Source organism: Pseudomonas sp. GW822-FHT04C11 (genome assembly GCF_058800905.1).
Genome location: NZ_JBXAMS010000023.1, coordinates 1 through 104,045, shown reverse-complemented (window position 1 = coordinate 104,045; position 104,045 = coordinate 1). Strand labels below are relative to the sequence as shown.

The following is a 104,045-nucleotide window of genomic DNA, read 5'->3' as shown; positions in this document are numbered from 1 at the left end:
TTCGACCTGGTCGACGACCGACAATTTAAAAGTCAGCGTGTAGTCTCGCTGACTACGCCTTTTTGCTGATTCCATTACTCCCTCCTGAAAATAGATCAGAAGGTGTAAACCTTATTCAGGACGGGACACGCATATAAAATAAATCCGTCCCCTTTTAGGTTATTCAAATCCGCCCCCCCTTTTAGGTCAATACTTTCTTTGCTGACCAAAGAAGCCCGTCGCCTCGCTCTCTAACGCCGCTCCTGTCGCTTTTGCACCTAGTGGTAAATCTTAATCAATAGACTCTATTTGAAACACCAAAGTAGAAAAGTCTATTGCTTCAGTACCTCCACTACACTCCAAATTTATTATGCGACCCTCCTCACTGATTACCATCCCTGCATTTCCAACCCAGGCCTGAACAATATCGTTCACACGCCATACATTCCAAATTTTTAATTCGCAATCTGTTTTGGATAGCACCGAAAAAAAAACAGACTCCGGGCTAGTATCTTCCCATAGAATAATTTCAGAGTGACGTTGGTCATTTACCTCCAGTTCACCTTTTACTACTTTTAAACGTAAACCAGCTACAGGCTGCATGGATGACTTCAATCTTCGAGCCAAAAAATTGCTTCGACCTGCTTTAATTTTTTTTTGAAAGATCGGGTACACAAGACGCTCACCTACTTGAACAGGTGCCCCTCGTGTACGTTGAAAAGCTGAAGAAAGCGTTTCTGTCATTTCTTAGTATCCTGGCTTTCTGTATGGATCGACAGCGGAGTGGTCTTGCGGCCAACGAGGAACAAAGTCTTTACCACCATCCCGAGCAGGAATGGGCTCGTGACTCAGCTCCATAGACTCAATACCCCCTTTATCTGCGTTGTATCGCTGAGGTGCGAGTCCTTTACTCATGCGATCCAGATTCTCTGGACCATATGTATTTGCCGCGTTGGGAGCAGCAGCCTCGTTTTTCCAAAACCTAGACCGAACAGCAGACCAGGAGGGGTCGTTGCCTTTAGCCGTTTGATTATAAACATCATCACCAACCTTCCATCCACTCTTCACTGGAGGGTTGTCGATCTGACCAGATGCTTTTGCACCATCGAAACTCGCATCGTTAGCCGCAGACTTACCAATACCTACAACTCCAGTTTCTCCAGAAACCAAACCGGATGGAGTTGCTTTTGCACCAACCTCTGCCGTTTCTCCTACACTCTTTGCCACTAGCCCGCTACTAAAGTCCCCAACGTCACCTGCAACCTGCCCATTAAAAACCATCGTTTTTGAAGTATAGTCTCCAGAAAGCTTTACGCTATACGGACCTTGAGAACTGTACCATGGAGGCGTCCCGATCGGAGCTTTTACGGGGGAAGCAGCCTCTGCCGCATCTGCTGCCCATTTTGCACCAAGCTGCTCCACCTCTGCTGCAGCTTGCCTCTTCGCAAACACCCCCAAAACAGCGTCAACGACAATTTTACCCGGTTTCACCCCCGCCATCGAAAGAAGAAAATAATCAAAAGCGCTTACCGTCCCCACCCCCTTCCCAGCCACAACCGATAACCGTTCAGCAGCATCACCTACAACAGAATCGAACTGGCGCGGAATTTCATTGGAGTACTGGCTCGTCTGAGCCTGGCCGTATTGCTTCCACTGTTCATAGACCGTTACTTCTCCATAGGAGCCAAACACATTGAACAACGCGGAGTCCTTGAGCTGCGCCGGGGTAGAGTTGAATGCATACACCGGTGCACCATCGGCCACAATCTGACGACCGTTGCTCCAGGTCAGCGGAATTTTTTGAGCGGCCAGTTTAGTAACCACGTCATAGGCAACGCCCATGTCCATCGCAAACCCTTCGGACTCAGTATCGTTTCCGCTGGCCCGCTGCACCAATGCTTTCAAACGAACACGGTCAACCGCATCCACCTGTGCGCCACTGGCAATCAACAGGAGGTCTTCCCATCGAGCACCCGACTCAGTAACTTTGTTTTTTTCCAGTTCTGCTGCCTTTTCCTTCAGCAGAGGAATTTCCTGATCTGGGTGTAATCGGCGGTTAAAAGCGTCTACCCCAGCCGCGCTATTACCCGCAACAACAGCCCCTGTTATCCCATTACTCGTCCCCACTGATGCGCCCAATCCTGCAGCGATCATGGTTATCAACGCATCCTGATCCTTGTCTTTGATTTCGCTTTTACCCACGGTATCAGCGATAGCAGGCATCAATGCAGCCGAAGCGCCTGCCCCCAAAGCACCGCTTGTGGCACTGCCACTCGACAACCCCATCGCAGCACCCGCCAATGCATGCAACAGCACCCGCGCAGCACCACCTTCAGCCCAGGCGGCTCTAGTTGCGTCATCCGTCGCATTGCGTTTCTGCGTCTCTGCATAGTCGCCAATCTTATTGAAGGTATCCGCCGCCGTGGTATTGGCCACGATCCCCACCGCCGTCGCGCCTCCCGCCCCACCCAATCCAGCAGCGATCAGGCCCGTGGCAATATCGGCCATAAGCCGCTTGTCGCCACCAATGTTCCAACTGGCCGCATCTGCCGCAGCCGCATTCGCGGCCGCTAGCTGCGCGTCCGACATCCCCTCTTTCGACTCTTTCACCTCTTTTACCAGATTATTCGCAGTATCCGCCTTGGCTTTGGCAACCGCGCCTACGATGCCGGTGGCCAATTGCACGGTGCTTTGAATAAAGTCGATCCGCTCCTGCATCGCCTTCTGGTCAGGCTTGTCCAGCTTCTGATTGGCGTTCACGGTATCGCGATTTAGCCCGACCAGATCATTCGCGCCCTCGGCGCTACGGACGACTATCGTGCCTTCGCTGACAGCACTGCGTGTGCTGCTGTGGTCCGAGTCGCTAAGCGACAGCGGGACGCTACCCCCCACCGTCGACCCGGATTTACTGCCATAGGACACACTCAAGCCAACCGACTGACTCTTGATCTCGCTGACGTTTTTAATGTCACTGACAATCAACCGATTCGTGTCCAGCAGGTTCTTGCCCGCAGACGCCTCACTGGCAATCACCGCACCTTGCAGCGTGGTCTTGTCGCCCACATGAATGTTGTAACCACCCGCGCCGGCGAACAGCCCGCTCTGATCCGTCACCGCCTTGTAGTTGCTGTTCATGTTGCCGGCCGCCAGGCTGGCGGAAACCGCCACCGGCGTGCCGTAGCAGAACGGCGGAATACAGATGCTCCCGCCGAAACCGGCACTGCCCTGCTCGCTCTTCTGGGTCTCGCTGTCCTGACGCGAGGTGATAGTGAGGTTGCCGCCGATATCCGCCTTGATGCTCTGCGCCCGGACCTGCGCGCCAGCCAGGGTGGTGTCCTGTCCACTGCGCAGGACCAGCGAGCCGGTATCCAGCGTGCTGTTGACCTGGGTGACCGAATCGCCTGTGCCCATGCTCTTGGCGATGGACGCGCCCAAATCGAGGGTGAAGCCATTCTGTTGGCCGATATTGAAACTGACACCAATGGCGGTTCTGTCGTTATTGCTGTCGTTGGCCCAGTTCGCGGTGCTCTGCGCACTTTCCAGGGTGATGTTGTTCTTCGCCAGCAACAGCGTATCGGCGGCTTTCAGGCTGCTGCCGATGACATGAATATCGCCCGCCGTTCCCGGCGCGCTGCCATCGGCGATGATCGTCAGGGTTTTACCGGCCGTGAGCGAGCTTTGCTTGGCGGTCTGGCTGTCGTACTCGCTGGTGCTGGTGTTGTGGGTGCTCGCCACTTCGGTGCCGATCTTGATCAACGAACCATTGCTGCCGGAACCGCCTTTCTTATCCGCATAGCCCGACCGACCATCGTAGGCATCCGACGACGCGCCCCCCAGGTTGTAACCCGCCAACGCCGCCTGCGCCCACTTCACCGCCTTGAGTCGAGGATCATCCGCGCTGTTTGCGGCTTTGATCGCGCTACGCATGGTGTTGATGCTATCGATCACCATGCCGCCCACCACTCGCCCCACCGCCAGGCTGCGGCTCTCGTCGGTGCTGTTCTGACTCGCGTTTGCCATACCGGCGGCGAGGGTCACATTGGCACCGGTCAGGCTCATGCTCTGGGTGCTGACCAGGTCGCTGGCGGTCACCCCGAGCGTGCGACCAGCGTTGAGCGACACATTGCCGGCACTGGAACCGAGGGTGCTGCCGGTCAAGGTGGTTTCCGAGGAGTCACCGGTATGGTTCTGGCTGCTGGTGGACAAATGCTGGTTGCCGGTCATGTCATCGAGGCCCAGCTTGTTCCCCGTCAACACGCCGGTGAAGTCGTGGTTCTTTTCCTTGTGCAGTTCGTCGCGACTGAAGGTGTTTTGCGCCGCGTCGATCTGCAGGTCGCGCCCCGCGCTCACCGAGAGGTCCGCGGTGCTCACCAGTGACGAGCCGCGCACCAGCCCGTCTGACCGAAAGGGGACGGATTCTGAGAAAACCCTGCTTTTTCTTACAACAAATCAAGACGTTAGGAATTGAAGAGACCTGCACGGGTCGGCAGCTTGTATTGCACCACACAAAAACGAGATCCCGATCCCATGCAGGCCATCCGATTTTTACACGGCGCGCTCGCGCAAGCACTTCCCGCTGTCCATTCTCGCCGTCTGAAAACGTTGATGTGTTGTGTCGGCGCATTGCTCCAAGGTCGTCGGCTCACTCTGACAGGACTTGGGCGTTTCATGCCGGGCCGGGCCTATCCCAAACATGCCATCAAACGAGTGGATCGGCTGCTGGGCAATCACCATCTACAGGCGGAACGCTCGCTGTTTTACTGGCACAGCGGGCGCGGCTCAAACTCTCGAAAAACCTTGGAGAGACTTGAGCACGCGTTACGAGACGAGGTATGTCAACAGGCGCAAGTTTTGGAGTAGATTTGTGGGGATTCCTCAGAATCCGCCCCCTTTTAGGTCACCATCGTCTGGGGATCCTTCCTATTGGCCATGACTGAGCAACTGGTCGAGCTGCTGAAAGAAGCACGACGCAGGCGTAGTAGATCTAATGCTGGGGCCAGCAGCTAAAAGGCTATACCGCACAAAACAGCCTCAGATTAGGGTTCTGACAAAACCAAAAGCACAGCTTCAAAAATACCTGTTCCATCATCAATAGCTGATGATGCCTCATATATTGCTTCCGCCGCTGCCATAAGAGAATCTTCTCCGCCGGCTAAGGACAGCGTCGATACAGCCCGCGCCTGGCTAAACAGTTGAAGGGCAGCTACATCTAAGCCCTGCTCATCATCCAACCTGTCTTGCAAGTCAAAGTATTGCTCATCTAACTTTGCAGCCAAACTATCTAACTCAGATATCTGTTCAACCGTCAGTTTACCCCCGCAACGTAGTTGCTCAAGGGAGTCAACAACAATAGGCATACCTACTGAAACCGCCTGAAAAGCAAGCTCACAAGCAACCCTGACCGCACTTCGTTGCTGTTCTTGGCTAGCTGTTTTCAGCCTTTCTACAAGGCCTTTTTCAACCGTTTCTAAACGCATAATCATTGCTTAGCCTTTGGTAGTGGTTTTAATGGCATTGACACGTTGGCCCCTGTAGGCTCAATTACATTCTGACATGAAGCGCAGACTGGTCTCGTCGCACCAACATCAACAACTTTCAATCCGTTAGCACTGGCATAACTAACAATGTCGGCCTCTGCGTGACCAGTTCCAACTACTACTTTCTCGCCTTCTTGCAAACTCACTCCAGGGCGAAGATAACCACGAGGCTCGCTAGTACTGACTAGAACAGAGCGAATACCATTCGCATCCTCCACAACAGCAACACCCATAGTTATTCGGCCCTGGGAGTTTGCAGGTATTTGTGACTGAATTTCACTTACACGATTTTGGATAAGGTTCGATGGGTTCTCGTAGGCAAGACCTCGCTCTAGAGATGTGCCTGCGCCTTTTGCACCTTATCCCTGTGATCTACCCCTAAGAAGTCTAACTATATCAAAGCTCAGTTTTAGCAGATAGATAAACACTCAACACACCAGACAAACCTATCCGACCAATATAATCAACGATATATACAGAAGAACTCTCGTCCGCCTCACATATAGGCTCAGACATTTGCTCTTGTAGTCCTGCAACCTTATAGGCCTTATTAGCAATAAAACCTATTACCAACAAAATCAAAATTAAACTATTTTGCTCTACGCTTTCAGATGCAAAATTTTCTTCTGCCATCGGCCCGCTCTGCATTTCATCGGAGTCTAGGTAATATGCTAATTCATCAGCACTGAGCGCTCGATCAGACAGCCATAGCCAACATCTATTAACTGCCTCCTGACATCTTTCTTGCGTACTACTCGCCGAGTCAAGATTACGCAGGGCATAATCAAGCAACAAAAGAAAAATTGAGGCTTTCTTCACCCACACCATACTGTCAATGACCTCAAGAGTCTCTTTATTGTCCATTAACTATTCTCCCACCTTTAACCAGCACTGTTAGACGATTTGGCATTGCTGCCCCCCCCTCAGCTGTAACTCTTAGCAGAAGGGTAGGATAACGCTCACTGAACTGTTTAACCACTCCATTCAGGTCACTATTCCCAGTTAAGCCTGCACTACACTTATTGCAGATACCACTTGCATTAGAAATCTTCACATCCACAACCCGGCCATCTAATTGGACAGATGTTAGTCCTTGCCTGTCAATTTTATTAGCCACATTATTAAACAGATCTTCTTCCGCATGCCGAGTAAATAGCGGGTTGTTATAGGGCGACTTAATTACTCTTGCCTCTCCGTATAGGTCATCTAGGCTTGGCAGCCCAGAATTACGACGTAGTACTGGTGAAAGGCCTTCGATAACCTCTGATTCAAACCCAGGAATATCCGTTCTAGCGACACCTATCGTGTTTCCATCTGGCAAATTATACTTTGCTCTAGTTAAAGCCAAGTCATCTGCAGTAGCAAGTTCAAAAAACTTCGCTGTATCTTTTGCAGCAACCTCTGCCGTTTCTCCTACACTCCTTGCCCCTAGCCCGCTACTAAAGTCCCCAACGTTACCTGCAACCTGCCCCGTGAACGCATCTGCGGCCCCTTTTACATCATCTATCCCCCGCCCAGCCACAACCAACTCGTCGCCCAGCTTAGCAAGGTTGCCAATCTTCGCAAGATTGCTCACCCGGCTGACCGGAAACATGCTCGCCGCCCACTCGGCTTTATACTTGGCCTTCAACGCAGCGCTGGCGTAGGGGTCATCCTGCAGCTCGTAAAGCTTGGCGAGCCCATAGGTCTCTTGGCCCTCATTCCAAAGCCCGCTTACCAGTTCGCCAGGACGCGAAGCCATCACGACCAGACCATTGGCAATCTGATCGGAGGTATCGACGGGGTGAGTGACCAAGCTTTTGCCCAGCGAAAAGATACCTTCAGCGATACCGGCCAGCGCCTGCCCTTGGCCTACGACATCACCGCTGGCGCTGTAAAGACCGGCGCTGAGAACCTGCCGGATATTAGCCCCTTCCTTGAGATTCAAGCGCTCGTTGTAGAAATCGATCGCCTCGGTTTGCCCCGGATCGAGCTCCGCTATCGGTCTCAGGTAGCTCAGGTTAATCTTATTGTCCGCATACGCTGCGGAATGAGTGAGCTGATAATTCTGCACAAGACTCAGGGTTTCATCAGGGGTATAGGTCTTGTTGGCCGAGGTGAGAACGGGCACGTCGCCCGTCGTCGGGCCTGGGTCATAGGTGCTGCCCAGCGGTGCCAGTGCCCGCCCCAGGTATGTCAGGGTGGTTTGATCCGGCGGCAAGCCCTTGCTGCTGAGCAAGCTATGCCAGCCAGCATCGGTGTAGTAAGCCAATGCCCGGCCCAGACGGGTCTCCGCTTCTTCCACACTAATACCTGCCGCCAGCGCCAACGCAGGCGCTTCATTTTTGAGCAGGGGGATTTCTTTCGGGTGCAACTGGCGATTGTAGGCATCCACGGCGTTGCCGGTGATCGCCGCCGTCACTTGCCCGCCCAGATTGCCTCCCGAGGCGGCGGCCGCACCAACCCCAGCCGAGATCAAGGTAGCAAGTGAGTTGCGCTCGCTTTCCTTGACGCTGCTGTCTTTCAGCGCCTTGTCCACCATCGGCATAAACGTCGCCGACGCTGCCGCACCCTGTGCGCCGGCAAGCGCATTGCCACTGGACAACCCCTGCGTAGCGCCTGCCAGGGTATGCAGCAGGATTCGCGCCGCTCCGCCTTCGCCCCAGGCCTTTTTGACCACGCTGTCAGTGGCTTCGAATTCGCGCTGATCGGCGTAGTCGCCGATCGCCTTATAGGTATCTGCTGCCGTGGTATTGGCCACGATACCCACCGCCGTCGCCCCTCCCACTCCCCCCAATCCAGCAGCGATCAGGCCCGTGGCAATGTCGGCCATAAGCCGCTTGTCACCACCAATGTTCCAACTGACCGCCTCTGCCGCAGCCGCGTTCGCCGCCGGCGCTACCTTCGCGTCCGTTTTCGCCTCTTCTGCCAATTTATTCGCAGTATCCGCCTTGGCTTTGGCCACCGCGCCTACGATGCCGGTGGCCAATTGCACGGTGCTTTGAATAAGGTCGATTCGCTCCTGCATCGCCTTCTGGTCAGGCTTGTCCAGCTTCTGATTGGCGTTCGCGGTATCGCGATTGAGTCCGACCAGATCATTCGCGCCCTCGGCGCTACGCACGACTATCGTGCCTTCGCTGACCGCACTGCGTGTGCTGCTGTGGTCCGAGTCGCTCAGCGACAGCGGAATGCTACCCCCCAGCGTCGACCCGGATTTACTGCTATAGGACACGCTCAAGCCAGCCGACTGACTCGTGATCTCGCTGACGTTTTTAATGTCACTGACAATCAACCGATTCGTGTCCAGCAGGTTCTTGTCCGCAGACGCCTCACTGGCAATCACCGCGCCTTGCAGCGTGGTCTTGTCGCCGACATGAATGTTGTAACCACCTGCCCCGGCGAACAGCCCGCTCTGATCCGTCACCGCCTTGTAGTTGCTGTTCATGTTGCCGGCGGCCAGGCTGGCGGAAGCCGTCACGGGCGCGCCGTAGCAGAACGGCGGAATGCAAATACTGCCGCCGAAACCGGCACTGCCCTGCTCGCTCTTCTGCGTCTCGCTGTCCTGGCGCGAGGTGATAGTGAGGTTGCCGCCGATATCCGCCTTGATGCTCTGCGCCCGGACCTGCGCGCCAGCCAGGGTGGTGTCCTGTCCACTGCGCAGGACCAGTGAACCGGTATCCAGCGTGCTGTTGACCTGGGTGACCGAATCGCCGGTACCCATGCTCTTGGCGATGGACGCGCCCAGGTCGAGGGTGAAGCCATTCTGTTCGCCGATATTGAAACTGACGCCAATGGCGGTTCGGTCGTTATTGCTGTCGTTGGCCCAGTTTGCGGTGCTCTGCGCACTTTCCAGGGTGAGGTTGTTTTTTGCCTGCAACAGCGTATCGGCGGCTTTCAGGCTACTGCCAATGACGTGAATATCGCCCGCCGTTCCCGGCGCGCTGCCATCGGCGATGATCGTCAGGGTTTTACCGGCCGTGAGCGAGCTTTGTTTGGCGGTCTGGCTGTCGTACTCGCTGGTGCTGGTGTTGTGAGTGCTCGCCAGCTCGGTGCCGATCTTGATCAACGAACCATTGCTGCCGGAACCGCCTTTCTTATCCGCATAGCCCGACCGACCATCGTAGGCATCCGACGAGGCGCCCCCCAGGTTGTAACCCGCCAACGCCGCCTGCGCCCACTTCACAGCCTTGAGTCGAGGATCGTCCGCGCTGTTCGCGGCCTTGATCGCGCTACGCATGGTGTTGATGCTATCGATCACCATGCCGCCCACCACTCGCCCCACCGCCAGGCTGCGGCTCTCGTCGGTGCTGTTCTGACTCGCGCTTGCCATACCGGCGGCGAGGGTCACGTTGGCACCGGTCAGGCTCATGCTCTGGGTGCTGACCAGGTCACTGGCGGTCACGCCGAGCGTGCGACCGGCATTGAGCGACACGTTGCCGGCACTGGAACCGAGGGTGCTGCCGGTCAAGGTGGTTTCCGAGGCGTCACCGGTATGGTTCTGGCTGCTGGTGGACAGGTGCTGGTTGCCGGTCATGTCATCGAGGCCCAGCTTGTTCCCCGTCAGAACGCCGGTGAAGTCGTGGTTCTTTTCCTTGTGCAGTTCGTCGCGGCTGAAGGTGTTTTGCGCCGCGTCGATCTGCAGATCGCGCCCCACGTTCACCGAGAGGTCCGCGGTGCTCACCAGCGACGAGCCGCGGACCAGTCCGTCTTGCCCTGCGTGGACATCGACGCTGTTGCCGGAGACCAGGCTGCCGACCGCCGTGGTCCGGCTTTCGCTGACCTTGTCGGTCACTTTGCTGGCCTTGAATCCACCCAGGCTGCGGCTGTTGCTGTCTTTGTCGTGGCGCGTCTGCATGCTGTCGACCGCGGCGATAATCGAAATATCGTTGCCGGCCTGGAGCTGCGCCGCGCCTTTTTCCGCGACCACTTGGCTACCTTGAACCACCAGGTTGCGACCAGCCTGGACCGCCAGTTGCTGCGCATCGAGGTGCGAGCCCTGGGCTGTGGTTTCACTGGTGGAGTCGCGGGTGGTCGTGGTTTTGCTGGAAAGGAAGCCATTGCTGCCTTTGACCTTGTGCGCTTCGTCGGCGCTGCGCGCGTTCTCGCCGGCCGTCAGATTGACATCCCGCGCCGCCTGGGCAATCACCGCACCGGCGGTGCTGCTGAGGCTGGCGGCACGCGCGTTGAGGTCGTTGCCGGCACGAAGGCCCAGGTCGCCCTGGGTCTTGAGGCTGCTGCCACTCTCGCTACGGCTGGTTTCGGTACGCCAGTTGTCTTTGTCCCAGTGGTTGCTCTGGTCGCGGCTCTCGATGACCGTCGTCAGGTTCAAGTCACGACCGGCGGACAGGCTGGTGACACCGGCGCTGCCGCTATTGACCAGCTGCGCGCCCTGCAGGTTGATGTCACGTCCGGCAGTGGCCAACAGGCTGGCCGCCGGATCGGAAACGAACAGACCCGCGACCCGCGACAGGTTGGTCTGGCTGCCTTGCGCACTGTGCGTGGTGATCGTGCTGGACCGCACATTCAGATCACGCCCGGCACTGACCATCAGGCTCTTGTCGGCGGCGATCTGGCCACCGAGATTGTTCAGGTCCTGCGTCGCATCAAGGCTGACGGTGCTGCCTTGAATGCGCCCTTCCAGGTTATTGAGCGTGTCCGCCTTGATCGCGACCACTTGACGTCCCGACAAGCTCGCGCTGTTGACCAGATTGCCCGTCACGTTCAGGTTCAGTTGTTGCCCGGCCATCAACCCGCCCGCACCGTTGATGTCACCATCACGGACCCGCACATACACCTGCGGTACCAGCACGCTGCGTACTTCGCCACTGGCCAAGGTGACATTCTTGGCCACCAACCAGACGATATCGCTGGTCAACTGGGCCATCTGTTCGGCGCTCAGAGCCACACCGGGAATCAGCTTCCAGCTATTGGCGTAGGTGACGGCGTTGTCGATCAGGCCTCGGTACTGCGCTTCGTCGTTGGCATAGCCGTCGACGAAACGGCGACCGGTCAGTTGCGCCACCTGCTCGCGAATCAACTTCTGCTCATAGAAACCATCACCCATGCGTTGCTGGGTCGCCGCCGGGTTCAGGTTCAGCCTGCCGAGCATGTAATCCGAAGACAGCCATTTGGCATAGTTGGTGAAGCGCGGATCGGTCTCGATCAGATAGCCGGAGGTGCTGCTGGGCATCGACCGAAACAATGCGTTGTCCGGCAAGGCGATGTTCACCCCGCCAGTGAGAATGCGCTCTGCCACGCCACCGACGTTGTTGGTGGCGTTGGCCAGTACCTCGCTGATCGGCGTGAGGCTGGGTGCAGTGATCGTGCGGCTGGACACCTCGCTAGCGCCCACCTTCCCAAGACTCAGGCTGGCGAGCTGGGTGCCACTGCCTTGCGGGGCGGTGTTCTGTTTATAGACCGTCGGTTGCAAGGAAATGGCCTGCACGCTGGGCGCCGGGTTGTAGGCAGCAGAGTCGATCCCCTGACGGTCGCGGCCTTTGCGCTGGATGCGATAAAAGTGTTCGAGTGCGCCGCTGTCCGTGGTGACCTGCTGTCCGGCGACTTCGGTGTTGGTCAGGCTGTTCGCGCTGGCTTGCAACGCGCCACCGGCGATGATCCGACTCTTGTCGTTGAGGATCTGGTCCGCGTTGATGCGCAGATTGCCGCCGGCGAGTATTTGCCCGGGATCGGAACTGGCAATCTGGGTTTGGGTCACGACACGGGTCAGGTTGTAGCGGTTCCAGTCGTCATTACTACCTTCGGGTGTCACCAGAATGTCGACTTCGTTGTTATAGGTCGAAATCTGATTCGGATCGTAGCGATTGACCGAGCCGGTCAATTGATACTGTTGCAGCGCCTGGCGCGAGACCTCGACCTCGCGTGTCGAGAAGTGTTCGTTGGTGTTGCGCACAGAAGCTGCGTTCAACGTCAGGCCGCCGAGGGCCTCGATGGTCGCGCTGGCGTTATTGAGTTCGCGGGCTTGACCGGTGGCCTGGTAGGCGCTGTCCAGCGCCCCACCGATGGCCATGTCACCGACACTGAAGATCAACCCGTGTTCGCTGTTGTTCAGGTATTGCGCACCGATATCCAGCCGTACGCGGGCGGCAATCACCGCCGCCGTGCCGTTTTCGACGGTATTGGTCAGCGTGCCCGCTGCCAGCGACAGCTGGTCACCGTAGATTCGCCCGGTACCCAGGTTGCTCAGGGTGGGCGCACTCAGCCGGGTGGACTGGCCGTCGATCAGGCCGCGGTTGACCAGCGACTGGCTGGCTCTCAGTTCTACCTGCGGGGCACTGATCACACCGACCGCGGCGTTATCGATTTGCCGGGCCGACAGCGTCAGCAGGTTACCCGCCTGCAAGCTGGCCTGGTTGCTCAGTAGCCCCGTGGTTGCCAGTGTCAGGTTGCCATTGGCCTGCAGCAGGCCGGTGTTGACGTAATCGCCATTAAGCGTGAAGGACAGATCACCCAGGCTCAAGGCCTGACCGCTGCCGCTATAGCTGGCGCTGTTGAGCGTCAACGAGCGTCCGGCGACCAAGGTGCCGCCCTGGTTGCTCACGGTTTGGGTTTTAGCCGCCAGGTTACGGTCAGTCAGCAAAAACTGAGTACCGGCCGAGATCTTCCCGGACTGGTTGTTCACCACACCGCTTCCGGTCAAGGTCAGTGCCTGATCGGCAATGATCGAGCCGCCCTGGTTGCCCAACTGATCGGCGGTAAGGGTGAGAGTGCGCCCTCCAATACCTTGATCCAGGCCTTGGGTGCCCGCGTTGTCGATCTGCGCCGCGGTCATCAGCAGATCAGCACCGGTGCGAATCAGACCGCTGCTGTTATCGAGCTTGCCGTCGATAGTGAACGTGAGGTCGCCCAGCGCTTCGATGCGTCCACCGTGATTGTCGAGGCTGGCACCCACGATTGTCGTACTGGTACCGCTCTGTAGTTGCCCGGCGCCGCCATTGCCGATGGTCCCCGCTCTGATGTCCAGGGCCTGCCCGGCACCGACGAAGCCTGCGGTGTTGAGCAACTGGCCCGAGACCAGCGCGATCGATTGCAGCGCCTCAAGGTGACCGCTCCTGTTGTCCACCAAGCCGTTCGTGGCCGTCAGTGTCAGGCTCGACTTCACCGAACCGAGGCTGCCTTGGTAGTTGTTCAGCGAGGCGGCGGTGACTTTCAGTGCGCCCTGACTGGCGATCACACCTTGACTGTTATCCAGTGCTCCCTGCAAATCAATGCTCGTGAGTGAAAGGCCGCTCTGCAGGACTTCGCCTTTCACGTTGGACAACTGACCGGCCTTGATCCCCACTTGAGCCGCACTGACTTTGGCGCCATCGGTGCGCAAAACCTTCGCAGCAGTGGCGGTCAGCGTGCCCTTTGCGGCCACGCGCGCGCGGCTGACATCGACATCACCCTGGCGGCTGGTGAGCGTCACTTGGGCAGCGGAGGTCTGACTGTCGCTCAAGTCGAGGGCCCCTGCCTGGGCCTGCAAACTCTCGGCGGCGATATTCTGCCCGTGGGCGCTGAGCTGGCCCGAAGCGTCCAGGGTCAATCCGCCGGTCTGACCCAGCTTGCCACTGCTGTCGACCCCGCCGGCCAGGGTCGAGCCGCTGGTACTGCGCAGGTTCGCAACCGTCACCCGGGTATTGCCCTGGGCGGCCACCATACCGCTGTTGTCGAGGTCGGCCGAGGTATTGATCGTCAGGTCGCCCTTGGCGTACAGCGTGCCGCTGTTCTGGACTCCGGTGCCGGCCTCGACCGTGGTCGAACCGGCACTGCTGATCTGCCCGCTGTTTTCCAGACGCCCGTCTGCATGGATGACCACATCGCCGACACTGGCGCCGATCTGCCCGGCATTGCGTACCCCGCCGGCCAGGGTCGAGCCGCTGGTGCTGCGCAGGTTCGCTACCGTCACCCGGGTATTGCCCTGGGCGGACACGATACCGCTGTTGTCGAGGTCGGACGAGGTATTGAGCGTCAGGTCGCCCTTGGCGTACAGCGTGCCACTGTTCTGGACTCCGGTGCCTGTCTCGACCGTGGTCGAACCGGCACTGCTGATCTGCCCGCTGTTTTCCAGACGCCCGTCTGCCCGGATGACCACATCGCCGACACTGGCGCCGATCTGCCCGGCATTGCGTACCCCGACACCCGCGCCATTGCCCACCAGAACGATCTTGCCGGCATACATACCGCCCAGTTGCGCAACATCAATGCCGACCACCGGCGTGCCCGCTGCGCCGTTGTCGGCGCTGGTCTTGCCGGCCTGGATGTTCAAGTCCTTGGCCCAGATGCCCGCGTTGACCTCGACGGTGCGCGCGATGACTTCGGTGTAATCGCTGTCACGCGTATCCATCCCGGCACCGTTGACGGTTATCTTGCCGCCGTCGACTTGATAACCCTGCAGTACCCCGTTCTCGAACTGCGCCTTGCCAGTGGTGAGGGTCGAGCGATTGGCGTTGATGAAACCACAGCCATCACAGCTGATCCCGGACGGGTTGGCGATCACCACCTGCGCCCTGGATCCGGCCACTTCGACATAGCCGTTGAGCTGGCTCGGATTGCTCGAATTGACTTCGTTGAGGATCACCCGCGCCGTGCCGCGACCCAACGCCGGATTGGCGTCCACCCAGCCGCCCAGCTGGGTCTGAGTGCTGGTTGCCGAGTTATTGAGGATCACGCCACGCCGATCGACGTCGAACTGTTGATAGGTATTGCGTGACACACCGCCCGCGCTGGGCGCGGTGATGTTGACCTGGGCTACCCCGTTCCCGGTCACCCCGATTCCCGGCTGCTGCGCGGCCGGCGCGCCGGGGTCGGCGACCACGGCCGCCTGGGCCGACGAGGCGTCCAGCATGATCAGGCCGAGCGCCGCCATCAGGGCAAAACGCAGGGGTGTCAGGCGGACTACGCAACCGCCGCCAGACGTTGTACCGGTTGCACTACCACCGGCTGATTTCGAGCCGCTGCTCACATTTTCGGCAACCACCATCAACAGGCCACGCGCCTTGTTGAAAATGATCCGATACAGATGCTTGTTAATGATCAATTCCTTTTGAACTGCGCCAGGCCACAGATGCGCCAGACGCCAAAATAATGAGGCCGAAAGCTACTGAAGCAGCGGGTGAGCGGCGAACCAGGCGCGCGCCTCGGCGGGCAGGACTCCGATGCCCTGCCACTTCTTGATACGAAAGCCGCGCTCATCGCCCCGATGCTCCAGGAAGCGGCCAAAGCGTTGCGGCCAGAGCCGACGCAGCAGCAGTCTCGACAGTTGTCGGGTATGCCCGAAAGGCGCGACCCAGTCGCTGATCCAAAGACGCTCGCCACTGTTCCAGTCAGCCTCAGACATGCACACCGGAGCATTGTTCAGATAGCGCTGCTCGGCCTCGGCACTGAGGTTCATCCAGGACATGAAAAACACCGGCGTGCCTTGCTCGCTGGCGAGCATGAACTGGCGCTGCTTGATCGCCGGCAGCAGCAGTGCCGACAAGGTATGTAGCGGCGCATCACGATGCGCCGCCGACTGCATCCACAACCAGACGGCGGAACCGAACACGGTCGCCTCGTTCCAGGGTTCGTCGGACAGCTGGGGGGCAAGGATTTCAAGACTGTCGAAGTGCATGCCGGTCTCCGTCAAAACGACCAGTTGAGGTTGAAGCCCGTGGTTACGGCGGCCGTTTCGAAATGGCTGGGCTTGATGAGCGGTTGGCCGACGAACAGGTCATAGGAAAACTGCTTGTAGCCGCCCCGCACACCGACCACCGAGCCCGCCAGACGGCGCCCGGACAAGGACTGGCTGGAATGTCCGCCGACCTCGCCATAGTCGACGCCGAGATAGAGTTCCTGGCCGCTCTGAAAGACGAACCAGCCCAGGTCATTGCGCAAGGTCCAGCCGCGTTCGGCGGAGAGGATCTGTTCGCCATCGAACCCGCGGACGCTGTAGCGCCCACCAATGGAGAAACGATCCTGAGCGATCAACGGCGAGCGATTCCATTGGCCGCGCCAAGCGCCGATGTAGCGAAACTGCTGCGTCCCCAGACGGAACGGGGTTTGCAACTGGGCGTTGGCGCTGATGATCTTCGGCCGTGACGTCCCCTCGCCGAGGTCTTCTTCCGGTGCTCGCAAGGCATGGTCCGCCCCGGTTCCACGTCGATAGCTCAGGCCCAGATCCAGGGTATTGCTGCCCATGAACTCGCGGTGATCGAGCCCCAGCTCCCAGCCCGCCATACGCCGGCGCTGCACTTCAATTTCGGTGTCGTCGATAGAGTTGCTGGAGGTGCGCGACCAGCCACTGGCCCATGCCGACGTCTTGCGTACGGCATCGCGGTAGAGCAGTCGTGAAAGTTTCAGTTCGACGTTGCTACTGTGGCCCTGATAGTCATAAGTCTGATTGCTCCCGGCCACGGTCTGGTGATAGTCGTACTCGCTGGACGTCAGGCCCAGTTGCCAGTAGTCGTACGGCAGCGAATAGTGCAGGGTGTGCCCTTCAGAACCACGATCACCACTTTTGCCGCCGCCCAGGTTGTGGCTGAAACTGGCATAGAACAGGTCATTGAGCCCCAACGGATTGTCCAGCGACAGCGCGACATTGCCCTGATATTTACCGGTGTCGTAGGTGCCCGAGTCGTCCGTCGACAGACTCAGGCGCGCCACGGAAGCTTGCTTCCAGAGGATCACCACATCGCTTTCTCCCGGCTTGGCGTCAGCGTCGTTTGCCGGCGTAATCTGCACGTCAGCTTCGGCCGTGGGCACCCGCTTGAAGTTCTCCAGGGCTTGCTCGATGTCCCGCAGGTTCAACAGATCACCGGGTTGGGCGGGCATGGCGTTCCACAGCGTCGCCCGCGACGAGGTGCCGTCGGCAAACCGAATGTGTTTGATGCGTCCCGGAACCAGTACCAGAGCAAGCGTCCCTTGGCTCAGGTCCTGAGGGGCGGCCAGCACCCGCGTGGTGACGAAACCCCGCGCGATGATCAGGTTCTGTATGCGCTTCATGGTCAGGTTGATGCCCGCGGCCCCCAGGCAACGGTTCAGCGCCGGATCGGACGCCGGGTTGGCAGCACGCAGCGCCCACTGGAAGGCGGCTGAATCCTCACCTTCGAGCACGATATGGCGAATCGTGAAGCATGGCGTTTCATTGGCCGGCAGCAGGCCCTGACCATCATCCGGGGAGGCCTTGAGGCGTACGTCAGGAGAGGGTTCGAGCTGCTCGCGCAAGACCCGTTCGCGCTCCTGCTGACGGAGCAACTGCTGCGCGGGCGCAACGGGTTCGGCAGCTGAGGCGGAGAAACTGGCGACGATGGAGAGCACGCATAAGGAGCGTTGCACCGCCACACGACCAAGCCCAAAAGCCAGCGAACGAACAAATGGATGAGGTATAAAAAACACGGCACGTCCCTGATAGTGAAACTTCCTACACGCGCCGTTAGTCCGTGGGTAGCCAGAAAAGTGCAATTCAGAGGGGCAAAAAATAGTCGAGGACGCCTTTTGTGGCGTGGTTCTCATTTTCTTGAGGTGTGAGAGTTGGCAGGAAAAAGTACGTAACCGCGTGCCAAATCCGAGGTGTATTCACACGAAAATATGAAAGGAAGGGATTTTCAGGCATAAAAAAACCCAACCTGAAAGGCTGGGTTTTTTCTTCAAATATGGTCGGGACGGAGTGATTCGAACACTCGACCCCTAGCACCCCATGCTAGTGCGCTACCGGACTGCGCTACGCCCCGACTAGGCGTGAAACCTGTTCCTCATCTCGAGGAACGCTCAAGAATATATCGCAAGCTTTTGAAAACTGGAAGTATTTAAAAGCAGGAATTTATTTCTTGAGTACCACCAGAACATCTTCGAGCTCGGCGATCATCTGGCGGATCATTTGCTTGTATTGAGTGGTGTCGTCTTTGGCTTCATCGCCGGAAAGGCGCAGGCGCGCTCCACCGATGGTGAACCCCTGGTCGTAGAGCAACGCGCGGATCTGCCGGATCATCAGCACATCCTGGCGCTGATAGTACCGGCGATTTCCGCGGCGCTTGACGGGGTTGAGTTGAGGAAACTCCTGCTCCCAGTAGCGCAGCACGTGCGGTTTTACCGCACAAAGCTCGCTGACTTCACCAATAGTGAAGTAGCGTTTGCCTGGGATGACGGGAAGCTCGTCGTTATGACTTGGTTCCAGCATAAGCCTCAACTCGGGCCTTCAACTTCTGCCCTGGACGAAAGGTGACCACACGGCGAGCCGTGATCGGGATTTCTTCTCCCGTTTTCGGATTGCGGCCAGGCCGCTGGCGTTTGTCACGAAGGTCGAAGTTGCCGAAACCGGACAACTTCACCTGTTCGTTGTCTTCAAGAGCGTGCCTGATTTCTTCAAAGAACAGTTCGACCAATTCCTTGGCCTCCCGCTTGTTCAGGCCCAGCTCTTCATACAGACGTTCCGCCATCTCAGCTTTCGTCAAAGCCCCCATACGTCACTTCCTTAACGTGGCGTTCAACCTTTGTTCGAGCGAGGTGAGGATGTTTTGCGTCGTGGTATTCACCTCATCGTCATTAAGAGTGCGCGATGGATGCTGCCAGGTCAAGCCAACTGCAAGGCTTTTTCTATGCGGATCAATACCTTTACCCTGATACACGTCAAATAGCCTGAGGTCCGTCAGCCATTCGCCTGCATTTTCACGGATTACGTCCAGTACGGCACTGGCTGCAACGTCTTTGTCCGCCAGCAGCGCAAGGTCTCGACGCACTTCAGGAAAGCGCGACAACTCGCTGAATTTAGGCATTTTGCCCAACGCCACTTCGGCCAGCACCAGCTCAAAAACGAAGACCGGACGGTCGAGACCGAGGGTTTTCGACAATTCAGGGTGGATAGCGCCGATGTAACCGACTACGCGACCTTCACGCTCGATGCGCGCGGTTTGACCCGGGTGCAACGCAGGGTGGCTGCCTGGTACGAATTTGAACGAATCCAGTGCACCGGCAAAGCCCAGCACCGCTTCCACGTCGGCTTTGACGTCGAAGAAGTCCACGGTATCGCGACCTTGTGCCCAGCCTTCCGGCAGACGGCCGCCGCAGACCACACCGGCCAGCATCGGCTCTTGCTTCAGGCCTTCCAGCTGACCGACGAAGCGCAGGCCGCTTTCGAACAGACGGACGCGGTCCTGTTGACGGTTCAGGTTGTGCTGAAGCGCCTTGACCAGACCCGGCCATAGTGACGAACGCATGGCGGCCATGTCGTTGGAGATCGGGTTGGCCAGCAACAGAGGCTCGACGCCTGGGTTGAACAGTTCGAACTGCTTCGGATCGATGAAGCTGTAGGTGATCGCTTCCTGATAACCACGAGCCACCAGCAGGCGGCGCAGCTCAGGCAAATCGCTACGCGCTTCAGCCTTGGCTTGCGGTGCCAGACGGGCTTGCGGGTAGCGAACCGGCAGACGGTTGTAACCGTACAGACGGGCCAATTCTTCGATCAGGTCGACTTCCAGGCTGATATCGAAGCGATGGCTTGGCACTTCTACGCGCCACTGCCCTGCCCCGTCCGCGGAAATCTTCAGACCCAAAGCGCTGAGCAGACGCTCGACTTCGGCTGAGTCCATTTCCATACCCAGCATCTGGGTGATGCGCTGGGCACGCAGGGTGACCGGAGCAATCGACGGCAGGTGCTGCTCGCTGACGGTTTCGATGATCGGGCCAGCTTCGCCGCCGGTGATTTCCAGCAGCAGGCCAGTGGCGCGCTCCATGGCTTCACGGGCCAGCTGCCAGTCCACGCCACGCTCGTAGCGGTGCGAGGCGTCGGTGTGCAGGCCGTAGGAACGAGCCTTGCCAGCAACGGCGATCTGATCGAAGAACGCGCTTTCAAGGAACACATCGCGAGTGGTCGCGGAAACACCGCTGTGCTCGCCACCCATCACGCCAGCAATCGCCAGGGCGCGGGAGTGGTCGGCAATCACCAGCGTATCGCTACGCAGGCTGACTTCCTGACCGTCGAGCAGCACCAGCTTCTCGCCCTCTTCGGCCATACGCACGCGGATGCCGCCATTGATTTCGGCGAGATCGAAAGCGTGCAGCGGTTGACCCAGTTCCAGCATCACGTAGTTGGTGATGTCGACGGCGGCATCGATGCTGCGCACGTCAGCGCGACGCAGACGCTCGACCATCCACAGCGGCGTAGGCCTGGACAGGTCGACGTTACGGATCACGCGCCCCAGGTAACGCGGGCAAGCGGCGGGCGCCAGGACCTCAACCGAACGCACTTCATCGTGCGCGGCTGGAACACTGGCAACGACCGGGCGCGTGACTTCGGCAGCATAGAGCGCACCGACTTCACGGGCCAGACCGGCCAGGGACAGGCAGTCGCCGCGGTTCGGGGTCAGGTCGACCTCGATGCTGGCGTCGTCCAGGCTCAGGTATTCACGAATATCCTGACCGACCGGCGCTTCGGCCGGCAATTCCATCAGGCCATCGTTGCCTTCACCGATTTGCAGTTCGGCTTGCGAGCACAGCATGCCGTTGGACTCAACGCCACGCAGCTTGGCTTTCTTGATTTTGAAGTCGCCTGGCAGTTCGGCACCGATCATGGCGAACGGGATCTTCAGGCCCGGGCGCACGTTTGGCGCGCCGCAAACTACCTGGAAGGTCTCCGTGCCATTGCTGACCTGGCAAACACGCAGCTTGTCGGCGTCCGGGTGCTGCTCGGTGCTCAGCACCTCGCCCACCACCACGCCACTGAATTCACCGGCGGCCGGCGTAACGCTATCGACCTCAAGACCGGCCATCGACAGACGAGCAACCAGCTCGTCGCGACTTACCTGCGGGCTTACCCAGCCGCGCAGCCATTGTTCACTGAATTTCATCCTGCTCTCCTAAGAATTCGTTACGACTAGCGAAATTGCGCGAGGAACCGCAAGTCGTTGTCGAAGAACAGACGCAAGTCGTTCACGCCGTAACGCAGCATGGCCAGACGCTCAACGCCCATGCCGAAGGCAAAGCCCGAAAACTCTTCCGGGTCGATCCCGGACATGCGCAACACGTTCGGGTGAACCATGCCGCAGCCCATCACTTCCAGCCAGCCAGTCTGCTTGCAGACGCGGCAGCCTTTACCGCTGCACATCACGCATTCCATGTCGACTTCGGCGGACGGCTCGGTGAACGGGAAATACGAAGGACGGAAACGCACTGCCAGTTCTTTTTCGAAGAACACGCGCAGGAACTCTTCGATGGTCCCTTTCAGGTCGGCGAAGTTGATATCGCGGTCGACCAGCAGGCCTTCGACCTGGTGGAACATCGGCGAGTGAGTGATATCGGAGTCACTGCGATACACACGGCCTGGGCAGACGATGCGGATCGGCGGCTGTTTCGATTCCATGGTGCGGACCTGTACCGGCGAGGTATGGGTGCGCAGCAACATGTTCGCATTGAAATAGAAGGTGTCATGCATCGACCGGGCCGGGTGATGGCCTGGGATGTTGAGCGCCTCGAAGTTGTGATAGTCGTCTTCGACCTCAGGGCCTTCGGCAATGCCGTAGCCAATATGGGTGAAGAACTGTTCGATACGTTCCAGAGTGCGAGTAACCGGATGCAGACCACCCGAGGTCTGACCACGGCCAGGCAGGGTCACATCAATGGACTCGGCGGACAGTTTGGCGGCCAGATCGGCCTCTTCAAACAGCGCCTTGCGCGCATTGAGAACCTCTGTGACACGCTCCTTGGCAACGTTGATCAGGGCGCCGACTTGCGGGCGCTCTTCTGCCGGCAAATTCCCCAAGGTCTTCATCACCTGAGTCAATTCACCCTTTTTGCCAAGGTAGTGAACCCGGATTTGCTCCAGGGCATTGATATCTTCAGCGCTTTGCACAGCCTCTAGTGCTTGAGAGACCAGCGCATCCAGGTTTTCCATGTACAGACTCCAGATACAAAATAGGGGAAGAGCTTGAAGGCTCTTCCCCTATTTATGACGTTTAACACCTGAGCCCACAGAGGTGAGCCCGGGTGACTGTCGGGGGTACTTAAGCCAAGGTGGCTTTAGCTTTCTCGACAATCGCAGCAAACGCCGCTTTTTCGTTCACTGCCAGATCAGCCAGAACCTTACGGTCGATCTCGATGGACGCTTTTTTCAGGCCGGCGATGAAACGGCTGTAGGACAGACCGTTGATACGTGCACCAGCGTTGATACGAGCGATCCACAGAGCGCGGAACTGACGTTTTTTCTGACGACGGTCACGGTAGGCGTATTGGCCTGCCTTGATTACCGCTTGCTTGGCAACACGGAATACGCGCGAGCGAGCGCCGTAGTAGCCTTTAGCAAGTTTCAGAATTTTTTTGTGACGTTTACGGGCAATGACGCCACGCTTTACACGAGCCATGAGTTACTTCCTCTATTCTTAACCAAAAATTAACGAAGGCGCAGCATGCGCTCGACTTTTGCCACGTCAGACGGATGCAGCAAGCTGCTACCGCGCAGTTGACGCTTACGCTTGGTCGACATTTTGGTCAGGATGTGGCTCTTGAAAGCGTGCTTGTGCTTGATACCGTTAGCAGTTTTCAGAAACCGCTTAGCAGCACCACTTTTAGTTTTCATCTTTGGCATGTTCGGATACTCCGCATTCAGTTGATAAACATAATCGCAAGGCCTGCCGTGCCCTGTTGATTACTTCTTCTTTTTCGGGGCGATGACCATGATCAGCTGGCGTCCTTCCATCTTAGGATGCTGTTCGACCGAACCGTACTCGAGCAGGTCACCTTCAACCCGCTTGAGGAGTTCCATCCCCAGCTCCTGGTGGGCCATCTCACGGCCGCGGAATCGCAAGGATACCTTGGCCCTGTCCCCGTCACTCAGGAAACGTACCAGGTTGCGCAGTTTTACCTGGTAATCCCCTTCCTCCGTCCCTGGACGAAACTTGATTTCTTTTACCTGAATCTGCTTCTGGTTCTTTTTCGCTGCGGCAATCTGCTTCTTCTTTTCGAAGATCGATTTGCCGTAATCCATCACACGGCAAACCGGTGGGATTGCGTCGGCGGAAATTTCCACCAGATCCAGTTTGGCTTCTTCAGCAATACGAAGCGCTTCATCAATCGAGACGATGCCAATCTGCTCGCCGTCAGCGCCAATTAACCGAACCTCGCGTGCCGAGATATTCTCGTTGATCGGGGCTTTCGGTGCAGCTCGTTTATCTTGTCTCATTTCACGCTTAATAATAATTACTCCGAATCTGGGCGACCACGCCGGGAAACCGCTTGCGCGAGGAACTCAGCGAACTGGGCGACGGGCATCGAGCCCAGGTCAGCACCTTCACGAGTACGCACAGCGACAGTCTGCATCTCGACTTCCCGATCTCCAATAACCAAGAGATAGGGAACCTTGAGCAAAGTATGCTCGCGGATTTTAAAGCCGATCTTTTCATTTCTCAAGTCAGACTTGGCACGAAAACCGCTTTGATTGAGAGTTTTTTCAACTTCAGCGGCAAAATCTGCCTGTTTATCAGTGATATTCATGATCACTGCCTGAGTCGGAGCCAGCCACGCAGGGAACGCACCCTCGTAATGCTCGATCAGAATCCCGACGAAACGCTCGAAGGAACCCAGGATCGCCCGGTGCAACATTACCGGGTGCTTGCGACTGTTGTCTTCGGAGACGTATTCGGCTCCCAGACGGATCGGCAGGTTAAAATCGAGCTGCAAGGTACCACATTGCCAGACACGACCGAGGCAATCTTTTAGCGAGAACTCGATTTTCGGACCGTAGAAAGCACCCTCGCCTGGCTGCAGATCGTACGGCAGGCCCGCACTATCAAGGGCTGAGGCCAGCGCCGATTCTGCGCGATCCCACAGCTCATCGGAGCCGACGCGTTTTTCCGGACGAGTGGACAGCTTCATTTCGACGTCGGTAAAGCCGAAATCGGCGTAGACATCCATGGTCAGCTTGATGAACGCGGCGGATTCGGCCTGCATCTGCTCTTCAGTACAGAAGATGTGTGCATCGTCCTGGGTGAACCCGCGCACGCGCATGATGCCGTGCAGCGCACCGGACGGCTCGTTACGGTGGCAAGCACCGAACTCGGCCAGACGCATCGGCAGTTCACGGTAGCTTTTCAGGCCCTGATTGAACACTTGCACGTGGCAAGGGCAGTTCATCGGCTTGATCGCGTAGTCGCGGCTTTCCGACTGCGTGGTGAACATATTCTCGGCGTAGTTGGCCCAGTGCCCGGATTTCTCCCACAGGCTACGGTCAACCACTTGCGGAGTCTTGATCTCCAGGTAACCGTTTTCACGCTGAACCTGACGCATGTACTGCTCGAGTACCTGGTACAGGGTCCAGCCGTTCGGGTGCCAGAAAACCATGCCCGGCGCTTCTTCCTGGGTATGGAACAGGCCGAGACGCTTGCCGATCTTGCGATGGTCGCGCTTTTCGGCTTCTTCGATACGCTGGATGTAGGCCGCCAGTTGCTTCTTATCAGCCCAGGCAGTGCCGTAAACGCGCTGCAGTTGCTCGTTTTTGGCATCGCCGCGCCAGTAGGCGCCGGACAGCTTGGTCAGCTTGAAGGATTTCAGGAAGCGGGTGTTCGGCACGTGCGGACCGCGGCACATGTCGACGTATTCTTCGTGATAGTACAGGCCCATGGCCTGCTCGTTCGGCATGTCTTCGACCAGGCGCAGCTTGTAGTCTTCGCCGCGACTGGTGAACACGTCGATCACTTCGGCACGCGGAGTGACTTTCTTGATGACGTCGTAATCTTTTTCGATCAGCAGGTGCATGCGCTGTTCGATCGCCGCCAGGTCGTCCGGAGTGAAAGGACGCTCGTAGGCGATGTCGTAATAGAAGCCTTCATCGATGACCGGACCGATCACCATTTTCGCCGTCGGGTACAGCTGCTTGACCGCGTGGCCAATCAGGTGAGCGCAAGAGTGGCGAATGATCTCCACCCCCTCTTCATCCTTGGGCGTGATGATTTGCAGGGTCGCGTCGCTGTCGATGACATCGCTGGCGTCAACCAGCTTGCCGTTGACCTTGCCGGCCACGGTGGCCTTGGCCAGACCGGCACCAATGGATGCGGCGACCTCGGCTACGGAAACCGGATGATCGAAGGAACGTTGACTGCCGTCGGGAAGAGTAATAGTGGGCATGGCGCCTCCTCTCCTAGTGGTGACCCCTACCAAAGGTCACGTGGGTTGGGATGAGCAGCCAGTACGCGATTCAGTCCAGGCCATTCAATAATGAACGCCTGCCTTACAGCGGCAGGAGCCTTGTGGCCAACCGGGAACCGAACCAGAGTGACTGGAGATCAAATCAGGGTTATTCGGGTATTGGCCGCTACCGGAGAACAGATCGTCCAGAGCCTGAAAATACCCAAGCGCTGGATCCTAGCACAGATGAACCGTCGTCGCCGCGACCTTGTTTGACCAACGCCGAATTCAGGGCATTTGCATTAAAAAAGTGAACTTGAGATGTACGGCCCACCTCAAATAGGCTGAGAATCGCCACACATTATCGACCTCACGGAGTTCCAGCTATGCGTCTTATCCGCCTTATCGCCCTTGCCTCCCCACTGATCATGCTGCTCCCGCTGAGCGCGCAGGCTGCCTGGCCTGCCGGGGTTCGCGAAAGCTATATGAAGGATTGCGTTTCCGCCGCCAGTCAGAGCGTCGACCAGAAGTCCGCCGAATTGCATTGCGCTTGTGGCGCGGACAAGCTCAACGAGAAGTTTACAACGGCCGAAATCAGCGAGCTGATGAGCAAGACAAAACAGCCGAGCGCAGAGCTGCGAACCAAAGCGCTGGACGCCATTCAGGATTGCCGGGTCAAGAAATAAGCTGCTGCGAGGCTGAAAACAACGCCTTTGGCGAGTAGAAAATAGCCAAAAAACCGCTATTTCAGACAAATTACGCAGCTTTTACAGCTTTTTTTACAGGACATGTATTTAGCCGCAGGCCTTTTAAACCGGGGCTTCCAGCCATATACAGCGACAAAGAACAGACGATACGAAGGCAAACAGCACGTCCGGGGGGCTCCCAAATCGAACATTTCGACTATGATACTCCGGTGTGCCCAGTTGGCCTGAGCAGCACAGCACTACTGAAAATATATGTTTCTTGGAGATACACCATGTCTAATCGCCAAACCGGCACCGTTAAATGGTTCAACGATGAAAAAGGCTTCGGCTTCATCACTCCTCAAGGTGGCGGTGACGACCTGTTCGTACACTTCAAAGCTATCGAAAGCGACGGTTTCAAAAGCCTGAAAGAAGGCCAAACCGTTTCCTTCGTGGCTGAGAAAGGCCAAAAGGGTATGCAAGCTGCACAAGTTCGCCCAGAGTAATTTCCTGGCGCACTAAAAAAACCCCGTCCATGTGACGGGGTTTTTTATGGGCGCAACCAAAGCCTGAAGCAATCAGCCGCAGTTGACGCGGGTAATGACCAGGTTGGCATCGGTGTTGAGATTCAAACGATCCGAACGGTATTCCAGAGTGATCATGTCGTTCGGCCTGAGGACTCGTGCAGTCTGCGACCCGGAACGCGTGCGGGCCTGTTCCAGCAACTCTGGCGAAGCCTTTTTGCCAATGACGAATTCGGCAGCCTTTGCCTCACAACGACCGTTACCGGCCCCGGCTACCACAGGGTCTTTTGCCGACTCGGAGGTACTGCTGCAACCCGCCAACATGACGGCGGCCAGCAAAGTACCCAATGACGCGAGCTTCCAAGGCATGACGCCTCCTTTTCAATAGTTGAACTGCATTCGTGCGACAGCCGTTTGGGCGTTTGGTTTCATGGTCAGTGCCATCCCCCGCCTTCGAAGCCGTCAAACACGCAAGTTTGCCTGAGCTATCACCTGCTGTTCAGTGCGCAATCGTGACTGAATATGAGCAGACTCAGTAGATATCGATGTAATCAAAGGGTGGCTTCGGCCAGTTCTGTTTCAATGCGTTGAATATCTGCATGACCCAGACCTCATCACTGGCGGCAACCATGCCTACATACCCGGAGCCCTTGGCCCACGTCTCAAGGCGAAACAGCAGCCCGTCGATATCCGTTCCGCCGACAACACCTGACGAAATGTAGGCAATTCCTGATTTGGTGACCCGCAACTGGGTGTGCGTATCGTCGCTGGCAGACGCCAGCAGCTGGCGCACTGCCTCTAGCGTCAAGCCATCCGGGGTATTCAAATCGATCTGCACAGCACTGTCCTTGAAATCTACAAAGCCCAAGTGTCGCATAGCCCTCTGTTCATGCCTAAGTCGGAGTGCCAAAAGCTGCGCAAGGTGGTTAACTCAACAGACAGACTTCCCGACCTCGCGAGACACTCATGACCACCGTGACCATCGACGCCGACATCAAAGTCAGCTGGCCCCAAGGCCACAGCTCTTACAGCCCCAGCACCCCGGAAGAGCTGGCAATCATTGGCATAGACCTGCTGGTCAAGGACCTGGGCACGAAAGCTGCTCAACAGTTCATCGAACAGGTATTCGAGAAGTACCCCATCGACGACATGGGCGCCGCCCACACGTAAAGGGAGTAAAACCCCGCAGGCTGGCACCTGCGGGGCATGACTTACTTGAGACGGGCGAGACGCGCCGTCAGCAAGTCAAAGAAGCCCTGAGCATCGCCGTTTGCGACCCAGAACGCGTTCTTCGGGGCTTTCAGGCCGTCGTACCAGTCAACGACGGTCTGGCCAAAGGTCGGCCCTTCGCGACTGTCGACCACCACATTCACCGCACGACCGGTAAACAGTTCCGGCTTGAGCAGGTACGCGATCACCGTGGCGTCATGCACCGGGCCACCAGGAATGCCGTAGTGTTCCATGTCGCCTTTGACGTATTCGTTGAGAATATCGCCCACCAGTTTGCTGGCGTTGTTGTTCAGCGCGGCAATCTGCTTAAGGCGAGCGTCACTGGTCAGAATCTTGTGAGTGACGTCCAGCGGCAGATAGGTCAGCTTGACGCCGCTTTTGAGGACCACTTCAGCTGCCTGCGGATCGGCGAACAGATTGAACTCGGCCACCGGGGTAATGTTGCCGCCGTTGAAGTGCGCACCGCCCATGATCACCACTTCCTTGATGCCTTGGGTGATTTCCGGTTCCTGAATCAGCGCCAACGCCAGGTTGGTCTGCGGCCCGAGCATTGCGATAGTGATGCTGTGAGGCTTGGCCGCGCGCAACGTGTCAATCAGGTAACTAACCGCATCGCCTTTGGCCAGACCTTTCTTCGGCTCGTGCACCGTGACACCCGACAGGCCTTCCTTGCCATGAATGTTCTCGGCGTAGATTGGCGTGCGCATCAGTGGTTTCGGTGCACCCGCATACACTGGCACGTCTTCGCGCCCTGCCCACTCGCGGGCCAGCCGCGCATTACGCGAGGTCTTGTCCAGGCGCACGTTACCGGCAACGGTAGTCAGTGCGCGAATGTTCAGTTCTTCGGGCGACGCCAGGGCAAACAGCAGCGCCACCACGTCGTCGGCACCTGGATCGGTGTCGATGATCAGATCTATCTTTTCCGCCGCGTGGGCGCCTGTAGCGGTGAGCAAGGACAAAAGCAGCAGACTCCGGATCAGGTGATGCAGGCGTTGAGCATAGCGGTACATAGCGCACTCCTTGTGCGTGGATAAATCGAATCGGGATATGACGAACTAGAAAGTCACCCCTGCGACCAGCACGATGTTGCAGTACGGCTGACATTCGCCCGTACGAACAATCGCCCGCGCCTGTCGGCCAAGGACTTTAAACTCCTCATGACTCAGCAACCGCCGCTGCCCCATCGCGGCATTGGCCGTCAGCTCGTCGATCGCCTGCAGCGCCGGCGGCTGTTTGAGCAGGATTTCTTCGGCCAGCACATGGCTTTCCACCTGCATTTCACTGAGCACGACGCGTAAGGTACTGACGAAGTCCGGAATGCCCTGGGTCAACGCCAGGTCGATCAACTCAACGCCAGGCGGCACCGGCAGACCGGCATCGCCAATCACCAGCATGTCGCCATGCCCCAGAGAGGCAATCAGCCGCGACAACGCGATATTGAGCAAGGGTGTTTTTTTCATGATGCTTTGAAGGCCTGTACGTCTGACAAGGAAGGAATCGAGGGTTGTGCGCCGGCCCGCGTCACCGACAAGGCTGCTGCGACCTGACCAAAACGAATGGCCTCGACTTCGCTTTTGCCAGCAGCCAATGCCGCAGCAAAACCGCCGACAAAGGTGTCACCAGCCGCCGTGGTGTCGACGGACTTGACCTTGGGTGCCGGGAAATGTTCGCAGCCCTGCCCGTTGGCAAACAATGAACCCTGGGGCCCCAACGTGATGATGACCTTGCCGGCACCGGCGGCGATCAATCGGCTCGCGGCCAGCTCGGCGCTCTCCAGAGAGTCCACCGGCAAACCGCTCAGGGCCGAAGCTTCGCTTTCATTGGGGATCAGGTAATCGATTGACGAATACCAGTCGGCCGGCAATGGGCTCGTTGCCGGCGCCGGATTGAGGATCACCGTCTTGCCCAGCTCACGACCGCGCTTGAGAACATAACCAACCGTGTGCATCGGCACTTCAAGCTGACAGATGATCACGTCGGCCGCCGCAAGCACCGCATCGAACCCCGCGACCATGCCAGGTGTCAGCTGACCGTTGGCACCTGCAACGATAACAATCGCATTCTGGCTGTTGTCATCGACCACGATCAGCGCCACGCCGCTGGAGCCCTCGACCGATGTCAGCGCCTGACAATCGATCTGTTCTGCCAGCAGCGCTGCGCGCAATTGCTCGCCATAAGCATCGTCACCCACGCAGCCGATCATCGACACCCGCGCACCCAGCCGGGCAGACGCGACCGCCTGATTAGCACCCTTGCCGCCCGACACGGTGGCAAACGACTCGCCATGCAGCGTTTCTCCGGCATGTGGCAACCGCTGGGCGCGGGTCACCAGGTCCATGTTCAGACTGCCTACAACCACTACTTTTGCTGGCATACATCCCTACTCATCAATTCGCTTCAGCGGTATTGGTCGAATACGCCGGCCAGCGGCGCGGTCGACTCTCGCATGACAATGCTGGGCCTCACGATCCGCTGATCGGTCGCCAGTTCAGGGGTCGCGATCCGTCGCAACAATACCTCCGCAGCCATTTCTCCAAGCTCCAGGATCGACTGGCCGACGGTGGTCAACGCCGGATAGACATAACGGCTCATTTGAATATCGTCGAAACCGATGACCGAAAGCTCGCTCGGCACCCGGATATTGCGCTCGGCGGCGGCCCGCAGTACGCCGATACCAATCATGTCGTTACCGGCAAAAATTGCGCTGGGCGGGTGTTTTTCCAGCAACATTGTCGCCGCGTTGTAACCGCCAATGCTGGTGAAGTCACTTTCGAGCATCCATTCCCCCGGCACTTCGACGCCAGCCTCTTTCAAGGCCCGGCAGTAACCTGCCAGACGCATCTGCGCCACGCTGGTATGTGCCGGACCTCCAATAGTGGCGATGTCGCGATGGCCCAGCTCGAGCAAATGCCGGGTCGCAAGATAAGCGCCGTATTCATGATCGATGCGTACCATGTCCGCATCGAGCCCCTCCAACCCACGGTCGACGATCACCATCGGCGTGCGCACGCCCGCCAGCCCTTGCGCCAACCCGCTATCGCCGCCGGCGGACGCGACAATCAGCCCGTCGATGCGTTTTTCCAGCAGCACGCGCAGGTAACTGCGCTGCTTGTCCGGGTTGTCATCGGAGTTGCAGAGGATCACGCAATAACCGTTACGCTCGCAGTAATCCTCGATACCACGGGCCAATTCCGCGAAGTACGGGTTGAGACTGTTGGGCACCAGCAGACCGATAGTTGCGGTGGTTTTCGCTTTGAGCGAGCGCGCCACGGCACTGGGCACGTAATCCAGGCTTTTGATCGCGGCCTCGACCTTGAGCCGAACCTCTTCACTGACCGGCCGGGTCTTGTTCACCACATGGGAAACCGTGGTGTAGGAAATCCCCGCGAGCGCTGCTACATCCTTGATAGTCGCCATGATTCAGCTCCGTCGACTTGCACGTTGGCTGCGGTAGGTGTCCAGCACCACCGCGACCACGATCACCGCGCCGGTAATGATGCGCTTGGTCGGTTCGGTCGCGCCGATTTGCGCCAGTCCGGCAGCCAGTACAGAAATGATCAGGACGCCGAAAAAGGTGCTGATCACCGAGCCGCGACCGCCCATCAGGCTGGTGCCACCGATCACCACGGCAGCGATGACTTGTAGCTCCAGGCCGGAACCGGCATTCGGGTCCGCAGCTTCCAGACGCGAAATCTGGAACAGCGCGGCAATACCCGCCAGCAACCCCATCAGGCTGAACACCAGGATCTTGTACGGTTTTGGGTTGATACCCGCCAGACGCACAGCTTCCTCGTTGGTGCCGATTCCGATCAGGTAGCGGCCGAACACGGTACGGGTCAACACCGCCTGGGCGATGAAGATAACCAGCAACGCGATAATGAATGATGGTGAAATACCCAAGGCGATCGGATTGGACAGCCAGGCATAGGCATCACCGATGTAGGCCGTGCGCGAGCCGGTCATCTGATAGGCAACGCCGCGAGCCATCTCCAGCACACCCAGCGAAACAATGAACGACGGAATGCGCCAGGCCACGGTGATCGAACCGGTGATGGTCCCGGCCACTGCGGCGGCGGCCATACCCAGCAGCGCCGCCGGCAAGACACTCCAGCCCCAGCCGAGGATCGCCACGCTGACAGTCGAGCCCGCCAAGGCCAGCACCGAACCCACCGAAAGATCGATGCCGCCGATGATCAACACGAACGTCATGCCGACTGCCAGTACCATCAGGTCCGGAATCTGATTGGCCAGCGTGCTGAAGGTGTCATAAGAGAGGAAATGGCTGCTCAAGACCGAGAACAACGCAATCATCGCCAGCAAGGCACCAGCCAGGCCCAGATAGGTACCGAGGCCGTAAAAATTGCTACTACGTTTGCCAGCAGACAGTGCAGTTATCATGGGAGATCCCTAGGCGCCGCTTCATGGAGCAACGCATCACGTTTTTGGTAGCCGGCAAAAGCGGCGGCAAGCAAATCATCCTGAGTCCAGCTGTCGCGCTCGAAGGTGTCGATCAAGCGTCCGGCCGACAACACGCCAATACGGTCGCAGATCAACATCAGCTCGCGCAGATCACTGGACACCACCACCAGCGCCTTGCCCTGACGCGTCAACTCGCCAAGCAACGCGTAAATATCAAATTTGGCACCGACATCGATGCCACGAGTCGGCTCATCGAACAACAGCACCGAACACTCACGCTCAAGCCAGCGGCCAATCACCACCTTCTGCTGATTGCCGCCCGACAACTCGCAAACCAGCTGCGCAGGACCGGAGCTGCGAATGTGCATTGCGTCGATCTGACGCTGCGCCAGCGCCATCTCGTCACGCGCATTTACAATGCCGCCACTGGAGATCACCGGCATATTGCCCAGGGCGATGTTGGCGCTGATCGACTGAGTCAACAGCAGCCCCTCGCCTTTGCGATCTTCGGTAATCAGGGCAATGCCGTGACCGACCGCATCGGCGGGCGAACGAATGCTCACCACTTTCGCCGGCGAGCCAAGTGCGACCGTGCCACTGTCTGCCGCATCGGCACCGAAGATCAGCCGCAGCAGCTCCGTGCGCCCCGCCCCGATCAAACCGGAAATTCCGAAAATCTCGCCGCTGCGCACCTCGAAAGACACATCACGAACCTTGTCCGAACGGCTCAACCCTTTGACGGTCAAGGCCGGCGCGCCGATCTGCCGCGGACCGAGATCGATGTGCTCGCCCAATTCGCGGCCGACCATCAGATTGACCAGTTGCTCGCTGTTGTAATTGGCCATCGGCTCGACGCAGATCAGGTTGCCGTCACGCAATACCGCGATGCGCTGAGCAACCCGCGCCAGCTCTTCCAGCCGATGGGAAATATAAATGATCGCCACGCCACGAGCTTGCAGGCGGGTAATTTGCTCAAAGAGCATCTCGACTTCGCGAGCCGTCAACATCGCTGTCGGCTCATCGAGAATCAGGACATGGCAGTCGCCGATCAGGTTGCGCGCGATCTCGACCATTTGCTGATGACCGATCCCCAGCTCACCGACCAGCGTGTCCGGATCGATCGCATCGAGCCCGACCTGAGCCATCGCGGCGATTGCCGCTTTGCGCAGTTGCTTGCGACTGATCCATCCGCCATTGCTCGGCAAGTTGTCGAGAAACAGGTTCTCTGCGACAGACAGGGTCGGCAGCAGATTGAGTTCCTGCATGACCATGCGAATACCCAACTCTTCTGCCTGGGTTCGGCTGCCAGGACGGTAATCGCGCCCCTGGAACTGCATTTGGCCAGTGGTCGGAGTGACCAGCCCGCCAATGATTTTCGAGAGCGTGCTTTTGCCGGCACCGTTCTCGCCAGTCAACGCCAGCACTTCACCTCGCATCAGCGTCAGGTCAATGCCGGTCAATACCGGTTGCGCATACGTCTTGCCGATACCGCTGACCGAAAGGACCGCGTTCGGAGCACAAACTGACATAAAAAACTCTCCATGCGCTCGCCCTTGCGAGCGAGCGCCGTTGTGTCGCCAGAATGACTACTTGGTAACCAGCTCAACCGGAGTTTCGATTACGCCGTTGGTGCCGCTGTCGACCTTTTCGCCCTTGAGCATTTTCAGGGCAGTCTCGATGCCGAACACCGCCTGTTTGGCTGCAAACTGATCGGCAGTCGCCAATACGCGGCCATCCTTGAGCATTGGCTTGATGGCATTGATGTTGTCGTAACCGACCACTTGCACCTTGCCCGCCTTGCCTGCTGCGCGCACCGCCGAAACAGCACCGACCGCCATGCTGTCGTTACCCGCCAGCAGAGCCTTGGTTTGCGGGTACTCGCTGAGTATCGAGGCGGCAACCTTGTTGCCTTTATCGATTTCCCAATCACCGGACTGCAACGAGACGACCTTGATCTGCGCCGCTTCCATTGCGTCCTTGAAGCCAGCGGTGCGAGCCTGGGCGTTGGTGGTGGTGGAAACACCTTCGATGATGCCGACTTCGTCACCGGCCTTCAGCTGTTTGGCCAGATACTCGCCGACCAGACGCGCGCCTTTGCGGTTATCCGGGCCTACGAACGGTACGGTCATGTTCTTGCTTTTGACGACGGCCGGGTCCAGTTGGTTGTCGATGTTGATCACGGTGATACCGGCATCGATGGCCTTCTTGATCACCGGAACCATCGCTTTGGAGTCGGCTGGCGCAATCACCAGCGCATTGACCTTGGCCAGAATCATTTGCTCGACGATGCGCGTCTGACCAGCGGTGTCCGTTTCGTCCTTGATGCCATTGGAGATCAGGTCGAAATCGGCAGAATGTTCTTTCTGGTAAGCCTTGGCGCCATCCTCCATGGTCAGGAAGAATTCGTTGGCCAGGGATTTCATGACCAGCGCGACTTTCGGTTTTTCAGTGTCGGCGAAGGCCGAAGAGAGGGGCAAAGCGGCGGATGCGGCAGCCAGCATAGCGACAGCGAGAAGACGTCCAGCGAATGGCAGCTTCATGAGTTCACTCCGATCTTATGATTATTGTGAGCAACGCTTGCACTGCATACGCTTCAAATCCGTTCACCAGCGCTCTGATACGCGGGAACGAGGATCGCCGCGCCCACGGAACCAAACCGTCGACAGGGCTGCGCAAACGTTTGCGTAGACCGAACTATGCGAACCCTGTCGACATTTGTCAACGGTCAGAAAAAACCGTTTTGTGGTCTGTCTGGCGAAAAAAACGGCAATGCCGATTATGCCGTGGTGTTGACCACCGATCCGCTATTGGAACCCTTGGCCAGCTCCTTGACCAGGCTGCTGGTCACCTCCATCAGCGCACCGTTGGTTTGAGCGATCTGCCCCTGAATCGCCATGACCGCGGTGGTCTTGGCTTCCGGCGTCGGATATGACGCGGCCTGGGCCGCAGCCAGTTGCTGTTGTTGCTGGCGCAATTGCTCTTGCAGTTCCTTCATGCGCTTGAGCAGCATCTTCACCGTGATGCTTTGGTTACCACCGTCATCCGCTTTGGTCTCTGCTTCGGGGCTTTGCCCTACCGGACCTGTCCTGACTTGCTTGCTGTCACCTTCCTTGCCACCCGCCTGTTGCGTCGCGGCGTCTGCCGTCGCATCGCTCAATGCGTTGACCGTAGCGAGCGACTTGCCGCCAATCGTGATGCCGCCCGCGTTTGGAAAACCTACTGAAATGGACATATGAGCTCCTGCACAAAAAATGATCCTGAAAGGATCATCGACCTCTGAGCGGTTTTCTTTAGCACTAATTCCCATTCAAAAATGTGGGAAATCCTAGATTTACGCTGTAGGAGATTTCGGACAGCCGAACGCTTCCATCGCACATATTCGGAAACCCGGACGACTATCGCCCCGAGCGCCACCGCACAGAAGATATAAATCTATATAAATCAAAAGGTTAAAAGATTTTTAAATCGAAGATATGACTGGTACAGATCCTGCTCTTACTGGGTATCCCCGGCATACAGATCTGCTTGGGGTGTTTCTAGATGAACCTGCATCAGCACCGTCATCACTATTAGAGAGAAAACAATGAAATCTGCCTTCAACACCTTTATTCCGGGCGCTTTGGCCCTCCTGCTGCTCCTCCCGACTGCACTGCAAGCAAAAGAAGTCGAAACCCGACAGAAACTGGCAAACGTGGTCGTCCTGGCTACAGGCGGCACGATTGCCGGTGCTGGTGCCAGCTCGGCCAATAGTGCTACGTACCAGGCCGCAAAAGTCGGGATCGAACAGTTGATCGCCGGCATCCCTGAACTAAGCCAATTGGCCAATGTTCGCGGCGAGCAAGTGATGCAAATCGCCTCCGAGAGCATCACCAACGAAAACCTGCTGCAACTGGGCCGTCGCGTGGCCGAACTGGCCGACAGCAAAGACGTCGATGGCATCGTTATTACTCACGGCACCGACACCCTGGAAGAGACCGCCTACTTCCTGAACCTGGTGGAAAAAACCGACAAGCCAATCATCGTTGTCGGCTCGATGCGCCCAGGCACCGCGATGTCGGCTGACGGCATGCTCAACCTGTACAACGCCGTCGCCGTAGCGGGTAGCAAAGATGCTCGCGGCAAAGGCGTGCTGGTCACCATGAACGACGAAATTCAGTCGGGTCGTGATGTCAGCAAAATGGTCAATCTCAAGACCGAAGCGTTCAAAAGCCCATGGGGCCCATTGGGCATGGTGATCGAAGGCAAATCCTATTGGTTCCGCTTGCCAGCCAAGCGCCACACCATGGATTCGGAATTCGACATCAAAAACATCAAGAGCCTGCCTGACGTCGAAATCGCCTATTCCTATGGCAATGTCGACGGCACTGCTTACAAGGCCCTGGCCCAGTCTGGCGCCAAAGCCATCATCCATGCCGGCACCGGCAATGGCTCGGTATCTTCGCGCCTGGTTCCAACCTTGCAGGAACTGCGCAAGGATGGCGTGCAGATCATTCGTTCTTCCCACGTCAATGCTGGCGGCTTTGTCCTGCGTAACGCCGAACAGCCAGACGACAAGTATGACTGGGTCGTTGCGCATGACCTGAACCCGCAAAAAGCCCGCATCCTGACGATGGTTGCACTGACCAAGACGTCGGACAGTAAAGAGCTGCAACGGATGTTCTGGGAGTACTGATTCATTGCGTCCGGCCGGATCCGGTCGGACGCTTGCCCCCCCACTCGCCCACTCGGGCGAGTGATCTACCCTCCCGCCTTCCCTGCCATTACTTCTGAATAATCACCAATCGGTTTACAGCAAACGGAAAAATTCGCTGTCAGAGGAATTTCTTGAACTTTAAGCAGTTGCGAAATCGCCTACAGTTAAATACTGTATGCACGTACAGCTTAATAAGGATTACCCCGTGGCCACGACCTCTTCAGCAGCGACTAACCCTCCAGGCTCTTACGAACGACTCGGTTTGCGCGTTCAGAAAATCATCAACTCCCCGACCGCCCAAAAAGCCAAGGCCGCCTTGATCTTCCGCCTCCCCGACGAGCCGGTAGATGAATGGGAACGCTTGCTCGAGGAAATCGCCGAGAACGACAACGTCACCCTCGCTTATCGCGACGATGGCGGCGTGCAGATTTTCTGGGTTGTGCCGAAGGAAGATTGAGTCAATGATTGCTCGCTGTTTTGCTTTGCTGTTGTTGCTCTTCGTTGTCATCAGCGCTCAGGCGGATGCGCCACGCACTTTCAACGAAGCGAAAAAGGTCGCTTGGACACTCTACGCCCCACAGTCAACCGAGTTCTATTGTGGCTGCAAATACACGGGCAATCGGGTCGACCTCAAAGCCTGCGGGTACGTGCCACGTAAAAACGCCAAGCGCGCTGCACGCATCGAATGGGAGCACATTGTTCCGGCATGGCAAATCGGTCACCAACGCCAGTGCTGGCAACAGGGTGGTCGCCAGAACTGCACACGTCACGACCCGACCTATCAACGTGCCGAGGCCGACTTGCACAACCTGGTGCCAAGCATCGGCGAGGTGAACGGGGACCGCAGCAATTTCAGCTTCGGCTGGCTCCCCGTGCAATCAGGGCAATACGGTTCGTGCCTGACCCAGGTCGACTTCAAGGCCAAGAAGGTCATGCCCCGCCCGTCCATTCGCGGGATGATCGCTCGCACTTATTTCTACATGAGCAAGCAATACGGTTTGCGACTGTCCAAACAGGATCGGCAACTCTACGAAGCCTGGAACAAGACTTACCCGGCACAAAGCTGGGAGCGCCAACGCAATCAGCGCGTCGCGTGCGTGATGGGGCGCGGCAATGAGTTCGTCGGCCCCGTCAACATGAAGGCTTGCGGTTAATCAGGTGGCGTCAATTACTGAGCCGTGCTGTGCTCAATGACCATTGATTCGATATTCATCTTCTTCGCCTTGGCCAGTGCCGCGGTCAGCTCGACCTGCCTTGCCTCGGCTTCGGCTTTCGAGTTGAACGGCCCGACCAGCACGCGCTGTTTACCGTCTTGCGTGACCACGTAGGAAACAAAACTGTGTTCGATCAGCCAGCCAGTGAGATCGCTGATCGCCTGCACGGTCTCGCCCTGAACCAGAACATCCCATTGCGGGGCAGCCGCCACAGCGGGCACAGAAACAACCGGTGCCTGAGCTTTTTTCGACTCCCCGGCCTTTTCCTGACCACATCCGGCCAATACCAATACCGCGACCACCAACGCCATTTTGCGCACAACCTTCCCCTCTGAATGCCAAAAGCCGGGATTTTATCACCCGAAAATGCTTCGCGACCCAGTAAACAGGCCTCAAAACAACGAGAATGATGTTTCTCGCCTCTGTATAGTCGCACCTTGGGAATTAATGCAGCGTCTGCACGTCAGAAAGAGGCACCCAAACCGTGACACTTCGCACTAATCTATAGGTACTACCGACATCTGCATTGTCTGAGTCAGGTGCCCTACAAAGCTATCAAGGAGAAGATCATGCTGATACTCACCCGCAAAGTCGGTGAAAGCATAAACATCGGTGATGACATTACCATCACCATTCTGGGCGTTAGCGGCCAGCAGGTCAGAATCGGCATCAATGCCCCGAAAGACGTTGCCGTGCATCGCGAAGAAATCTACCAACGTATTCAGGCGGGCCTTACTGCGCCGGACAAGCGCGAAACCCCCTGAACCCGTCAGCAATCAGTAGCCAGCCTTTTCTCTCACGGCAACGGCTGGCTAAAGATTCTGCGCGCCCCCTCCCTCCCCCCATGACAACGACACAGCACCGACACCCCGCCGGCGATGCTGATACTAACGACATCGCCATGTCCCTTACTGTCGGACGATTCGGATTTAGCCTGGTGAAAACATCACAGCCGGCCTGGACGCACCGAGCCATAGCGCAACGTTAGCCGACTATCCAAACGTCACACCTCGCGCCATGCCTGTCGCGGCCACGACCATCAGGATAATCAACAGTGCCTCGATATGACTGATCCGCGCAAAGAGACGGACCCGCCCAACATCAATCGGCGCACCTCGACGCAAAGCGATCCGCCATTTGATCAAGGCCACCATCGGTGCAATCTCAAGCAGCAGGATGATGACGAATAAAGTCATTTTCAGATGGAACAGCGGTTGATGCAGGTAATAGTCCGCCCCCTTTTCGTACCCGCCAAAGGCACGGATCCCACCGGTAACCAGAAGAATCAATGCGCAGACTCCCCAAAAGTTATCTGCCAGCAAAACACTGCGAGCCCCCGCCCCCTCTGCGTCCACTCGACGAAAAGCCATGCCACGCGTCAGAACACCCCAGAGCGCCAGGGCATAGGCCAAGAGATGGACCGCGGCGAGAAACCAGTGAACCAGCATCGAATTGCTCCGCCATTCAAGACGAAAAATAATCGGCCTGTCAGTAGTAGTCCAAAACGCCTCGCTTCGCTCACAAGCGCCTCGGAGCCCCTCAAGGAAAACCAGCAATTTTTAAACCGGGAACACGTTAATATCGGCGAGAATGCACACACTCAATCCAGGGATAACGGAGCATGAGCTCATCAGGGATGAATTCATCAGGAACAATCACACTGGTTCTCCTCCCGGGGATGGATGGCACAGGCGAACTGTTCGAACCTTTACTCTCGGCACTGGAAGGGCAATTCAACACGCTCGTCGTGAGTTATCCCAACGACCGGTCCTTGAGTTATGCCGAACTGCAGTCAATAGTGCTCAAGGCATTGCCAACCGACAGCCCTTTTGTCTTGCTTGGCGAATCGTTCTCGGGGCCGATTGCCATTTCACTGGCAGCGCTGCAACCCCCTCAACTCAAAGGGCTCGTATTGTGCAGCACGTTTGTACGCAACCCGCGACCGCGACTACGTGGCTTGAGTTTTCTGCTGAATATCCTGCCACTGCACCCTGTGCCTATCGGACTGATCAGCACACTATTACTGGGGCATTTTTCCACCCCTGCGCTACGCCGCTCATTGCATCGGGCAATATCGCTGGTCACACCTTCGGTGATGCGTGCGCGGTTACGCGCCGTTCTGACTGTCGACGTGGCAAAAGAGCTCGCGTGTGTCAGCGTTCCAACCCTTTACTTGCGCGCAACTCATGATCGACTGGTACTTGCGACAGCCTCTGCGCTGATCTCGCAGCTCAAACCGGATATACGGATAACCAATCTGGTCGCTCCACATTGCGCACTTCAGGCAGCGCCTCATAACGCCACAAAAAGCATCAAAGCGTTCGTGAGCAGCCTGTGAGACTTCGATCCTGACAGAAACTCGACGCGCATTGCCTATACTCGCGGCCAACGCCTCGATACTGCATTTTTTATTTCTGCGTTTCGTCGCCATTCAGTTGATTGGGCATGAGCCCCAGAGCACACTTGTGGCAGTTGAAGGATCAACGCCCCTATCGATCAAAAGCCCGCCCACCTGCGGGTTTTTTTTCGCCTGCGCGATGGTCGTTACCGACGCATGTGAAGAGCCCAGCACGATGGCTGGGCTCGGTTTATTGCCGGTGTTCCATCATCTTGTCAGCAAGAATCCTGGCCCTGTCGACCAATAGACTCTGCCACTCATCGTGACTCGACTTCGAGCCTCCTATCGTCGGCGCCGTGAGATTGCTTTCGGCTATCAGCGCAGCACAAAAATACTGATCCCAAACGACTCTTTCTCCAGCCGTACGTCTGTTCATTTGGTCGGAGTTCATATGCGGCTCCTTTTGATGAGGTAGCCCAGCTATTTTACGCCCGAACCACGCACATGCCGCACTTGAGTTGGCAATTGGTGCACGCCGCCCCAACAACCGTAGGTCGATCCCGACAGGCTGTCATTCCGAGTATCGGCAATCGGCCAAAAACATTCGGACTCAGACAGGAACAGTGCCAGAACGACCACCCTCAATTTGATTTTTGAATACGCCCAAGGCCGAAACGATTTGCTGACTGATCTGCGGGCTCGCTGCGATGTCTGCCTCATCCATTCCTTTAGCCAGCAAGTCGACTGTTATCGAGGCGGGCTCGACAATAATCGCGGACATCGTTTCCAGCACTAACTTGAGTGCCGCCTGGGCGTGACTTGCTCGTGGAGATGCATTGAAAAGTGCTACCGGCTTGCCGGGAAAGTCCTGACTGGCCACGAGCCAATCCAGTGCATTCTTGAATGACCCCGGAATTCCACGAGCGTACTCAGGGCACGAAATCAGAATGCCGTCCGCCTCGGCAATAATCCCACGCAACTCTGCGACGATCTGCGGCGGATCGTCAGCCTGATCCGGATCGAAGTGAGGTAATTGACCCACCTCCAGGTAGTGCCTGATCAACATCCCTTCAGGGCTGAGCCTCTCGGCAGCACGCAGTAGCGCGGAGTTTGAAGAGGCTGCGCGAAGGCTTCCTGAGATCGCAAGCAGTTGCACCATGTGTATACGCTCCATGACTTGGTGGACGGATGAATTGTCGCATACGCAGGCGCGCTCGATTGCCTCGCGGTCAGTCGGCCTGATTGTCATGGCAGATCCCGGGGGTAGAATTAATGGTGGATTGCCGGCATCAGTGAGACTGAGTCCTTCGAGGGCAACACCATGCAAACGACTGAAGACGCGATCATTGCAGCAGCACGACTGCGCGCTGCAAGCCGGGGAGATAATGAAGCCCTGGCTGCAGCTTCAGCACTCGAAGTCGTGGAAGCCCTGAAAAAGTCCTTAACAGGAGACAAGTACCAAGAGGCTCTCGAAAGACTGTATCTCGAGTACACAGCCTCCTGAGCTTTGTAACCCACTTACCAGCCGTGCATTTCTGGATTGACCGTCGGCATACACTCGAGAGTAGCCAGATCAATCAGCGTGAAATGGCCGCCCATCCAGCCGCCAGTATCGATGTGATAGACATTGCCCAGCACCGCAGGCTGAAGGACCACCGTGTGACCGACGATCACGGCCCTGATGCCACTGACGCCAGTAGAGTTTTCGCTGGTAATGCGAGAACGCGACCACTGGCAGATAGTTTGAACACTACGCTGCATCGAGTCTTGCTCCCGCTCAAGGGCTCCAAGCATTTGCGCCCAATCATCGAACGGGCAATCGGCATGCACGATCCCTACCGATCCCATAGGCGTCATTACTTCAATTGCGATAGGCAGCTCGGCAAGCAGATCGACATAGAAGGCCTGCTCAGCGCTGGACAGACCGTACAGCCAGGCACCGCCGTTGAGCATGTGTATGTAAATGGCCCGACCGTTATGACTGAGCCGATGGGCATCGACCGCCATTTGCTCATGATTGCCCTGCACGGCAAAGAACCACGGCTTGGCCAGCCACACATCAACGTCGGTAGATTCGGGGCCACGGTCGACCATATCGCCAACACTGAACAGACGATCGGTTGCGGGGTTGAAGCCGACAGCATCAAGTGTTGCCTGAAGCCTGGTGAAATGGCCGTGAATATCACCCACGGCAAAGTCGCGGCCCGCGGTGTTGATTGTGAAACGCCGAACCTGGGTCATGCTGCCACCCCCGGTACCGTCTTAAGGCTCTGTTCAATCCAGTGTATTCGCCTCACCTGCGACTCTTATGCTACCCCCTTGAACGCTTCGAGCTCAGCTATTTACGAATGATAAATGCTGACCCGAAGGTGTAGCGCAGGAGGGCGTGGCCCGTCCATGGGTTACCTAATACTTGAAATACCGGCGCGTTGTAGGTATTGGTCGAGATCAACTCAATGCAAGGAGCGAGACAGTGATCAAAATTCGAGAGGCGACCATTGAAGATATCCACGTACTTCGTGATATCGGCATAGAGACGTATCGGGATCACTTCTCCGACATCTGGAGCCCCTCAGGCATGCAGCATTTCTTGAGTGAAGACTTTTCAGTCCTGGCGCTTCAGGAATCGATAGGGGCACCCACACATCACTGTTGGCTCATAGCCCTCGGTGAAGACGACAGAGCGGTAGGGTTCTCAAAGGTTAACTGGTCGAAACCAATGCCTATTACCGGCAAGGCCGGTGCGGAGCTCCAAAAAATTTACTTCCTCAAGACCCAAGCAGGCAAAGGCTACGGGAAACAGCTTCTGCAATTCATCCGCCGACTTGCCAAAGATCGTAAAGAGCATTTCATTTGGCTCGACGTACTAAAAACCAACGCCAGTGCGAGGCGCTTCTACGAGGGCTTCGGCTTCGAAGTACTGGGTGAGATCCCATTTAGCACCGACAAGACCGAGATCGGAATGGTTGTGATGTGCTGCGACATTTCCCGATAGGCGCATTCGATCGCCTCCCAGTCGGGTTGCTTGGTTGTCATAGCATTACTCTGGTACTTGAAATACTGGCGCAGATAACACAGGCGGCATCGTACAGCGCGCAGGCTGGCAGGGATTACAAGTTGAACCATTTAAAGGCTGGCAGGCAGCTCACATCATCTCGCTGTGCGCCTGCCCATGCAGCAGGGCCACAATGAATCCTTGAAGCAGCCCGGCTTAACGCTGCGTGATTGCGATACAATCGACCGAACAACAGTTCCACGATCAATGGATGATCCTATTGAAGAGTCTCAAAAGCCGTTATTTAGCCATCACACTGACAACGCTCCTCAATATTACAATCTGGAGCGGTGCGGTATTTTTGATTTGGCTACTGATTGACCGCTCGGCAGTAGACTATTTCGAAACTTATGCAGCGATTGCAGTCGCGAATATCTGCCTCTTCTACCTTGCCGCGTTTTTTGTGCGGTGTCCGGAGTGTAATAAATCGATGCATCACTTCTACAGACCAGGGGATGGATTGCTAATTAGTCGTGCGTTATTGCCACATGAAATCTTCACGGAAAAATTCATTCAGTGCTCCCACTGTGACAAGGTCGTAAGTCTTGGTGATTAGCACAGCTCGCCACACACTTTGCCTATTCGAGAAATGCGTCGCGACTTAACGCGCCACTTCAAATACATGCCCACGCCGAGCCCAGGCATGGTCAGATCCTCGGAATCGACCAGTGCCAGTTAAAAACTGTTACCTATGTGCTTGAACCGTTTTGTTACCTATGTGGGTGAGTCATACCCAGCCAAGCGCAAGTAAACCCTTCAATCGAGATTTACCTTGATGCATCGTGGTAAACCTCTCACGTCAAATGCTAATTGCTGAGGAAGCCTCATTGCACGATTCCAAGTATCTAGAAGATCTCCGCTCCCGTTTCAATTCTGGAGAGGAGCTGAAATATGCCTTTTTCTGGGGACACCAGCGAAGCAAGAGTGGAATTACATCTTCGTGCTTTAGCCAGTGGTTCAACGCCGAATTCATTGTCGAGGGGCAACGCTACCCAACTGCCGAACATTTCATGATGGCAGAGAAAGCAGCTTTGTTCGGCGATCAAGAAATTCGCGCTCAAGTGCTCCAGGCTCCAACCCCCAACGCAGCCAAAGCTCTTGGCCGCAACGTGCGCGGGTTCAACGATCACGATTGGCTGCAACACAGATACGCAATTGTCGTCCGGGCCAACCAAGCCAAGTTCTCCCAAAACCCGGAGTTGAACGCTTTCCTCAAAGAGACCGGTTCTCGCATCATAGTTGAGGCAAGTCCGGTTGATAGCATCTGGGGCATTGGGCTCGCCCAGGACGACGAAAACGCGAGCAACCCCAACCTGTGGCGAGGCCTGAATCTGCTGGGGTTCGCGCTTATGCAGGTCCGCGACGAAACCTGATTTGCCCGTTAATGGGGTGTCGAAGTGCTCCGCATTTTCGTTCTCTGCGCTGCACACACGGCGCGGAGCAAGACCCACGGTCTACTCCACCCTTCCAGAATCTATCAAGCCGCAATATGAAGCCCGCCATGTGCGGGCTTTTTTGAGTCTCGGGATTCGCTGGGAGGTCAGCCCCGGCCACACCTGTGGGGCGAGAGAAAGTCAGGTGAACAAAATCATGCTGCCACTACTGGCAACCGGCGACAGACAGGCACGAAAGCCTGCCCACGACGGGATACCCCATACGGCTGTCGAGCTGACACGAACAGGGAAGCACACCGCTGCACCTATGCACCTATGCACCGAACAATCGAAGCGATACTCGAGCCTATGAGACCTGCTTGCGAGAGGCAATCATCTCCTGACAACGATGTGCGACTTCAGGAGTTGATTCACCCAATGCCGAAAGCACTCGATACATCTCATTCGCATGCCGAAACGGATAGACCTCAAGATTCAGTGCAATGCGCACTTTGCGGATATCGCGCCCATCAAGCAGCCAGTTCTCAACGGAGCGAGTAATCGCCGCACCGTTGTCATCTGCTTGCCAGGCAAGCAGATCGAATAAGTCGGCAATCAACTCAAAAGGAACTGATCCAGGGATGTCGAGGAAAAGCCTGTCCGCAAGATCTTCCTCGCCAAGCGCAACTACAACAGCCCGCACCGCCTCAAAGGAATCAGAGTATTCACTCTCATCGCGCTCGCTCGAGATGATAGTGAGTGCCGTTTCAACAGTTGGGTGCATGGGTGAAATTCCTTTGCTGTCGATGCGGACGAAACTGCGGCCTATAACCGCCCACCCGCGTCAAACCATCCAGTTGGCAAGGTCGTTTATCGCGACGTCAGCACTACGGAGGGTTCGTAACGGCCCCAAGCCAGGCGCAGCCACTCAGTTGTGACATGGCCAAAATCAAGATGAGCTTGCGTAGCACGTAATTTCCTTATTACTTCTCCGTCGTGTTTCCCATCGACGCTATCGCGAAGCAACAAAAAAGGGCCCACCTTTCGGTGAGCCCTTCTAGACCGCCCAGCAGAGCGGATTTTGTTTGGTAGGCGCGATTGGACTCGAACCAACGACCCCCACCATGTCAAGGTGGTGCTCTAACCAACTGAGCTACGTGCCTGCTGTGAGGCGGCATTCTACGGAATTCCGTAGGGGTGTCAACACCTTTTTTTCACCTAACCCTATGAATATGCAAAATATTTAATTTTGGTACGGCAAAGAAGATATTCCGGGTAGCTGGCAGTCGATTTTTAACTCAGGTAGGATCGGGGCACTCGTAAAATATATTAAACAGAGGCTGCAGGATGGCGAACACCCCCTACCCGGAATCCTATTACGCGGCGTCGGCCAACGCCGCGCCGTTGCGCCCAATGCTGCAGGATGACGTAGAAACCGATATATGCGTTATTGGTGCGGGCTATACCGGCCTGTCCAGCGCATTGTTTCTACTGGAGAGCGGGTTTCGGGTGACGGTCCTGGAGGCAGCCAAAGTCGGCTTCGGCGCTTCGGGCCGCAACGGTGGCCAGATCGTTAACAGCTACAGCCGCGATATCGATGTGATCGAACGTAGCGTCGGCCCCAAGCAAGCGCAAATGCTCGGGCAGATGGCGTTCGAAGGCGGCAAAATCATTCGCGACCGAGTGGCCAGATACCAGATCCAGTGCGACCTGAAAGACGGCGGTGTATTTGCAGCCATCACCAGCAAGTAGATGGGCCATCTGGAGTCGCAGAAGCGCCTGTGGGAACGCTACGGCCACACTCAGCTGGAACTCCTGGACAAGCGCCGCATTCGCGAGGTCGTCGCCTGCGACCAATACGTGGGCGGCATGCTCGACATGAGTGGCGGCCACATCCACCCGCTCAACCTGGCCCTGGGTGAAGCCGCTGCCGTCGAGTCGCTGGGCGGGACGATTTACGAACAGTCACCTGCCGTACGCATCGAGCGTGGCGCCAATCCGGTGGTGCATACGCCTCAAGGCAAGGTCAGGGCCAAGTTCATCATCGTCGCCGGCAATGCCTACCTGGGCAATCTGGTTCCAGAGCTGGCCGCCAAATCAATGCCGTGCGGCACCCAGGTGATCACCACCGAACCCTTGGGCGATGAGCTGGCGAAGAGTCTGTTGCCACAGGATTACTGCGTCGAGGACTGTAACTACTTGCTCGATTACTATCGCCTTTCTGGCGACAAGCGCCTGATCTTCGGTGGCGGCGTGGTATACGGCGCTCGGGATCCGGCGAACATCGAAGCGATCATTCGACCGAAGATGCTCAAGGCCTTCCCGCAGCTCAAGGATGTGAAGATTGATTACGCCTGGACCGGCAACTTCCTGCTGACCTTGTCGCGCCTGCCGCAGGTCGGACGCCTGGGCGACAACATCTATTACTCCCAGGGCTGTAGCGGCCATGGCGTGACTTACACGCACCTGGCAGGCAAAGTCCTGGCCGAAGCCTTGCGCGGCCAGGCAGAGCGCTTTGATGCCTTTGCCGACCTGCCGCACTACCCTTTCCCTGGCGGCCAGTTGTTGCGCACACCGTTTGCGGCGCTAGGCGCCTGGTATTACGGCCTGCGAGACAAGTTCGATTTCTGATTGAATGCCAGCACACTTGTAGGAGCACGGCTTGCCGGCGATGGCGTCATTGAAATCGCTATCGTCGGATCGCCGCCCGGAGCAAGCTTGGCTCCTACGCACGGCGGGAGCCAACATTCGGATTCCAGATTTCAGAAACAAAAAACCCCGGTCTTTCGACCAGGGTCTTTGCTATCGACTCGAAGTAGCCAGTGGCTCTCTTCGTGCTTCAAGGCGTTCAGTGGGCCTTGAGGCAGATATGGCGCAGCGGACGGGACTCGAACCCGCGACCCCCGGCGTGACAGGCCGGTATTCTAACCGACTGAACTACCGCTGCGTATCGCTCAGACTTGCGTCTGTGTGAACCTTTGTCGGATTGAAGAGCTTGTAAGCTTTTCAATCTCAAACCGGGAAAACCCGATCTGGAAAATATGGCGCAGCGGACGGGACTCGAACCCGCGACCCCCGGCGTGACAGGCCGGTATTCTAACCGACTGAACTACCGCTGCGCGTCGGTGGAGGCTTTTTACAGCTTCCTTCCTGCTTTCGCAAGACTCTCAAGAAGTGGTGGGTGATGACGGGATCGAACCGCCGACATTCTGCTTGTAAGGCAGACGCTCTCCCAGCTGAGCTAATCACCCTTTGCTTCTCTGAGGCCGCGAAATTTACGCAGATACCGAAGCTAAGTCAATAGCCTGCTTGAAGTTTTTCTGAAAAAGACAAAATCATGTCATCTCCTGGGGTGCCAATCCGCGACACCCTCAACCTCAAGCCTTCTCCAGCCCCGCCCCGGAACCTCGGTTAATCGCCATAAATCATTTTCTTGGTCATGCCACCGTCGACCACAAACTCCTGGCCCGTGACAAATCCGGCATTCTTCGACAGTAGCCAGGCCACCATCGCCGCCACATCCTCGACCGTCCCTACCCTGCCTGCCGGATGCTGAGCATGATCTGCATCACTCAGCGGTTCGGCACGCCGCGTCGCTGGATCACGCGTATCAATCCAGCCGGGACTGACTGCATTGACCCGAATCTCTGGCCCCAGGCTGATGGCCAAGGCGTGAGTCAATGCCAGCAAACCGCCCTTGCTCGCCGCGTAAGCCTCGGTATCCGGCTCCGACTGTGCCGCTCGGGTCGAAGCCAGATTGACGATGGCGCCGCTGTGAGCACGCAAGTAAGGCGCACAGTGCTTGGCCAGCAGCATCGGCCCACTGAGATTCACCGCCAACACCCGATTCCAGTACGCCAGATCGAGGCTTTCCAGCGTGATGTTGTGCGGATCGGCGACGGCCGCATTGCACACCAGCGCGTCGATGCGACCGAACTGCCCAAGCACCTCGGCGACGCCCTGAGCCACCTGCTGTTCATCGGCCACGTCCATGCCAATGAAGCAGGCGTTGTCGCCCAGCACCTTGGCAACCTTCGAGCCGCGCGCACGGTCCAGATCGGTCAGCACCACCTGCCAGCCTTCGCTGACCAGCCAGGCGGCAATCCCCAGACCGATGCCGCGCGCAGCACCGGTAACCAGTGCAACCCGGCCATTAGCGCCGCTTGCAGGCGCGGACAACTCGATCACAAGGCAGCCAGCCCGCGCGCCAGATCCGCTTGCAGGTCAGCCACGTCTTCGAGGCCGACCGCAATGCGGATCAAGCTGTCGCGAATCCCCGCCGCCTCACGCTCTTGCGGCGCCAGGCGACCGTGAGAGGTGGTGCTCGGATGGGTAATGGTGGTCTTGCTGTCACCGAGGTTGGCGGTGATTGAAATCAAACGCGTGGCATCGATAAAGCGCCAGGCACCGTCTTTGCCACCCTTGACCTCGAAACTCACCACGGCGCCAAAACCTTTCTGCTGACGCTGGGCCAACTCATGCTGCGGATGGCTCTTGAGGCCGGCGTAATGGACTTTCTCGATACCGTCCTGCTGCTCCAGCCACTCGGCCAGCTGCTGGGCATTGGCGCAGTGCGCCTTCATGCGCAGGTTCAACGTTTCCAGACCCTTGAGGAAGATCCAGGCGTTGAACGGGCTCAAGGTCGGCCCGGCGGTGCGCAGGAAGCCGACGATCTCTTTCATCTGCTCGCTACGACCGGCCACCACACCGCCCATGCAACGACCCTGGCCGTCGATGAACTTGGTAGCCGAATGCACGACCACGTCCGCACCGAGCTTCAGCGGCTGCTGCAAGGCTGGCGTGCAGAAGCAGTTGTCGACCACCAGCATCGCGCCCTTGGCGTGAGCGATTTTCGACAACGCAGCAATGTCCACCAACTCGGCCAAAGGATTGGACGGCGATTCGACGAACAGCAATTTGGTGTTGGCCTTGATTGCCGCGTCCCAGCCGGACAGCTCAGCCAGAGGCACATAATCGACTTCGATGCCAAAACGCTTGAAGTACTTTTCAAACAGGCTGATGGTCGAGCCGAACACGCTGCGCGAGACCAGCACATGATCGCCAGCACTGCACAGGCTCATCACCACCGCAAGGATCGCAGCCATACCAGTAGCCGTTGCGACTGCCTGCTCGGCACCCTCGAGAGCGGCAATCCGCTCTTCGAACGAGCGAACGGTCGGGTTGGTGTAGCGCGAGTAAACGTTGCCCGGCACCTCGCCAGCGAAGCGTGCCGCCGCATCGGCAGCGGTACGGAACACGTAGCTCGAAGTGAAGAACATCGGATCACCGTGTTCGCCTTCCGGCGTACGGTGCTGACCGGCGCGTACGGCCAGGGTATCGAACGCTACGCCATCGAGGTCGCTGTCCAGCCGACCGGCATCCCACTCCTGACTCATGCTGTCACTCCTTGCCTTGTTCTTTATTGATAGATACAAAACCGGCCCCTCAGGGCCGGTAGAAACTCAGTTGTTGTACAGATCGATGATCGCACTGACTGCCTGCGTCTTGACCTTGGAGGCATCGTTACGTGCCTGCTCGATCTTGTTCAGGTAAGCCTCGTCGACGTCACCGGTGACGTACTTGCCGTCGAACACCGCACAATCGAAGTTCTCGATCTTGATCTTGCCGCCACCGACCGCTTCGATCAAGTCAGGCAGGTCCTGATAGATGAGCCAATCAGCGCCGATCAGATCAGCCACGTCTTGAGTCGTACGATTGTGAGCGATCAACTCGTGGGCGCTTGGCATGTCGATGCCATACACGTTCGGGTAACGCACGGCTGGCGCTGCCGAGCAGAAGTAGACGTTTTTGGCGCCGGCTTCGCGAGCCATCTGGATGATCTGCTTGCAGGTGGTGCCGCGAACGATCGAGTCATCCACCAGCATCACGTTCTTGCCGCGGAATTCCAGCTCGATAGCGTTGAGCTTCTGGCGTACGGATTTTTTCCGTGCGGCCTGGCCCGGCATGATGAAGGTCCGGCCGATGTAGCGGTTCTTCACGAAGCCTTCGCGGAACTTCACGCCCAGATGGTTCGCCAGCTCCAGCGCCGCGGTGCGGCTGGTATCCGGAATCGGGATGACCACGTCGATGTCATGCTCCGGACGCTCGCGCAGGATCTTCTCGGCGAGTTTCTCACCCATGCGCAGGCGAGCCTTGTAAACCGAAACGCCATCGATGATCGAATCCGGACGCGCCAGGTAGACGTGTTCGAAAATGCATGGAGTCAGCGATGGGTTGGTCGCGCACTGACGGGTGTGCAGCTTGCCGTCTTCAGTGATGTAGACCGCTTCGCCCGGCGCGAGGTCGCGAATCAGGGTGAAACCGAGCACGTCCAGGGAAACGCTTTCGGAGGCGATCATGTATTCGACGCCTTCGTCGGTATGACGCTGGCCGAAGACGATCGGGCGGATGCCGTGCGGATCACGGAAACCGACGATGCCGTAACCGGTCACCATCGCAACGACTGCGTAACCACCCACGCAACGGTTGTGCACGTCGGTGACGGCCGCAAACACGTCTTCTTCGGTTGGCTGCAACTTGCCGCGCTGGGCCAGCTCGTGAGCGAACACGTTGAGCAGCACTTCCGAATCGGAGTTGGTGTTGACGTGGCGCAGGTCAGATTCGTAAATCTCCTTGGCCAGCTGTTCAACATTGGTCAGATTACCGTTGTGCGCCAGGGTGATGCCATACGGCGAGTTGACGTAAAACGGTTGAGCTTCGGCCGAAGTCGAGCTGCCCGCAGTCGGATAACGCACATGGCCAATACCCATGTGACCGACCAGGCGCTGCATGTGACGCTGATGAAACACGTCACGAACCAGACCGTTGTCCTTGCGCAGGAATAACCGGCCATCATGGCTGGTCACGATACCGGCAGCGTCCTGGCCGCGGTGCTGGAGGACGGTTAGCGCGTCATACAGCGCCTGATTGACGTTCGACTTACCGACGATACCGACGATGCCACACATGCGACGCAACCCCTACTTAATGAAACTGAACTGAACACATCTCACTGCGGCGTTTTGGCCGTCGGCAAGAGATGCTCCTTGAACGGTATGTCAGCGGGTACGCTGATACCGCTGGCCAGCCACTGACTGCTCCACCCTAATATGAGGTTTTTGGACCAGTCTGCAACCAATAGAAATTGTGGCACGAGCCTTGACTCCTGCCACCACTTATCCTGCTGTACCGGGCCCAGACTCAAGAGCCCGACGGCGGTGACCACCAGCAACGCGCCACGCGCTGCGCCGAAGGCCATGCCAAGAAAACGGTCGGTCCCGGACAGGCCGGTGACGCGAACCAGCTCGCTGATAAGGTAATTGATCATTGCGCCCACTATTAAGGTGGCGACAAAAATGATGGCACAGCCCGCGATCACGCGAGCCGACGGTGTTTCGATGTATCCGGCGAGGTACTCGGACAGTGAGCCACCGAACATCCAGGCAACAGCTCCTGCGATGATCCAGGTCAGCAGCGACAAGGCTTCCTTGACGAAGCCGCGGCTCAGACTAATCAAAGCGGAGATGGCGACGATCGCGACGATCGCCCAGTCAACCCAGGTAAATGGCACAGTGCAGCCTACAGACGGATAAGGCGGCGCATTTTAGCAGAGCCCATGGCTGTCGGTAAGCTGCGATTGCAAGTGCATTTGAAATCAGTCAGTTAGCGTTAGCCGCGCTCAGGCTGAAAGCGAACGACAAAGCCCTTGAGGTTCTGCTGCCGACCCAGCAGGTCACGCAGGCGATCAGCCTCTGCACGCTCGATCAACGGACCGACAAACACCCGGTTCTTGCCATCGGCGGTACGGATGTAGGCATTGTAACCCTGGCTACGCAGGGTTTTCTGCAAGCTTTCGGCACTTTCACGGCTCGACAGGCTGGCCAACTGCACCGACCAACTGACCGACAGGCCATTGGCATCGACGCGACTCTGGCTGGTGTCAGGCTTGCTCGGCGCCGCGGCGATCGGTTGCGCCGGCGCTGCTGCCGGTTTGGGCGCAGGCGGTGGCGTTACCGGTTTAGCGACAACCGGGGCTGGTGCGATGGGAGCGCTGGGGGCAACCGGCTTGGGCGGTGCTTGTTCGGCAGTAATCTCTTCATCACTTGGAACCGGCTCCTGCGGCAACGCTTGCGGCTCCGGCACCACCACGGGCTCGATCTGCACCTGCGGCATTGCCGGGGCTTGAGGTGCAGCCGGGGCATGAACCACCACCTGACGCTGCTCATCTTCCCGGGAAAACAGCATTGGCAAGAAAATCACCGCCAATGCCACCAGAACCAGAGCCCCAACCATCCGCTGCTTGTACGCGTTATCCAGCAAAGCCATGTGCAGCTTCCTCCGTGGAGCGCCGAGCCAACCATTCGAGGGCCTCGGCAACACAATAAAATGATCCGAACAGCAGAATTTCATCTTCTGCCGTTGCCAGCGCACACTGCCCTTCCAGGGCATCGGCGACACTTGCATAGGATGTTACCGACGCCCCAAGGTTCTGCAACGCAACCTGCAAATCCGCAACCGGACGTGCGCGCGCAGAATCGAGCGGGGCGACAGCCCAATGCTGGACACTACCACTCAATTCGCCGACAACTCCATCGAGATCCTTGTCAGCCAACAAACCAAATACTGCCAACCGTCGACCCGCTATTGGCCGGCGAACCAAACGCTGGGCCAGATACTCGGCCGCATGCGGGTTATGACCCACATCCAGCATCAGGTTCAGGCGCTTGCCGTGCCAGTTGAACTGGCGGCGATCCAGACGCCCGACCACTTTCGTTGCTTTCAACGCAGCGACAATTTGCTCGGCCTGCCATGGCAAACCCAGCAGCGCATAAGCCTGCAACGCCAGCGCGGCGTTTTCCATCGGCAGATCAAGCAGCGGCAAATCGTGCAGTTCTATCGCACGCCCTTGGGGATCGACGCCCCGCCACTGCCAGTTCTGCTCGGTAACGCCCAAATCGAAATCACGCCCCCGCAAGAAGAACGGGCAATTGAGCTCGCGCACTTTATCCAGCAGGGGTTGAGGCGGATTGAGGTCACCACAGAGCGCAGGCGCGCCCTGACGGAAGATGCCAGCCTTTTCGAAGGCAACGGATTCGCGGGTATTACCGAGATAATCGGCGTGATCAACGCCAATGCTGGTGACCAGTGCGACATCGGCATCCACCAGATTGACGGTATCCAGGCGTCCGCCGAGGCCGACTTCCAGCACCACCGCATCCAGACCTGCACGCTGAAACAACCAGAACGCCGCCAGAGTGCCCACTTCAAAGTAGGTCAGGGAAATTTCACCGCGCCCGGCGTCGACTGCCGCAAAGGCTTCGCACAACTGCGCATCAGTGGCTTCGACGCCATTGATCTGCACCCGCTCGTTGTAACGCAGCAGGTGCGGAGAATTGTAGACACCGACCGTGAGTCCCTGCGCCCGCAGCAATGATGCCACGAACGCACAGGTAGACCCTTTGCCGTTGGTGCCGGTGACCGTGATCACCCGAGGCGCTGGCTTGCCCAATCCCATCCGGGAGGCTACCTCTTGCGAGCGCGCAAGCCCCATATCGATGGCTGACGGATGCAACTGCTCAAGGTAGGCGAGCCAGTCGCCAAGGGTACGTTCGGTCATAGGTTTGCAGGCACCGGCGGAACCACGATTGGCTCGACGGGCGCAGCCACGAACTCAGGCGTCGGCAGACCCATCAGTTGTGCCAGCAGGTTACCCAGACGCGGACGCAACTCCTGACGCGCAATGATCATGTCGATCGCGCCGTGCTCCAGCAGGAATTCGCTGCGCTGGAAGCCTTCCGGCAGTTTTTCACGCACGGTCTGCTCGATAACGCGCGGACCGGCGAAGCCGATCAGGGCTTTTGGCTCACCGACAATCACGTCGCCGAGCATCGCCAGACTGGCGGAAACACCGCCGTAGACCGGGTCGGTCAGCACGGAGATGAATGGAATGCCTTCTTCGCGCAGACGCGCCAGTACCGCGGAGGTCTTGGCCATTTGCATCAGCGAGATCAGCGCTTCCTGCATCCGCGCACCGCCGGAAGCGGCGAAGCAGATCATCGGGCAACGATTTTCCAGCGCGTAGTTGGCCGCACGCACGAAGCGCTCGCCAACGATCGCGCCCATCGAACCGCCCATGAAGGAGAATTCGAACGCCGACACCACCACCGGCATGCCCAGCAGGGTACCGCTCATGGAGATCAGTGCGTCTTTTTCGCCGGTCTGCTTCTGCGCAGCGGTCAGGCGATCCTTGTACTTCTTGCCGTCGCGGAATTTCAGACGGTCAACCGGCTCCAGGTCAGCGCCCAGTTCGGCACGGCCTTCGGCGTCAAGGAAGATGTCGATCCGTGCACGTGCGCCGATGCGCATGTGGTGGTTGCACTTGGGGCAAACATCCAGGGTCTTTTCCAGCTCTGGACGATACAACACCGCCTCGCAGGACGGGCACTTGTGCCACAGGCCTTCAGGCACCGAGCTTTTCTTCACCTCGGAACGCATGATCGAAGGGATCAGTTTGTCTACTAACCAGTTGCTCATGCTTTCTTTCTCCAGTACCGGCGGCTCGAACGCTCTGGTTCGCAGCCCCGCGTATGCCCTTGAGCTAAATTCATGTGTGCGGCGATGATCGGTGGACAGCCGGGTCAGCAAGACTGACCTTCGTACAACCCAACAACCCTCAGCCATGCCTGCCTTATGCAGTACACCTGTTTCGTAACAGTGCAATGGACGGCGGCAGACTGCCAGCCGTCACATCGACTACACGCTAGTGCGCACTGCCTGTATAAACGCGCGAATCTTCGCGTGATCCTTGATGCCCTTGCTCTGCTCTACCCCACCGCTGACGTCCACCGCGTACGGGTGAACCCGGGCAATGGCCTCGGCGACATTAGCCGCCGACAGCCCGCCTGCAAGGATGATCGGCTTGCTCAAACCTTGCGGTATCAATGACCAGTCAAAGGCCTCGCCGGTTCCACCGGGAACACCTTCGACATAGGTATCGAGCAAAATGCCGCTGGCTTTAGCGTAAAGATCGCAACTGGCAGCGATGTCGTCGCCCGCCTTGACCCGCAATGCCTTGATGTACGGTCGATGGTAACCCTCGCAATCGGCCGGGGTTTCGTCGCCGTGGAACTGCAACAGGTCCAGCGGCACCGCGTCGAGAATCTCACCGAGTTCGCAGCGGCTGGCGTTGACGAACAAGCCCACCGTGGTCACGAATGGCGGCAACGCGGCGATGATCGCCCGAGCCTGCTGCACCGTTACCGCTCGCGGGCTTTTGGCATAGAACACCAAACCGATTGCGTCCGCCCCGGCTTCAACCGCTGCCAACGCATCTTCAATGCGGGTAATCCCACAAATTTTGCTGCGAACGGCTGACATGTCGTTTGAACCTCAGGGCAAATCCGGGAAAGTCCCGGATGGTAGCAAATGCATTCGAGGGCGTCAGCCGTCAAGTTCCGAGAAGCCGGTCAGGAAGTGCGGACCGATGTAACGCTCGGGCAACTCGAACTCGTCGCGGTACTCGACCTGCACCAGGTACAGCCCGAATGGATGGGCCGTGACGCCACCGGTACGGCGGACCCGGCTTTCCAGCACTTCTTTGGCCCACTCCACCGGACGCTCACCGGCACCGATGGTCATCAGCACGCCGGCGATATTGCGCACCATGTGATGCAGGAACGCACTGGCGCGGATATCCAGCACGATCATCTTGCCGTGCCGGGTGACGCGCAGGTGATGGATTTCCTTGATCGGCGACTTGGCCTGGCACTGTCCGGCGCGGAAAGCGCTGAAGTCGTGGGTACCGATCAGATGTTGCGCCGCCTCAGCCATGCGCTGGACATCCAGCGGCCGGTGATTCCAGGTGACCTCTTCGTTGAGGTGCGCCGGACGGATCTGATCGTTGTAGATCACATACCGATAACGCCGGGCAATCGCCTTGAAACGCGCATGAAAGTGCGCGGGCATGACCTTGGCCCAACTGACACTGATGTCGTGGGGCAAGTTGATGTTGGCACCCATAACCCAGGCCTTCAACGAACGGTCGACCTGGGTATCGAAATGCACCACCTGGCCACAGGCATGCACGCCGGCGTCGGTGCGACCCGCGCAGTGCAAGGACACCGGCGAGTCCGCGACCTTCGACAGCGCCGTTTCGAGGGCTAGCTGCACGGTGGCCACACCGGACGCCTGACGCTGCCAGCCACGGTAGCGCGAGCCTTTGTATTCAACGCCCAACGCGATCCGGAAAAAGCCGTCGGCCGCCATTTCGGCGGCCGGGTTATCTATATTTGCCAAGGAATGACAGCCTGCTGATCTACGCAAAGGCAGGCATTATAAGGCCGTGGTGCCGGGACGCCATGTTCATGGTGTTTTTTGTTCGGGCCCCGATAAGCGATTTGACATTTGCATGCGCTGCCGCAGTTTCGCTATATAGATAAATACATAACGAAAACCAAGAACCTGACGAGACCTGACACATGAGCGCCATACAAAAGGAAGCCGTTGGATTGGCCTACAGCCTGGAGGGAATGCTCCACGCCAAACGCAAGACCTGGGAGGCCATCGAAGAAATGGCTCGCCGGATAAAGCCCGGCATGCTCGAGTCCGAAGCCCTGCAGATGGGGCTTGAAGTACTGACCGAGCTGGGCATGGACCGCATCTGGCACCCGACCAAGATCCGCTTCGGCGAGAACACCCTGAAAACCTTCAAGCAGCCCTCCAGCGGCGATCCGGTGCTGGGCGAAAACGATATTTTCTTCATTGACCTGGGGGTTGTGTGGGATCGCCACGAGGGCGACTGTGGCGCCACGTTCACCACCGGCAACGACCCTGAAATGCAGGCCTGTGCAGCGGCCGCCAAAACCCTGTTCGATCAGGTCCACGATTACTGGCGAACCCACCAGGTTGCCGGCCCCGAGCTGTATCGCTACGCAGAAGAACAGGCATCCGCGATGGGCTGGGTATTGAACCTGGACATCAAGGGCCACAGGGTCAGCGACTTCCCCCACGCGATCTATCGCGCCGGCGATCTGGGCGATTTCGACGCCTGCCCGAATGTCGGACTGTGGATCCTCGAAATCCAGCTGGCCCACCCTACCCGACCGTTCGGTGCGTTTTACGAAGACTTGCTGGCTTAAGGTGATGCACTTGTGGCGAGGAAGCTTGCTCCCGCTCGATTGCGAAGCAGTCGTAAAGCCTTCTGGCGAGGAGTACCTGAAAGAATGCGATTGCAGATTTCGGGGTCGCTTCGCAACCCGGCGGGAGCAAGCTCCCTCACCACAGGTTATGTGACCAATCCCTAAACCCCCGAAACAAAAACGGCAGCCTCGATGGGCTGCCGTTTTTGTTATGCGTTACCAGTCATCAGGCCATACGCGCCAACATGTCCTTGGCTTCGCTCTTCTGACCGTCATTACCCTCGCTGAGCACCTCACCGAGGATGTCCCGCGCGCCGTCGTTGTCACCCATGTCGATGTAAGCCTGCGCCAGGTCCAGCTTGGTCGCGACTTCGTCAGTGCCCGAGAGGAAATCGAAATCGGGCTCACCCATCTCCATCTCCATCCCCGCCGCCGCATCTTCAGCGGTGAAGCTTGGCGCAGCGATAGGCGGATGCTCCAGGCTACCGGACAAACGATCCAGCTCGGCATTGACGTCGTCCAGTTCGGACATAAAGTCGTCCGGCTCAGGCTTGGCGTGAGCATCGATTTCATCTGCCAGGGACAGATCGAAATCGGCCGGCAACTCCAGATCATCAAGCGCCGCTTCTGTGACTGCCGGCGACTCGACTACTGGCAGGTCTTTCAGATCGTCGTCGAGGTTGAGCAGGAACTCGTCATCGGCCAGCGTTGCATCCGGCACGTCGCCACCCAGATCAAGGTCGAAATCCGACAGATCATCCAGGCTGTCCTTGGCTTCGGTCTGCTGTTGCAGAACAGATTCGAAGCTCAGATCGTCATCGAGCGGAAAAGCGTCCAGATCCAGCGCCGGCTCCGGCGTCTCTGGCGTAACGACCGTTGGCGATGCGGCCTCCAGATCGTCCAGACTCAGATCGAAGGCGCTGTCGAAGTCATCATCGGCCGGTGCAGCTTCAGGCTCCGGCGCCTTGGGCTCCTCGTGCAGCAGGTCCTTGACGTACTGCGCATCCAGCTCGGCGGCAACCGCTGCGGCGGCGATGCCGCCAACAGCTGCCACGGCAACCATCGCCGGAAAGCGGCTTTTCAGCTGCTCAACGTCAGCATGATTTTTGCCATTGGCCACCAGCTGACGCTCTTGCGCCACGAACGCACTGCGATCGCCCTGCTGGCCGTAGACTTCCATCAGCTTCAAGCGCAGGTCGCTGCGTTGCGGCTCTTGCTTGATACCCTCTTCAAGCAGGCTGGCAGCCTGATTCAAACGCCCGGCATTGATATGCGACTGGGCTTGCGCCAGGACATCGTCCGAACGCTCGGCCGCCGGCGCGACCAATGGTGCAGCAATCGGCGGCGTCACTACCACCGGCGCCACGACTGGAGATGGAGCTGGAGCTGGAGCTGGAGGCGTTGCAAGCTTGACGACTGGCGGAGGCACTTCGAGGCCTTCGAAGCTGCTTTCCGGCAGATCGAAGTCTTGCGTCAAGTCCGACTCTTCAGCCAGTGCCTTCGCCATGCGCTTGTGCTTCTCGGCTTCCTGTTGAGCCTTGCGCCGACGCGCCAGCAACAACAGCAGCAACAGCACCACCACCGCACCGCCACCCACCAGACCCAGGAGTATCGGATTGGTCAGCAGTTCGTTGTACTTTTGCTCGTCGCTCGCTGCCGGGGTTGCCTGAATCGGCGCTTCGGCAGGCACTGCGGCCGGCGTTGCCTCTGGGACTACCGCGGGTGCAGGCGCCGCCGCTGGCTGGGCAACCAGATCAGCCGAGATCGGTGCCGAAGGTTGAGCAGCAGAGTTTTCCCCCGCGCCTTCTGCCTGCATCTTGGCCAATTGATTATTTTTCAGCTCGATCAAGCGCTGGAGTTTGTCCATCTGACTCTGCAAGTCAGTTATGCGGCTTTTCAGCTCGGCATTGTCACGACGAGTCGTATCGAGGCCTTCCTGGGCTACCGCCAGCTTATTGCTGATGGCCTTGCTATCGCCCGCTGCACCTTTACCACCTTTCTTGCCGGATTCGGCCGAGACCAGGCTCAACTTGTCCTTGGCAGTGCCTTGCGGCGAGACCACATCATGCCCACGCTTGGTTGCATCAAGCTGTTGCGCCTGCGCCCGGTGAACCGAGCGACGCCCCTGACGCCAGGCCGTGTTCTGCGCGGCGACTTCGGCAATGGCTTTAGGCTGTGGCAGGCTGGTGCTTTGTGTGGCGTCCGGCAGGCGCAAGACCTGACCGGTTTTCAGTCGATTGATGTTGCCATCGATAAAGGCGTTCGGGTTCAGCGCCTGAATCGCCAGCATGGTTTGCTGGATCGAGCCGCCATTGCGTGCTTTCGCGGCGATTTCCCACAAGGTGTCGCGCGGCGTCGTGACGTGCTGTTTAGGCTTGCTCGCGCCAGTCACTGGTGCGTTGATCGCCGGCGCTTGAGCCGGTGCGGATTGCGCAGCAGCGTCAGCCGTCTGCGGCGAGAATTTGGACGGATCGAGCAGTACGCTGTAGTCGCGCAGCAGTCGGCCGCTTGGCCACATCACCTGAACCAGGAATTTCACCATCGGCTCGGAGAGTGGCTGACTTGAAGTCACCCGCAGGATGCTTTTACCGCTGGCATTGAGCACTGGCGTGAATGTCAGGTCGTTGAGGAACGCCTGACGATCAACCCCGGCCTTGGCGAAATCATCGGCCGACGCCAGGCTCGGCACCACTTCGGCAGCGGTGAGGTCCTTGACGTCGAGCAACTCGATTTCTGCCACCAGGGGCTGGTTCAGGGTCGACTTCAGGGTCAATTCCCCAAGCCCGAGGGCATGCGCCATACCGGAGGACAGCGCCGAGGCGGCCGCTATTGCTAACACCAGTTTGCGAACTTGAACCATAGCCTCATCCTTTGTTGAACTTTCCTCGGCAAGCGAGAAGGTGTTGATACCGCTGCCGTAAGGCATTGCGCGCAGCCTCGAAGAGTCTCTGCGCGCGCTTATTTCACTGATGCCCTTGGAAGCCCCTGATGGCGGCTCGCCTCCAGCATTCAGGCCTTGCGGCCTGTACGACTAGAATCTATTTGCAAATTGTTGCCAAGTATCTTTTACACAAGGTCTTTTATCAACAACTCAGCCACCTGCACCGCATTGAGTGCAGCGCCTTTGCGTACGTTATCTGACGTCAGCCACACGTTAAGTTCCGCCGGATCGTCGATACCGCTGCGAACCCGACCGACGTAGACCACGTCCTGCCCTACCGCATCGCCCACCGGCGTCGGGTAATCGCCCGCCTCGACCAGCTCGACACCCGGCGCCGCCTCAAGCGCAGCATTCACCGCCGCCAGGTCGACAGCCTTGGCTGACTGCAAGGTCACGCTAAAGCTATCGCCGAAAAACACCGGGGCTTGAATGCAAGTGACAGAAATCTTTAATAAAGGCTGCGCCATGACCTCGCGCAGCTCTCGAACCAGGCGTTTTTCCAGCAGCGTATGCCCCTGAGCATCCGGCGTGCCGACTTGTGCCAGCAGGTTGAAGGCCATTTGCCGATCAAAGAAACGCGGCTCCAGCGGGCGAACATTCAGCAGTTCTGCTGTCTGCCGTGCCAGCTCGCTGACTGCTTCGCGGCCCTGAGCGGAAACGGCCAGGCTGGCAGTGACGGTCACTCGCTGCAGGTCGAGCAATTCGCGCAATGGCGCCAGCACCACGGCCAGGGTGGTGGCCGATGCACTTGGACTGCTTACCTGAAACGGCTTTTTCAAACCGGCCAGCACTTGGCTGTTAGCTTCCGGCACCACCTGCGGTGCCTGTTCCGCCGGCAAGGCGCCGGACAAATCGATCAGCGCGCAACCGGCGGCCGTGGCACGCGGCGCAAAGCTCAGGGTGACCGCAGGACCGGCGGCGAAGAACACCAGCTGGACCTTGCTGAAATCAAATTCGTCGACTTCCCGCACCCGTACGTTCTTGCCGCGAAACGGCACCGAATGCCCTGCTGATTCACTGCTGGCCAGCAGGTGCAGGTTGGCAACCGGGAAGTCGCGCTCTTCAAGGATCTGGACGAGTGTTTCGCCGACAGTACCGGTGGCGCCGACGACGGCGATATCAAAGGACTGGCTCATGGATCTACCTCAGGCGAAACGGGGGGAGCGGCACTTTACCGGGTGACTGGCATGCAGGCAATTCACAGGGGAATTTGAATTAGCTGTACCGGCCTCATCGCGGGCAAGCCTTGCTCCTACAGGTTATGCGTCGTGCAAATGGAATGCGGCCAACACAAACCTCGTAGGAGCAAGGCTTGCCCGCGATGGCGGCCGACCAGGCGACACAATATCCCCCCCCGCTAACGGCCATAAAAAAACCCGCAGCTCTTTCGAGATGCGGGCTTTTTCATTACATCAGCGAATCAACGCTCCAGCAGAATCCGCAGCATGCGACGCAGCGGTTCGGCCGCGCCCCACAGCAGTTGGTCGCCGACGGTGAAAGCACCGACGAACTGCGAACCCATGTTCAGCTTGCGCAGACGGCCAACCGGTACGTTCAGGGTGCCGGTGACCTTGGTCGGGCTCAGCTCCTGCATACTGATTTCGCGCTGGTTCGGCACCAGCTTGACCCATGGGTTGTGCTGGCTGATCAGCCCTTCGATATCGGCGATCGGCACATCTTTGTTCAGCTTGATGGTCAGCGCCTGGCTGTGGCAACGCATGGCGCCGATGCGCACGCAGATGCCATCCACCGGGATCGGGCTCTTGAAGCGACCGAGGATCTTGTTGGTCTCGGCCTGGGCCTTCCACTCTTCGCGGCTCTGACCGTTCGGCAGTTCCTTGTCGATCCACGGGATCAGGCTGCCGGCCAATGGTACGCCGAAGTTTTCGGTCGGGTACGCATCGCTGCGCATGGCTTCGGCGACACGACGGTCGATGTCGAGGATGGCGCTGGCCGGATCGGCCAGTTGATCGGCGACAGCTGCGTGGGTCACACCCATTTGCTTGATCAGTTCACGCATGTGCTGCGCGCCGCCACCGGAGGCCGCCTGATAGGTCATGGCGCTCATCCACTCCACCAGACCGGCTTCGAACAGACCGCCCAAACCCATCAGCATCAGGCTGACGGTGCAGTTGCCGCCGATGTAGTTCTTGGTGCCCGCGTCGAGTTGCTGGTCGATGACCTTGCGGTTCACCGGGTCCAGAACGATCACCGCGTCATCCTGCATGCGCAGGCTGGAAGCGGCGTCGATCCAGTAACCCTGCCAACCGGCTTCGCGCAGTTTCGGGAAGACTTCGCTGGTGTAGTCGCCACCCTGGCAGGTCAGAATCACGTCGAGGGTTTTCAGCTCTTCAATGCTGTAAGCGTCCTTGAGCGGAGCAATATCCTTACCCACGGACGGGCCTTGGCCACCCACATTGGAAGTGGTGAAAAACACCGGTTCAATAAGATCGAAATCCTGCTCTTCCAGCATCCGCTGCATGAGCACGGAACCGACCATACCGCGCCAACCGATCAGACCTACACGTTTCATCGCAACTACACCTTTTACAAAAAGTGGGCTCGCTTGCCGGCATCAGCGACAAGCGGGGCCAGAGAGATTACAGATTCCGCAGCGCTGCGACTACTGCGTCGCCCATTTCCTGCGTACCTACTTTCACGCAACCCGGCGACCAGATGTCACCTGTGCGCAGCCCTTGGTCCAACACCAGGCTGACAGCCTTTTCGATAGCGTCTGCGGCCACCAACTGGTTGAAGCTGTAACGCAGCATCATCGACACCGACAGAATCGTCGCCAACGGGTTGGCGATGCCTTTGCCTGCAATGTCCGGCGCCGAACCGTGGCACGGCTCGTACATGCCTTTATTGTTGGCATCCAGCGAGGCCGACGGCAACATGCCGATGGAACCGGTGAGCATCGAGGCTTCGTCGGACAGGATATCGCCGAACAGGTTATCGGTGACGATCACGTCGAACTGCTTCGGTGCACGCACCAGCTGCATGGCGGCGTTGTCGACGTACATGTGGCTCAGCTCGACATCCGGGTAGTCCTTGGCCACTTGCTCGACGATTTCGCGCCACAGCTGGCTGGACGCCAGAACGTTGGCCTTGTCGACCGAGCAGAGCTTCTTGCCGCGTACGCGCGCCATGTCGAAACCGACGCGGGCGATACGGCGGATTTCACTTTCGCTGTATGGCAGGGTGTCATACGCCTGACGCTCGCCATTCTCCAACTCGCGCACACCACGCGGTGCGCCGAAGTAGATACCGCCGGTCAGTTCACGGACGATCAGAATGTCCAGGCCCGCGACGATTTCGGCTTTCAGGCTCGACGCTTCAGCCAGTTGCGGGTACAGGATCGCCGGGCGCAGGTTGCCGAACAGGCCCAGTTGCGCACGAATCTTCAACAAGCCGCGCTCTGGACGAATGTCACGCTCGATGGTGTCCCATTTCGGACCGCCCACCGCACCCAGCAGCACCGCATCGGCAGCACGCGCGCGGGCCAGGGTTTCGTCGGCCAACGGCACGCCGTGCTTGTCGATGGCCGCGCCGCCGATCACGTCGTGGCTCAGCTCGAAATCCAGTGCGAACTTGTCGTTGGCCAGTTCCAGCACCTTGACCGCTTCGGTCATGATTTCCGGGCCAATACCGTCACCTGGGAGAATCAGAATCTGCTTGCTCATGCGTTCCTCATGTCATCAGTCGGCGCGCTCATGGGCGCGCCCGGAAAAATTCCAGCGCTCGGCGCTTATCGTTCAGCCATCAGCACCAGCACATCGGTGCTGAACGAACCATCGGCTTCAATCTCGAAATACTCGCGAACTTCGTTGCCCATCGCCTGCTGCAACTCGCGGATCGCCACGCGCAACGCCTGGGGTGTACGCATGCGCTCGACCCAGGAGTTGTACTCCAGGCGCAGCCGCTGGCGCGTGGTGCTACGGGTATGCAACCCCGCCTCGCTGACCTGGCGCAACCACTCCCCGGCGGAATAATCACGCACGTGGCTGGTGTCGCGCAGCACTTCAACACTTTGCAGGTAAGTGTCGAACAACGGACTGCCCGGCGACAAGACATCAATAAATACTGCTACCCCACCCGGCTTGAGCACTCGGCGCACTTCGCGCAAGGCCAAGCCAAGGTCGCTCCAATGGTGCGCCGAATAACGGCTGAAGACGAAATCAAATTCACCCTCGGCAAACGGCAGGCGCTCCGCCGCACCGAGCACGGTGGTCACATTGTTCAGACCACGATCAACTGCGGCGCCAGCCACCACGTCGAGCATCTGCTGCGACAGGTCATAGGCGACCACTTCCTTGACCAGCGCAGCCACATGAAAACTCACATGACCGGCGCCGCAGCCCAGGTCCAGCACTCGCGCATCACTGCGACCCGCCAGCTCGGCCTGTAGCAGTGCGAATTCGGTGCCCTGTGCGTGTACTGCACTGCTCAGGTAGGCGGCAGCCTGTTCACCGAATTGCTTTTGTACTACGTCGCTGTGCTGGGCGGTGCTGGTCATGATGACTTCCTTAAGGGGTGAGTCTTGAGTTGTTTGTGCGGGCCCCATCGCGAGCAAGCCTTGCTCCTACAAGAGCAACGCATTCATTCCCATGCAGGAGCCGAGCTTGCTCGCGATGGCGTCATTACGCCTTACACACAATCACGCGTCGCGGAACAACCATGGCTGGCTGGCGCGGTGCCTGGCTTCGAACGCGGCAATCGCATCGCCGTCCTGCAAGGTCAGGCCGATATCGTCCAGGCCATTGAGCAGGCAGTGTTTGCGGAAAGCATCGATTTCGAAACTCAGGACCTTGCCGTCAGGACGGGTCACGGTCTGGGCCTGCAAGTCGATCTGCAACTGGTAGCCCGGATTGGCTTCCACTTGCGCAAACAATTCGTCGACTTCAGCGTCGCTCAGGATGATCGGCAGCAAGCCGTTCTTGAAGCTGTTGTTGAAGAAGATGTCGGCGTAGCTCGGCGCGATGATGCTGCGAAAACCGTACTCTTCCAGGGCCCATGGCGCGTGCTCGCGGCTCGAACCGCAGCCGAAGTTTTCCCGGGCGAGCAACACGCTGGCACCTTGATAACGCTCGGCGTTGAGCACGAAGTCCTTGTTCAGCGGACGCTTGGAGTTGTCCTGATACGGTTGCCCGACATCCAGGTAACGCCACTCATCGAACAGGTTCGGACCGAAACCGGTGCGCTTGATCGACTTCAAGAACTGCTTGGGAATGATTTGGTCGGTGTCGACGTTGGCACGATCCAAAGGCGCGACAAGACCAGTGTGCTGGGTAAAAGCTTTCATGCTGCGCTCCTTCAGATCAATTCACGGACGTCGACGAAACGACCGTTGACAGCGGCGGCGGCGGCCATTGCCGGGCTCACCAGGTGCGTACGGCCACCGGCGCCCTGACGGCCTTCGAAGTTACGGTTGGAGGTCGATGCGCAATGCTCGCCGGACTCCAAACGGTCCGGGTTCATTGCCAGGCACATCGAGCACCCAGGCTCACGCCATTCGAAACCGGCCTCGAGGAAAATCTTGTCCAGCCCCTCGGCTTCGGCTTGCGCCTTCACCAGGCCCGAACCCGGCACCACAATGGCTTGCTTGATGGTCGAGGCTACTTTGCGGCCCTTGGCGATCACCGCCGCAGCACGCAAATCTTCGATCCGCGAGTTGGTGCAGGAGCCAATGAACACGCGGTCCAGTTGAATGTCGGTGATCGCCTGATTGGCGGTCAAACCCATGTACTTCAAGGCGCGGACGATCGAGTCGCGCTTGACCAGGTCCATCTCTTTAGCCGGGTCCGGCACGTTCTGATCGACGGCGAGAACCATTTCCGGGGACGTGCCCCAGCTGACTTGCGGCTTGATCTGCGCAGCGTCGAGTTCAACGATGGTGTCGAACTTCGCGTCCGCATCGGACACCAGGTCTTTCCAGGCTTCGACAGCCAAGTCCCATTCAGCGCCTTTCGGTGCGAACGGACGCCCCTTGACGTAGGCAACGGTCTTTTCGTCAGCGGCAACCAAACCAACTCGCGCACCGGCTTCGATGGACATGTTGCAGATGGTCATGCGGCCTTCGACCGACAACTCGCGAATCGCGCTACCGGCGAATTCGATCGCGTGGCCGTTACCGCCGGCAGTGCCGATCTTGCCGATAACGGCCAGAACGATGTCCTTGGCGGTCACGCCGAACGGCAATTTTCCTTCAACCGATACCCGCATGTTCTTCATTTTCTTGGCGACCAGGCACTGGGTGGCGAGCACGTGCTCGACCTCGGAAGTGCCGATACCGTGAGCCAACGCGCCGAAAGCGCCGTGGGTCGAGGTATGGGAGTCACCGCAGACCACGGTCATGCCCGGCAAGGTTGCACCCTGCTCTGGACCGATGACGTGGACGATGCCTTGACGCACGTCATTCATCTTGAATTCGACGATGCCGTATTCGTCACAGTTGTCATCGAGGGTCTGAACCTGCAAACGCGAGACTTCGTCAGCGATGGCAGCAATGCCGCCCTTGCGCTCAGGAGTCGTCGGTACGTTGTGGTCCGGGGTCGCGATGTTGGCATCGATGCGCCACGGCTTGCGCCCGGCCAGACGCAGACCTTCGAAGGCCTGCGGCGAGGTCACTTCGTGAATGATGTGGCGATCGATGTAGATCAGCGCCGAACCATCGTCGCGCTGCTTGACCAAATGCGAATCCCAGAGCTTGTCGTAGAGCGTTTTGCCGGCCATCAGACGTTTCCTCATCAGCTTGTTTCTATGCCCTGGATTACTGAAGCGAATCAATAACCCCTTGGCTTGTGAGGTCGATCCTATGGGGTTACATTAAATAACTCAAATTCATATTTTTTATGCTTTGGATAACCAACTGGAATACGACCATGGACCTGGCCAACCTCAATGCTTTTATAGCCATCGCCGAGACCGGCAGCTTTTCCGGCGCGGGCGAACGGCTGCACCTGACCCAGCCAGCCATCAGCAAACGCATCGCCGGGCTGGAACAGCAGCTCAATGTACGGCTGTTTGATCGACTGGGCCGCGAAGTCAGCCTGACCGAGGCCGGACGCGCCCTGCTGCCGCGCGCTTATCAGATTCTGAATGTACTGGATGACACACGCCGGGCGCTGACCAACCTGACCGGCGAAGTGACTGGCCGCCTGACCCTGGCGACCAGTCATCACATCGGCCTGCACCGCCTGCCGCCCTTGCTGCGGGCGTTCACCCGACGCTACCCTGAGGTTGCGCTGGATATTCAGTTCCTCGATTCGGAAGTCGCCTACGAGGAAATTCTTCACGGCCGCGCCGAACTGGCGGTGATTACCCTGGCACCCGAGCCACACACGCTGGTGAAAGCCACGCCGGTATGGGATGACCCACTGGACTTTGTGGCAGCCCCCGAACACTCACTGATCAGTAACGGTGCGGTCAGCCTGACCGATATCGCCCGTCATCCGGCGGTTTTCCCCGGTGGCAACACCTTTACCCACCACATCGTGCAACGACTCTTCGAAGCCCAGGGGCTGACACCGAACATCGCGATGAGCACTAACTATCTGGAAACTATCAAGATGATGGTTTCCATTGGCCTGGCCTGGAGCGTGTTGCCGCGCACCATGCTCGATGATCAAGTGGCACGCATTCCTTTACCGGGCATACAGCTCACTCGCCAGCTAGGCTATATCGTGCACACCGAACGGACGCTGTCGAATGCTGCACGGGCTTTCATGGCCTTGTTGGACGCACAAATCGATTTGCCACGGACTCACGGCTAAGTTGTGCTAATCCTTTAAGGTTGAAATTCCCAGCGCCAAACACCCAATTCAGCCCAAGGCTTGTTACCCATGCCCAAATCTGCTGACCGCACTCGCTCACGCACGCCCCAAATGCCGCGCATTCAGGCGCTCGACCCGCGTACCTCGGAGCAGAGTTGGGAGAGCGCGCCACAACTGCTCGCCGCCTTGAACGGTGCACGCTTGGGCGCCTGGTACTGGGACATTGAACGCGGGCTGATCAGTTGGTCACGTGGGACTCAAGCCTTGTTCGGGTTTGACCCAAAAAAACCACTGCCAGCCGACCTGGAATACCTGGATCTGCTGCCGGTGGAGGATCGCGCCAAAACCCTGCGAGCCTTTAACGCCGTAGTGGCCGGCGCACCGCTGGAACAGGCGATGCATCACCGAATCCGCTGGCCCGACGGCAGCCTGCACTGGCTGGAGATCAACGGCAGCCTGATACCGGACAAGCAAGGCCGGCCACGGATGATCGGGGTAATCCGCGAGATCACCCATCAACGCCAACGCGAACAGGCCCTGAGCAGCTCGGAGAAACGTTTCGCAACACTATTTCATCTATGCCCGAACATGGTGTTGCTGACTCGCCAGGAAGACGGCCTGATCAGCGAAGCCAATCAATACTTCGAAAGCCTGTTTGGCTGGCCCGTGCACAGCGTGATCGGCCGCACGACACTGGAGCTGGGCCTTTGGGTGAACCCGGAACAACGCGCCAAACTGGTCAAGGCAACCAAGGCCAAGGGCGAGCTGGTCAGCATGGAGGTGCAGTTTCGCGCCAGCAACGGCCAGGTCCACGATGGCATTCTCAGCGCGCAAAAGGTTGAACTCGAAGGCCAGCCCTACCTGCTCAGCACTTTCCTCGACACCAGCGAACGCAAACTCGCCGAGCAAGCGCTCAAAGACAGTCAGGAGCGCCTGGACCTGGCCCTCGACTCGGCGCAACTCGGCACCTGGGACTGGCACATTCCCAGCGGCATGCTCTATGGCTCGGCCCGTGCCGCACAGCTGCATGGCCTGGACCCGATCCCCTTTCACGAGCCCTTCGACGCGTTTTTCGAAGGCGTGCCGGACGATGAACGCGACAGCATGCGCGACGCCTACCGCAGCCTCCGCGAAGGTCCGGCCGGCAATTATCAACTGACTTACCGTGTGCAATTACCCGACGGCAGTTCGCGCTACCTGGAAAGCCGTGCACGGCTCTATCGCGATGAGTCCGGCGCCCCCCTGCGCATGGCCGGTACGTTGCTCGACATCACCGACCAGGTGGAGCGCGAGCAGCGCCTGATCACCTCCGAAGAAAAATTCGCCAGCCTGTTTCAGGTCAGCCCGGACCCGATCTGCGTGACGCGCCAGGACACCGGCCAGTTCATAGAGATCAACCCCGCCTTCACTCAGATCTTCGGCTGGACCACCACCGACGTCATCGACCGCAGTGCCGACGAGATTGGCCTCTGGGACGCTTCGGTGAAGCGTCAGCAACGCATCGAGCAGGTGATTCGCGAACAGGCGCTGAACAACGTCGCAATCATTGTTCACCACAAGGACGGGCAACCCTTGACCTGCGTGATTTCCAGCCGTCAGATCAGCGTCGGCAACGAACCGTGCATTGTCACCACCTTGCGCGATATCACCCAGCAGCAGCGCTCGGAGGCCGCCCTCAAGGCCAGTGAAGAGAAATTCGCCAAGGCGTTTCACTCCAGCCCCGACGCCATCACCATCACCGAGCGCGACAGCGGACGCTACCTGGAGGTCAACGACGGCTTCTGCCGCTTGACCGGCTACAGCGCCGACGAAGTGGTGGGCAAAACCGTGTATCAGATCGGCATCTGGGCCGAAGAAAAACAACGCTCAACCCTGCTGGCCGCGCTGAAGGCCAAAGGCCGGGTGCATCACCAGGAAATGCTCGGCCGCAACAAGCGCGGCGAAATTCTCACCGTCGAAGTGTCGATCGAGCCCATCACCCTGAACGAAACCGCCTGCCTGCTGATGACCGCCCGGGACGTCAGCCTGCTGAAAAACGCCGAAGCGCAGATCCGTCACCTCGCCTACCACGACCCACTGACCAACCTGCCCAACCGCGCCCTGCTGATGGATCGCCTAAGCCAGCAGATCGCCTTGCTGAAACGCCATAACCTGCGCGGCGCCTTGCTGTTCCTCGATCTCGACCACTTCAAGCACATCAACGACTCGCTCGGTCACCCGGTGGGCGATACCGTGCTGAAAATCATCACTGCGCGCCTCGAAGCCAGTGTGCGCATGGAAGACACCGTGGCGCGACTCGGTGGCGATGAGTTTGTGGTGCTGTTGAGCGGCCTGGAAGGGACGCGCAACCAAGTCAGCGAACAGGTTCGCGAGTTGGCCGACACGCTGCGCGAGCTGTTGTCCGAGCCGATGTTCCTCGACGGTCAGCGCCTGCAAGTCACCCCGAGCATCGGCGTGGCCTTGATCCCCGATCACGGCTCAACCCCGACCGACCTGCTCAAGCGTGCCGACATTGCCCTGTACCGAGCCAAGGATTCGGGACGCAATGCCACGCAGATGTTCCACAACACCATGCAAAAAGCCGCCAGTGAACGCCTGCGGATGGAAACCGACCTGCGCCTGGCCCTTTCGCGTGGTGAGTTCAGCGTGCAATACCAGCCTCAGGTGGACGCCCTGGACGGTCGCATTATCGGCGCCGAAGCCTTGGTGCGCTGGCGCCACCCGCGGCTGGGGGAGCAATCGCCCAGCGAATTCATCAAGGTACTGGAAGACAGCGGGCTGATTCTTGAGGTCGGTGCCTGGATCCTCGATGAGACCTGCCAGGCCTTCAGGCAATTGATCGATAGAGGCCTGATCGATCCGCTGAACTTCAGCCTTTGCGTGAACATCAGCCCACGGCAATTTCGCCAGAACGACTTTGTCGAGCGGATTGAACAAACCCTGAGCAGCCATGGACTGCCGTATTCGCTGCTCAAGCTGGAGGTCACCGAAGGCATCGTGATTCAGAACCTGGACGACACCATCAGCAAGATGCGCCGCCTGAAGAAACTTGGCGTCAGTTTCGCCATGGACGACTTTGGCACCGGCTACTCCTCGCTGACGTACCTCAAGCGCCTGCCGGTGGACACCTTGAAGATCGACCAGTCGTTCATCCGCGATGCGACCAGCGATCCGAACGACGCGGAAATCATCCGCGCCATCGTGGCCATGGCCCGCAGCCTTGAATTGACGGTGATTGCCGAAGGTGTCGAAACCACTGAACAGCTCGATTTCTTGCAGGGGCTGGGCTGCCACTTGTATCAAGGCTACCTGCACAGTCAGCCGCTGCCGCTGGAGGGCTTCCTGAAACTGCTCAAATGACGAGCACAAAAAAGGGCGCCGGTGGCGCCCTTTCTCATCGCGATGACTCAGTGTTCCAGAGCCGGTTTTTGCGTCCCGTTGATCGGGATACGCTTGGCTTTCGCTTCCTCCGGCACGACCCGCAGCAGGTCGATGTTCAACAGACCATTGCTCAGGCCCGCGGCCTTGATTTCAATGTGGTCCGCCAACCGGAAGGACAGCTTGAAAGCGCGCTGTGCGATGCCTTGGTACAGATAGGTGACGTCTTCATTGGCGTCACGTTTGCCACCACTGATGGTCAGCACACCTTTCTCCACTTGCAGCTCCAGGTCTTCTTCCTGGAAGCCGGCTGCTGCGACGACGATGCGGTATTCGTCGTCGCCATGTTTTTCAACGTTGTACGGTGGATAGGTGCTGCCTGGCTCATTGCGCAGTGCTGACTCGAACAGATCGTTGAAACGATCGAAGCCCACCGAGGAACGGAACAGTGGCGCCATGGAAAATGCAGTACTCATGATTCAAATCTCCTGAAAATAATCAGCAAGTTTTTTGTCTCCGCGACCCGAATTCGGCATCGCGTAATCCTTAGATAAGGACCGCCGATTGCATTTCAAGAGATTTTTTGTGTTTTTTTCAAAAAAAGGTTTCAGGCGGCTTCGCACGCCTGCAGACCCAGCAAACGCGACACCTGATCCAGCTCAGTCTCACGACGCAGGACCGTGAACAGCTCCACCGCTTCGGGATAATTGCGGGTCAGCATCGCCAGCCACTGTTTCAAGCGACCCGGCGACTGGCGCGGCGTCATCTGCGCTTTGGCTTGCAGCCAGAAGTCCTGAAGCAGCGGTAACAGCTCGGCCCAGGTCATCTCGACCACCTCTTCACCGGCCCGTGCGGCAGCGATTTGCCGCGCCAGATCAGGACGCGACACCAGGCCACGCCCCAGCATGATGTCTTCCACGCCGCTGATTTCGCGGCAACGGCGCCAGTCTTCAACGCTCCAGATATCGCCGTTGGCGAACACCGGCACCTTGACCACTTCCTGCACTCGCGGGATCCATTCCCAATGTGCTGGCGGCTTGTAGCCATCCGTCTTGGTCCGTGCGTGCACCACAATGTGCGCAGCACCGCCCTCAGCCAACGCAGTGGCACACACCAGCGCGCCGTCGGGACTGTCAAAACCCAAACGCATCTTGGCAGTCACCGGGATGTGTGCCGGCACTGCGCGGCGTACATGTTCGACGATTTCGTTGAGCAGCTCGGGTTCTTTGAGCAGTACTGCACCGCCACGCGATTTGTTCACGGTCTTGGCCGGGCAACCGAAGTTCAGGTCGATCACCTCCGAACCCAGCTCACAGGCCAGCGCCGCGTTTTCTGCCAGACACACCGGATCGGAGCCGAGCAATTGCACGCGCAACGGCACGCCTGAAGCGGTCTTGGCGCCGTTCAGCAATTCAGGGCCGAATTTGTGGTAATAGGCAGGCGTGAGCAGTTGATCGTTGATCCGAATGAACTCGGTCACGCACCAATCGATACCGCCAACACGGGTCAACACGTCCCGCAGGATGTTGTCGACCAACCCCTCCATGGGCGCCAAAGCAATTTGCATGGAAAACACTCAACGAAAAACGTGCGGCAGTTTACTGGATTATCAATCGAAAGACTTGCGCCTACCCATGTGGCGAGGGGGCTTGCCCCCTCGCCACATGGGTGATCAGGTGCTGACTTGCAACGCCGGGCCGTAGCCTTCGATGAACTCCGCCGGCATGCGTCTGGGCTTGCCGCTGGACAGCTCGATGCAGACAAACGTGGTTTGCGCCCGCAGCAGCGTGGCGTTGTCGCTCGGGCGTTTGAGCTGGAAGTGCCGGGTCATCTTCAAGCGCTGATCCCAGTCGACGATCCAGGTCGCCAACTGCAACTCGTCACCTTCATAGGCGGCCGCCAGGTAATCGATCTCGTGGCGCACCACGGCCATCGCCCGGTCCAGCCGCCGATACTCGGTCAGGTCCAGCCCTAGGCGCTGCGAGTGGCGCCAGGCGCAGCGCTCGAGCCAGGTGACGTACACCGCATTATTGGCGTGCCCCAACCCATCGATGTCCTCGGCAGCAACCTGCAGGTCAATGATAAACGGCGTTGCCCGATCCCAGCCCATGCCCCACTCCCGGTCAGATTATTCGACCGGGGCAGTGTAACGGATGATCAGGCCGATTGGCGCGCCTGCAAACTCCGACCGGACAGCAGCGAGAGCACGCCTTCGATCACTCGCGGATCCGCCAGCACCCGCTGATGCCCACCCTCCTCCAGGCGCAACAGCCGGCTGTCGAACCAGGCGTCGTGAATCAATTGCGACTCATTGACCGAAACAAAGACGTCGTCTTCGGCGTGCACGATCAGCCCTGGCATATCCAGTTGATAGTGGGCGACGTCGAGTCGTGAAGCCTGGATACCGACATCCCGTTCGACCTTGCGGATAAACGCCGAACGCGCCTTGGGCGGCATGCGAACGTGACGGGCAAAACCGCGCAAAACAGCGAGAATCCGTGCCGGTGCGGCGATGCTGACCAGGGTTTCAGTACGCAAACCCAATTGAACGGCAAGCATCGCACTGGCGCCGCCCATGGAGTGGCCGATGACCGCTTGCAAGGGCGGCAGTTCTGCAGCCGCTTCGAGCATCGCCCGAGCAAAAAGCACGACGTTGGCCTCGCGACCCGGCGAGCGACCGTGAGCCGGACCATCCAGCGCGACCACGGTGTAGCCGGCGTCTACCAGCGCGGTGATCAGGCTGGCAAATTGTGTCGGCCGACCTTCCCAGCCGTGCATCAGCAGCACTGTCGGGCCCTGCCCCCAGCGCAACGCTGAAAGGCCGAAGCGCAGGGTGATCCGCTCAGACTTCGCCAGCAGCGGCATTTCCCAATCACGCGGAGGCAGCTCGCGCGGCGTCATGAACACCGAACGCATCTTGCTCGCCACCCATTGCGGTGCAACCCAGCCCAAGGTGCCGTTAACGCCACGAACCCAACTTAACGTGCTCATCGCTCATCTCCAAAGGCTTGTGCTTCAGGTCATAGCACCGCCGACTTGGCGGCACGCAGCAATCGATCGGACAACTCACCGGCACCCAGCGCCCGCGCCAGGGCCAAACCACCGACCATCAGCGCCAGGTCAGCCAGCGCTTTGTCGGTGTCTTCCGGGCTGGCGGCCAACTGCGCGACCATCAGCTCGATGTGTTCATTCAAGGCCAGACGGAAATCGTCCGGAAGACGCCCCAACTCGCCTATCGATGCCGGAATCGGGCAAGCGTGCTCGGTGGAATCACGGTGTTTGCGCGACAGGTAAAACGCAGCGACCAGCGCCCGGCGCTCTTCGCCGGTCAGCGTGGCGTCCATTTCGGCGATCAGCGCCCGACGCTGGCCGAGCAATTGCGTGAAGGCCTCCAGCATCATGGCGTCCTTGCTTTCGAAGTGTGCGTAGAAGCCGCCGACGGTAAGACCGGCAGCCCCCATCACTTCACCCACGCTAGGCTCTGCCGGGCCGCGCTGGACCAGCGCAGAGCTGGCGGCCTGGAGAATGCGTTCACGGGTTTGAGCTTTTTTATCGTTCATCGTTGCCTCCGAATATTACGAATAGAATATTATTCTCATAATAATTATTCGCAAGTCGTTGATGTGACCGTTGGTCAGAAGAACAGCGCGGGGAGAAAGAGAGGATTGGCCAAACGCCAGACAAACAAAAGGGCCATTCAATAATTGAATGACCCTTATAAATCCCGCAGAGCGGGTAATCGTGGCGTCCCCTAGGGGACTCGAACCCCTGTTACCGCCGTGAAAGGGCGGTGTCCTAGGCCACTAGACGAAGGGGACGCAAACCCTTCTATACAACTGATCAGTGCTGAGTACTGATCGATTCAAGGCCGGTGTGGCCAGACCTTGAACTGTAAAATTGGTGGAGCTAAACGGGATCGAACCGTTGACCTCTTGCATGCCATGCAAGCGCTCTCCCAGCTGAGCTATAGCCCCGGATTTTTCGCCTCGCGGCGGAGTGACATCTTGCAACATCACTTCTGTAAAACTGGCGTCCCCTAGGGGACTCGAACCCCTGTTACCGCCGTGAAAGGGCGGTGTCCTAGGCCACTAGACGAAGGGGACGCAAACCCTTCTATACAACTGATCAACGCTGAGTGTTGATCGCTTCAAGACCGGTGTGGCCAGGCCTTGAAGTGTAAATTGGTGGAGCTAGACGGGATCGAACCGTCGACCTCTTGCATGCCATGCAAGCGCTCTCCCAGCTGAGCTATAGCCCCTCATCGCTGAGGACGGGGCGAATCTTAATGGCGCATCGGAAAGCTGTCAAACTTATTTTTAACAATTTTCAAAATTTTTTGCCGCCATAACAATCACTTACCGCCCTCCCCCCGAAAAATGGGGGGTGACGCCGAAGAGCAAGATCAAAAGATCGCAGCCTTCGGCGGTTCCTGCACGGGGTCAAACACCTCAGACGATAGCGCCCAAGAGCTTTTCCCACTCTTTGTTTTCTTTCTTCGACACGCCACCGAGCAAGTCGATCGCCTGGCGCAGACGGAAACGCGTCAGGTCCGGACCAAGGATTTCCATCGCATCCAGCACCGACACCGAACTGGCCTGGCCAGTGATGGCCGCGAACATCAGCGGCATGGCATCACGCAGCTTCAGCTCCAGGGATTCGACCACCGCCTGAATGGTCGCCGTGATGCTGTCCTTCTCCCACTGACGCAGGCTTTCGAGCTTCCACAGGATCAACTGCATCAACTGGCGAACCTGATCGCCCGAGAGCTTCTTGGATTCGAACAGCTTGGCATCCGGGGTCACGCCACCGGCGAAGAAGAATCCGGCCAACGGTGCGATCTGGCTGAAGGTTTCAACCCGACCCTGCACGTGCGGCGCGATCTTCATCATGTATTCAGGGTTCAGCGCCCAGGTCTGCACGCGGCTGGCGAACTCTTCCACCGGCAGATCACGCAGCCATTGGCCGTTGAGCCACGACAGCTTCTCGATGTCGAAAATCGGCCCGCCGAGGGACACGCGTTTCAGATCGAAGTTGTCGACCATTTCCTGCAACGAGAACTTCTCGCGCTCGTCCGGCATCGACCAGCCCATGCGACCGAGGTAGTTGAGCATCGCTTCCGGCATGAAGCCCATACGCTCGTAGAACGTCACCGAGGTCGGGTTCTTGCGCTTGGACAGCTTGCTCTTGTCCGGGTTACGCAGCAACGGCATGTAGCACAGCTCTGGTTGCTCCCAGCCGAAGTACTCGTAAAGCAGGATCAGCTTCGGCGCCGATGGCAGCCATTCTTCGCCGCGCAATACGTGGGTGATGCCCATCAGGTGGTCGTCGACCACGTTGGCGAGGAAGTAGGTCGGCAGGCCGTCGGTCTTCATCAACACTTGCATATCCATGCGATCCCACGGGATCTCGACGTCGCCACGCAACATGTCCGGCACCACGCAAACGCCTTCGGTCGGGACCTTCATGCGGATGACGTGCGGCTCGCCAGCGGCCAGACGGCGCGCCACTTCTTCCTTGGAGAGCAACAGCGCACGGCCGTCGTAACGCGGGGTTTCGCCGCGGGCCATTTGCTCGGCGCGCATCTGGTCCAGCTCGTCGCTCGTGCAGAAGCACGGGAACGCGTGACCCAGATCGACCAGTTGCTGGCAGTACTTCTGATAGATGTCGCCACGTTCGCTCTGGCGATACGGACCGTGCGGGCCGCCAACATCCGGGCCTTCACTCCAGTTGATGCCCAACCAGCGCAAGGCATCGAAAATCTGCTGTTCGGACTCGCGGGTCGAACGCAATTGGTCGGTGTCTTCAATCCGCAGGATGAACTCACCGCCATGCTGCTTGGCAAAGCAGTAGTTGAACAAAGCGATGTAAGCGGTGCCGACATGGGGATCGCCGGTAGGCGATGGCGCGATGCGAGTGCGGACGGTGGTCATGGCATGTCTCGAAAGAATATAAAAAGCGGAGATGAAACAAAGGGCGAATGGTAACAGGCGTTGCCCGCCCGGCTCCAGTGAGCAGGGCATTTAAGCCAACGTTGGGGCTACAAAAGGCTCTGGCAGCGCTCAACGGCTGATTATCAATAAGTGGCATTTACCGCTTATCGGCTATATGACAGATTCGAGTACTGATAAATCTCCTTACACTTTCTCGACTACAGTCTGCTCATGCCTGCCCAACTCAAGCGTCGCCTGTTCACTTTCCTGCTGATCGTCCTGCTGGTTGCCGGGGGCTTCTTCGCTGAATGGTTCTTCAAGGGACGGTTTTACGAAAGCACCGATAACGCTTATGTCCAGGGTGAAATCACCCGTGTCTCCAGCCAGTTGGGCGCGCGCATTGAGGAAGTGCTGGTACAGGACAACCAGCACGTCGAAAAAGGCCAACTGTTGATCAAACTCGAAGGCGATGACTTCCATCTCGCCGTCGACCGCGCCAACGCGACCCTCGCCACCCGCGAAGCCGAGCGCCTGCAAGCCCAGAGCAAACTGACCCAACAAGCCAGCCTGATCGCCGCCAGCGAAGCTCAGGTCGCTGCCAGCCAGGCCACCCTCGGCCGCTCGCAAATCGATTTGTCACGCGCGCAAACCCTGCGCAAACCGGGCTATGTCTCGGAAGAACGGGTGACCACCCTCTCCGCCGACAACCGCATCGCTCGCTCGCAAGTCGCCAAGGCCCAGGCTGACGCCCAGGGCCAGCGTCAACAGGTCAACGCCTTGACGGCCGAGATCAAGCGCCTGGACGCGCAGATCGCCAACGCCAAAGCCGATCTGGCGCAGGCCCGACTGAACCTGACCCGCAGCGAAATCCACGCACCGATCAGCGGCCTGATCGGCCAGCGTGCCGCCCGCAATGGCCAATACGTACAGGCTGGCGCTTACCTGCTGTCGATTGTCCCGGACCAGGACATCTGGATTCAGGCCAACTTCAAGGAAACCCAGATTGGTCATATGCAGCCCGGCCAGAAAGCCGAACTGACCTTCGATGCCTACAGCGACACACCGATCGAAGCCCGGGTCGACAGCCTGTTCGCCGCCTCGGGCGCGCAGTTCAGCCTGCTGCCACCGGACAATGCCACCGGCAACTTCACCAAAGTGGTGCAACGGATTCCGGTGAAACTGACGTTTGCTGCCGACAACCCGCTGCACGGCAAGATCCGCCCGGGCATGTCGGTCACCGTCAAAGTCAACATCAAAGACCCTGGCGATGGCCGGTGATCAACTGATCCGCCCAGCCGGCGAACCGACCCGCCGGGACTGGATTGCGGTGATGAGCGTGATGCTCGGCGCCTTCATGGCGGTGCTCGACATCCAGATCACCAACGCCTCGCTCAAGGACATTCAAGGCGCACTGTCAGCGACCCTGGAAGAAGGCTCGTGGATTTCCACCTCGTACCTGGTGGCGGAAATCATCATGATTCCGCTCACCGCATGGCTGGTGCAACTGCTCTCGGCACGACGCCTGGCGGTGTGGGTTTCGCTGGGCTTTCTGGCCGCCTCGCTGCTCTGCTCGATGGCCTGGAGCCTGGAGAGCATGATCGTGTTTCGCGCCTTGCAGGGCTTCACTGGCGGCGCACTGATCCCGCTGGCGTTCACCCTGACACTGATCAAACTCCCCGAACACCATCGTGCCAAAGGCATGGCGATGTTCGCCATGACCGCGACCTTCGCGCCCTCTATCGGCCCGACCCTCGGCGGCTGGCTGACGGAAAACTGGGGCTGGAAGTACATCTTCTACATCAACATTCCGCCGGGGCTGATCATGATCGCCGGCCTCATGTATGGCCTGGAGAAAAAAGCAGCCCACTGGGAATTGCTCAAAAGCACCGATTACATGGGCATTCTCACGCTGGGTGTTGGCCTCGGGTGCTTGCAGGTGTTTCTCGAGGAAGGCCATCGCAAGGACTGGCTGGAGTCGAACCTGATCGTGACGCTGGGCTGCATCGCCCTGTTGAGCCTGATCACCTTTGTGATCGTGCAAGTGTCCAAGCCCAATCCGCTGATCAATCTGGGCATCTTGCGCAACCGCAACTTCGGCTTATCGAGCATTTCCAGCCTGGGCATGGGTGTGGGGCTGTACGGCTCGATTTATCTGCTGCCGCTGTACCTGGCGCAGATCCAGAGCTACAACGCCTTGCAGATCGGCGAAGTGATCATGTGGATGGGCGTGCCGCAGCTGTTCCTGATTCCGCTGGTGCCGAAGTTGATGAAGTTCGTTTCGCCGAAGTGGCTATGCACGCTCGGTTTCGGCCTGTTTGGCTTGGCGAGCATTCTTTCGGGCGCACTCAACCCCGACTTCGCCGGACCACAGTTCAATCAGATCCAGCTCGTCCGCGCGCTGGGCCAGCCGCTGATCATGGTGACCATTTCGCTGATCGCCACCGCCTATATCCTGCCGCAGGATGCAGGCTCCGCGTCGAGCCTGTTCAACATCCTGCGCAACCTTGGCGGCGCGATTGGCATCGCCCTGCTCGCGACCCTGCTGGATGCCCGAACCAAGACCTACTTCGATTATTTACGCGAGTCGATCGTGCCGACCAACCCGCAGGTGGCCGAGCGCATGGCGAGCATGACCGATCGATTCGGCAGCGAAATGGCCGCGCTGGGCAAGCTCAGTGAGATCACCCATCAGCAGGCCTTGATCATGGCCTACAACGATGCGTTTCACTTTGTCGGGATTGCGCTGGGGGTGAGCATGCTGGCGATCCTGCTGACCAAGGCGCTGCCACCCGGGCTGAAGGCTGGAGAAGCGCACTAAGCCTGAGACATGCACACACCTGTGGCGAGGGAGCTTGCTCCCGTTGGGTTGCGAAGCGACCCTGAAATCAGCCGCCGCGAGTATTCAGATAGAGCGCGATTGCCGGATTACGACCGCTTCGCGGCCGAGCGGGAGCAAGCTCCCTCGCCACAGGGACCGCGCACGATCATCAGACAGTCAACAACCGCTCGCGCATCTTGGTGATTTCGTCGCGTGTCTGCGCGGCGGCTTCGAACTCCAGGTCGCGGGCGAGCTGGTACATCTTCTCTTCCAATTGACGAATGCGCTTGGCGATTTCGCTCGGCGAACGCAGCTCGTTTTCGTAGCGGGCACTTTCCTCGGCAGCCTTGGCCATGCCTTTGCGCTTCTTGCTGCGCGAGCCGGGCACGGTGGCGCCTTCCATGATGTCGGCAACGTCCTTGAACACGCCTTTGGGGGTGATGCCATTCGCCAGATTGAAAGCGATTTGCTTGTCGCGACGGCGCTCAGTCTCGCCAATTGCCCGTTCCATCGACCCGGTGATCCGGTCGGCATACAGAATTGCCCGGCCATTGAGGTTCCGCGCCGCGCGACCGATGGTCTGGATCAGCGAACGCTCGGAGCGCAAGAAACCTTCCTTGTCGGCATCGAGAATCGCCACCAGCGACACTTCCGGCATGTCCAGGCCTTCACGCAGCAGGTTGATCCCCACCAGCACATCGAAGGTGCCCAGACGCAAATCGCGGATGATCTCGACCCGCTCCACCGTATCGATGTCCGAGTGCAGATAACGCACCCGCACACCGTGGTCGGCGAGGTAGTCGGTCAAGTCTTCGGACATGCGCTTGGTCAACGTAGTGACCAACACCCGCTCCTCCAGCGCCACACGCTTGGTGATTTCCGAGAGCAAGTCGTCGACCTGAGTCAGTGCGGGACGAATCTCGATTTGCGGATCGACCAGACCGGTCGGCCGCACCAACTGCTCGATCACCCGACCGGCGTGTTCCGCCTCGTAGTTACCCGGGGTGGCCGAGACGAAGATCGTCTGCGGACTGATGCTTTCCCATTCATCAAAACGCATCGGCCGGTTGTCCAGCGCCGACGGCAGCCGGAAACCGTATTCGACCAGCGTCTCTTTACGCGAACGGTCGCCCTTATACATCGCACCGACCTGCGGCACGCTGACGTGGGATTCGTCGATCACCAGCAAGGCATCGGCGGGCAGATAGTCAAACAAGGTGGGAGGCGGCTCACCCGACTCTCGGCCCGAGAGGTAGCGCGAGTAGTTTTCGATACCGTTGCAGTAACCCAGTTCCAGAATCATCTCCAGGTCGAAACGGGTGCGCTGCTCCAGCCGCTGGGCCTCCACCAGTTTATTGTTGGAGCGCAGGTATTCCAGGCGCTCCTGCAGCTCGACCTTGATCCCTTCGATGGCTCCCAGCAGGGTTTCTCGCGGCGTTACATAGTGGCTTTTCGGATAGAAGGTGAAACGCGGCAGCTGGCGAATCACTTCGCCGGTGAGCGGATCGAAAGCGGAAATCTTCTCCACTTCATCATCGAAGAGCTCAATACGGATCGCTTCAAAATCGGATTCCGCCGGATGGATATCAATCACATCGCCGCGCACGCGGAAGGTCGCGCGAGCAAAATCCATGTCATTGCGGGTGTATTGCAGGTCAGCCAAACGGCGCAGCAAGGCGCGCTGATCGAGCTTGTCGCCACGATCGACGTGCAGGACCATTTTCAGATAGGTTTCCGGGCTGCCCAAACCGTAGATGCACGAGACCGTGGTGACGATGATCGCGTCCTTGCGCTCCAGCAACGCTTTGGTCGCCGACAGTCGCATCTGCTCGATGTGATCGTTGATCGAGGCGTCTTTCTCAATGAAGGTATCGGACGACGGCACGTAGGCTTCGGGCTGGTAGTAGTCGTAGTAGGAAACGAAGTACTCCACCGCGTTGTTCGGGAAGAACGCCTTGAACTCGCCATACAGTTGCGCCGCCAGCGTCTTGTTCGGCGCCAGCACCAGCGTCGGTCGCTGCACCTGGGCGATCACGTTGGCGATACTGAAGGTCTTGCCCGAACCGGTCACACCAAGCAACGTCTGGTGCGCCAGCCCGGCCTCGATGCCCTCGACCATCAGACGGATGGCTTCCGGCTGATCGCCGGCGGGCTCGAAGCGGGTGACTAGCTGGAATTCAGACATATCGTACCTATTGGTTTCCAAGGAGCGACGCACTCCGGCGCTGGCGGGCGCGCCAGAACGGTGAAGGTCGCTCACGACGAATGTCGCAGGGAAAAATCATGATAACCGTTGATGTGGTGCCGAATACCTCTAGTTTCAAGGTAAACGTCCTACATGCCCCTAAGCCATTGACATGACAATAAGGCTAACGAGCAAAAAATAATCCGAAAAAACCTGCCCGAAAAGCGGAAACGCCTGTCGCCGCGCCCGGTGTTGGCCTCTATACTAGCTCCCCGTTTGTGCACCGCTCTAGTGCATTCGGCTGGAGCGCTACACGTCCCTCCACATTCCATTCAGAGCCGCCGCAATAATGAGCCTCTTCTCCGCTGTCGAAATGGCACCACGCGATCCAATCCTGGGCCTCAACGAAGCATTCAACGCTGACACCCGTACCAATAAGGTCAACCTGGGGGTCGGTGTTTACTGCAACGAGGAGGGGCGAATTCCACTCCTGCGAGCCGTTGTCGAAGCCGAGACGATTCGCGCTGCTCAACACGCTTCCCGTGGCTACCTGCCGATCGACGGTATCGCCGCCTACGACCAGGCCGTGCAAAAGCTGCTGTTCGGTAAAGACTCGCCACTGCTTGCCGCTGGCCGGGTTGTCACCGCCCAGTCCGTCGGCGGTACCGGCGCACTGAAAATCGGCGCTGACTTCCTCAAGCAACTGCTGCCGAACGCCGTCGTTGCGATCAGCGACCCAAGCTGGGAAAACCACCGCGCGCTGTTCGAAACCGCCGGCTTCCCGGTTCAGAACTATCGCTACTACGACGCCGCGACTCACGACGTGAACCGCGCCGGCCTGCTGGAAGACCTGAACGCCCTGCCGGCTGGCTCCATCGTTGTGCTGCACGCCTGCTGCCACAACCCGACTGGCGTCGACCTGAGCCCGGCAGACTGGAACAACGTGCTGGACGTGATCAAGGCGAAAAACCACGTGCCGTTCCTCGACATGGCCTATCAGGGCTTTGGCGACGGTATCGACGAAGACGCCGCTGCCGTGCGCCTGTTCGCCGAGTCGGGCCTGAACTTCTTCGTTTCCAGCTCGTTCTCCAAATCGTTCTCGCTGTACGGTGAACGTGTTGGCGCACTGTCGATCGTCAGCGAATCGAAAGAAGAAAGCGCTCGCGTGCTGTCGCAAGTCAAACGCGTGATCCGCACCAACTACTCCAACCCGCCGACCCACGGTGCAGCGATCGTTGCGGCCGTACTGAACAGCCCTGAACTGCGCGCCCAATGGGAACAGGAACTGGCTGAAATGCGTCTGCGCATTCGCGGCATGCGCCAGCAGATGGTCGATCTGCTGGCGAAAAACGCGCCTCACCAGGACTTCAGCTTCGTCGGCCGTCAACGCGGCATGTTCTCGTACTCGGGCCTGACGGTTGAGCAAGTGACCCGTCTGCGTAACGAGTTCGGCATCTACGCCCTGGACACCGGCCGCATCTGCGTTGCCACGCTGAACCAGAGCAACATCGACGTAGTGACCAAGGCCATCGCTCAGGTGATCTAAGCCACACGCGCGATAGAAAAGGGGAAGCCGTTTGGCTTCCCCTTTTCGTTGGCGAGCAGATAATTCTGAATGCGCAGGCTATGGGCTCTAAACTGATACATCGGTGTCGACCTGAAAAGATCGTCCGAACGCGGCCCGAACCTGCGGCAGCTCCTACATCAGCGTGTACACCCGAGAAACCGCGCATTTCACCTATTGAGAGATCTTATGAAAAACGATGACTTACGCGCTGACCGCGATGACGACCTGGACCTGGACCGCTTTGTGCCACGCAACCAGACCAAACGCAGCAGCGGGCTGGTGTGGCAGGTTGCCTTGGGCGTATTTCTCGGTGGCCTGGCCCTGTGGCTGGTGCAACTGGCCGCCACGTCGCTGTACGCCAAGTTCCTGCTCGGCACCTTCACCTTCGGCGGTTAAGGCCGATCAGCCCGCCAGTTCGCTCGAACGCTGACTGGCGGCGTCGTCATAAGCCACATACAGCGATTCGGCAACCTGGCTTTTGATCGCCTTGGTGCTTTCCAGCCCCAGCACAAACCCTTCAGCCTTGCCGCCAGCGCGATTCAGCTCATCAGCGGTGCTCGCCTGAGTGATTGCATCGAAGAGTTTCTCGGCATGCGGCCCGACGCCTTTTGGCAGGCTGATCTGAGCAATGCTCATACGAACACCTCGCGCAGCATTGACGACGTGAGCAGTGGTTGGTGAGTCATGACGCGTACCTTTTCGGCTGAGGGCCGGCAGCGCGTGAAACCACTTCCGGGGGGCCATGGTAGACCTCCGCGACGATTCTGGTAACCGCCAATGGCTGACAACGCCCTCCTCGCCTGAAGAATCATCACCGCCCACCTGAAAATCTGCCATTCGAGCAATTGATGCTTGACTTGTCCTTTTTAATCAGTAACATACGGCGCATTCCGCGATAGCTCAGTTGGTAGAGCAAGTGACTGTTAATCACTGGGTCCCTGGTTCGAGTCCAGGTCGTGGAGCCAGACAGCACTATCGAAAAGCCCCTGAATCGAAAGATTCAGGGGCTTTTTTGTGGCTGATGGAAAATCAAAAGATCGTCCGAACACGGCCCGAACCTGCGGCAGCTTCAACATCTATGGCCGGGGGACACGAGGCAGTTCGCGTTTGTGAGCGGTTTTGATGTAGGCGCTTTCGATGATCTGCTGCGCCTGCTGCGACACCGCTTCGCCCATCAGATACGCATCGATTTCCTCGTAACTGCAACCATACGCCGCCTCATCCAGCTTGCCCGGTGCCAGGTCTTCCAGGTCGGCGGTCGGCGCCTTGCGCACCAGATGCGTCGGTGCGCCCAGGGCGTCGGCCAGCAACCGCACCTGGCTTTTGATCAACCCGGACAGCGGCGCCAGGTCGCAGGCGCCGTCGCCGAATTTGGTGAAGAAACCCATCAGCGCTTCCGCACCATGATCGGTGCCGACCACCAACCCGTTGCAGAAGTTGGCGATCGCGTATTGCGCCAGCATCCGCGCCCGAGCCTTGACGTTGCCTTTGGCAAAGTCGGTGAGTTCGGCCGAAGGCTGCAAGCCATCGATGGCGATATTGGCCATCAGGCCGTCGACACAGTCGGCGATGTTGCTGGTGGTGATCAGGTCCGGGCGGATGAAGTCCAGGGAGGCCTGGGCGTCACGCTCATCGGCCTGAGTCTTGTACGGCAGGCGCACGGCGATAAAGCGCGCCTCATGATCCTCGGCCCGCAACTGCTCCACCGCCAGCTGGCACAGGCGGCCGGCAGTCAGGGAGTCGACGCCGCCGCTGATACCGAGCACCAGGGCCTTGCAGCCCGACTCGCGCAGCACCTGTTTAATGAAATCGACACGACGGACGATTTCAGCGGCCTCGCCACCCTGGGCGAGTTGCCGGTCGATGCCCAGCTCCCGGGCAATGCGTTCTTGCCGTTGCATAGTCATATCAGGCCCCCAGTTGTGGATTGATCAGGCTGACGTTGAATACCTGGGCCGCGTAGCGCAGGAACGAGGCGTCTTCACAAACGTTCTTGATCGGGTCGTCGGAGAACTTCACCACCGGCTCGCCATGCACCCGCACCAGTTTCATGACGATGCTCAGCGGCTCGACGCCCTCGACATCGCAAGCCAGGCTGGTGCCCATGCCGAAACCGAATCTGGCCTTGCCACGCACATGGCGCAGGATTGGCAGGCACTTCTCGAAGTTCAGACCGTCGGAGAACATCAGGTCCTTGGTTCTTGGATCGATACCCAGTTCCTTGTAACGCCCCAGCACCTTGTCGGCCCAGACGATCGGGTCACCGGAATCCTGACGCAGGCCGTCATAGAGCTTGGCGAAGTACAGGTCGAAATCCTTGAGGAAGAAGTCGGTGCTGATGCAGTCGGTGAGCGCAATCCCCAGCCTGCCACGGTACTCATGCACCCAGTTTTCCAACGCAGCGTTCTGGCTCTCGCGCAACCGCCCGAGTTGCTGGTGGACCATTAGCCATTGGTGGGCCATGGTGCCAATCAGCGGCAGATCGAACTCGTAGGCCAGGTGAGCATTGCTGGTACCGACGAACACCCCGGGGAAGTCACTGCGCATGACGTTGACCACTTCGCGCTGGGCCCTGAACGACAGGCGCCGGCGGGTGGAGAAGTCCGAAACGCGAAACTCGGCGAGCTCTTCGCGGCTGGCGTTTTTTTCCAGCCATTCGAACTTCTGGTACAGCTTGCGGGTAACGTCGGCCAGCTCGACTTCCGGGTACTTCTCGCGGTTGCGCAGTTCACTGACCATCGCCAGCACCGGCTGCTCGAACATGATGCAGTGCAACATCGGGCCACGGACGCGGATGTGCAGTTGGCCGTCGACTTCCGACACGTGGATGTAGCGCAGGTTGAAGCGAAACAGACCGAGGAACTGTTCAAAGTCCGGTGTCAGGTATTCGCGGAAACGCTTATTGAACAGAAACCGCTGCTCACCTTCGCGCAACTGCAGGCCAGCGAGCTTCTCCAGCTCATCGCGAATGTCCGGGATCAGGTGCCCGAGCCGCTCTTTCGAGCGCACGATGAACTGGTATTCCACCTCGACGTTCGGGTGCTGGTGCAGCACCGCCTGCATCATGGTGAAGGTGTAGTAGTCGGTATCCAGGAGACTCTGGATGACGCCGTTGCTGCTATCGAATGCACTTTCCATGTTTTCTTCCTTATGCGCTTGCCAGACTGGCGGTTTCTTCGCGGGTCGCGGTCACCGAGATTCCCGCTTGTTGCATGTCTTGAATGGCTTGAGTGGCGCCCTCTTCACTGATGGCCCGGCAGGCCGGCAAGTGGATGATCACCTTGAAACCGGCAGCGGCCAGTTGCAGGGCGGTGGTCTTGACGCAGAAGTCCAGCGCCAGGCCTCCGACGATGACCCGCTTCACACCCTGGCTGTTCAGGAACTCGATCACGCCGGTGGAGAGCTTGCCGTGCAGGTCGTGGTAGCAGGCGCCGTAAGGGTGCAGGTCCGGCTCGACACCCTTCCAGACGAAGTAGTCGTAGTCGTACGGGGTCGGCAACTCGTCCAGCAAGGTGAAGCCTTCAGTGCCAGGGACACAGTGGCTGACCCAAGTGATATCGGCGTGTTCGAGGCCGGTCGACTGGAACATTTGCGAGTGCTCGGCCACCACCCACGGGGCCTGAGCCGTATGAGCGTCCTTGCTGCCGACACGCAGGCTGGCCAGGGTGGCCATGAAGTTCAGCTCGCTGCCGATCTGCTCGCCGCCCGCCACGGGCAGCTCATCAGGGCACAGCGGCGTGAAGCTCTTTTGCGCATCAACATCGAAGGAAGCGGTTTTCAGGGTCTGGCTGGTCATGTCGGGTCTCTCCTTTGCATGGATCAAAAAGTACACGTCATGTACTTTCGTTGCAATACCCAGCCATGAAAATATTTTTCCGCTAAGAAACCAGCTTATATGCGATATGCACAAGGGTAATGGGGGATGGTTTCGTCTGAACGGATTCAGTGATAAGGTACACGTCATGTACTAACAGGGAGATCAGCCATGTATGAAATAGCCCTCTACGGCGGCGCCTTCAACCCTCCTCACGCCGGGCACGCCCAGGTGATGATCGAAGCCTCATGCCAGGCCAGGCGTTTGCTGGTGGCCCCCAGCTTCAGGCACCCTTACGGCAAACGAATGGCCGACTATGAACTGCGCCTGAACTGGCTGGAATCGATCGTCGAGCACGTACAGCCGCTTTGCTGCGCGGAAGTGCGTGCCAGCCGGGTCGAACAGATCGTGGCGCGCGGCGTCGAAGGTCCGATCTACAGCTACACCCTGCTCGCTCATCTCGCCGACAGCCTGGCCATGGACGGTAAACAGATCGCCCTGGTGGTCGGCCAGGATGTGGCTGACCTGCTGCCAACCTTCTATCGCGGCCCGGAGTTGCTGGAGCGCTTTTCCATCATCTGCGTCGAGGAACAAATCCATGTGCGCAGTACGGTGCTGCGCGAACGGCTGGCCTTGGGCGAGTCGCTGCCCACCCACTGGATGGCACCCGGCATGGATCCGGTAAACTATGACCTCTACGCTGCCCACGGAAGCTGACATGCCAGACCGCATCCCCCCTCCAAGCGCTTACCTGCACACCATCGACCTTTGTGTGCTGCGCTATTGCCGGGAAACCCAGGCGCTGGAAATCCTCCTGAACCGACGCGAAACCGAACCGTTCGCCGGCCACTGGGCACTCCCCGGGATCGTGGTCAATGGCGGGGTCGAAGACCTCACGCTGAACGACGCCGTGGAGCGCCTGCGCGCCTCGAAAAAAGTCGGCATGCCGCTGGCCTGGATCGAGCAGGTCGGCACGGTCGGCGACGCGTTCCGCGATCCGCGTTGCTGGTCGTCGTCGACCTTCTACCTCGCCATCGTCAGCGATGCGGTCCAGCCGGCCGAACACCAGGGATTTTTCCCGCTCAAAGACGTGGCCGAAGCCTCGACCAGACTGCCCTTCGATCACAACAGCCTGGTGGCCTCGGTGCAGGAGCGCCTGTTCTCCAAGTCGTTGTACAGCAGCCTGCCGTTGATGTTCCTCGGCAACGAATTCAGCGCGCCTGAAGCGGTGAGCATATTCTCCCTGGTGCTTGAACGACCGGTGCTCAAGACCAGCATCCGCCAACGCCTGCTGAAGATGATCGAGGCCGGCTACCTGCAAGAGACCGGGCGCAAAAAAAGCGGCGACGGCGGCCGCCCGCAAGCCACGGTGGAAAACCTCAAACCCGCCAACCTCTACCTTTTCGATCGCTGCTTTCTGGAGTAATACCGCGCATGAAGCCTGTCACCGAATCCCAGTGCCTGCTGGAAACCCCATACTTCAACGTGGTCCGCGAGAACGGCTACTTCATCATCAAGGAAGCCCGGGCTATCAACGGCGTGGTGGCCGTACCGACCCTTGAAGACGGCCGGCTGATGCTGGTCAACCTCAAGCGCCGGGCCATTGGCGGGATGTCCATCGAGTTCCCGCGGGGCGCCATCGACGAGAACGAAACCGCCTGCGACGCGGCGGCCCGCGAGCTGCTGGAGGAAACGGGCTGGCAGGCGCTGAAGGTCAAGGAGTTGGGTTTGCTGCACAGCAACACATCGCTGATTGCCAGTGCGGTTGCGGTGTGCCAGGTCTACCTCGATACACAAGCCACCGACACAACCGATGGCGAGGTGGATGATCTTTTGTTCATCACCCGCCAGGAACTGATGGCCATGATCACCGCCGGCCAGATCACCGATGGCCACACGCTCTCGGCGGCAATGATGCTGATCGCCAGCGAGGCCAGTCGTCCCTAGCCCTCCACTGCGACTTGTCGACTGTCAGTCGGAATGCGCCATGCAAAAAGGGCAGAAGGGATGCGATCCCTTCTGCCCTTCTGTTTATCGATTGTGAGCGCGTCGTCGGTCAGGCGCCGCTCTGCACAGTGTCGTCAGACATGCTCACTGCTTTTGGCATGCTCCGCATGATGCTCCGTCGGGCCGTGGGATGAATCCACCACCACCGGGACTTCGTTACCGTCGCAGTCGTGCAGCTTGCCGCGACTGAAGTAATCCCCTTCGCGCAACGCCGCCAGATCCTGGAAACGCAAGGTCCGTTCGGTGCCGGCAGCAAAGACCGACTGCTGGTCCGAGTTACCGGTGGTGAAGTGGTTGAAGGTCAGGTTGAGTGCGATCGCCATGATCGCCGACGAGCTGATGCCGGAATGGAAGATGGTCGCAAACCAGCTAGGGAAGTGATCGTAGAAGTTGGGAGCGGCGATGGGGATCATGCCGAAGCCGATGGAAGTGGCGACGATGATCAGGTTCACGTTATTGCGGTAATCGACCTTGGACAGCGTACGTATACCACTCGCCGCCACGGTGCCAAACAGCACGATACCGGCACCACCGAGGACGGATGTCGGCACGGCGGCGATCACGCGCCCCATCACCGGTAACAGCCCGAGCACCACCAGGAACACCCCGCCGGTGGCCACCACATAGCGGCTCTTGATCCCGGTCACCGCCACCAGCCCGACGTTCTGAGCAAAGGCACTTTGGGTGAAGGAGCCAAAGATCGGCGCGATCATGCTCGACAGCATGTCAGCCCGCAGCCCATTGCCCAGACGCCTGGAATCAACCTTGGTGCCAATGATTTCACCGACCGCCAGAATGTCCGCAGAGGTTTCCACCAGCGTCACCATGATCACGATGCACATCGACAGAATCGCTGCGAAGTGGAAGGTCGGCATGCCGAAGTGGAACGGTGCCGGGAAGCCGAACATCGGTCCTTGTGTCACCGTCGAAAAGTCGGCCATGCCAAGGAACACCGCAATCACGGTACCGATCACCATGGCCAACAGGATCGACAAGCGGGAGATCGTGGCGCTGCCGATCTTGCTCAGCATCAGCACCAGTGCCAGCGTCAATGCCGCCAGCCCGATGTTCGCCATGCTGCCGAAGCTCTCCGCGTGGCTGTTACCGCCCATGGCCCAGCGCGCTGCCACCGGCATCAGCGTCAGGCCGATGGTGGTGATCACGATGCCGGTGACCAACGGCGGGAAGAACCTGGTAATTCGAGAAAACACCGGCGTGATCAGCAGCCCGATCAGCGAGGCGGCGACCACCGCCCCCAGAATCGACTGAAAACCACCCTCACCACCGCTGCCGACAATCGCCACCATGGTCGCGACACCCGAGAACGAAACGCCCTGAACCAGCGGCAACTGACAGCCGAAAAACGGTAATCCGAGGGTTTGCAGCAATGTCGCCAAGCCCCCCGCAAACAGTGACGCCGCAATCAACAAACCGATGTCGGCCGGAGAAAGCCCGGCCGCCTGGCCGATGATCAGTGGTACCGCAACGATACCGCCATACATGGTCAGAACGTGTTGCAGGCCGTAAGCCATATTCGCGCCGACCCCGAGGTTTTCATCCTCAGGCCGTTGGTGTGAAACAGAGGGCGTTTTCATCGTGAGGGGGTTCCCTGGTTTTTGTTATGCGCACACTGTATTCAATACTCAAGACAAATGTCTATAGAGTTGTATACAGTTTGCCGACCGGTATTTGCAGTCCCACATCAAAACCTTGAAATAGTTCTTCCCTCGGCCCCTCCCCCACGACGACTAACCTTCAAGTCTCTTCAGCGATCAACGGGTCACTCGCTGCCTTTTTTATACATATAAAGTATGCATAATGAAAGCGTTCGACATTCAGTACGACGAAGTAAAAAACGCTGCAAACAAAAGGAAGCACAAGGGCATCAGTCTCGCCGACACAGAACCGGTGTTCTACGACAACAATGCCCTGACGCTCCCGGACAGCGACCATGATGAGCAACGGTGGATCGTTATGGGTAAGGATGCTGTGGGCCGGGTACTGGTGGTTGTCTACACCTACCGCGATCCGAACTTCGTTCGAATCATTTCTGCTCGCATCGCCACCCACAATGAGCGCCGCCAATACCTGGAGGCTTGAACCATGAAAGAAGAATACGACTTCAGCAGCGCCAAACGTGGGCCGGTTGCCGCCAGTAAAGGCAAGACCCGCATCACCATCATGCTCGATGACGCCGTGATAGAGGCAGCACGCGAGCTCGCAGAGAGTGCGGGATATGGCTATCAGACCGTGATCAACAATACCTTGCGCCAAGCCTTGCTGAACGCAAAAGGTCAGGGTCCGACGCCTGCCTCCGCCATTGACGCAGGCATCAAACACCTGAAGAAGGGAATTACCGCTGCTGAACTGAAATCACTGGAGCAGACGTTGAGTGTGGCAGCCAGTGAAATCAACCGGATGCTCGAAGCCGAGCACAGCCCGAAGGCAAAACCCAAAGCGACTCGAACACTGAACCATGCCTGACGCAGCGCTCAGTCAGGTCTTTCGCTTGAGCCGACCAGCTGCGCCAGCACCTGCCTCAACTCTGGATGCTGCGGCACGCGAATATCGAACTCGCGCTCCAGCACCGCAATCACTTCATCAGCATTCGTGAGCTGCCGGCGCTCGCTCTCCTGGCCCATCCGGTGAATCGCATAACTACCGTTGTTGAGCGTGCGGCGCATCCCTGGCCCGGTGCGCGCCACCTTCAATTGCCCTCGAAACGGAGAGTCGGGGTGGGTCGAGACATACCAATTGCCGATCTGATAGTCGATGTCTGACTGAACCTGCAGATCGAACACGTACATCGGCCGCCACTCCCCCGCGACCTTCGCACGCAAAGCGTAGCTGCTGTCCTTGCGAACGATGCGGTACGGCTCATGGCCGGTCGGCTGCTCCTCTTCAGTATCAAGGCGCAGCGGCGCCGTGGGCACCATGCCGCCAAAGCCGACATCCGTGATGTAACGAACCCCGTCCAGGGTGACCAGGCTCAAGCGGTGAGTACGCGCGGTCAACGCGTCCTCGGGGCCACCCATCACCACCCGCCCGCTGATCCCTCGGGCTTCGAACCCCAGTTGCTGAAGCAGGGCGAGGAACATGTTGTTGAGCTCGTAACAGTAACCGCCTCGCCCCTCGTGCAGGACTTTGCGCTCGACCGAAGGCAGGTCGATGAGCACCGGAACCCACAACATCGTCGACAGGGTTTCAAAAGGGAACGTTGCGGTATGACGCGACTGCAACTCGCGAAGGGTGTCGAGCGTGGGCGACGGCGGCGTGTCATAACCGAGGCGTTTCAGGTAGAGGTCAACGTTCGATAGTTCAGCCTGAATCATCAATGGCTCCTTGCTCAGGACACGTGCGCCATCACCAAACGGGTGGCAGACGCCAGAACATCACGACGCGCTTCGGCGTCTTTTTGATGTTGGGTGAAGTAAACCGCGAGCACCACGGGTGCGCCTGTCTGTGGCCAAAGCACCGCCACATCGTTTGTGGTGCCGTAGTCGCCGCTACCGGTTTTATCGCCGACGATCCAACCCGTCGGTGTGCCGGCCCGAATGCTCGCATCGCCAGTGGTGTTGCCCTTGAGCCAGGTCACCAACTGCTCGCGCTGTGGCGTTGCCAACGCATCACCCAGCACCACTTTCTGCACGCTGGCGGCCATCGCTGCCGGTGTCGTGGTATCACGCTGATCTTCAGGAATGGCCGTATTCAACTCCGGCTCCTGGCGATCCAGCCGGAACGCCGGATCACCCAGGCCTTTGGCAAACAGGTTAACCGCTGCCACTCCACCTAACTCCTTGATCAACAAGTTGGCGGCAGTGTTATCGCTGTATTGCAACGTGGCGGCGCACAGCTGCGCGATGCTCATGCCCTGTTCCAGATTCTGTTTGGCGATGGGGGCGTAAGACAGCAGGTCGGCTTCAGCATAGGCAATATGCTTTTCCAGCAACCCCGGCTCAGCCATGCTTTTGTGCAACACCGCTGCGGCCAACATCAACTTGAAAGTACTGCAGAACGGAAAACGCTCACCGCCCCGATACTGAATCTCGTGACCATTGGCAGTGTTGATCAAGGCAACGCCCAATCGACCTTTCGCACTGTTCTCCAACTCGGCAAGTTTCTTGTACAACTCGGCCAGCGGTTTATCCGCAGCCGAAGCGTTAGCCCAGGCCGGAACGACCAGTGTGATCAATGGCAGTGTCAGACCTGCCTTCAACAATGAACGTCGCGAAGGTGAATACTTCATGTGGTGCCTCATAAAAAACAAACATTACAGGCGGGTCCACTGTGCAACCGCGCCCCGCCCTTTCATCAGACTTCTGGATGCACGACCACTTCAGGATTTCCTTCCATCGACATCACCACCGTGCGGTTTCGACCCAAGTTTTTCGCCTGATACAACGCCGCGTCTGCCCGCTCGATAAACATTCCGATGCTATCCCCGTCTTTGGGCACAAACGCATAACAGCCCAGGCTCACCGTCAGATGCCCCGAAGGCGCGCCTGAATGGATGATGTGCTTGTCCTTGAGACTGTGGCGGATCTGCTCGGCAATCGTAAAGGCGCCGTGAATGTCCGTGTCGGGCAACAGCACCGCAAACTCTTCACCGCCATAACGCACCGCCAGGTCGGATTTGCGCAGACAACAACTGTTTACCGCGCGCGCCACTTCCGCCAGGCACTGATCCCCCGCCACATGACCGTAGGCATCGTTGTAACGTTTGAAAAAATCGATATCGAGCATGATCAGGCTCAACGAACTCTGTTGGCGCGCACCCCGTGCAAATTCGATGTCCAGCGCCCGCTCGAACAGCCGACGATTCGCCAACCCGGTCAGGCTATCGTGAGTCGCGATCACTTCCAGCTGCTCTTGCGCAGTCCGCAAATCCGCCTCGATAAGCTCACCATTGCGAACCTGCAGCACAAATACCCAACCGAACAAACCCACACCGAGCACCACCAGGGCGACGACGACGCTGGATTGATAGGCGTTGGCGTACCAGCCCCGAAGAATCGTCTCCTTCGGGGTCGCCGCGGCAACCACCAGCGGGTAGGCGTCCAGCTGACGATAGCCATACAGCCGGATCACGTTATCCACCACCGAACGGATCATCCCATTGCCGAAACTGGCATGGGGCAGGTACTTCTGGAAAATATCCCCATGTGCCAGCGACTCGCCTATTCGCGCTTCCTCGAACGGTCGCCTGGCCAGCAGCGTACCGTCCGACAACGCCAGAAACATCGCGCCATTGTCATCGAGGCTGAAGCTCTTGAAGAACTGATCGAAGTACGACAGCTTGATCCCGGCCAGCAGCACGCCCTGGAACTCGCCATGCGGGTCGTTTATCCGCCGGGAAATCGGAATGATCCACTCGCCATTCTGCCGGCTACGAATCGCCGGCCCAATGTGCGCGAGCAAGGTAGGATTCTGCTGATGGAACTTGAAGTAGTCGCGATCGGCCACACCTCCGCGACGCGGCAAGTCATCAAACGATGTCACCACCCACTGGCCGTTTTTATCGAACAGAAACAGCCCGTGTAACTGCTCGAGCGCCTGCACCCGACGTGCGAAGATCTGTTGCAGCCGCGGGTTCTGCATTACGCCAAAACCCTCTGCCTGAATCCAGTCGACCAGGCTGGTCATCACCAGGTCCGCGCTCAGAAACGTGTCCTGCGCCTGCTGCGCCATCGCCCGCGTCAGGTTCGACGACGCCACCTCAGCCAACGACAAATCGTAGCGCCGGGACTGTTCCAGTTGCAGGTAAAGCAAACCACACAAACACAGGCAGACCGCTGCAACAAACATCATCGCAGCCTTGCGCAGCGGCAAGCGTTTAAGAGGGCCGCCGGGGGTGTAATGAGGGTCGTGAATGGGGGTAGGCAAAAGCGTCATCCTTGAAGGGTAAGGCATGAGCAAAAGCCCAGATCCCTTAATGGCGGGGGAGCTTAGCCTACAGGGGTGATGAGGAGCAATTGTGGTGCGAGTCATAACCCCGCTTCTTGTTTTCTCCTGTAATGTTCAACGCATTTGTTGATGCTCGTTTGAAACGCCAATGCTTCCCACCAAAACTGCCCTGTGAGTGTCCACGCTCGATGAAATATAAAGACAGCACGGCATCGCTGGACACCGCCAGAAAAATTCTCAAGGTGAACCACGCCGGGGAATTCGGCGCTATCAACATTTACCGATCGCAGATCTTTGTATCGCGCCTGCTACGCAAAGACTACGTGCCTCTTCTGGAAAGCTTCATGGAAGACGAAAAACGTCACATGAACCGGTTCTGGGAAGAGATACAGCGCCGCAACGGCATCAAGTGCAAGAGCTACTGGCTCTGCGGTGCCGGGGGCTGGCTCATGGGTTTTATCTCGGCACTGCTCGGCAAAAGCGGCGTCATGGCCTGCACCTGGGCCGTGGAATCGGTCGTGGTGAGCCATTTGAAAAACCAGCTCTCCTACCTTGAAAGCCGGAACGATCTGGCGGCCTATGAAACGGTCCAGTCGATTCTGGAAGATGAGGAGAACCACCGCGATACCGGCCGAATCGAAGGCGGCAGCGCGCTGTTGTATGGGCCGTTCAGATGGATAATCAGTTTGTTTACGGAGGGTGTCATTCGGTTTGGGATGCGGTAAAACAAGGGCTCCCTAAAACCGTCTACAGAAGCCAATCCATGGAGGAAAAGCATGAACACTCTGAACCGCCCCGCAACCATCGACACCGTTGTGTTCGACCTCGGTAACGTGCTGATTCGCTGGAACCCAAGGAACCTCTACCGAAAAATCTTCGGCGATGACATACAGGCCATGGAGACTTTTCTTTCCGAGGTCTGCCCTCCCGAGTGGAACGAGCGCCAGGACGCAGGCCGGTCGTGGCAGGAAGGGGTCGAGGAAGCCATCGCGCGGCATCCGTCGCAAGAGGCGCTGATTCGTGCGTACCACGAGCGCTGGGAAGAGACACTCGGCGGCGTACTGGAAGAGAGCGTGCAGATCCTCGATGAACTGCACGCCAAAGGCGTCCGCCTGCTGGCCCTGACCAACTGGTCTGCCGAAACCTTCCCGATTGCCCTTCAGCGTTTTCCCTTTCTGCAGACATTCGAGGGCATTCTGGTGTCTGGCGAAGAAGGCCTCATCAAGCCCGACCCGGCGATCTTCCAGCTACTGAAATCTCGCTACCGGTTCGAAGGTCACCATGCGGTGTTTATCGATGATCACGCGCCGAACATCGCAGGTGCACGTCAGGAAGGCTTCAATGCGCTGCAGTTCACCAATGCCGCGCAACTGCGCAAAGACCTGGCAGCGCTGGGGTTGCCGGTGCAGGCACTGAGCGAGCCGGCATAACGAACCGACAAGCAACACATTTACAAGGCAACGAACACACAAAAATGGGCGACCGAAGTCGCCCATTTTTTATGCCAATAAATCGACAACGATCCCCATCAACGCATTGGCGGAACCCGAATATCACCTGCTCGACACTGACTTTTCACGCCCTTGCCGCAAGACCCGAACGACAAGTCCTTACCCAGGCACACGCGCACTTCCGACAACTCGGGTCCGTTGCAGACAATCGCGATGCCATTCTCTGGAATCCCGGGATTGCTCTGACGGAACATCTGCGCAATTTCCTGCGCCGGGAAGTAGATCTCGGTGCTCAAGGGCTTCAGCTTATCCGGGATTTTCACCGTGCCAACCGCCTTGTCCGCCATATCCAGATAACCCGAGGCACCAAGACCGCTGCAGGTGCCGTGCTTGGACCATTCATGCTGAAGCAATTTTGGCGTCACAAACAGCGTCAGCCCTTGTTTTTGCTCCGCTGGCGACAACGGCACCATCGGCGGACACGACTCCGGCCAACCGCCCTTGGCGTACTGCGGCCAGAGACCGTGAAGGACAAAGCCATAGCCTTTGCCCGAGCATTGCGGGTTGTTCTGATGAGTCAGGCAAAACGTCGGCGACCAGGACAGCGTCAGCAGGTAGTAATCAAACACCCCCACCACCGACTCGGTCTGCTGCTTATCGCGATGGGACCGAGCGTCGCTCATGCCGACGCCGCCAATCGTCAGCGCAAAGAGCGCAACCAGTGCATACAGTTTTTTCATTAACCCTCTCCCCGGAGGCGAATCGGTTGGTTGCCTCATTGTCGAGCTGACGTTTAATGCCAGCACGATTCTGCTCACACGGACATTTCAACCACCTGTTGCTCACAACAGGTTGTACATGCCGCGCCTATAGAAAAGCACAATGCGGTGAATTCGGTAGGATACTTAACGCAACGAAGAGTAACGCAACTGCCATGGCGGCATGGGAAATACGGCACATAAAGGACCGGCCACTCCTGACTTACAGACATGAGTGACCGGCCCCTTTTCCTTATGGCGTGTACGCCATTAAGTGTTCAGGTGTATGAAATCACCGGGGCAATATTAACTCTCATTGCCCAATGCCTGTTGCCTGGCATTTTTTTCATTCATACGTTCTGGCGTTGCATTGAGTTCCAGATCGAACTGCCGCTGTACCGCATCTTGATCGTAGAAACATCCAACCCAGTAGTTATCCGGCTCGCCAGTCGACATCGCCTGGAGCGTTCGGTCGTCCATGACCTTACGGTAATCGTTGGCCTCACCGCCGCTGCCGGTATTCACCAGTTGCAACTGCTGAGCGGTTGTCCGGATATCCACACTGGGTTGAGTCGACGGCACCCGTAGGTAAAAACTGCGATGGTCGTTCATCACCGCCACCGACGAACTCACGTTACCAAAGGACAGCGCAGGTTCGATGGTCCAGGCCAGACCGCCCCACGGTTCGAACTCCGACGCTGCGGTCAGCGTCAGCTCTTTGCGTTCAACCAGACCGTTGAAGACCACAACGTCTTGCAAAGAGGCCGTGCAGTGCGTCAAACGCTCGATCAAATCCCGCTGATCCAGCGGCTGAGCGTTTACGGCCAGGCTTGCGAAGGCGGTGAACGCCAACACTGCCCAAGAGGATTGAACACGCACTTAAGGCTTGAACACGCAGTCAGTCAGGGCCATGTATTCCGACCCCATCGTCATCGCCAGTACGCACACCGCTTTAAACTCGGTACCGACCTCCATCGCGTCCATCTTGTTCGACTCGTCCGCGTCAAAACCCGTCAGTCTTGCCAGTACTTCATCAGAGTCGGCAAGACCGGCCTCCATCACGGCTTCGCCGGAGAAGTTCTTTGAAACGCCGAGAACGCTGCCGGAAATCAGAATCTCTTTCTTGAACTGCGGCATGTTCATGGAGGACTGATTGTGCTCAAGGTAGCTGTCATACAACTCCCCCAAGTCAACCTTCTCAGGAGCCGAGGCACAGGCGAGGCTCGCCACCAATACCAACCCGAGGGACGCGATGGATTTCACACTTTGCTTGATCATATTTAAAGTTTCACACGTATGTTAACCGATGAGATCGGTAGGCCAGATATCATTCCTTGAGCTGAATACGAGTTACGCTATCCAGTGACTCACTAACATCAACAACTCCGATTGCTACTCTATCGATAGGTATAAATAGAACAGACACCTGCAAAGTACGCAGTAACTTTCAATCGAGTGTTAGTTCGGCTCTCGAAAAGTCGAGCGCGGAGCTTACAGGACAACAGCAGTACCCTTCAACCAAGCTTCCGACTGGAAAACAGGACAATAGCCACAGCTTCCCGCCGTAAAAACACAGTCCAATTGCGCTTTTTTCTCTAAGCTTTTTTCGGTCTGGTCATCGCATGCCCAGGTGAAGTACCTTGGTGTGGCATCGCTAAAATTCACACCACGATAGGGAATCGGAATGAGTAAGGCAGATGAGCTCGCTGTAAAACTGAAACAGAAACAACAAACCCGTGCGGACGCGGAAGCCTGCGCGGATACGGCAATTGAGCATTGGCCGATGCAGGTCTATGCGATGTACCACCAGCTTGAAGCATGGCTGGAGCCACTGACCGAAGCTGGCTTGAACATTCGTCGCATCCCCACACACGTTATCGAAAACCTCCCCTCCGGCGAGACCTTCAACTATGCCATCGACAAACTGTTGATCGAGGGCAACCACCACAGCATCACCCTCGACCCCATCGCGCGCTTCGTCATTGGCAGCATGGGCCGTGTCGATATCCTCTCCAAAGGCCAAGAGCGGTATTTGCGCCGGACCGAGACCGAACACGGTGAAGCCTATTGGCAGATACAGACAATCCCACGCAGCGGACAACCGCAACCAGACCCGGTCAAGCTCGATGAGGACAACTTTCTCTCGGTGATACAGGAAGGTCTGGAGCTCTAAAGCAGAGCGCCACGCAGGGAAGCATTGCGGTGCGTCACCCTTCCCTGCCGATCCCGAAAAAATGGGCGACCCGATGCGGTCGCCCATTTTCGTTTCGGTCAAGAAATCTACTCCCTGATGTCACTCACCGCGCTTTACCTGATATCCGACAATCCGTATATTCGCCAAACCATATATCCCCCCCCCGGCCCGGCGCCCTACGGAGTAACCGATGAAAGTCCTGTTCATGTGCACGGCCAACAGCTGCCGCAGCATCCTGTCCGAAGCCATGTTCAACCACCTCGCACCGGCAGGTTTCGAGGCGGTGAGCGCCGGCAGCTTTCCCAAAGGCCAGGTGCTGCCGCGCAGCCTGACCACCTTGCGGGACGCCGGCATTGCCACTGACGGGCTGAGCAGCAAGGGCAACGACGCCTTTGCAGACAGCCCGCCAGACATCGTCATCACCGTGTGCGACAAGGCCGCCGGTGAAACTTGCCCGGTGTATTTCGGCCCCGCACTCAAGGCGCATTGGGGGCTTGAAGACCCGTCCGACGTCAGCGGTAGCGAAGAACAAATCACCGCCGCCTTCAACGCCACACTGGCGACCATCGAAACCCGTTGCCGCGCTTTCCTCCAGTTGCCCTTCGAACGCCTCGACGCCGCTGCACTCCAGCGCGAACTCGAGCGCATCGCCACCCTTTAGCCTGGAGCGCCGCATGAACGATCAACTGCCAAACCTCGACACGCTGCTTTCCGACACCCTGCACCACGCCGCGGTCGACAACCCCAAGCCACGCATATTGCTGCTCTATGGTTCGACCCGCCCGCGCTCGTTCAGCCGCCTGCTGGTGGAAGAAGCGGCCCGGTTGCTGGAACACTTCGGCGCCGAAACGCGGATCTTCAACCCGTCCGGCCTGCCGCTGCCGGACGATGCGCCCAGCGACCACCCGAAAGTCCAGGAGCTGCTGACACTGATGCAGTGGTCCGAAGGCCAGGTGTGGTGCTCACCGGAACGCCACGGCTCGATGTCCGCCGTGTTCAAGGCGCAAATAGACTGGGTGCCGCTGGCGATGGGCGCCGTACGCCCGACCCAAGGCAAAACCCTGGCCGTGATGCAGGTCTCGGGCGGCTCGCAGTCGTTCAACACCGTCAACCAACTGCGCGTGCTGGGGCGCTGGATGCGCATGTTCACCATCCCCAACCAGTCCTCCGTGCCGAAGGCCTTCTTGGAGTTCGACGACCAGAACCGCATGAAACCCTCCGCGCTCTACGACCGCGTGGTCGACGTGATGGAAGAACTGCTGAAATTCACCCTCCTGCTACGCGACCGCCCCGACCTCGTCGACCGCTATTCGGAGCGCAAGGAAAGCGCGGAGGAACTGAGCAAGCGGGTTAATCAGCGTTCGATATAAAGCCTCGAAATAAATAAGGAGCGACCGCAATGGCCGCTCCTGCATATTTTCTACAACTTCTGTAACACTTTAATTATTCGCACTCCCTTCGATCACATTCTTTTACATCTGAGGTACATATTCTTAACAAATGCATTCCCTTCATTGATTAGCATGGACAAACCTTATGCGAATTCAGGGACGTCGCTATTCCAACGGATGCCTTATGAAGGAAAGCAAATGCCTACTGAACAAATCATAATTCTTGTTGCCGTTACAATCATTGGCCTTGTATGGGCGGCCAGAAGAGATTTAAAAAACCGGAAGAAAGAACAGGCCACGAAAGAGGCTAGTGAGAGCGTAGATTGACTGCTGGTTACTTTCAAAAACAAGTGGGCAGATAAAGTTGGTTATTATAAAAAATCAACCTGCCCCCACTGACTGCACCGATAGCTATCTACACAAAGCTGAAACACGGAAAACGACTACGTCCGTAGCAGCTGCCGAGCCCGCGAGGCTGCGTTCGAGGACAAAGTCCTCGCAAATCCTGAGTACGCGGTTGGCGTGAAGGAACGCGTTTCCTGATTCACCACCGCCTCATCCGAACACAACCCAGGCCTGACGCAGCCTCGCAGGCTCGACAGCTGCTACAGGACGGGACAACCCAACCAAAAAGGGGCAACCTCACGGCTACCCCATTGCTTTACCTCCGCAACCGCCGCCCAACCACATCCATCAAATCACACCCATCGCGCAGCGGAATCACCAACACCCGCGCAAAGTCCCGCAACAGCAACGCATCACGGCCAAGCCCCTCGCCCAAGGAAAGCGTTTCCAGCAATTGCGTCACGCTGCGAATGCGGTACGCCGCCGTGTCGTGCAGTACATCGATCGGCGCTTCGGTATCGATCAGCAGCGACGCAATTGTGCAGTCGATGCCGGTGATCGGCATGTATCGAGTCATGACAGAACCTCCAGTGAATGAACCAGCGTGAGCACTCAGTGACGAGCAGCGAACGAAATCCCGGACGCCAAGTCCGGCGTATCGAAGTGCTCCAGTGCGCGATTCACCAACAACTCGCTGAGTACCACCAGTTGCTGCATGGCCAAGGCCACATGGCGGCGCGAACCTTCGAGTTCGAAGGCCAGGTCGGTGGTCATGGCGTTCAGGGATGCCAGGGTTTCGGAGGCGTGGATTAGCAAGGTTTCGGTGTCGATGTTGGGGGCGATGGTGAAGATGTGGGTGGTGGGATCAGAAACCGCTGCGGTTTCGGGGGGATTGGGGGTGATCTTTTTCATGAGTGAAGCTCCTTTAGCAATTCAGTGAACCGCCAATCTCACTTCCACATGAGGGTGGCAGCTGTACGCAGGTGTGGAAGACCGGGGCTAAAGGAACCCGGCGCACTCGGGAGTGCCCCGCGCACAGCCGCCATAACACGACAATGTTGGCATAAAAAAACGCCGACATGTGTTTATGGGCGCTTGGGCGCCTTTAGCTATAGAACGGACTTCCACATCCGGCCGCTGATTTTGCAGCGACTGGGGAAGGCTATATGGGGAGGTGAATGGCGGTAAAGCGGCTGAAACCGATGCGGGTTGAAGGAAACGTCCGATGCTGGTGTGGTGTGTTGGACGCTGGATTCAATCGTAAAGGGACTGTCAGATATTTTGTGTGCGGGCCGGTAACGGCCTGCCGTCAGGCAGGCCGTGCTTTTACCAGGTCGGCCTG

The 104,045-nt window shown here is 58.3% G+C and carries 96 protein-coding genes, 10 tRNA genes and 2 pseudogenes; 32 read left to right on the top strand and 76 right to left on the bottom strand.

Translation table 11 applies throughout. The features are described 5' to 3' along the window. Positions 1 to 270: 270 nt before the first annotated feature. Entirely contained in the window at positions 271 to 723 is a 453-nt protein-coding gene (locus AC1RJ3_RS27910; RefSeq protein ID WP_146039797.1) for a hypothetical protein, read from the bottom strand. A 3-nt stretch (positions 724 to 726) separates the two neighbouring features. Then, positions 727 to 4,368 carry a hemagglutinin repeat-containing protein gene (locus AC1RJ3_RS27905; RefSeq protein WP_493081651.1) on the bottom strand — a complete coding sequence of 1,214 codons (3,642 nt, stop codon included), beginning with the start codon at positions 4,366 to 4,368 and terminating at the stop codon, positions 727 to 729. Positions 4,369 to 4,506: 138 nt separating this feature from the next. Here AC1RJ3_RS27905 and AC1RJ3_RS27900 point away from each other — a divergent pair. After that, a pseudogene (locus AC1RJ3_RS27900) lies at positions 4,507 to 4,743 on the top strand (IS4 family transposase); the annotation flags it as partial. 272 nt (positions 4,744 to 5,015) lie between these two features. Here AC1RJ3_RS27900 and AC1RJ3_RS27895 read toward each other — a convergent pair. From AC1RJ3_RS27895 to thrS, 14 genes are all read right to left on the bottom strand, one after another. Then, positions 5,016 to 5,462, bottom strand: coding sequence for a hypothetical protein (locus AC1RJ3_RS27895; RefSeq protein WP_347929563.1), 447 nt, complete (start codon positions 5,460 to 5,462; stop codon positions 5,016 to 5,018). A 450-nt stretch (positions 5,463 to 5,912) separates the two neighbouring features. Then, a complete protein-coding gene (locus AC1RJ3_RS27890; RefSeq protein WP_347929562.1) occupies positions 5,913 to 6,380 on the bottom strand; it encodes an Imm6 family immunity protein in 468 nt (155 codons plus the stop codon). Then, positions 6,370 to 15,525 (bottom strand): two-partner secretion domain-containing protein, encoded by a 9,156-nt coding sequence (locus AC1RJ3_RS27885; protein ID WP_493081654.1) that lies wholly within the window; start codon positions 15,523 to 15,525, stop codon positions 6,370 to 6,372. The genes AC1RJ3_RS27890 and AC1RJ3_RS27885 overlap by 11 nt, the downstream gene beginning before the upstream one ends. Positions 15,526 to 15,591: 66 nt before the next feature. Beyond that, positions 15,592 to 16,104, bottom strand: a complete 513-nt coding sequence (locus tag AC1RJ3_RS27880) for a toxin-activating lysine-acyltransferase (protein ID WP_103319800.1) — start codon at positions 16,102 to 16,104, stop codon at positions 15,592 to 15,594. An 11-nt stretch (positions 16,105 to 16,115) separates the two neighbouring features. Further along, positions 16,116 to 17,807 (bottom strand): ShlB/FhaC/HecB family hemolysin secretion/activation protein, encoded by a 1,692-nt coding sequence (locus AC1RJ3_RS27875; RefSeq protein ID WP_493081648.1) that lies wholly within the window; start codon positions 17,805 to 17,807, stop codon positions 16,116 to 16,118. A 318-nt stretch (positions 17,808 to 18,125) separates the two neighbouring features. Continuing rightward, positions 18,126 to 18,202 (bottom strand) — tRNA-Pro (locus tag AC1RJ3_RS27870). Positions 18,203 to 18,291: 89 nt separating this feature from the next. Continuing rightward, positions 18,292 to 18,648, bottom strand: a complete 357-nt coding sequence (locus AC1RJ3_RS27865; RefSeq protein ID WP_003179985.1) for a MerR family transcriptional regulator — start codon at positions 18,646 to 18,648, stop codon at positions 18,292 to 18,294. After that, on the bottom strand, positions 18,629 to 18,931 hold the full coding sequence (gene ihfA / locus AC1RJ3_RS27860) for an integration host factor subunit alpha (protein ID WP_002553164.1): 303 nt from the start codon (positions 18,929 to 18,931) through the stop codon (positions 18,629 to 18,631). Before ihfA ends, AC1RJ3_RS27865 begins: the two co-directional genes overlap by 20 nt. Before the next feature lie 3 nt (positions 18,932 to 18,934). Next, entirely contained in the window at positions 18,935 to 21,313 is a 2,379-nt protein-coding gene (gene pheT, locus AC1RJ3_RS27855) for a phenylalanine--tRNA ligase subunit beta (RefSeq protein WP_493081646.1), read from the bottom strand. Between the two features lie 26 nt (positions 21,314 to 21,339). Beyond that, positions 21,340 to 22,356 carry a phenylalanine--tRNA ligase subunit alpha gene (pheS, locus tag AC1RJ3_RS27850; protein ID WP_007905876.1) on the bottom strand — a complete coding sequence of 339 codons (1,017 nt, stop codon included), beginning with the start codon at positions 22,354 to 22,356 and terminating at the stop codon, positions 21,340 to 21,342. A gap of 109 nt (positions 22,357 to 22,465) precedes the next feature. Next, positions 22,466 to 22,822, bottom strand: a complete 357-nt coding sequence (gene rplT, locus AC1RJ3_RS27845) for a 50S ribosomal protein L20 (RefSeq protein WP_007905879.1) — start codon at positions 22,820 to 22,822, stop codon at positions 22,466 to 22,468. Between the two features lie 29 nt (positions 22,823 to 22,851). Then, positions 22,852 to 23,046: a 50S ribosomal protein L35 gene (rpmI, locus tag AC1RJ3_RS27840; protein WP_002553160.1), complete on the bottom strand. Its 195-nt coding sequence runs from the start codon at positions 23,044 to 23,046 to the stop codon at positions 22,852 to 22,854. Between the two features lie 60 nt (positions 23,047 to 23,106). Further along, positions 23,107 to 23,658 (bottom strand): translation initiation factor IF-3, encoded by a 552-nt coding sequence (gene infC / locus AC1RJ3_RS27835; RefSeq protein WP_173860028.1) that lies wholly within the window; start codon positions 23,656 to 23,658, stop codon positions 23,107 to 23,109. Then, positions 23,658 to 25,580 carry a threonine--tRNA ligase gene (gene thrS / locus AC1RJ3_RS27830; protein ID WP_019692640.1) on the bottom strand — a complete coding sequence of 641 codons (1,923 nt, stop codon included), beginning with the start codon at positions 25,578 to 25,580 and terminating at the stop codon, positions 23,658 to 23,660. Before thrS ends, infC begins: the two co-directional genes overlap by 1 nt. Before the next feature lie 386 nt (positions 25,581 to 25,966). On the opposite strand from thrS, the gene AC1RJ3_RS27825 reads away from it, so the two are divergent. Beyond that, positions 25,967 to 26,266: a hypothetical protein gene (locus tag AC1RJ3_RS27825; RefSeq protein ID WP_054596659.1), complete on the top strand. Its 300-nt coding sequence runs from the start codon at positions 25,967 to 25,969 to the stop codon at positions 26,264 to 26,266. 293 nt (positions 26,267 to 26,559) lie between these two features. After that, the gene (locus AC1RJ3_RS27820; protein ID WP_003179963.1) at positions 26,560 to 26,772 is read left to right on the top strand and encodes a cold-shock protein; all 213 of its coding nucleotides are present in this window, start codon (positions 26,560 to 26,562) and stop codon (positions 26,770 to 26,772) included. Positions 26,773 to 26,844: 72 nt separating this feature from the next. Here AC1RJ3_RS27820 and AC1RJ3_RS27815 read toward each other — a convergent pair whose 3' ends face one another. Then, the gene (locus AC1RJ3_RS27815; protein ID WP_054596658.1) at positions 26,845 to 27,159 is read right to left on the bottom strand and encodes an I78 family peptidase inhibitor; all 315 of its coding nucleotides are present in this window, start codon (positions 27,157 to 27,159) and stop codon (positions 26,845 to 26,847) included. Between the two features lie 163 nt (positions 27,160 to 27,322). Beyond that, a complete protein-coding gene (locus tag AC1RJ3_RS27810) occupies positions 27,323 to 27,628 on the bottom strand; it encodes a hypothetical protein (RefSeq protein ID WP_054598288.1) in 306 nt (101 codons plus the stop codon). 128 nt (positions 27,629 to 27,756) lie between these two features. On the opposite strand from AC1RJ3_RS27810, the gene AC1RJ3_RS27805 reads away from it, so the two are divergent. Continuing rightward, on the top strand, positions 27,757 to 27,960 hold the full coding sequence (locus AC1RJ3_RS27805; protein WP_054596657.1) for a hypothetical protein: 204 nt from the start codon (positions 27,757 to 27,759) through the stop codon (positions 27,958 to 27,960). 41 nt (positions 27,961 to 28,001) lie between these two features. On the opposite strand, the gene AC1RJ3_RS27800 is transcribed toward AC1RJ3_RS27805, so the two are convergent. The 8 genes from AC1RJ3_RS27800 to AC1RJ3_RS27765 all read right to left on the bottom strand — a co-directional run bounded on the left by AC1RJ3_RS27800 (position 28,002) and on the right by AC1RJ3_RS27765 (position 35,671). Beyond that, positions 28,002 to 29,030 (bottom strand): nucleoside hydrolase, encoded by a 1,029-nt coding sequence (locus AC1RJ3_RS27800; RefSeq protein WP_493081642.1) that lies wholly within the window; start codon positions 29,028 to 29,030, stop codon positions 28,002 to 28,004. Positions 29,031 to 29,075: 45 nt separating this feature from the next. Further along, positions 29,076 to 29,480 (bottom strand): D-ribose pyranase, encoded by a 405-nt coding sequence (gene rbsD / locus AC1RJ3_RS27795; RefSeq protein ID WP_493081640.1) that lies wholly within the window; start codon positions 29,478 to 29,480, stop codon positions 29,076 to 29,078. Continuing rightward, positions 29,477 to 30,394: a ribokinase gene (gene rbsK / locus AC1RJ3_RS27790; protein ID WP_493081638.1), complete on the bottom strand. Its 918-nt coding sequence runs from the start codon at positions 30,392 to 30,394 to the stop codon at positions 29,477 to 29,479. Before rbsK ends, rbsD begins: the two co-directional genes overlap by 4 nt. A gap of 23 nt (positions 30,395 to 30,417) precedes the next feature. Further along, positions 30,418 to 31,437 carry a LacI family DNA-binding transcriptional regulator gene (locus tag AC1RJ3_RS27785; RefSeq protein WP_103319787.1) on the bottom strand — a complete coding sequence of 340 codons (1,020 nt, stop codon included), beginning with the start codon at positions 31,435 to 31,437 and terminating at the stop codon, positions 30,418 to 30,420. 3 nt (positions 31,438 to 31,440) lie between these two features. Beyond that, positions 31,441 to 32,418 (bottom strand): ABC transporter permease, encoded by a 978-nt coding sequence (locus AC1RJ3_RS27780; RefSeq protein WP_493081636.1) that lies wholly within the window; start codon positions 32,416 to 32,418, stop codon positions 31,441 to 31,443. Further along, positions 32,415 to 33,968, bottom strand: coding sequence for a sugar ABC transporter ATP-binding protein (locus AC1RJ3_RS27775; RefSeq protein WP_347929552.1), 1,554 nt, complete (start codon positions 33,966 to 33,968; stop codon positions 32,415 to 32,417). Before AC1RJ3_RS27775 ends, AC1RJ3_RS27780 begins: the two co-directional genes overlap by 4 nt. 57 nt (positions 33,969 to 34,025) lie before the next feature. Next, positions 34,026 to 34,979: a sugar ABC transporter substrate-binding protein gene (locus AC1RJ3_RS27770; protein WP_054596650.1), complete on the bottom strand. Its 954-nt coding sequence runs from the start codon at positions 34,977 to 34,979 to the stop codon at positions 34,026 to 34,028. 236 nt (positions 34,980 to 35,215) lie between these two features. Further along, on the bottom strand, positions 35,216 to 35,671 hold the full coding sequence (locus AC1RJ3_RS27765) for a hypothetical protein (protein ID WP_347929551.1): 456 nt from the start codon (positions 35,669 to 35,671) through the stop codon (positions 35,216 to 35,218). Between the two features lie 351 nt (positions 35,672 to 36,022). Here AC1RJ3_RS27765 and AC1RJ3_RS27760 point away from each other — a divergent pair, with 351 nt between their 5' ends. The 3 genes from AC1RJ3_RS27760 (at position 36,023) to AC1RJ3_RS27750 (ending at position 38,286) form a co-directional block, all read left to right on the top strand. Further along, positions 36,023 to 37,111, top strand: a complete 1,089-nt coding sequence (locus AC1RJ3_RS27760) for an asparaginase (protein WP_103319779.1) — start codon at positions 36,023 to 36,025, stop codon at positions 37,109 to 37,111. Between the two features lie 196 nt (positions 37,112 to 37,307). Beyond that, complete coding sequence (locus tag AC1RJ3_RS27755; protein WP_103319777.1) at positions 37,308 to 37,589, top strand: DUF1654 domain-containing protein; 282 nt, start codon at positions 37,308 to 37,310, stop codon at positions 37,587 to 37,589. 4 nt (positions 37,590 to 37,593) lie between these two features. Next, positions 37,594 to 38,286, top strand: coding sequence for an endonuclease (locus AC1RJ3_RS27750; RefSeq protein ID WP_103319775.1), 693 nt, complete (start codon positions 37,594 to 37,596; stop codon positions 38,284 to 38,286). Positions 38,287 to 38,300: 14 nt separating this feature from the next. Here AC1RJ3_RS27750 and AC1RJ3_RS27745 read toward each other — a convergent pair whose 3' ends face one another. Beyond that, the gene (locus AC1RJ3_RS27745) at positions 38,301 to 38,666 is read right to left on the bottom strand and encodes an SPOR domain-containing protein (RefSeq protein ID WP_347929550.1); all 366 of its coding nucleotides are present in this window, start codon (positions 38,664 to 38,666) and stop codon (positions 38,301 to 38,303) included. A 249-nt stretch (positions 38,667 to 38,915) separates the two neighbouring features. Here AC1RJ3_RS27745 and csrA point away from each other — a divergent pair, with 249 nt between their 5' ends. Then, positions 38,916 to 39,110 carry a carbon storage regulator CsrA gene (csrA, locus tag AC1RJ3_RS27740; protein WP_007920550.1) on the top strand — a complete coding sequence of 65 codons (195 nt, stop codon included), beginning with the start codon at positions 38,916 to 38,918 and terminating at the stop codon, positions 39,108 to 39,110. Between the two features lie 228 nt (positions 39,111 to 39,338). Here csrA and AC1RJ3_RS27735 read toward each other — a convergent pair whose 3' ends face one another. Beyond that, positions 39,339 to 39,794, bottom strand: a complete 456-nt coding sequence (locus AC1RJ3_RS27735; RefSeq protein ID WP_493081632.1) for a DUF2214 family protein — start codon at positions 39,792 to 39,794, stop codon at positions 39,339 to 39,341. Between the two features lie 173 nt (positions 39,795 to 39,967). Between AC1RJ3_RS27735 and AC1RJ3_RS27730 the strand changes: the two genes are divergently transcribed. Then, a complete protein-coding gene (locus AC1RJ3_RS27730; protein WP_493081630.1) occupies positions 39,968 to 40,684 on the top strand; it encodes an alpha/beta fold hydrolase in 717 nt (238 codons plus the stop codon). A 250-nt stretch (positions 40,685 to 40,934) separates the two neighbouring features. Here AC1RJ3_RS27730 and AC1RJ3_RS27725 read toward each other — a convergent pair whose 3' ends face one another. Together AC1RJ3_RS27725 and AC1RJ3_RS27720 are read right to left on the bottom strand one after the other, a co-directional pair. After that, a complete protein-coding gene (locus tag AC1RJ3_RS27725; RefSeq protein ID WP_054596642.1) occupies positions 40,935 to 41,135 on the bottom strand; it encodes a hypothetical protein in 201 nt (66 codons plus the stop codon). 159 nt (positions 41,136 to 41,294) lie between these two features. Continuing rightward, on the bottom strand, positions 41,295 to 41,843 hold the full coding sequence (locus AC1RJ3_RS27720; RefSeq protein ID WP_103319805.1) for an NADPH-dependent FMN reductase: 549 nt from the start codon (positions 41,841 to 41,843) through the stop codon (positions 41,295 to 41,297). Between the two features lie 162 nt (positions 41,844 to 42,005). On the opposite strand from AC1RJ3_RS27720, the gene AC1RJ3_RS27715 reads away from it, so the two are divergent. Next, complete coding sequence (locus AC1RJ3_RS27715) at positions 42,006 to 42,188, top strand: hypothetical protein (protein ID WP_054596640.1); 183 nt, start codon at positions 42,006 to 42,008, stop codon at positions 42,186 to 42,188. A 14-nt stretch (positions 42,189 to 42,202) separates the two neighbouring features. On the opposite strand, the gene AC1RJ3_RS27710 is transcribed toward AC1RJ3_RS27715, so the two are convergent. Beyond that, positions 42,203 to 42,925 (bottom strand): metallophosphoesterase, encoded by a 723-nt coding sequence (locus AC1RJ3_RS27710; RefSeq protein WP_493081627.1) that lies wholly within the window; start codon positions 42,923 to 42,925, stop codon positions 42,203 to 42,205. Between the two features lie 232 nt (positions 42,926 to 43,157). Here AC1RJ3_RS27710 and AC1RJ3_RS27705 point away from each other — a divergent pair, with 232 nt between their 5' ends. After that, positions 43,158 to 43,679: a GNAT family N-acetyltransferase gene (locus AC1RJ3_RS27705; RefSeq protein ID WP_493081625.1), complete on the top strand. Its 522-nt coding sequence runs from the start codon at positions 43,158 to 43,160 to the stop codon at positions 43,677 to 43,679. 887 nt (positions 43,680 to 44,566) lie between these two features. Continuing rightward, on the top strand, positions 44,567 to 45,112 hold the full coding sequence (gene ybiA, locus AC1RJ3_RS27700; protein ID WP_493081623.1) for a riboflavin biosynthesis intermediates N-glycosidase: 546 nt from the start codon (positions 44,567 to 44,569) through the stop codon (positions 45,110 to 45,112). A 367-nt stretch (positions 45,113 to 45,479) separates the two neighbouring features. Here the strand turns inward: ybiA and AC1RJ3_RS27695 are convergent, their stop codons facing one another. Together AC1RJ3_RS27695 and AC1RJ3_RS27690 are read right to left on the bottom strand one after the other, a co-directional pair. Beyond that, on the bottom strand, positions 45,480 to 45,896 hold the full coding sequence (locus AC1RJ3_RS27695; RefSeq protein WP_493081621.1) for a hypothetical protein: 417 nt from the start codon (positions 45,894 to 45,896) through the stop codon (positions 45,480 to 45,482). A 302-nt stretch (positions 45,897 to 46,198) separates the two neighbouring features. Further along, positions 46,199 to 46,275 (bottom strand) — tRNA-Val (locus AC1RJ3_RS27690). 184 nt (positions 46,276 to 46,459) lie between these two features. Between AC1RJ3_RS27690 and AC1RJ3_RS27685 the strand changes: the two are divergent. Next, positions 46,460 to 47,743, top strand: a pseudogene (locus AC1RJ3_RS27685) (NAD(P)/FAD-dependent oxidoreductase). Positions 47,744 to 47,982: 239 nt separating this feature from the next. Here the strand turns inward: AC1RJ3_RS27685 and AC1RJ3_RS27680 are convergent. The 12 genes from AC1RJ3_RS27680 to truA form a co-directional block, all read right to left on the bottom strand. Beyond that, positions 47,983 to 48,059, bottom strand: a tRNA-Asp gene (locus AC1RJ3_RS27680). Positions 48,060 to 48,154: 95 nt separating this feature from the next. Beyond that, a tRNA-Asp gene (locus AC1RJ3_RS27675) sits at positions 48,155 to 48,231 on the bottom strand. A 56-nt stretch (positions 48,232 to 48,287) separates the two neighbouring features. Beyond that, positions 48,288 to 48,363, bottom strand: a tRNA-Val gene (locus tag AC1RJ3_RS27670). 160 nt (positions 48,364 to 48,523) lie between these two features. Then, a complete protein-coding gene (locus AC1RJ3_RS27665) occupies positions 48,524 to 49,300 on the bottom strand; it encodes an SDR family oxidoreductase (protein ID WP_054596634.1) in 777 nt (258 codons plus the stop codon). After that, positions 49,297 to 50,508, bottom strand: a complete 1,212-nt coding sequence (locus AC1RJ3_RS27660) for an O-succinylhomoserine sulfhydrylase (protein WP_347929542.1) — start codon at positions 50,506 to 50,508, stop codon at positions 49,297 to 49,299. The genes AC1RJ3_RS27665 and AC1RJ3_RS27660 overlap by 4 nt, the downstream gene beginning before the upstream one ends. A gap of 66 nt (positions 50,509 to 50,574) precedes the next feature. Then, entirely contained in the window at positions 50,575 to 52,080 is a 1,506-nt protein-coding gene (purF, locus tag AC1RJ3_RS27655) for an amidophosphoribosyltransferase (protein WP_054596632.1), read from the bottom strand. A 41-nt stretch (positions 52,081 to 52,121) separates the two neighbouring features. Further along, on the bottom strand, positions 52,122 to 52,682 hold the full coding sequence (locus AC1RJ3_RS27650; protein WP_103319170.1) for a CvpA family protein: 561 nt from the start codon (positions 52,680 to 52,682) through the stop codon (positions 52,122 to 52,124). A 98-nt stretch (positions 52,683 to 52,780) separates the two neighbouring features. After that, positions 52,781 to 53,437, bottom strand: coding sequence for an SPOR domain-containing protein (locus tag AC1RJ3_RS27645; RefSeq protein WP_054596630.1), 657 nt, complete (start codon positions 53,435 to 53,437; stop codon positions 52,781 to 52,783). Continuing rightward, the gene (gene folC, locus AC1RJ3_RS27640; RefSeq protein WP_493081617.1) at positions 53,421 to 54,728 is read right to left on the bottom strand and encodes a bifunctional tetrahydrofolate synthase/dihydrofolate synthase; all 1,308 of its coding nucleotides are present in this window, start codon (positions 54,726 to 54,728) and stop codon (positions 53,421 to 53,423) included. The genes AC1RJ3_RS27645 and folC overlap by 17 nt, the downstream gene beginning before the upstream one ends. Continuing rightward, positions 54,725 to 55,645: an acetyl-CoA carboxylase, carboxyltransferase subunit beta gene (gene accD / locus AC1RJ3_RS27635; RefSeq protein ID WP_054596628.1), complete on the bottom strand. Its 921-nt coding sequence runs from the start codon at positions 55,643 to 55,645 to the stop codon at positions 54,725 to 54,727. Before accD ends, folC begins: the two co-directional genes overlap by 4 nt. A gap of 219 nt (positions 55,646 to 55,864) precedes the next feature. Continuing rightward, positions 55,865 to 56,488 carry a phosphoribosylanthranilate isomerase gene (locus AC1RJ3_RS27630; protein WP_054596627.1) on the bottom strand — a complete coding sequence of 208 codons (624 nt, stop codon included), beginning with the start codon at positions 56,486 to 56,488 and terminating at the stop codon, positions 55,865 to 55,867. A gap of 63 nt (positions 56,489 to 56,551) precedes the next feature. Then, positions 56,552 to 57,376 (bottom strand): tRNA pseudouridine(38-40) synthase TruA, encoded by an 825-nt coding sequence (gene truA, locus AC1RJ3_RS27625; protein ID WP_054596626.1) that lies wholly within the window; start codon positions 57,374 to 57,376, stop codon positions 56,552 to 56,554. 212 nt (positions 57,377 to 57,588) lie between these two features. Between truA and AC1RJ3_RS27620 the strand changes: the two genes are divergently transcribed. After that, positions 57,589 to 58,248 carry a M24 family metallopeptidase gene (locus AC1RJ3_RS27620; RefSeq protein ID WP_493081615.1) on the top strand — a complete coding sequence of 220 codons (660 nt, stop codon included), beginning with the start codon at positions 57,589 to 57,591 and terminating at the stop codon, positions 58,246 to 58,248. A gap of 226 nt (positions 58,249 to 58,474) precedes the next feature. Here AC1RJ3_RS27620 and AC1RJ3_RS27615 read toward each other — a convergent pair whose 3' ends face one another. The 7 genes from AC1RJ3_RS27615 to leuC all read right to left on the bottom strand — a co-directional run bounded on the left by AC1RJ3_RS27615 (position 58,475) and on the right by leuC (position 67,921). Further along, complete coding sequence (locus AC1RJ3_RS27615) at positions 58,475 to 61,108, bottom strand: FimV/HubP family polar landmark protein (RefSeq protein ID WP_493081613.1); 2,634 nt, start codon at positions 61,106 to 61,108, stop codon at positions 58,475 to 58,477. A gap of 206 nt (positions 61,109 to 61,314) precedes the next feature. Then, on the bottom strand, positions 61,315 to 62,325 hold the full coding sequence (locus AC1RJ3_RS27610) for an aspartate-semialdehyde dehydrogenase (RefSeq protein WP_054596623.1): 1,011 nt from the start codon (positions 62,323 to 62,325) through the stop codon (positions 61,315 to 61,317). Between the two features lie 284 nt (positions 62,326 to 62,609). After that, positions 62,610 to 63,722 (bottom strand): aspartate-semialdehyde dehydrogenase, encoded by a 1,113-nt coding sequence (asd, locus tag AC1RJ3_RS27605; protein ID WP_054596622.1) that lies wholly within the window; start codon positions 63,720 to 63,722, stop codon positions 62,610 to 62,612. A gap of 67 nt (positions 63,723 to 63,789) precedes the next feature. Next, positions 63,790 to 64,872 carry a 3-isopropylmalate dehydrogenase gene (gene leuB / locus AC1RJ3_RS27600; protein WP_054596621.1) on the bottom strand — a complete coding sequence of 361 codons (1,083 nt, stop codon included), beginning with the start codon at positions 64,870 to 64,872 and terminating at the stop codon, positions 63,790 to 63,792. Positions 64,873 to 64,937: 65 nt separating this feature from the next. Beyond that, positions 64,938 to 65,705, bottom strand: a complete 768-nt coding sequence (locus tag AC1RJ3_RS27595; protein WP_103319182.1) for a class I SAM-dependent methyltransferase — start codon at positions 65,703 to 65,705, stop codon at positions 64,938 to 64,940. Positions 65,706 to 65,846: 141 nt separating this feature from the next. Beyond that, positions 65,847 to 66,491 carry a 3-isopropylmalate dehydratase small subunit gene (gene leuD, locus AC1RJ3_RS27590; protein ID WP_054596619.1) on the bottom strand — a complete coding sequence of 215 codons (645 nt, stop codon included), beginning with the start codon at positions 66,489 to 66,491 and terminating at the stop codon, positions 65,847 to 65,849. An 11-nt stretch (positions 66,492 to 66,502) separates the two neighbouring features. Further along, on the bottom strand, positions 66,503 to 67,921 hold the full coding sequence (gene leuC, locus AC1RJ3_RS27585; protein WP_493081609.1) for a 3-isopropylmalate dehydratase large subunit: 1,419 nt from the start codon (positions 67,919 to 67,921) through the stop codon (positions 66,503 to 66,505). Between the two features lie 149 nt (positions 67,922 to 68,070). Here leuC and AC1RJ3_RS27580 point away from each other — a divergent pair, with 149 nt between their 5' ends. Both AC1RJ3_RS27580 and AC1RJ3_RS27575 read left to right on the top strand, forming a co-directional pair. Then, positions 68,071 to 68,961, top strand: coding sequence for a LysR family transcriptional regulator (locus tag AC1RJ3_RS27580; protein WP_493081607.1), 891 nt, complete (start codon positions 68,071 to 68,073; stop codon positions 68,959 to 68,961). Positions 68,962 to 69,030: 69 nt separating this feature from the next. Next, positions 69,031 to 72,321, top strand: a complete 3,291-nt coding sequence (locus tag AC1RJ3_RS27575) for a PAS domain S-box protein (protein WP_347929534.1) — start codon at positions 69,031 to 69,033, stop codon at positions 72,319 to 72,321. Between the two features lie 47 nt (positions 72,322 to 72,368). Here the strand turns inward: AC1RJ3_RS27575 and AC1RJ3_RS27570 are convergent, their stop codons facing one another. The 10 genes from AC1RJ3_RS27570 to gltX form a co-directional block, all read right to left on the bottom strand. Next, positions 72,369 to 72,815 carry an Hsp20 family protein gene (locus AC1RJ3_RS27570; protein ID WP_054596615.1) on the bottom strand — a complete coding sequence of 149 codons (447 nt, stop codon included), beginning with the start codon at positions 72,813 to 72,815 and terminating at the stop codon, positions 72,369 to 72,371. Positions 72,816 to 72,946: 131 nt separating this feature from the next. Next, on the bottom strand, positions 72,947 to 73,906 hold the full coding sequence (locus AC1RJ3_RS27565) for a tRNA dihydrouridine synthase (RefSeq protein WP_054596614.1): 960 nt from the start codon (positions 73,904 to 73,906) through the stop codon (positions 72,947 to 72,949). A 105-nt stretch (positions 73,907 to 74,011) separates the two neighbouring features. Continuing rightward, the gene (locus AC1RJ3_RS27560; protein WP_054596613.1) at positions 74,012 to 74,449 is read right to left on the bottom strand and encodes an acyl-CoA thioesterase; all 438 of its coding nucleotides are present in this window, start codon (positions 74,447 to 74,449) and stop codon (positions 74,012 to 74,014) included. Positions 74,450 to 74,496: 47 nt separating this feature from the next. Next, entirely contained in the window at positions 74,497 to 75,330 is an 834-nt protein-coding gene (locus AC1RJ3_RS27555; protein ID WP_123584754.1) for an alpha/beta fold hydrolase, read from the bottom strand. Between the two features lie 29 nt (positions 75,331 to 75,359). Then, entirely contained in the window at positions 75,360 to 75,899 is a 540-nt protein-coding gene (locus AC1RJ3_RS27550; protein WP_054596611.1) for a TetR/AcrR family transcriptional regulator, read from the bottom strand. Between the two features lie 182 nt (positions 75,900 to 76,081). Continuing rightward, positions 76,082 to 76,157 (bottom strand) — tRNA-Glu (locus tag AC1RJ3_RS27545). Between the two features lie 80 nt (positions 76,158 to 76,237). Next, positions 76,238 to 76,313 (bottom strand) — tRNA-Ala (locus AC1RJ3_RS27540). Positions 76,314 to 76,366: 53 nt separating this feature from the next. Further along, positions 76,367 to 76,442 (bottom strand) — tRNA-Glu (locus AC1RJ3_RS27535). A gap of 79 nt (positions 76,443 to 76,521) precedes the next feature. After that, positions 76,522 to 76,597: transfer RNA gene (locus AC1RJ3_RS27530), tRNA-Ala, on the bottom strand. Positions 76,598 to 76,787: 190 nt separating this feature from the next. Continuing rightward, positions 76,788 to 78,269 (bottom strand): glutamate--tRNA ligase, encoded by a 1,482-nt coding sequence (gltX, locus tag AC1RJ3_RS27525; protein WP_493081603.1) that lies wholly within the window; start codon positions 78,267 to 78,269, stop codon positions 76,788 to 76,790. A gap of 231 nt (positions 78,270 to 78,500) precedes the next feature. Between gltX and AC1RJ3_RS27520 the strand changes: the two genes are divergently transcribed. Both AC1RJ3_RS27520 and AC1RJ3_RS27515 read left to right on the top strand, forming a co-directional pair. After that, on the top strand, positions 78,501 to 79,547 hold the full coding sequence (locus AC1RJ3_RS27520) for an HlyD family secretion protein (RefSeq protein ID WP_427530981.1): 1,047 nt from the start codon (positions 78,501 to 78,503) through the stop codon (positions 79,545 to 79,547). Next, positions 79,537 to 81,087, top strand: coding sequence for an MDR family MFS transporter (locus AC1RJ3_RS27515; protein WP_054596608.1), 1,551 nt, complete (start codon positions 79,537 to 79,539; stop codon positions 81,085 to 81,087). Before AC1RJ3_RS27520 ends, AC1RJ3_RS27515 begins: the two co-directional genes overlap by 11 nt. Before the next feature lie 169 nt (positions 81,088 to 81,256). Here AC1RJ3_RS27515 and uvrB read toward each other — a convergent pair whose 3' ends face one another. Further along, entirely contained in the window at positions 81,257 to 83,272 is a 2,016-nt protein-coding gene (gene uvrB, locus AC1RJ3_RS27510; protein ID WP_019692689.1) for an excinuclease ABC subunit UvrB, read from the bottom strand. Between the two features lie 349 nt (positions 83,273 to 83,621). On the opposite strand from uvrB, the gene AC1RJ3_RS27505 reads away from it, so the two are divergent. Further along, the gene (locus AC1RJ3_RS27505; RefSeq protein ID WP_103319199.1) at positions 83,622 to 84,818 is read left to right on the top strand and encodes an amino acid aminotransferase; all 1,197 of its coding nucleotides are present in this window, start codon (positions 83,622 to 83,624) and stop codon (positions 84,816 to 84,818) included. Between the two features lie 207 nt (positions 84,819 to 85,025). Beyond that, complete coding sequence (locus AC1RJ3_RS27500; protein ID WP_054596606.1) at positions 85,026 to 85,235, top strand: hypothetical protein; 210 nt, start codon at positions 85,026 to 85,028, stop codon at positions 85,233 to 85,235. Positions 85,236 to 85,241: 6 nt separating this feature from the next. Here AC1RJ3_RS27500 and AC1RJ3_RS27495 read toward each other — a convergent pair whose 3' ends face one another. After that, the gene (locus AC1RJ3_RS27495; protein WP_095079262.1) at positions 85,242 to 85,475 is read right to left on the bottom strand and encodes a hypothetical protein; all 234 of its coding nucleotides are present in this window, start codon (positions 85,473 to 85,475) and stop codon (positions 85,242 to 85,244) included. Positions 85,476 to 85,728: 253 nt separating this feature from the next. Here AC1RJ3_RS27495 and AC1RJ3_RS27490 point away from each other — a divergent pair. Next, positions 85,729 to 85,804, top strand: a tRNA-Asn gene (locus AC1RJ3_RS27490). A 111-nt stretch (positions 85,805 to 85,915) separates the two neighbouring features. Here the strand turns inward: AC1RJ3_RS27490 and nadE are convergent. Genes nadE through AC1RJ3_RS27475 form a run of 3 tightly spaced genes read right to left on the bottom strand, consistent with a single transcriptional unit; the run spans position 85,916 to position 88,635 of the window. Then, positions 85,916 to 86,746, bottom strand: a complete 831-nt coding sequence (gene nadE, locus AC1RJ3_RS27485) for an NAD(+) synthase (protein WP_493081599.1) — start codon at positions 86,744 to 86,746, stop codon at positions 85,916 to 85,918. A 1-nt stretch (position 86,747) separates the two neighbouring features. Next, complete coding sequence (gene pncB, locus AC1RJ3_RS27480) at positions 86,748 to 87,977, bottom strand: nicotinate phosphoribosyltransferase (protein ID WP_493081597.1); 1,230 nt, start codon at positions 87,975 to 87,977, stop codon at positions 86,748 to 86,750. A 10-nt stretch (positions 87,978 to 87,987) separates the two neighbouring features. Then, positions 87,988 to 88,635 carry an isochorismatase family protein gene (locus AC1RJ3_RS27475; protein WP_347929528.1) on the bottom strand — a complete coding sequence of 216 codons (648 nt, stop codon included), beginning with the start codon at positions 88,633 to 88,635 and terminating at the stop codon, positions 87,988 to 87,990. Between the two features lie 189 nt (positions 88,636 to 88,824). Between AC1RJ3_RS27475 and AC1RJ3_RS27470 the strand changes: the two genes are divergently transcribed. From AC1RJ3_RS27470 to AC1RJ3_RS27460, 3 genes are read left to right on the top strand one after another with little or no spacing between them, the layout of a single operon-like run. Then, entirely contained in the window at positions 88,825 to 89,370 is a 546-nt protein-coding gene (locus tag AC1RJ3_RS27470; RefSeq protein ID WP_054596601.1) for an adenylyltransferase/cytidyltransferase family protein, read from the top strand. A gap of 1 nt (position 89,371) precedes the next feature. Beyond that, positions 89,372 to 90,079 (top strand): NUDIX hydrolase, encoded by a 708-nt coding sequence (locus tag AC1RJ3_RS27465; RefSeq protein WP_493081594.1) that lies wholly within the window; start codon positions 89,372 to 89,374, stop codon positions 90,077 to 90,079. An 8-nt stretch (positions 90,080 to 90,087) separates the two neighbouring features. Next, positions 90,088 to 90,600: an NUDIX hydrolase gene (locus tag AC1RJ3_RS27460; protein WP_347929526.1), complete on the top strand. Its 513-nt coding sequence runs from the start codon at positions 90,088 to 90,090 to the stop codon at positions 90,598 to 90,600. Positions 90,601 to 90,734: 134 nt separating this feature from the next. Here the strand turns inward: AC1RJ3_RS27460 and AC1RJ3_RS27455 are convergent, their stop codons facing one another. Next, positions 90,735 to 92,255, bottom strand: coding sequence for a nucleobase:cation symporter-2 family protein (locus AC1RJ3_RS27455; protein WP_103319213.1), 1,521 nt, complete (start codon positions 92,253 to 92,255; stop codon positions 90,735 to 90,737). A gap of 223 nt (positions 92,256 to 92,478) precedes the next feature. On the opposite strand from AC1RJ3_RS27455, the gene AC1RJ3_RS27450 reads away from it, so the two are divergent. Continuing rightward, positions 92,479 to 92,760, top strand: a complete 282-nt coding sequence (locus tag AC1RJ3_RS27450) for a BrnT family toxin (protein ID WP_103319215.1) — start codon at positions 92,479 to 92,481, stop codon at positions 92,758 to 92,760. A 3-nt stretch (positions 92,761 to 92,763) separates the two neighbouring features. Continuing rightward, the gene (locus AC1RJ3_RS27445) at positions 92,764 to 93,144 is read left to right on the top strand and encodes a BrnA antitoxin family protein (RefSeq protein WP_054596596.1); all 381 of its coding nucleotides are present in this window, start codon (positions 92,764 to 92,766) and stop codon (positions 93,142 to 93,144) included. 8 nt (positions 93,145 to 93,152) lie between these two features. On the opposite strand, the gene AC1RJ3_RS27440 is transcribed toward AC1RJ3_RS27445, so the two are convergent. From AC1RJ3_RS27440 to AC1RJ3_RS27430, 3 genes are all read right to left on the bottom strand, one after another. Continuing rightward, entirely contained in the window at positions 93,153 to 93,992 is an 840-nt protein-coding gene (locus AC1RJ3_RS27440; protein WP_493081590.1) for an arylamine N-acetyltransferase family protein, read from the bottom strand. A gap of 14 nt (positions 93,993 to 94,006) precedes the next feature. Next, positions 94,007 to 94,906 carry a class A beta-lactamase gene (gene bla / locus AC1RJ3_RS27435; RefSeq protein ID WP_054596594.1) on the bottom strand — a complete coding sequence of 300 codons (900 nt, stop codon included), beginning with the start codon at positions 94,904 to 94,906 and terminating at the stop codon, positions 94,007 to 94,009. A 65-nt stretch (positions 94,907 to 94,971) separates the two neighbouring features. After that, a complete protein-coding gene (locus AC1RJ3_RS27430) occupies positions 94,972 to 96,543 on the bottom strand; it encodes a sensor domain-containing diguanylate cyclase (RefSeq protein WP_493081587.1) in 1,572 nt (523 codons plus the stop codon). A 209-nt stretch (positions 96,544 to 96,752) separates the two neighbouring features. On the opposite strand from AC1RJ3_RS27430, the gene AC1RJ3_RS27425 reads away from it, so the two are divergent. Together AC1RJ3_RS27425 and AC1RJ3_RS27420 are read left to right on the top strand one after the other, a co-directional pair. Next, positions 96,753 to 97,289 (top strand): demethoxyubiquinone hydroxylase family protein, encoded by a 537-nt coding sequence (locus AC1RJ3_RS27425; RefSeq protein WP_493081584.1) that lies wholly within the window; start codon positions 96,753 to 96,755, stop codon positions 97,287 to 97,289. 51 nt (positions 97,290 to 97,340) lie between these two features. Next, on the top strand, positions 97,341 to 97,994 hold the full coding sequence (locus AC1RJ3_RS27420) for an HAD family hydrolase (protein ID WP_493081582.1): 654 nt from the start codon (positions 97,341 to 97,343) through the stop codon (positions 97,992 to 97,994). Positions 97,995 to 98,092: 98 nt separating this feature from the next. Here the strand turns inward: AC1RJ3_RS27420 and AC1RJ3_RS27415 are convergent, their stop codons facing one another. The 3 genes from AC1RJ3_RS27415 to AC1RJ3_RS27405 form a co-directional block, all read right to left on the bottom strand. Continuing rightward, the gene (locus tag AC1RJ3_RS27415) at positions 98,093 to 98,755 is read right to left on the bottom strand and encodes a ribonuclease T2 (RefSeq protein ID WP_493081580.1); all 663 of its coding nucleotides are present in this window, start codon (positions 98,753 to 98,755) and stop codon (positions 98,093 to 98,095) included. A 324-nt stretch (positions 98,756 to 99,079) separates the two neighbouring features. Beyond that, a complete protein-coding gene (locus AC1RJ3_RS27410) occupies positions 99,080 to 99,652 on the bottom strand; it encodes a hypothetical protein (RefSeq protein WP_493081578.1) in 573 nt (190 codons plus the stop codon). Next, on the bottom strand, positions 99,653 to 100,051 hold the full coding sequence (locus tag AC1RJ3_RS27405; RefSeq protein WP_493081576.1) for a hypothetical protein: 399 nt from the start codon (positions 100,049 to 100,051) through the stop codon (positions 99,653 to 99,655). A 406-nt stretch (positions 100,052 to 100,457) separates the two neighbouring features. Here AC1RJ3_RS27405 and AC1RJ3_RS27400 point away from each other — a divergent pair, with 406 nt between their 5' ends. The 4 genes from AC1RJ3_RS27400 (at position 100,458) to AC1RJ3_RS27385 (ending at position 102,685) form a co-directional block, all read left to right on the top strand. Beyond that, positions 100,458 to 100,946 carry a hypothetical protein gene (locus AC1RJ3_RS27400; RefSeq protein WP_493081574.1) on the top strand — a complete coding sequence of 163 codons (489 nt, stop codon included), beginning with the start codon at positions 100,458 to 100,460 and terminating at the stop codon, positions 100,944 to 100,946. Between the two features lie 211 nt (positions 100,947 to 101,157). Beyond that, the gene (locus AC1RJ3_RS27395) at positions 101,158 to 101,628 is read left to right on the top strand and encodes an arsenate reductase ArsC (RefSeq protein ID WP_493081572.1); all 471 of its coding nucleotides are present in this window, start codon (positions 101,158 to 101,160) and stop codon (positions 101,626 to 101,628) included. A gap of 13 nt (positions 101,629 to 101,641) precedes the next feature. Then, on the top strand, positions 101,642 to 102,337 hold the full coding sequence (arsH, locus tag AC1RJ3_RS27390) for an arsenical resistance protein ArsH (protein ID WP_054596584.1): 696 nt from the start codon (positions 101,642 to 101,644) through the stop codon (positions 102,335 to 102,337). Positions 102,338 to 102,556: 219 nt separating this feature from the next. Beyond that, positions 102,557 to 102,685: a hypothetical protein gene (locus AC1RJ3_RS27385; protein ID WP_493081570.1), complete on the top strand. Its 129-nt coding sequence runs from the start codon at positions 102,557 to 102,559 to the stop codon at positions 102,683 to 102,685. Positions 102,686 to 103,019: 334 nt separating this feature from the next. Here the strand turns inward: AC1RJ3_RS27385 and AC1RJ3_RS27380 are convergent, their stop codons facing one another. After that, positions 103,020 to 103,280: a hypothetical protein gene (locus AC1RJ3_RS27380; RefSeq protein ID WP_493081568.1), complete on the bottom strand. Its 261-nt coding sequence runs from the start codon at positions 103,278 to 103,280 to the stop codon at positions 103,020 to 103,022. A gap of 35 nt (positions 103,281 to 103,315) precedes the next feature. Continuing rightward, positions 103,316 to 103,615, bottom strand: a complete 300-nt coding sequence (locus AC1RJ3_RS27375; RefSeq protein ID WP_493081566.1) for a DUF6124 family protein — start codon at positions 103,613 to 103,615, stop codon at positions 103,316 to 103,318. Positions 103,616 to 104,045 lie beyond the last annotated feature (430 nt).

What these genes read in the sequence shown, in the direction of transcription:
- rplT (WP_007905879.1), bottom strand. Translation starts at nt 22,822, where the DNA reads ATGGCTCGTGTAAAGCGTGGCGTCATTGCCCGTAAACGTCACAAAAAA.
- pheS (WP_007905876.1), bottom strand. Translation starts at nt 22,356, where the DNA reads ATGGAAAACCTGGATGCGCTGGTCTCTCAAGCACTAGAGGCTGTGCAA.
- truA (WP_054596626.1), bottom strand. Translation starts at nt 57,376, where the DNA reads ATGGCGGCCGACGGCTTTTTCCGGATCGCGTTGGGCGTTGAATACAAA.
- leuB (WP_054596621.1), bottom strand. Translation starts at nt 64,872, where the DNA reads ATGAGCAAGCAGATTCTGATTCTCCCAGGTGACGGTATTGGCCCGGAA.
- AC1RJ3_RS27620 (WP_493081615.1), top strand. Translation starts at nt 57,589, where the DNA reads ATGAGCGCCATACAAAAGGAAGCCGTTGGATTGGCCTACAGCCTGGAG.
- uvrB (WP_019692689.1), bottom strand. Translation starts at nt 83,272, where the DNA reads ATGTCTGAATTCCAGCTAGTCACCCGCTTCGAGCCCGCCGGCGATCAG.
- AC1RJ3_RS27750 (WP_103319775.1), top strand. Translation starts at nt 37,594, where the DNA reads ATGATTGCTCGCTGTTTTGCTTTGCTGTTGTTGCTCTTCGTTGTCATC.
- AC1RJ3_RS27780 (WP_493081636.1), bottom strand. Translation starts at nt 32,418, where the DNA reads ATGATAACTGCACTGTCTGCTGGCAAACGTAGTAGCAATTTTTACGGC.
- csrA (WP_007920550.1), top strand. Translation starts at nt 38,916, where the DNA reads ATGCTGATACTCACCCGCAAAGTCGGTGAAAGCATAAACATCGGTGAT.
- AC1RJ3_RS27775 (WP_347929552.1), bottom strand. Translation starts at nt 33,968, where the DNA reads ATGTCAGTTTGTGCTCCGAACGCGGTCCTTTCGGTCAGCGGTATCGGC.
- ihfA (WP_002553164.1), bottom strand. Translation starts at nt 18,931, where the DNA reads ATGGGGGCTTTGACGAAAGCTGAGATGGCGGAACGTCTGTATGAAGAG.
- AC1RJ3_RS27375 (WP_493081566.1), bottom strand. Translation starts at nt 103,615, where the DNA reads ATGAAAAAGATCACCCCCAATCCCCCCGAAACCGCAGCGGTTTCTGAT.
- AC1RJ3_RS27455 (WP_103319213.1), bottom strand. Translation starts at nt 92,255, where the DNA reads ATGAAAACGCCCTCTGTTTCACACCAACGGCCTGAGGATGAAAACCTC.
- AC1RJ3_RS27425 (WP_493081584.1), top strand. Translation starts at nt 96,753, where the DNA reads ATGAAATATAAAGACAGCACGGCATCGCTGGACACCGCCAGAAAAATT.
- thrS (WP_019692640.1), bottom strand. Translation starts at nt 25,580, where the DNA reads ATGCCCACTATTACTCTTCCCGACGGCAGTCAACGTTCCTTCGATCAT.
- AC1RJ3_RS27575 (WP_347929534.1), top strand. Translation starts at nt 69,031, where the DNA reads ATGCCCAAATCTGCTGACCGCACTCGCTCACGCACGCCCCAAATGCCG.
- AC1RJ3_RS27765 (WP_347929551.1), bottom strand. Translation starts at nt 35,671, where the DNA reads ATGTCCATTTCAGTAGGTTTTCCAAACGCGGGCGGCATCACGATTGGC.
- AC1RJ3_RS27595 (WP_103319182.1), bottom strand. Translation starts at nt 65,705, where the DNA reads ATGACCAGCACCGCCCAGCACAGCGACGTAGTACAAAAGCAATTCGGT.
- gltX (WP_493081603.1), bottom strand. Translation starts at nt 78,269, where the DNA reads ATGACCACCGTCCGCACTCGCATCGCGCCATCGCCTACCGGCGATCCC.
- AC1RJ3_RS27880 (WP_103319800.1), bottom strand. Translation starts at nt 16,104, where the DNA reads ATGCACTTCGACAGTCTTGAAATCCTTGCCCCCCAGCTGTCCGACGAA.
- AC1RJ3_RS27815 (WP_054596658.1), bottom strand. Translation starts at nt 27,159, where the DNA reads ATGCCTTGGAAGCTCGCGTCATTGGGTACTTTGCTGGCCGCCGTCATG.
- AC1RJ3_RS27890 (WP_347929562.1), bottom strand. Translation starts at nt 6,380, where the DNA reads ATGGACAATAAAGAGACTCTTGAGGTCATTGACAGTATGGTGTGGGTG.
- AC1RJ3_RS27495 (WP_095079262.1), bottom strand. Translation starts at nt 85,475, where the DNA reads ATGAGCATTGCTCAGATCAGCCTGCCAAAAGGCGTCGGGCCGCATGCC.
- AC1RJ3_RS27505 (WP_103319199.1), top strand. Translation starts at nt 83,622, where the DNA reads ATGAGCCTCTTCTCCGCTGTCGAAATGGCACCACGCGATCCAATCCTG.
- bla (WP_054596594.1), bottom strand. Translation starts at nt 94,906, where the DNA reads ATGAAGTATTCACCTTCGCGACGTTCATTGTTGAAGGCAGGTCTGACA.
- AC1RJ3_RS27720 (WP_103319805.1), bottom strand. Translation starts at nt 41,843, where the DNA reads ATGGTGCAACTGCTTGCGATCTCAGGAAGCCTTCGCGCAGCCTCTTCA.
- AC1RJ3_RS27460 (WP_347929526.1), top strand. Translation starts at nt 90,088, where the DNA reads ATGAAGCCTGTCACCGAATCCCAGTGCCTGCTGGAAACCCCATACTTC.
- AC1RJ3_RS27660 (WP_347929542.1), bottom strand. Translation starts at nt 50,508, where the DNA reads ATGAGTCAGGAGTGGGATGCCGGTCGGCTGGACAGCGACCTCGATGGC.
- AC1RJ3_RS27520 (WP_427530981.1), top strand. Translation starts at nt 78,501, where the DNA reads ATGCCTGCCCAACTCAAGCGTCGCCTGTTCACTTTCCTGCTGATCGTC.
- AC1RJ3_RS27805 (WP_054596657.1), top strand. Translation starts at nt 27,757, where the DNA reads ATGACCACCGTGACCATCGACGCCGACATCAAAGTCAGCTGGCCCCAA.
- AC1RJ3_RS27550 (WP_054596611.1), bottom strand. Translation starts at nt 75,899, where the DNA reads ATGAACGATAAAAAAGCTCAAACCCGTGAACGCATTCTCCAGGCCGCC.
- AC1RJ3_RS27630 (WP_054596627.1), bottom strand. Translation starts at nt 56,488, where the DNA reads ATGTCAGCCGTTCGCAGCAAAATTTGTGGGATTACCCGCATTGAAGAT.
- AC1RJ3_RS27755 (WP_103319777.1), top strand. Translation starts at nt 37,308, where the DNA reads ATGCACGTACAGCTTAATAAGGATTACCCCGTGGCCACGACCTCTTCA.
- AC1RJ3_RS27770 (WP_054596650.1), bottom strand. Translation starts at nt 34,979, where the DNA reads ATGAAGCTGCCATTCGCTGGACGTCTTCTCGCTGTCGCTATGCTGGCT.
- AC1RJ3_RS27405 (WP_493081576.1), bottom strand. Translation starts at nt 100,051, where the DNA reads ATGATCAAGCAAAGTGTGAAATCCATCGCGTCCCTCGGGTTGGTATTG.
- folC (WP_493081617.1), bottom strand. Translation starts at nt 54,728, where the DNA reads ATGACCGAACGTACCCTTGGCGACTGGCTCGCCTACCTTGAGCAGTTG.
- AC1RJ3_RS27445 (WP_054596596.1), top strand. Translation starts at nt 92,764, where the DNA reads ATGAAAGAAGAATACGACTTCAGCAGCGCCAAACGTGGGCCGGTTGCC.
- AC1RJ3_RS27555 (WP_123584754.1), bottom strand. Translation starts at nt 75,330, where the DNA reads ATGAGCACGTTAAGTTGGGTTCGTGGCGTTAACGGCACCTTGGGCTGG.
- nadE (WP_493081599.1), bottom strand. Translation starts at nt 86,746, where the DNA reads ATGACTATGCAACGGCAAGAACGCATTGCCCGGGAGCTGGGCATCGAC.
- rbsD (WP_493081640.1), bottom strand. Translation starts at nt 29,480, where the DNA reads ATGAAAAAAACACCCTTGCTCAATATCGCGTTGTCGCGGCTGATTGCC.
- AC1RJ3_RS27895 (WP_347929563.1), bottom strand. Translation starts at nt 5,462, where the DNA reads ATGATTATGCGTTTAGAAACGGTTGAAAAAGGCCTTGTAGAAAGGCTG.
- rbsK (WP_493081638.1), bottom strand. Translation starts at nt 30,394, where the DNA reads ATGCCAGCAAAAGTAGTGGTTGTAGGCAGTCTGAACATGGACCTGGTG.
- AC1RJ3_RS27610 (WP_054596623.1), bottom strand. Translation starts at nt 62,325, where the DNA reads ATGAGCCAGTCCTTTGATATCGCCGTCGTCGGCGCCACCGGTACTGTC.
- purF (WP_054596632.1), bottom strand. Translation starts at nt 52,080, where the DNA reads ATGTGTGGCATCGTCGGTATCGTCGGTAAGTCGAACGTCAATCAGGCG.
- pheT (WP_493081646.1), bottom strand. Translation starts at nt 21,313, where the DNA reads ATGAAATTCAGTGAACAATGGCTGCGCGGCTGGGTAAGCCCGCAGGTA.
- pncB (WP_493081597.1), bottom strand. Translation starts at nt 87,977, where the DNA reads ATGGAAAGTGCATTCGATAGCAGCAACGGCGTCATCCAGAGTCTCCTG.
- accD (WP_054596628.1), bottom strand. Translation starts at nt 55,645, where the DNA reads ATGAGCAACTGGTTAGTAGACAAACTGATCCCTTCGATCATGCGTTCC.
- AC1RJ3_RS27415 (WP_493081580.1), bottom strand. Translation starts at nt 98,755, where the DNA reads ATGAAAAAACTGTATGCACTGGTTGCGCTCTTTGCGCTGACGATTGGC.
- AC1RJ3_RS27825 (WP_054596659.1), top strand. Translation starts at nt 25,967, where the DNA reads ATGCGTCTTATCCGCCTTATCGCCCTTGCCTCCCCACTGATCATGCTG.
- AC1RJ3_RS27385 (WP_493081570.1), top strand. Translation starts at nt 102,557, where the DNA reads ATGCCTACTGAACAAATCATAATTCTTGTTGCCGTTACAATCATTGGC.
- rpmI (WP_002553160.1), bottom strand. Translation starts at nt 23,046, where the DNA reads ATGCCAAAGATGAAAACTAAAAGTGGTGCTGCTAAGCGGTTTCTGAAA.
- AC1RJ3_RS27565 (WP_054596614.1), bottom strand. Translation starts at nt 73,906, where the DNA reads ATGCAAATTGCTTTGGCGCCCATGGAGGGGTTGGTCGACAACATCCTG.
- AC1RJ3_RS27820 (WP_003179963.1), top strand. Translation starts at nt 26,560, where the DNA reads ATGTCTAATCGCCAAACCGGCACCGTTAAATGGTTCAACGATGAAAAA.
- AC1RJ3_RS27475 (WP_347929528.1), bottom strand. Translation starts at nt 88,635, where the DNA reads ATGACCAGCCAGACCCTGAAAACCGCTTCCTTCGATGTTGATGCGCAA.
- AC1RJ3_RS27800 (WP_493081642.1), bottom strand. Translation starts at nt 29,030, where the DNA reads ATGTACCGCTATGCTCAACGCCTGCATCACCTGATCCGGAGTCTGCTG.
- asd (WP_054596622.1), bottom strand. Translation starts at nt 63,722, where the DNA reads ATGAAACGTGTAGGTCTGATCGGTTGGCGCGGTATGGTCGGTTCCGTG.
- AC1RJ3_RS27470 (WP_054596601.1), top strand. Translation starts at nt 88,825, where the DNA reads ATGTATGAAATAGCCCTCTACGGCGGCGCCTTCAACCCTCCTCACGCC.
- leuD (WP_054596619.1), bottom strand. Translation starts at nt 66,491, where the DNA reads ATGAAAGCTTTTACCCAGCACACTGGTCTTGTCGCGCCTTTGGATCGT.
- AC1RJ3_RS27500 (WP_054596606.1), top strand. Translation starts at nt 85,026, where the DNA reads ATGAAAAACGATGACTTACGCGCTGACCGCGATGACGACCTGGACCTG.
- AC1RJ3_RS27380 (WP_493081568.1), bottom strand. Translation starts at nt 103,280, where the DNA reads ATGACTCGATACATGCCGATCACCGGCATCGACTGCACAATTGCGTCG.
- AC1RJ3_RS27440 (WP_493081590.1), bottom strand. Translation starts at nt 93,992, where the DNA reads ATGATTCAGGCTGAACTATCGAACGTTGACCTCTACCTGAAACGCCTC.
- AC1RJ3_RS27735 (WP_493081632.1), bottom strand. Translation starts at nt 39,794, where the DNA reads ATGCTGGTTCACTGGTTTCTCGCCGCGGTCCATCTCTTGGCCTATGCC.
- AC1RJ3_RS27715 (WP_054596640.1), top strand. Translation starts at nt 42,006, where the DNA reads ATGCAAACGACTGAAGACGCGATCATTGCAGCAGCACGACTGCGCGCT.
- AC1RJ3_RS27580 (WP_493081607.1), top strand. Translation starts at nt 68,071, where the DNA reads ATGGACCTGGCCAACCTCAATGCTTTTATAGCCATCGCCGAGACCGGC.
- AC1RJ3_RS27465 (WP_493081594.1), top strand. Translation starts at nt 89,372, where the DNA reads ATGCCAGACCGCATCCCCCCTCCAAGCGCTTACCTGCACACCATCGAC.
- AC1RJ3_RS27695 (WP_493081621.1), bottom strand. Translation starts at nt 45,896, where the DNA reads ATGCACCCAACTGTTGAAACGGCACTCACTATCATCTCGAGCGAGCGC.
- AC1RJ3_RS27420 (WP_493081582.1), top strand. Translation starts at nt 97,341, where the DNA reads ATGAACACTCTGAACCGCCCCGCAACCATCGACACCGTTGTGTTCGAC.
- AC1RJ3_RS27785 (WP_103319787.1), bottom strand. Translation starts at nt 31,437, where the DNA reads ATGGCGACTATCAAGGATGTAGCAGCGCTCGCGGGGATTTCCTACACC.
- AC1RJ3_RS27910 (WP_146039797.1), bottom strand. Translation starts at nt 723, where the DNA reads ATGACAGAAACGCTTTCTTCAGCTTTTCAACGTACACGAGGGGCACCT.
- AC1RJ3_RS27615 (WP_493081613.1), bottom strand. Translation starts at nt 61,108, where the DNA reads ATGGTTCAAGTTCGCAAACTGGTGTTAGCAATAGCGGCCGCCTCGGCG.
- AC1RJ3_RS27865 (WP_003179985.1), bottom strand. Translation starts at nt 18,648, where the DNA reads ATGCTGGAACCAAGTCATAACGACGAGCTTCCCGTCATCCCAGGCAAA.
- AC1RJ3_RS27730 (WP_493081630.1), top strand. Translation starts at nt 39,968, where the DNA reads ATGAGCTCATCAGGGATGAATTCATCAGGAACAATCACACTGGTTCTC.
- arsH (WP_054596584.1), top strand. Translation starts at nt 101,642, where the DNA reads ATGAACGATCAACTGCCAAACCTCGACACGCTGCTTTCCGACACCCTG.
- leuC (WP_493081609.1), bottom strand. Translation starts at nt 67,921, where the DNA reads ATGGCCGGCAAAACGCTCTACGACAAGCTCTGGGATTCGCATTTGGTC.
- AC1RJ3_RS27395 (WP_493081572.1), top strand. Translation starts at nt 101,158, where the DNA reads ATGAAAGTCCTGTTCATGTGCACGGCCAACAGCTGCCGCAGCATCCTG.
- AC1RJ3_RS27645 (WP_054596630.1), bottom strand. Translation starts at nt 53,437, where the DNA reads ATGGCTTTGCTGGATAACGCGTACAAGCAGCGGATGGTTGGGGCTCTG.
- AC1RJ3_RS27450 (WP_103319215.1), top strand. Translation starts at nt 92,479, where the DNA reads ATGAAAGCGTTCGACATTCAGTACGACGAAGTAAAAAACGCTGCAAAC.
- AC1RJ3_RS27725 (WP_054596642.1), bottom strand. Translation starts at nt 41,135, where the DNA reads ATGAACTCCGACCAAATGAACAGACGTACGGCTGGAGAAAGAGTCGTT.
- AC1RJ3_RS27560 (WP_054596613.1), bottom strand. Translation starts at nt 74,449, where the DNA reads ATGGGCTGGGATCGGGCAACGCCGTTTATCATTGACCTGCAGGTTGCT.
- AC1RJ3_RS27570 (WP_054596615.1), bottom strand. Translation starts at nt 72,815, where the DNA reads ATGAGTACTGCATTTTCCATGGCGCCACTGTTCCGTTCCTCGGTGGGC.
- AC1RJ3_RS27760 (WP_103319779.1), top strand. Translation starts at nt 36,023, where the DNA reads ATGAAATCTGCCTTCAACACCTTTATTCCGGGCGCTTTGGCCCTCCTG.
- AC1RJ3_RS27515 (WP_054596608.1), top strand. Translation starts at nt 79,537, where the DNA reads ATGGCCGGTGATCAACTGATCCGCCCAGCCGGCGAACCGACCCGCCGG.
- AC1RJ3_RS27710 (WP_493081627.1), bottom strand. Translation starts at nt 42,925, where the DNA reads ATGACCCAGGTTCGGCGTTTCACAATCAACACCGCGGGCCGCGACTTT.
- AC1RJ3_RS27400 (WP_493081574.1), top strand. Translation starts at nt 100,458, where the DNA reads ATGAGTAAGGCAGATGAGCTCGCTGTAAAACTGAAACAGAAACAACAA.